General features: G+C 31.8%; 105 protein-coding genes, 8 tRNA genes, 1 pseudogene and 2 riboswitches. Of the genes and pseudogenes, 81 read left to right on the forward strand and 33 right to left on the reverse strand.

Features of this window, described 5'->3' with window-relative positions:
• Positions 1–128 precede the first annotated feature (128 nt).
• The 4 genes from LG295_RS05535 to fumC all read left to right on the forward strand — a co-directional run bounded on the left by LG295_RS05535 (position 129) and on the right by fumC (position 3,230).
• Positions 129–728 carry a 6-phosphogluconolactonase gene (locus tag LG295_RS05535; protein WP_107531005.1) on the forward strand — a complete coding sequence of 200 codons (600 nt, stop codon included), beginning with the start codon at positions 129–131 and terminating at the stop codon, positions 726–728.
• Between the two features lie 20 nt (positions 729–748).
• The gene (locus tag LG295_RS05540) at positions 749–934 is read left to right on the forward strand and encodes an SAS053 family DNA gyrase inhibitor (RefSeq protein WP_107531006.1); all 186 of its coding nucleotides are present in this window, start codon (positions 749–751) and stop codon (positions 932–934) included.
• Positions 935–1,206: 272 nt separating this feature from the next.
• Positions 1,207–1,617 (forward strand): hypothetical protein, encoded by a 411-nt coding sequence (locus tag LG295_RS05545; RefSeq protein ID WP_017723185.1) that lies wholly within the window; start codon positions 1,207–1,209, stop codon positions 1,615–1,617.
• A gap of 227 nt (positions 1,618–1,844) precedes the next feature.
• Positions 1,845–3,230, forward strand: a complete 1,386-nt coding sequence (gene fumC / locus LG295_RS05550; protein WP_107531007.1) for a class II fumarate hydratase — start codon at positions 1,845–1,847, stop codon at positions 3,228–3,230.
• A gap of 236 nt (positions 3,231–3,466) precedes the next feature.
• Here fumC and LG295_RS05555 read toward each other — a convergent pair whose 3' ends face one another.
• On the reverse strand, positions 3,467–4,294 hold the full coding sequence (locus LG295_RS05555) for an RluA family pseudouridine synthase (protein ID WP_107558481.1): 828 nt from the start codon (positions 4,292–4,294) through the stop codon (positions 3,467–3,469).
• 190 nt (positions 4,295–4,484) lie between these two features.
• Here LG295_RS05555 and LG295_RS05560 point away from each other — a divergent pair, with 190 nt between their 5' ends.
• The 6 genes from LG295_RS05560 (at position 4,485) to LG295_RS05585 (ending at position 10,886) form a co-directional block, all read left to right on the forward strand.
• Positions 4,485–5,594 (forward strand): GAF domain-containing sensor histidine kinase, encoded by a 1,110-nt coding sequence (locus LG295_RS05560; protein ID WP_107558480.1) that lies wholly within the window; start codon positions 4,485–4,487, stop codon positions 5,592–5,594.
• A 21-nt stretch (positions 5,595–5,615) separates the two neighbouring features.
• Positions 5,616–6,239: a response regulator transcription factor gene (locus tag LG295_RS05565; RefSeq protein WP_107531010.1), complete on the forward strand. Its 624-nt coding sequence runs from the start codon at positions 5,616–5,618 to the stop codon at positions 6,237–6,239.
• A 122-nt stretch (positions 6,240–6,361) separates the two neighbouring features.
• Positions 6,362–7,642 (forward strand): dicarboxylate/amino acid:cation symporter, encoded by a 1,281-nt coding sequence (locus LG295_RS05570; protein WP_107558479.1) that lies wholly within the window; start codon positions 6,362–6,364, stop codon positions 7,640–7,642.
• A gap of 275 nt (positions 7,643–7,917) precedes the next feature.
• On the forward strand, positions 7,918–9,102 hold the full coding sequence (locus LG295_RS05575; RefSeq protein ID WP_107531791.1) for an FtsW/RodA/SpoVE family cell cycle protein: 1,185 nt from the start codon (positions 7,918–7,920) through the stop codon (positions 9,100–9,102).
• 46 nt (positions 9,103–9,148) lie between these two features.
• Entirely contained in the window at positions 9,149–10,063 is a 915-nt protein-coding gene (locus LG295_RS05580; RefSeq protein WP_107531792.1) for an LCP family protein, read from the forward strand.
• A 34-nt stretch (positions 10,064–10,097) separates the two neighbouring features.
• Entirely contained in the window at positions 10,098–10,886 is a 789-nt protein-coding gene (locus tag LG295_RS05585) for a sulfite exporter TauE/SafE family protein (protein ID WP_107558477.1), read from the forward strand.
• 288 nt (positions 10,887–11,174) lie between these two features.
• On the opposite strand, the gene LG295_RS05590 is transcribed toward LG295_RS05585, so the two are convergent.
• The 5 genes from LG295_RS05590 to purU form a co-directional block, all read right to left on the reverse strand.
• On the reverse strand, positions 11,175–11,483 hold the full coding sequence (locus tag LG295_RS05590; RefSeq protein ID WP_326017028.1) for a hypothetical protein: 309 nt from the start codon (positions 11,481–11,483) through the stop codon (positions 11,175–11,177).
• Positions 11,484–11,674: 191 nt separating this feature from the next.
• The gene (locus tag LG295_RS05595; RefSeq protein WP_107531795.1) at positions 11,675–12,475 is read right to left on the reverse strand and encodes an ABC transporter permease; all 801 of its coding nucleotides are present in this window, start codon (positions 12,473–12,475) and stop codon (positions 11,675–11,677) included.
• A 228-nt stretch (positions 12,476–12,703) separates the two neighbouring features.
• On the reverse strand, positions 12,704–13,459 hold the full coding sequence (pflA, locus tag LG295_RS05600; protein ID WP_107531796.1) for a pyruvate formate-lyase-activating protein: 756 nt from the start codon (positions 13,457–13,459) through the stop codon (positions 12,704–12,706).
• A gap of 17 nt (positions 13,460–13,476) precedes the next feature.
• Entirely contained in the window at positions 13,477–15,726 is a 2,250-nt protein-coding gene (gene pflB, locus LG295_RS05605; RefSeq protein WP_318832773.1) for a formate C-acetyltransferase, read from the reverse strand.
• 404 nt (positions 15,727–16,130) lie between these two features.
• A complete protein-coding gene (purU, locus tag LG295_RS05610; protein ID WP_107531798.1) occupies positions 16,131–16,982 on the reverse strand; it encodes a formyltetrahydrofolate deformylase in 852 nt (283 codons plus the stop codon).
• A 431-nt stretch (positions 16,983–17,413) separates the two neighbouring features.
• On the opposite strand from purU, the gene LG295_RS05615 reads away from it, so the two are divergent.
• The 6 genes from LG295_RS05615 to yhaM all read left to right on the forward strand — a co-directional run bounded on the left by LG295_RS05615 (position 17,414) and on the right by yhaM (position 25,237).
• Positions 17,414–17,878 (forward strand): helix-turn-helix transcriptional regulator, encoded by a 465-nt coding sequence (locus LG295_RS05615; RefSeq protein WP_107531995.1) that lies wholly within the window; start codon positions 17,414–17,416, stop codon positions 17,876–17,878.
• Between the two features lie 258 nt (positions 17,879–18,136).
• On the forward strand, positions 18,137–19,267 hold the full coding sequence (locus LG295_RS05620) for a DUF445 domain-containing protein (RefSeq protein ID WP_404476650.1): 1,131 nt from the start codon (positions 18,137–18,139) through the stop codon (positions 19,265–19,267).
• Positions 19,268–19,335: 68 nt separating this feature from the next.
• A complete protein-coding gene (locus LG295_RS05625; protein WP_002482889.1) occupies positions 19,336–19,680 on the forward strand; it encodes a YlbF/YmcA family competence regulator in 345 nt (114 codons plus the stop codon).
• A gap of 496 nt (positions 19,681–20,176) precedes the next feature.
• Complete coding sequence (locus tag LG295_RS05630) at positions 20,177–21,361, forward strand: DNA repair exonuclease (RefSeq protein WP_107558491.1); 1,185 nt, start codon at positions 20,177–20,179, stop codon at positions 21,359–21,361.
• Between the two features lies 1 nt (position 21,362).
• Complete coding sequence (locus LG295_RS05635; protein WP_404476653.1) at positions 21,363–24,296, forward strand: AAA family ATPase; 2,934 nt, start codon at positions 21,363–21,365, stop codon at positions 24,294–24,296.
• A complete protein-coding gene (yhaM, locus tag LG295_RS05640; protein ID WP_070051129.1) occupies positions 24,296–25,237 on the forward strand; it encodes a 3'-5' exoribonuclease YhaM in 942 nt (313 codons plus the stop codon). Before LG295_RS05635 ends, yhaM begins: the two co-directional genes overlap by 1 nt.
• Positions 25,238–25,426: 189 nt before the next feature.
• Here yhaM and LG295_RS05645 read toward each other — a convergent pair whose 3' ends face one another.
• From LG295_RS05645 to LG295_RS05660, 4 genes are all read right to left on the reverse strand, one after another.
• Positions 25,427–26,419: a foldase protein PrsA gene (locus LG295_RS05645; protein WP_107558489.1), complete on the reverse strand. Its 993-nt coding sequence runs from the start codon at positions 26,417–26,419 to the stop codon at positions 25,427–25,429.
• 253 nt (positions 26,420–26,672) lie between these two features.
• Positions 26,673–27,236 (reverse strand): DUF3267 domain-containing protein, encoded by a 564-nt coding sequence (locus LG295_RS05650; RefSeq protein ID WP_070051127.1) that lies wholly within the window; start codon positions 27,234–27,236, stop codon positions 26,673–26,675.
• A 240-nt stretch (positions 27,237–27,476) separates the two neighbouring features.
• Positions 27,477–27,848, reverse strand: coding sequence for a YtxH domain-containing protein (locus LG295_RS05655; protein WP_318832777.1), 372 nt, complete (start codon positions 27,846–27,848; stop codon positions 27,477–27,479).
• Between the two features lie 79 nt (positions 27,849–27,927).
• Positions 27,928–28,353 (reverse strand): HIT family protein, encoded by a 426-nt coding sequence (locus tag LG295_RS05660; RefSeq protein WP_107530991.1) that lies wholly within the window; start codon positions 28,351–28,353, stop codon positions 27,928–27,930.
• Between the two features lie 128 nt (positions 28,354–28,481).
• Here LG295_RS05660 and ecsA point away from each other — a divergent pair, with 128 nt between their 5' ends.
• The gene (gene ecsA, locus LG295_RS05665) at positions 28,482–29,219 is read left to right on the forward strand and encodes an ABC transporter ATP-binding protein EcsA (protein ID WP_318832778.1); all 738 of its coding nucleotides are present in this window, start codon (positions 28,482–28,484) and stop codon (positions 29,217–29,219) included.
• Complete coding sequence (ecsB, locus tag LG295_RS05670) at positions 29,216–30,439, forward strand: ABC transporter permease EcsB (protein ID WP_107558485.1); 1,224 nt, start codon at positions 29,216–29,218, stop codon at positions 30,437–30,439. Before ecsA ends, ecsB begins: the two co-directional genes overlap by 4 nt.
• 79 nt (positions 30,440–30,518) lie before the next feature.
• Here the strand turns inward: ecsB and LG295_RS05675 are convergent, their stop codons facing one another.
• Positions 30,519–31,022, reverse strand: coding sequence for a signal transduction protein TRAP (locus LG295_RS05675; RefSeq protein ID WP_107530994.1), 504 nt, complete (start codon positions 31,020–31,022; stop codon positions 30,519–30,521).
• Positions 31,023–31,284: 262 nt separating this feature from the next.
• On the opposite strand from LG295_RS05675, the gene hemE reads away from it, so the two are divergent.
• From hemE to LG295_RS05735, 12 genes are all read left to right on the forward strand, one after another.
• The gene (gene hemE, locus LG295_RS05680; RefSeq protein WP_107530995.1) at positions 31,285–32,319 is read left to right on the forward strand and encodes a uroporphyrinogen decarboxylase; all 1,035 of its coding nucleotides are present in this window, start codon (positions 31,285–31,287) and stop codon (positions 32,317–32,319) included.
• 85 nt (positions 32,320–32,404) lie between these two features.
• Positions 32,405–33,328 carry a ferrochelatase gene (gene hemH / locus LG295_RS05685; protein ID WP_107530996.1) on the forward strand — a complete coding sequence of 308 codons (924 nt, stop codon included), beginning with the start codon at positions 32,405–32,407 and terminating at the stop codon, positions 33,326–33,328.
• Positions 33,329–33,345: 17 nt separating this feature from the next.
• A complete protein-coding gene (hemY, locus tag LG295_RS05690; protein WP_107558484.1) occupies positions 33,346–34,743 on the forward strand; it encodes a protoporphyrinogen oxidase in 1,398 nt (465 codons plus the stop codon).
• 178 nt (positions 34,744–34,921) lie between these two features.
• A complete protein-coding gene (locus LG295_RS05695) occupies positions 34,922–35,479 on the forward strand; it encodes an alpha/beta hydrolase (RefSeq protein WP_107530998.1) in 558 nt (185 codons plus the stop codon).
• Positions 35,480–35,856: 377 nt separating this feature from the next.
• Positions 35,857–35,930 (forward strand) — tRNA-Met (locus LG295_RS05700).
• Positions 35,931–35,938: 8 nt separating this feature from the next.
• Positions 35,939–36,014, forward strand: a tRNA-Asp gene (locus tag LG295_RS05705).
• Between the two features lie 11 nt (positions 36,015–36,025).
• Positions 36,026–36,098, forward strand: a tRNA-Phe gene (locus LG295_RS05710).
• Positions 36,099–36,118: 20 nt separating this feature from the next.
• Positions 36,119–36,194 (forward strand) — tRNA-His (locus tag LG295_RS05715).
• Positions 36,195–36,207: 13 nt separating this feature from the next.
• Positions 36,208–36,281: transfer RNA gene (locus tag LG295_RS05720), tRNA-Gly, on the forward strand.
• 10 nt (positions 36,282–36,291) lie between these two features.
• Positions 36,292–36,366: transfer RNA gene (locus tag LG295_RS05725), tRNA-Asn, on the forward strand.
• Position 36,367: 1 nt separating this feature from the next.
• Positions 36,368–36,439: transfer RNA gene (locus LG295_RS05730), tRNA-Glu, on the forward strand.
• Positions 36,440–36,478: 39 nt separating this feature from the next.
• Positions 36,479–36,567 (forward strand) — tRNA-Ser (locus LG295_RS05735).
• A 172-nt stretch (positions 36,568–36,739) separates the two neighbouring features.
• Here LG295_RS05735 and LG295_RS05740 read toward each other — a convergent pair.
• Positions 36,740–36,988 carry a tyrosine-type recombinase/integrase gene (locus LG295_RS05740; RefSeq protein WP_404476660.1) on the reverse strand — a complete coding sequence of 83 codons (249 nt, stop codon included), beginning with the start codon at positions 36,986–36,988 and terminating at the stop codon, positions 36,740–36,742.
• Between LG295_RS05740 and LG295_RS05745 the strand changes: the two genes are divergently transcribed.
• From LG295_RS05745 to LG295_RS05765, 5 genes and pseudogenes are all read left to right on the forward strand, one after another.
• A complete protein-coding gene (locus LG295_RS05745; RefSeq protein WP_404476663.1) occupies positions 36,974–37,486 on the forward strand; it encodes an SH3 domain-containing protein in 513 nt (170 codons plus the stop codon). The genes LG295_RS05740 and LG295_RS05745 overlap by 15 nt on opposite strands.
• A 1,326-nt stretch (positions 37,487–38,812) precedes the next feature.
• Positions 38,813–39,235, forward strand: a complete 423-nt coding sequence (locus tag LG295_RS05750; protein WP_107531812.1) for a hypothetical protein — start codon at positions 38,813–38,815, stop codon at positions 39,233–39,235.
• A gap of 241 nt (positions 39,236–39,476) precedes the next feature.
• Positions 39,477–39,908 (forward strand): GNAT family N-acetyltransferase, encoded by a 432-nt coding sequence (locus LG295_RS05755; RefSeq protein WP_318832780.1) that lies wholly within the window; start codon positions 39,477–39,479, stop codon positions 39,906–39,908.
• A 29-nt stretch (positions 39,909–39,937) separates the two neighbouring features.
• Positions 39,938–40,189: pseudogene (locus LG295_RS05760) on the forward strand (DUF1440 domain-containing protein); the annotation flags it as partial.
• Positions 40,190–40,734: 545 nt separating this feature from the next.
• Positions 40,735–41,148: a staphylokinase domain-containing protein gene (locus LG295_RS05765; protein WP_326028866.1), complete on the forward strand. Its 414-nt coding sequence runs from the start codon at positions 40,735–40,737 to the stop codon at positions 41,146–41,148.
• A gap of 490 nt (positions 41,149–41,638) precedes the next feature.
• On the opposite strand, the gene LG295_RS05770 is transcribed toward LG295_RS05765, so the two are convergent.
• The 4 genes from LG295_RS05770 to LG295_RS05785 form a co-directional block, all read right to left on the reverse strand.
• On the reverse strand, positions 41,639–42,943 hold the full coding sequence (locus LG295_RS05770; protein ID WP_107558876.1) for a serine protease: 1,305 nt from the start codon (positions 42,941–42,943) through the stop codon (positions 41,639–41,641).
• Between the two features lie 52 nt (positions 42,944–42,995).
• Complete coding sequence (locus tag LG295_RS05775; protein WP_107558877.1) at positions 42,996–43,262, reverse strand: hypothetical protein; 267 nt, start codon at positions 43,260–43,262, stop codon at positions 42,996–42,998.
• A gap of 5 nt (positions 43,263–43,267) precedes the next feature.
• A complete protein-coding gene (locus LG295_RS05780) occupies positions 43,268–44,269 on the reverse strand; it encodes a glycosyltransferase family 2 protein (protein ID WP_318833029.1) in 1,002 nt (333 codons plus the stop codon).
• A 740-nt stretch (positions 44,270–45,009) separates the two neighbouring features.
• Positions 45,010–45,573, reverse strand: a complete 564-nt coding sequence (locus tag LG295_RS05785) for a PepSY domain-containing protein (RefSeq protein ID WP_318832784.1) — start codon at positions 45,571–45,573, stop codon at positions 45,010–45,012.
• A gap of 265 nt (positions 45,574–45,838) precedes the next feature.
• On the opposite strand from LG295_RS05785, the gene menE reads away from it, so the two are divergent.
• Together menE and menC are read left to right on the forward strand one after the other, a co-directional pair.
• On the forward strand, positions 45,839–47,218 hold the full coding sequence (gene menE, locus LG295_RS05790; protein WP_318832785.1) for an o-succinylbenzoate--CoA ligase: 1,380 nt from the start codon (positions 45,839–45,841) through the stop codon (positions 47,216–47,218).
• An 18-nt stretch (positions 47,219–47,236) separates the two neighbouring features.
• Entirely contained in the window at positions 47,237–48,241 is a 1,005-nt protein-coding gene (gene menC, locus LG295_RS05795; protein ID WP_326028869.1) for an o-succinylbenzoate synthase, read from the forward strand.
• Here menC and yidD read toward each other — a convergent pair.
• Complete coding sequence (gene yidD / locus LG295_RS05800) at positions 48,235–48,474, reverse strand: membrane protein insertion efficiency factor YidD (protein ID WP_107531736.1); 240 nt, start codon at positions 48,472–48,474, stop codon at positions 48,235–48,237. The two genes, menC and yidD, sit on opposite strands and share 7 nt — an antisense overlap.
• 66 nt (positions 48,475–48,540) lie before the next feature.
• On the opposite strand from yidD, the gene ytkD reads away from it, so the two are divergent.
• Positions 48,541–49,017 carry an RNA deprotection pyrophosphohydrolase gene (ytkD, locus tag LG295_RS05805; protein WP_107531737.1) on the forward strand — a complete coding sequence of 159 codons (477 nt, stop codon included), beginning with the start codon at positions 48,541–48,543 and terminating at the stop codon, positions 49,015–49,017.
• Complete coding sequence (locus LG295_RS05810; protein ID WP_199186532.1) at positions 49,001–49,774, forward strand: S9 family peptidase; 774 nt, start codon at positions 49,001–49,003, stop codon at positions 49,772–49,774. The genes ytkD and LG295_RS05810 overlap by 17 nt, the downstream gene beginning before the upstream one ends.
• Before the next feature lie 73 nt (positions 49,775–49,847).
• Here the strand turns inward: LG295_RS05810 and pckA are convergent, their stop codons facing one another.
• Positions 49,848–51,437, reverse strand: coding sequence for a phosphoenolpyruvate carboxykinase (ATP) (pckA, locus tag LG295_RS05815; protein WP_404476671.1), 1,590 nt, complete (start codon positions 51,435–51,437; stop codon positions 49,848–49,850).
• A 166-nt stretch (positions 51,438–51,603) separates the two neighbouring features.
• Positions 51,604–51,716: riboswitch (SAM riboswitch) on the forward strand.
• Between the two features lie 109 nt (positions 51,717–51,825).
• On the opposite strand from pckA, the gene metK reads away from it, so the two are divergent.
• The 3 genes from metK to LG295_RS05830 all read left to right on the forward strand — a co-directional run bounded on the left by metK (position 51,826) and on the right by LG295_RS05830 (position 55,147).
• Positions 51,826–53,022 (forward strand): methionine adenosyltransferase, encoded by a 1,197-nt coding sequence (gene metK / locus LG295_RS05820; RefSeq protein WP_107531739.1) that lies wholly within the window; start codon positions 51,826–51,828, stop codon positions 53,020–53,022.
• Positions 53,023–53,114: 92 nt separating this feature from the next.
• Complete coding sequence (locus LG295_RS05825) at positions 53,115–54,023, forward strand: nuclease-related domain-containing protein (RefSeq protein WP_107531740.1); 909 nt, start codon at positions 53,115–53,117, stop codon at positions 54,021–54,023.
• Positions 54,024–54,310: 287 nt separating this feature from the next.
• Positions 54,311–55,147: an aldo/keto reductase gene (locus LG295_RS05830; RefSeq protein ID WP_318832788.1), complete on the forward strand. Its 837-nt coding sequence runs from the start codon at positions 54,311–54,313 to the stop codon at positions 55,145–55,147.
• A gap of 220 nt (positions 55,148–55,367) precedes the next feature.
• Here the strand turns inward: LG295_RS05830 and LG295_RS05835 are convergent, their stop codons facing one another.
• From LG295_RS05835 to LG295_RS05845, 3 genes are all read right to left on the reverse strand, one after another.
• Entirely contained in the window at positions 55,368–55,721 is a 354-nt protein-coding gene (locus LG295_RS05835; RefSeq protein ID WP_107531742.1) for a CrcB family protein, read from the reverse strand.
• A complete protein-coding gene (gene crcB, locus LG295_RS05840; RefSeq protein WP_107531743.1) occupies positions 55,718–56,083 on the reverse strand; it encodes a fluoride efflux transporter CrcB in 366 nt (121 codons plus the stop codon). Before crcB ends, LG295_RS05835 begins: the two co-directional genes overlap by 4 nt.
• A gap of 223 nt (positions 56,084–56,306) precedes the next feature.
• Positions 56,307–56,612 carry a hypothetical protein gene (locus LG295_RS05845; RefSeq protein ID WP_107558874.1) on the reverse strand — a complete coding sequence of 102 codons (306 nt, stop codon included), beginning with the start codon at positions 56,610–56,612 and terminating at the stop codon, positions 56,307–56,309.
• 278 nt (positions 56,613–56,890) lie between these two features.
• On the opposite strand from LG295_RS05845, the gene LG295_RS05850 reads away from it, so the two are divergent.
• The 3 genes from LG295_RS05850 (at position 56,891) to LG295_RS05860 (ending at position 59,042) form a co-directional block, all read left to right on the forward strand.
• A complete protein-coding gene (locus LG295_RS05850; protein ID WP_017722201.1) occupies positions 56,891–57,604 on the forward strand; it encodes a transaldolase in 714 nt (237 codons plus the stop codon).
• Positions 57,605–57,821: 217 nt separating this feature from the next.
• Complete coding sequence (locus tag LG295_RS05855; RefSeq protein WP_107558844.1) at positions 57,822–58,457, forward strand: pentapeptide repeat-containing protein; 636 nt, start codon at positions 57,822–57,824, stop codon at positions 58,455–58,457.
• Positions 58,458–58,592: 135 nt separating this feature from the next.
• Positions 58,593–59,042, forward strand: a complete 450-nt coding sequence (locus tag LG295_RS05860; RefSeq protein WP_107531986.1) for a hypothetical protein — start codon at positions 58,593–58,595, stop codon at positions 59,040–59,042.
• 8 nt (positions 59,043–59,050) lie between these two features.
• Here LG295_RS05860 and LG295_RS05865 read toward each other — a convergent pair whose 3' ends face one another.
• On the reverse strand, positions 59,051–59,473 hold the full coding sequence (locus tag LG295_RS05865; RefSeq protein WP_107558845.1) for a competence protein ComK: 423 nt from the start codon (positions 59,471–59,473) through the stop codon (positions 59,051–59,053).
• Positions 59,474–59,485: 12 nt separating this feature from the next.
• Positions 59,486–59,953, reverse strand: coding sequence for a sigma-70 family RNA polymerase sigma factor (locus tag LG295_RS05870; RefSeq protein ID WP_107558846.1), 468 nt, complete (start codon positions 59,951–59,953; stop codon positions 59,486–59,488).
• A 217-nt stretch (positions 59,954–60,170) separates the two neighbouring features.
• Between LG295_RS05870 and LG295_RS05875 the strand changes: the two genes are divergently transcribed.
• Both LG295_RS05875 and LG295_RS05880 read left to right on the forward strand, forming a co-directional pair.
• Positions 60,171–60,395: a hypothetical protein gene (locus LG295_RS05875; protein WP_017722196.1), complete on the forward strand. Its 225-nt coding sequence runs from the start codon at positions 60,171–60,173 to the stop codon at positions 60,393–60,395.
• Between the two features lie 166 nt (positions 60,396–60,561).
• Complete coding sequence (locus tag LG295_RS05880; protein ID WP_017722195.1) at positions 60,562–61,416, forward strand: N-acetylglucosaminidase; 855 nt, start codon at positions 60,562–60,564, stop codon at positions 61,414–61,416.
• Between the two features lie 428 nt (positions 61,417–61,844).
• Here the strand turns inward: LG295_RS05880 and LG295_RS05885 are convergent, their stop codons facing one another.
• On the reverse strand, positions 61,845–62,771 hold the full coding sequence (locus LG295_RS05885) for an osmoprotectant ABC transporter substrate-binding protein (protein ID WP_326020302.1): 927 nt from the start codon (positions 62,769–62,771) through the stop codon (positions 61,845–61,847).
• Positions 62,772–62,943: 172 nt separating this feature from the next.
• On the opposite strand from LG295_RS05885, the gene LG295_RS05890 reads away from it, so the two are divergent.
• The 5 genes from LG295_RS05890 to ribE (LG295_RS05910) all read left to right on the forward strand — a co-directional run bounded on the left by LG295_RS05890 (position 62,944) and on the right by ribE (LG295_RS05910) (position 68,332).
• Positions 62,944–64,407 carry an FAD/NAD(P)-binding protein gene (locus LG295_RS05890; protein WP_404476679.1) on the forward strand — a complete coding sequence of 488 codons (1,464 nt, stop codon included), beginning with the start codon at positions 62,944–62,946 and terminating at the stop codon, positions 64,405–64,407.
• A gap of 280 nt (positions 64,408–64,687) precedes the next feature.
• Positions 64,688–64,821, forward strand: a riboswitch (FMN riboswitch).
• Positions 64,822–64,985: 164 nt separating this feature from the next.
• Positions 64,986–66,029 carry a bifunctional diaminohydroxyphosphoribosylaminopyrimidine deaminase/5-amino-6-(5-phosphoribosylamino)uracil reductase RibD gene (gene ribD, locus LG295_RS05895; RefSeq protein WP_107531721.1) on the forward strand — a complete coding sequence of 348 codons (1,044 nt, stop codon included), beginning with the start codon at positions 64,986–64,988 and terminating at the stop codon, positions 66,027–66,029.
• A gap of 6 nt (positions 66,030–66,035) precedes the next feature.
• The gene (gene ribE / locus LG295_RS05900) at positions 66,036–66,668 is read left to right on the forward strand and encodes a riboflavin synthase (protein WP_107558710.1); all 633 of its coding nucleotides are present in this window, start codon (positions 66,036–66,038) and stop codon (positions 66,666–66,668) included.
• Positions 66,669–66,678: 10 nt separating this feature from the next.
• A complete protein-coding gene (gene ribA / locus LG295_RS05905; protein ID WP_318832790.1) occupies positions 66,679–67,860 on the forward strand; it encodes a GTP cyclohydrolase II in 1,182 nt (393 codons plus the stop codon).
• 13 nt (positions 67,861–67,873) lie between these two features.
• The gene (gene ribE / locus LG295_RS05910) at positions 67,874–68,332 is read left to right on the forward strand and encodes a 6,7-dimethyl-8-ribityllumazine synthase (RefSeq protein ID WP_107531718.1); all 459 of its coding nucleotides are present in this window, start codon (positions 67,874–67,876) and stop codon (positions 68,330–68,332) included.
• Positions 68,333–68,531: 199 nt separating this feature from the next.
• On the opposite strand, the gene LG295_RS05915 is transcribed toward ribE (LG295_RS05910), so the two are convergent.
• Positions 68,532–69,533 (reverse strand): proline dehydrogenase family protein, encoded by a 1,002-nt coding sequence (locus LG295_RS05915; protein WP_107558708.1) that lies wholly within the window; start codon positions 69,531–69,533, stop codon positions 68,532–68,534.
• Between the two features lie 266 nt (positions 69,534–69,799).
• On the opposite strand from LG295_RS05915, the gene LG295_RS05920 reads away from it, so the two are divergent.
• From LG295_RS05920 to LG295_RS05930, 3 genes are all read left to right on the forward strand, one after another.
• Positions 69,800–70,624 carry an alpha/beta fold hydrolase gene (locus LG295_RS05920; protein WP_107531716.1) on the forward strand — a complete coding sequence of 275 codons (825 nt, stop codon included), beginning with the start codon at positions 69,800–69,802 and terminating at the stop codon, positions 70,622–70,624.
• Between the two features lie 219 nt (positions 70,625–70,843).
• On the forward strand, positions 70,844–71,800 hold the full coding sequence (locus LG295_RS05925; RefSeq protein WP_107531715.1) for an L-lactate dehydrogenase: 957 nt from the start codon (positions 70,844–70,846) through the stop codon (positions 71,798–71,800).
• A gap of 150 nt (positions 71,801–71,950) precedes the next feature.
• Positions 71,951–72,352, forward strand: coding sequence for a transcriptional regulator, SarA/Rot family (locus tag LG295_RS05930; protein WP_107558520.1), 402 nt, complete (start codon positions 71,951–71,953; stop codon positions 72,350–72,352).
• Positions 72,353–72,451: 99 nt separating this feature from the next.
• Here the strand turns inward: LG295_RS05930 and LG295_RS05935 are convergent, their stop codons facing one another.
• Together LG295_RS05935 and LG295_RS05940 are read right to left on the reverse strand one after the other, a co-directional pair.
• Positions 72,452–73,012, reverse strand: coding sequence for a class I SAM-dependent methyltransferase (locus LG295_RS05935; RefSeq protein WP_107531146.1), 561 nt, complete (start codon positions 73,010–73,012; stop codon positions 72,452–72,454).
• Positions 73,009–73,962 (reverse strand): TIGR01212 family radical SAM protein, encoded by a 954-nt coding sequence (locus tag LG295_RS05940; RefSeq protein WP_017722183.1) that lies wholly within the window; start codon positions 73,960–73,962, stop codon positions 73,009–73,011. Before LG295_RS05940 ends, LG295_RS05935 begins: the two co-directional genes overlap by 4 nt.
• A gap of 109 nt (positions 73,963–74,071) precedes the next feature.
• Here LG295_RS05940 and LG295_RS05945 point away from each other — a divergent pair, with 109 nt between their 5' ends.
• The 3 genes from LG295_RS05945 to LG295_RS05955 all read left to right on the forward strand — a co-directional run bounded on the left by LG295_RS05945 (position 74,072) and on the right by LG295_RS05955 (position 78,565).
• A complete protein-coding gene (locus LG295_RS05945) occupies positions 74,072–75,241 on the forward strand; it encodes an MFS transporter (protein WP_107558519.1) in 1,170 nt (389 codons plus the stop codon).
• Positions 75,242–75,819: 578 nt separating this feature from the next.
• A complete protein-coding gene (leuS, locus tag LG295_RS05950; protein ID WP_107531148.1) occupies positions 75,820–78,234 on the forward strand; it encodes a leucine--tRNA ligase in 2,415 nt (804 codons plus the stop codon).
• A 19-nt stretch (positions 78,235–78,253) separates the two neighbouring features.
• Positions 78,254–78,565, forward strand: coding sequence for a rhodanese-like domain-containing protein (locus LG295_RS05955; RefSeq protein WP_318832791.1), 312 nt, complete (start codon positions 78,254–78,256; stop codon positions 78,563–78,565).
• 353 nt (positions 78,566–78,918) lie between these two features.
• Here LG295_RS05955 and LG295_RS05960 read toward each other — a convergent pair whose 3' ends face one another.
• Complete coding sequence (locus LG295_RS05960; RefSeq protein WP_318832792.1) at positions 78,919–80,193, reverse strand: NAD(P)/FAD-dependent oxidoreductase; 1,275 nt, start codon at positions 80,191–80,193, stop codon at positions 78,919–78,921.
• A 129-nt stretch (positions 80,194–80,322) separates the two neighbouring features.
• Between LG295_RS05960 and LG295_RS05965 the strand changes: the two genes are divergently transcribed.
• The 8 genes from LG295_RS05965 to LG295_RS06000 all read left to right on the forward strand — a co-directional run bounded on the left by LG295_RS05965 (position 80,323) and on the right by LG295_RS06000 (position 88,613).
• Positions 80,323–81,960: a polysaccharide biosynthesis protein gene (locus LG295_RS05965; protein WP_107558517.1), complete on the forward strand. Its 1,638-nt coding sequence runs from the start codon at positions 80,323–80,325 to the stop codon at positions 81,958–81,960.
• Positions 81,957–82,655, forward strand: coding sequence for a pseudouridine synthase (locus LG295_RS05970; RefSeq protein ID WP_107558516.1), 699 nt, complete (start codon positions 81,957–81,959; stop codon positions 82,653–82,655). Before LG295_RS05965 ends, LG295_RS05970 begins: the two co-directional genes overlap by 4 nt.
• 18 nt (positions 82,656–82,673) lie before the next feature.
• Positions 82,674–83,087 (forward strand): YtxH domain-containing protein, encoded by a 414-nt coding sequence (locus LG295_RS05975; RefSeq protein ID WP_107531153.1) that lies wholly within the window; start codon positions 82,674–82,676, stop codon positions 83,085–83,087.
• Between the two features lie 345 nt (positions 83,088–83,432).
• The gene (pepV, locus tag LG295_RS05980; protein ID WP_107558515.1) at positions 83,433–84,842 is read left to right on the forward strand and encodes a dipeptidase PepV; all 1,410 of its coding nucleotides are present in this window, start codon (positions 83,433–83,435) and stop codon (positions 84,840–84,842) included.
• A gap of 2 nt (positions 84,843–84,844) precedes the next feature.
• Complete coding sequence (dat, locus tag LG295_RS05985; RefSeq protein ID WP_107531155.1) at positions 84,845–85,690, forward strand: D-amino-acid transaminase; 846 nt, start codon at positions 84,845–84,847, stop codon at positions 85,688–85,690.
• Positions 85,691–86,148: 458 nt separating this feature from the next.
• Positions 86,149–86,940 carry a phosphotransferase family protein gene (locus tag LG295_RS05990; RefSeq protein ID WP_029377015.1) on the forward strand — a complete coding sequence of 264 codons (792 nt, stop codon included), beginning with the start codon at positions 86,149–86,151 and terminating at the stop codon, positions 86,938–86,940.
• A 12-nt stretch (positions 86,941–86,952) separates the two neighbouring features.
• Positions 86,953–87,588 carry a tRNA (guanosine(46)-N7)-methyltransferase TrmB gene (gene trmB / locus LG295_RS05995; RefSeq protein WP_107531156.1) on the forward strand — a complete coding sequence of 212 codons (636 nt, stop codon included), beginning with the start codon at positions 86,953–86,955 and terminating at the stop codon, positions 87,586–87,588.
• A 197-nt stretch (positions 87,589–87,785) separates the two neighbouring features.
• On the forward strand, positions 87,786–88,613 hold the full coding sequence (locus LG295_RS06000; RefSeq protein ID WP_318832793.1) for an MBL fold metallo-hydrolase: 828 nt from the start codon (positions 87,786–87,788) through the stop codon (positions 88,611–88,613).
• 207 nt (positions 88,614–88,820) lie between these two features.
• Here the strand turns inward: LG295_RS06000 and LG295_RS06005 are convergent, their stop codons facing one another.
• Complete coding sequence (locus LG295_RS06005) at positions 88,821–89,138, reverse strand: PepSY domain-containing protein (RefSeq protein WP_107531158.1); 318 nt, start codon at positions 89,136–89,138, stop codon at positions 88,821–88,823.
• 82 nt (positions 89,139–89,220) lie between these two features.
• Between LG295_RS06005 and LG295_RS06010 the strand changes: the two genes are divergently transcribed.
• The 10 genes from LG295_RS06010 to ccpA all read left to right on the forward strand — a co-directional run bounded on the left by LG295_RS06010 (position 89,221) and on the right by ccpA (position 102,472).
• Positions 89,221–90,297: a M42 family metallopeptidase gene (locus LG295_RS06010; protein ID WP_404476696.1), complete on the forward strand. Its 1,077-nt coding sequence runs from the start codon at positions 89,221–89,223 to the stop codon at positions 90,295–90,297.
• Between the two features lie 15 nt (positions 90,298–90,312).
• Positions 90,313–90,621, forward strand: a complete 309-nt coding sequence (locus tag LG295_RS06015; protein ID WP_345965210.1) for a thioredoxin family protein — start codon at positions 90,313–90,315, stop codon at positions 90,619–90,621.
• A 130-nt stretch (positions 90,622–90,751) separates the two neighbouring features.
• On the forward strand, positions 90,752–91,615 hold the full coding sequence (locus tag LG295_RS06020; RefSeq protein ID WP_107531161.1) for a DUF1444 domain-containing protein: 864 nt from the start codon (positions 90,752–90,754) through the stop codon (positions 91,613–91,615).
• Between the two features lie 13 nt (positions 91,616–91,628).
• On the forward strand, positions 91,629–92,228 hold the full coding sequence (ytpR, locus tag LG295_RS06025) for a YtpR family tRNA-binding protein (protein ID WP_345965209.1): 600 nt from the start codon (positions 91,629–91,631) through the stop codon (positions 92,226–92,228).
• An 18-nt stretch (positions 92,229–92,246) separates the two neighbouring features.
• A complete protein-coding gene (locus LG295_RS06030; protein WP_404476700.1) occupies positions 92,247–96,110 on the forward strand; it encodes a DNA translocase FtsK in 3,864 nt (1,287 codons plus the stop codon).
• Positions 96,111–96,133: 23 nt separating this feature from the next.
• The gene (murC, locus tag LG295_RS06035; RefSeq protein WP_107558259.1) at positions 96,134–97,447 is read left to right on the forward strand and encodes a UDP-N-acetylmuramate--L-alanine ligase; all 1,314 of its coding nucleotides are present in this window, start codon (positions 96,134–96,136) and stop codon (positions 97,445–97,447) included.
• Between the two features lie 70 nt (positions 97,448–97,517).
• The gene (locus tag LG295_RS06040; protein WP_107531165.1) at positions 97,518–98,012 is read left to right on the forward strand and encodes a DUF948 domain-containing protein; all 495 of its coding nucleotides are present in this window, start codon (positions 97,518–97,520) and stop codon (positions 98,010–98,012) included.
• Between the two features lie 80 nt (positions 98,013–98,092).
• Positions 98,093–99,490, forward strand: coding sequence for a hypothetical protein (locus LG295_RS06045; RefSeq protein ID WP_404476702.1), 1,398 nt, complete (start codon positions 98,093–98,095; stop codon positions 99,488–99,490).
• A gap of 421 nt (positions 99,491–99,911) precedes the next feature.
• A complete protein-coding gene (locus LG295_RS06050) occupies positions 99,912–101,003 on the forward strand; it encodes a bifunctional 3-deoxy-7-phosphoheptulonate synthase/chorismate mutase (RefSeq protein ID WP_029377026.1) in 1,092 nt (363 codons plus the stop codon).
• Positions 101,004–101,482: 479 nt separating this feature from the next.
• Complete coding sequence (gene ccpA / locus LG295_RS06055) at positions 101,483–102,472, forward strand: catabolite control protein A (protein ID WP_107531440.1); 990 nt, start codon at positions 101,483–101,485, stop codon at positions 102,470–102,472.
• A 258-nt stretch (positions 102,473–102,730) separates the two neighbouring features.
• Here the strand turns inward: ccpA and LG295_RS06060 are convergent, their stop codons facing one another.
• Entirely contained in the window at positions 102,731–103,888 is a 1,158-nt protein-coding gene (locus tag LG295_RS06060; protein WP_107531441.1) for an acetoin utilization protein AcuC, read from the reverse strand.
• Between the two features lie 13 nt (positions 103,889–103,901).
• Entirely contained in the window at positions 103,902–104,534 is a 633-nt protein-coding gene (locus LG295_RS06065; RefSeq protein WP_107531442.1) for a GNAT family N-acetyltransferase, read from the reverse strand.
• 180 nt (positions 104,535–104,714) lie between these two features.
• On the opposite strand from LG295_RS06065, the gene acsA reads away from it, so the two are divergent.
• Positions 104,715–106,424, forward strand: a complete 1,710-nt coding sequence (gene acsA, locus LG295_RS06070; RefSeq protein ID WP_325999153.1) for an acetate--CoA ligase — start codon at positions 104,715–104,717, stop codon at positions 106,422–106,424.
• Between the two features lie 315 nt (positions 106,425–106,739).
• Positions 106,740–108,407 carry a formate--tetrahydrofolate ligase gene (locus LG295_RS06075; protein ID WP_107531454.1) on the forward strand — a complete coding sequence of 556 codons (1,668 nt, stop codon included), beginning with the start codon at positions 106,740–106,742 and terminating at the stop codon, positions 108,405–108,407.
• Positions 108,408–108,623: 216 nt separating this feature from the next.
• Here the strand turns inward: LG295_RS06075 and LG295_RS06080 are convergent, their stop codons facing one another.
• A complete protein-coding gene (locus LG295_RS06080; RefSeq protein WP_107531444.1) occupies positions 108,624–109,523 on the reverse strand; it encodes a biosynthetic peptidoglycan transglycosylase in 900 nt (299 codons plus the stop codon).
• A gap of 382 nt (positions 109,524–109,905) precedes the next feature.
• Here LG295_RS06080 and tyrS point away from each other — a divergent pair, with 382 nt between their 5' ends.
• Complete coding sequence (gene tyrS / locus LG295_RS06085) at positions 109,906–111,168, forward strand: tyrosine--tRNA ligase (protein WP_107558256.1); 1,263 nt, start codon at positions 109,906–109,908, stop codon at positions 111,166–111,168.
• Positions 111,169–111,476: 308 nt separating this feature from the next.
• Here tyrS and LG295_RS06090 read toward each other — a convergent pair whose 3' ends face one another.
• Entirely contained in the window at positions 111,477–112,772 is a 1,296-nt protein-coding gene (locus LG295_RS06090; protein ID WP_107558255.1) for a S1C family serine protease, read from the reverse strand.
• Between the two features lie 168 nt (positions 112,773–112,940).
• On the opposite strand from LG295_RS06090, the gene LG295_RS06095 reads away from it, so the two are divergent.
• Complete coding sequence (locus tag LG295_RS06095; RefSeq protein WP_101104600.1) at positions 112,941–113,561, forward strand: 1-acyl-sn-glycerol-3-phosphate acyltransferase; 621 nt, start codon at positions 112,941–112,943, stop codon at positions 113,559–113,561.
• 179 nt (positions 113,562–113,740) lie between these two features.
• A complete protein-coding gene (gene nagE / locus LG295_RS06100; RefSeq protein WP_107558254.1) occupies positions 113,741–115,237 on the forward strand; it encodes an N-acetylglucosamine-specific PTS transporter subunit IIBC in 1,497 nt (498 codons plus the stop codon).
• Positions 115,238–115,343 lie beyond the last annotated feature (106 nt).

A 115,343-nucleotide genomic window follows, 5' to 3' on the forward strand; every position in this document is an offset into this window, starting at 1 on the left:
CTTATAATGGCTATTTGGACGAATCATCATTTAGTTTAATAAAGTACTGGTTTATAGAAACATTATGTAGGGTATTAATAAAAATAATGCTAGAACCGTCTTAATAGAAAAAGAGGAGTGTAATTACTATGGCAATGAACTTTAAAGTTTTAGAAAACGAAAAAGTTGTAGCTGAATATGCTGCAGATATTTTAAGAAAACAATTTAACAATAATCCAACAACTATCGCAGGTGTACATCTTGCTAGTGACAATGCTCCTGTATTGGATGAATTAAAGAAAAATGTAGATAAAAACGCAGTAGATTTCAGTCAGATAAATATATTAGATTATGATGATAAGAAATCTTATTTTGAAGCGCTAGGAGTACCAGAAGGTCAAATATATAATGTATCATTTAGTGAAGATACTGAGTCATTTATTAAAGATAAGATTAAAACTAAAGAAAACAAAGGGAAATTAGTGACACAAGTACTTTCTATTGATACAAAAGGTAATTTAGACGTAAGTATCAAACAAGGCCTTTTCTCTGCACGTGAAGTAATTTTAATCATTACTGGTAGTGAGAAAAAAGAAGTTGTTCATAAACTTTATGAAGAAAATGGTAAAACAAGTTTTGAACCTTCAGATTTAAAAGCTCACCGCATGGTTAATGTAATTTTAGATGAAGCGGCTGCCGAAGGTTTACCTGAAGATGTTAGACATTATTTCACAGCACGTTTTGCATAATCAAATGTGAGGTGATTCAAATGACAAAAAATAAGAATTCATATGAACAACCAAACGAATCGTTAGTGTCGGAGAATGAAATGGTCGATGATTTCGATGATGTTGTTGAATTAGGTAAAGAGATGGAACAAATTTCAGAAGAAAATGATGAAGATAAATTAGATAAATCACATGATGCTGAAGTACGTTCTGATCTTAATGATTAATATATAGCTACCCGAGACATAATTAGTGTTTCGGGTTTTTGTATGTCACATCTTATTTTACAATTAAAAAGTGTATTACATGTTTTAGCTAATAATAGTAATCGTACGATAATATGTGTATTTATAGATGAAGAAATAAAATGCAGATGGTAAGTTCTATATTGTTGTTGACTTATTGTAAATTAGATTATAGTGCGAGTTACAAAAAGCAATGCCATGTTAAAAGTTAATATGGTATGATTAAATCATTATAGATTTAAGGAGATTTATATATGTTAAGTAAGCAATGGAAATATATCATGATAGTTGCAGTAATTGTTAACTTAGTATCAATTAAAGGCTTCCCAATGGCAATTGGTGCTATCTATTTACCAGTATTATTTAAAATTATTAAATTACAGATCAATCTGTCACGTGGTCTTGTAGATCAGGTTAATGCTTCAACATTTGTGAAAGGTAATCAAACAGGTATTATTATTAGCGTTTTATGTTGTATGATCGTAACTGTTTTATTGTTTAAACCGTTAGGAGAGTTTTATAGTAATTTAGATGGCTTTTTAGGTTTTCTAATAACGATAAGTCCAGTAACGATGGTAATCGGTGCAATACTGTTAATTTTAACTGCTATTGGTATTATTCAAGCTGCTAAAGAACAGTTTAAAAACGTAAATATTACAAAATAACTACAATAACTCATCATTTTTAAGTAGAAAATCTCGGATATATTCGAGGTTTTCTTTTTATATAAGAAGAAACAGTTTATTGAAGAGATAGAAGAAAGTGTCGATAAAAATTATGTTTTTGAGAAAAATGAATTTATTATGAAAACGCTATATAATACGATTGCCCGTTTAAAATGATTAATGCTATACTTAACACGAACTAAGATTAATGAAGGGGAGATTTATAAATGTCAGTTAGAATTGAACATGATACATTCGGTGAAATAGAAGTACCATCAGACAAATACTGGGGTGCACAAACAGAAAGAAGTAAACGTAACTTCCCTGTTGGTAAAGAACGTATGCCAATTGAAGTCGTTTATGGATTTGCTCAATTAAAAAGAGGTGCCGCTTTAGCTAATCATGAATTAGGAAAATTATCGGATGCTAAGAAAGATGCAATTGTTTATGCATGTGACCGTGTATTAAATAAAGAATTAGATGATCATTTTCCTTTAGTAGTTTGGCAAACAGGTAGTGGTACGCAAAGTAATATGAATGTTAATGAAGTTGTCAGCTTTGTGGCAAACACTTATTTAAAAGAGCAAGGTAGCGATGAGTCTATTCATCCTAATGATGATGTCAATAAATCACAAAGTTCTAATGATACGTTCCCTACAGCAATGCACGTTGCATTATATAACGAAGTAGAAACGAAACTAGAGCCTGCTTTAAAAGCTTTAAGAGACACATTTAAACAAAAAGAAGAACAATATAACGATATTATTAAAATAGGGCGTACACATTTACAAGATGCTACCCCAATCCGTTTAGGACAAGAAATTAGTGGTTGGCGTTATATGTTAGATAAATGTGAAACATTATTAGCTGAATCAAAAGCACATATTTTAAATCTAGCAATAGGTGGAACTGCTGTTGGTACAGGTATTAATGCTCACCCTGAATTTGGTGATAAAGTTGCTAAATTCATCGCAGAAAATACAGGTTATCCATTTGTATCTTCTGAAAATAAATTCCATGCATTAACTGCACATGATGAGGTAGTACAATTACATGGTTCTTTAAAAGCACTTGCGACAGACTTAATGAAAATTGCTAACGATGTTAGATGGTTAGCATCAGGCCCACGTGCAGGATTAGCAGAAATCTCAATACCTGAAAATGAACCAGGTTCATCCATTATGCCAGGTAAAGTTAACCCTACACAATGTGAAATGTTAACAATGGTTGCTGTCCAAGTTATGGGGAATGATACAGCAGTAGGAATAGGTAGTTCACAAGGTAACTTTGAATTAAATGTATATAAACCTGTTATCTTACTAAATACACTACAATCTATTTATTTATTAGCAGATGGTATGAATACATTTAATAGTAATTGTGCTATTGGAATAGAACCCATTCCTGAAAACATCGATAATTACTTAAATCAATCGCTTATGTTAGTTACTGCTTTAAACCCACACATCGGTTATGAGAAAGCAGCAAGTATTGCTAAAAAAGCGCACAAAGAAGGCTTAACTTTAAAAGAATCTGCAATTCAATCAGGCTATGTAACAGAAGAACAGTTTGAGCAATGGATAAAACCAGAAGATATGGTTGAACCGAAGTAAATATACCGTAAAAAAGCAATTGTTGTTATCAATTAAATAATGTCTTGTAATACATCACAAGGTATATGCTTTAAAAATAAACACACTGTCATTTTAACTGGCAGTGTGTTTATTTTTATGATATTAAGAATTTTGAATTAATATATAACCTATAAGAAAAATTGGTGGTGAAATAATGGTTATAACTTGGAAGTATTGATATAACTTTTAGCAAATAGTATAACTACGTTAATTAATTAGATTTCATCATCTAGACTGACAGAAATTTGTGTTTGTGTCAGTGGATGGATGAATTCAATTTTGTAACTATTTAATTGAAGTTGTCTCAATGTAGAGTTTCCATATAATGGGTCACCTATAACTGGATGTCCAATTTCAGCTAAATGAACACGAATTTGGTGAGTACGGCCTGTATCTAACTTCAATTCTAATTCACAGACATCTTCTTTTACCATTTTTGAGTCAAGAATATGCGTGATTGCTGATTGACCTGTGGGTGATACCCTACGTTTGTTAGAATGGAATTTATCTTTACCAATCGGCATATCAATTGTTTGGGGTTTGATTGGTAATAAACTATGAACATTAGCTTTATAGATACGATCAATTTCATTTTCTTCTAACATACGATCTAATATTTTCTTCATCAATGGATTTTTCGCTACGATTAATAAACCAACCGTTTCTTGGTCTAGGCGGTGAATTGGTTCAACATAGTCACTTTTAACTGTATAAATAACATGATTCATTAATGTATTGCTTTCTTTTAAATCATTTGGATGTGTTTTAACACCTTTTGGCTTCATGACTATAGCGATATCATCATCTTCATAGTAAACTTGTGCAAAACGATAACTAGGTAAATAGTTACTTACTTCATCTGGAGTAGGAATAAAGACTTTATCACCTGTGTTAACTCTTGTCATTAATGAAGCGGTTGCGTCGTTAATTGTAATTGCTTTAGACATGTTTAAATTATGCAAATCTTTTTTAGGTAAATGCAATTGTTGGAAAATTTCTCTTAACGTTAAATTATTGTATTTAATAGGGATTTCAAATTTCATAGTATCCTCCTTGATAATCAACTATTATCATACCACAAACATAGATTTAAAAATATTAGATAAATACTTTCAGTAGATTAAAAATTACATTTGTAATTACAACATACATTTAAACAATAAATCAGGATTTTTAAATTATTACCTGAGAAGGTATAATAAATATAAAGTTGTAAAGAAATGGACTGGTTAAATGGAAAAACCAACGAGACTTGCATTGTTAAAAGAAATTGCTGAATTTTTAAATGAAGAGACAGAAACATATAATATGATTCAAGGTGCATTGGAATATTTAATCGAAGGTACTGCATTTACTACCGGTTGGATATTTTTTATAGATGATGCAGGACAACATGAATTAGTTGCGCATTATGACTTACCTGGTGCATTATCAAAGCAAAATTGTAAATATATGTGTGAAGGTACCTGCTGGTGTGTGCAAGCATATCAAAATAAAAAACTGACAAAAGCATCAAATATTATAAATTGTTCGCGTATTAACCTTGCAAATCGAGCATTTCAAGAGGAAACTGAAGGCATTACACATCATGCCACGGTGCCGCTGCGTTCAGGAGCTGAATTGTTTGGTCTTTTAAATGTAGCAACGCCATACAAGACAAGTTATAGTGAAGAAGATTTAGAATTATTAGAGTCTGTTGCTTTTCAGATAGGGTCTGCAATAAAACGCATCATATTGACGGATCAAGAGAAAGAAGCAGCACGTATAAATGAAAGGAATCGGCTTGCACGTGATTTACATGATTCAGTAAATCAATTGCTTTTTTCTGTAAAATTAACCGCGCATGCTGCACAAGGCATTTCTAATGAAGAAGTATCACGTAAAGCCTTTAATATAATTGAAGAAACGAGTCAACAAGCAGTAAATGAAATGCGTGCATTAATTTGGCAACTAAAACCGGTTGGGTTAGAACGAGGTTTAGTTAAGGCTATTCAAAATTATAGCGACGTATTACAATTAAATTTAACAGTTAGTGTAGAAGGTTTAATTAGTTTACCAAGTATTATTGAAGAAAATACCTATAGAATTATCCAGGAAGGTATGAATAATACTAAAAAGCATGCTCAAGATACAGAAATTACATTAAAATTAGCGCAAAATCAAAACTATTTTTATGTAGAAATTAAAGATTACGGTATAGGTTTTAATATGCGACAATCAAACTATAATAATTCTCATGGCATTAATAATATGAAACAACGAGCAAAAGCGATTGATGCCGATATAATGATAACATCTGAAGAAAATAAAGGAACTCAAATTTATATAAAAGTGCCGTTATAATATGATGGAAGGAAGATTAAAATGAATCGAATCGTGCTTGTTGATGATCATCACATTGTAAGGCAAGGATTAGAATTTTTATTGTCTACAGTAGATGATTTAGAAGTCATTGGAGGATTTTCAGATGGTAAATCATTTTTAGCATCCTTAACAACTAATGATTTACCAGATATTGTATTACTAGACTTAGTCATGCCAGAAATGAATGGTATTGAAATTACAAAGGTATTAAAAGATAATTACCCACAAATAAAAATATTGGTCTTAACGAGTTATGTTGATGATGAACACGTGATATCTGCCATTGATCAAGGGGCTGATGGGTATGAAATGAAAGATGTTGAACCAGAGCAATTAATTAAAACAATAAAAAAAGTGTTGAATGGAGAAAAAATAATTCATCCACAGGCCCAAAGTGTTATAGAAGCTGTTAGTAAAAAACCCCATTTTACGAATAAATTATCTAAACGCGAAGCAGAGGTTTTAGCCGAAATGGCTAAAGGTAAGACTAATAAAGAAATTGCAGAAACATTGTTTGTATCAGAGAAAACAATTAAAACCCACGTAAGTCACATATTTAATAAATTGCAAGTAACGGATCGTACACAAGCAGCTATTTATGCGATGCAGAACAACTTAATATAAAATTTGAATTTTATTTAAATATATACTACAAGGTAGTAATTTTCTCGGTATTTTGAAAAATTACTTTAAAATATATAAAAATACTATATAATAAAGTTAATACTCAAAAGGGGGATGTTGCTATGAAAACAAAAAATCTTTCATTAAAGATTGTCATAGCATTAATACTAGGTATTGCAATTGGTTCTATTTTTAATATTTTTGCGGGATCGGCTTTTGTTGAGAACGTTGATAAATACCTATTTAATGTTATTGGACAAATTTTCTTGAATTTAATCTTTATGCTTGTAGTACCTGTAGTATTTGTATCCATTGTTTTAGGTGTAGTCGGTGTAGGGGATCCGAAATTATTGGGAGGAATTGGTTTAAAAACAATTTCTTTCTTTTTAACTACGACAGCAATTGCGATTATTATCGGTCTTACTTTGGCGTTGGTATTACAGCCAGGTGCAGGTAAATCAGAGCTTTTAAATAGTGATGATGTATCGAGTTATCAGCAAACACTGAACAAAGAAAATAGTGCCCAAGATTCGGCAGCAAAACAAACATTTGATCAAACACTTATTAATTTATTTCCTAAAAACCCATTGCAAGCAATGACAGAAGAAAATATGTTACAAATCATTACATTTGCGATATTTATTGGCGTCGGTATTATTATGGTAGGTTCCAAAGCACAGATGGTACATAAATTTTTAGAACAAACCAATGAAGTGTTAATGTATATCGTTACTATGATAATGAGCGTATTTGCTCCAATTGGGACATTTGGATTAGTAGCACATGCATTTACAGGAGCAGGATTTGGGGCAATCCAACAACTAGGGATGTACTTCTTTATTGTATTGTTAGCCCTGGCAATCCATTTCTTTGTAGTTTATGGTATTGCTGTTAAGGTTATGGGTAGAACAAGTCCATTAAAATTCTACAAGGACTTTATTCCTGCGATTACATTAGGCTTTAGTGCTTCAAGCTCAACTGCCACTTTACCTGTTTCTTTAGAATGTACGAAAAAAATGGGAGTTAAACGTGAAATTGCTTCATTTGTACAACCTTTAGGAGCAACTATTAACATGGATGGCACAGCAATCATGCAAGGTGTTGCTACTATATTTATTGCACAAATTTCAGGTGTTACGCTATCTTTTGCCCAAATTATAACGGTAGTCGTAATCGCCGTAGTAGCTTCAATTGGTACAGCTGGTGTTCCTGGTGTAGGTTTAATTATGTTAGCCATGGTGTTAAACGCGGTAGGCTTAGATCCAGCTGCAATCGGGATAATCTTAGGTATAGATAGATTACTGGATATGACAAGAACTTCAGTGAATATAACTGGTGATGCAGCTTGTGCATTAATTATTTCTAGAGCTGAAGAAAGAAAATTAGCCGCAAAGAATGAATGAATTTAAATAGTTTAGGTAGATAATTTAAGAGGACGGAACATTATTATAATGTTCTGTCCTCTTTTTTTAATTAAAATCAATAGTTGTAAAAGAGAATATGTTATTGGTTAATTGTTTTTATAAATTATTCTATAAAAACAGACTATATGTTTTTAATTGTCGTTAAAAATATTTTTGTTATCTAAAGTAATACTTTAGGACTACCTAAAAAATATTGCCATAACATTACCTTTATGCAACAATTGTAAACATAGTATTAAGAAAGGGTGAAGATAATGTTAAATATATTGAGAGGCTTTAAAAAGCGATTAAAACATTTAGATATTGGTATAATTATTAGTTTTATAATTCTAAGCGTCATCGGTGTCATAATGGTATACAGTGCAAGTATGGTTCCAGCTTCTAAAGGGAGTTTAACAAATGGAACACCTATAGAAGCTAATTATTTCATGAAAAGACAACTTATCTTTTTCATTTTAAGCATTTGCATAATCTTATTTATTAGCATGTACTTTAATATTAAGATGCTAAGAAATACTAGTACTCAAAAATTTCTAATAGTTGGCACATTCGCATTATTAATTCTGACGTTACTGATTGGTAAAGATGTAAATGGTTCTAGAAACTGGATTAATCTTGGATTGTTTAGTTTACAATCATCAGAGTTTTTAAAATTAGTTGCTATTTTTTATCTTTCATTTATTTTAGATAAAAAATTAACAAACAATCAAGATTATAAGTTGAAGAATATTGTTCCACCATTAGGCATATTAGGTGTGGGATTAGTTTTAGTACTAATGCAGGGAGATCTCGGAGGTACATTATTAACAGTTGCAATTATTGTGGCTATATTAATGTATTCGGATATCAAAAATAAAATAAAAATCCAAATTTTAACAATTACTTCAATTCCTGTAGTACTATACATCATTTATACTTTAGTTTTTGATTCGAAAAATCTATACAGAATGAAGCGAATTAAAGTAGTATTGGATCCATTTAAATATGAGAATGGTGACGGATATCAACTGACAAATGCATTAGTTTCAATAAGTAACGGTGGTGTGTTCGGTCGTGGTCTAGGTAATGGTATCTTGAAATTAGGTTATTTACCAGAACCACATACAGACTTTATATTTACTGTTATTTCAGAAGAATTAGGACTTATAGGTGTATTACTTATACTACTCATGTATGGTTTTATCATTTTAAAAGGATTTATTTACGCAAACAAAACGCGTAACCACTTTTATAAATTAATTTGCGTAGGTGTAGTGAGCTATTTATTTATGCAAGTATTTGTAAATATAGGCGGTGTATCTGGCTTGATACCATTAACTGGTGTAACACTCCCATTGTTAAGCTATGGTGGGTCATCCATATTAAGTATCAGCATAGCATTGGGCATTTTATTGGCAGTTATCCGAGAAATTAAAAAAGAGACAAAAGTATATGAATAATACATGAAAAAATCAATTGAATAACAAGTGGAAAGGAAGAAGTAATTTGAAATTATCGAAAAGAGGCAAAATTGTAGCGATTATTTTACTGTTAATACTTATAATAATCGGATTTTTTGCATATAAGTTATTTCATTTGAATCAAGCAATACACGATTCAGACAGAACAGATGAAGCAACGAAAGCAACACAAGAAAAAATAAAAAACAATAAACCAATTTCTATCGCAATATTTGGGGTGGATTCAGATGTGAAACGCGCTGAGGAAAACATGGGACAACGTACAGATACACTATTAATTGCATCAATAAATCCCGAAAAGAATAAAACAAAACTCATTTCTATACCTCGTGATATGAATAGTAATATCCCTGAGGTCGCTGGTAATCAAAAGATTGCACATGCTTATGCATATGGTGGTCCAAAGACAGCAATGGCCACACTTAGACAAAATTTAGATGTACCGGTAGATGCTTATGTTACCTTAGACATGGATGGTTTCAAAAAGATGATTGATATTTTTGATGGTGTGACTGTAACAAGTAATGCTACATTTAGTTATAATGGTTCTAGTTTTAAAGAGGGACAAAAAGTAAAATTAGATGGTGATAAAGCGCTAAATTATGTGCGTAGTCGTAAAGAAGAAGGTGCAGGTGGTGACGAAGGTCGTACTGAAAGACAACGTCAAGTAATTGATGCACTATCTAAAAAAGCAAATGGATCTTCCAATTTATTTAAGTTAAACAAAATACTTAAAGTTAGTGAAGAAAATGTTAAAACTGACCTGAATGTTGGAGATTTAAAATCTTTATATTCAAATTATAAAGATGCTACAGAATCTATTGATAAAGAATCTATTGATGGTGAAAATTTAATAGAATCTGATGGAGTTTGGTATTTTGAACCAAATGAAGAAGATAAAAATGTTAAAATAAATGTATATAAGAATAATTTAAAATAGAATATAGGGTTTAAATGTTAAGAGGTGTAAAGCAATGACAATTATTATATTGCTTATAATAGGGCTCGTTTCCTCTATTATAGGTTCTTTGATCGGTGTTGGCGGGGGTATTATTATTGTACCAACCCTCGTTTTTATAGGTGCAAATTTTGATTTATTAAGTGGTATTACAACGCAAACTGCAATTGGTATTTCATCTGTAACACTGGTTTTTACAGGTTTATTTTCAATAATTGCTTACCGAGGTAAAGGTAAAGATACAATTGATTTTAGAAATGGTATTTTATTTTCTATTGGTATTATTCCGGGATCATTATTAGGTGCTTACCTAAGTCAATTTCTGAATGATATATACTTTAATATTATATTTGGTATATTTTTATTTTTAATTTCAATTTTACTTTTTGTAAAAGACTACTTGGCATCTAAAAAGGACAGTACTACAGAAAAAAATGTGAATTTAACAGTAGGAATTATTTTTGCATTTTTTGTAGGTATCAGTGCTGGGTTGTTTGGAATTGGTGGTGGTGTGCTAATGACACCGTTAATGATTATTGTCTTTAACTTTACGCCACATGTAGCTGTAGCAACAAGTATGATTATTATTTTCACTTCAAGTTTAGCCAGTTCAGTAGGTCATATGATTCAAGGACATGTTATTTGGGGTTATGGATTGATATTAATCATGGCCAGTTATGTAGGAACAAAATGTGGTGTAAAAATTAATAGATCGATTAATTCTGCAAAGTTATCAAATTTACTTAAATTCGTTTTGATTTGTTTAAGTATTTATTTGATTATCAAAGGATTTATTGAATTATAAATTTAAAAGTACGAGCAAAGCATGTGGTTAATTGATTAATCATTGTCGCTTGCTTATGACACAGTTGGCTAGAATTGAAAAGTATTTTAAGCGCTTTTTGAATTCTAGCCAGCTTTTAACAAATTTAATAAAAAAGATAGGTAAGTGTATTTTTAATATAATAGAAAACTTGCAATCATCTTTACAGAAAACAAGGCTAAGACATGTTAATATTTTAGCCTTGTTTTTTAATAGTAAACATTAGTAAAATAATTAATTCATATTGTCTTTTTGCGCTAAATTTTCAAACTATTTAATTTCATTATAAAGTTCTATAAATTGCTTGCCTTTTTTACGATTTATAGAATTAAAAATCCATGGTTCACCGTCTAAGTCCATAATAACTATCTTATAACCGGTTAATGTTAGACCCATTTTTATGTTTTTAATGTCTGAAAATAGTAATTCATCTTTAAAATTTGGTAGTTTTGCACCATTACTAGTTTTAAAATATATGCGATCGCTGAGCAAAATTAAATCTCCAAAAATTGATTGTGAAAGTGAATATTTCAATGTAGCTTGAATAGCACATACTGGATTATTAATATCTATATTCATAACTTATTCCTCCAAGGTTTAATTACTGCGTTAAAATAATGAGAGTTTGACATAAGATCTAACCATTTATTTAATATTACCACTAATGTTGCGTGCTATAAAATATTTACAGAACTAATAACCCACTTTATTTCATCATGAATGATATAAGGTGGGTTTAGTATATATATATAAATTTGATGAAAGAGATTTTACATAAAATCGGCAAAATGGTCTCTATAACGCATGTGCAATATAGCACTAACAATAAATAAAATAACTACTAGTACAAGGTTATACAGCGTTAAGTGCCAGTGTTCAATAAAATACCATTCATGGTGAAGAACAGAGGCTCTATAGCCCTCTGCTAGGAAATAGATTGGATTTAATTTCATCACTGTCATTACAATTTCATTTTTAGGCGTATACAAAATAGAAGAGACAAAAAATATGATTTTCATCAACGATTGAACTATCATCTGCGTATCACGGATAAGTACACCTAATGTTGAAGTTAGTAGTGAAATAACTATAGTAAGTATAAGGGCATAGGGCACATAAATTAATAACTGTAATGAGTATATGGAAGGGTAATAACCTCCAAAGAAACATAATATTAATACAATCATAAGTAAACCAAGATGACCATAAAATCTACTAAAAACAATGTAACTTGGTATGATAGATAATGGAAACTTCATTTTAGCTACTTGATTATACTTTGAAGAGATTGATTTCGTACCTTCCAATACACCTTGGTTAACGAAAAACCACATGCTAATTCCGACAATTAACCAATAAATAAATGGAATACCATCATGTGTTGTATTATTTCGTAGGCCTAAACCAAAGACAAACCAGTAAACTGCAATTTGCATGGCTGGGTTTATAATCTCCCAAGCGACCCCTAAATAATTATTGTGATTTGAAATACGTAGTTGAAAATCTGCTAGTCTTTTAATTAAATATAAATTTTTCAATTGCTCTTTTAAAACAAAACATATTGCATTCATTTGAATATATCACTCTTTCATGCTGACTTTTAAAAATTGATAAATAGTATTATACATTATTTGTAAAAATATAAACAAATATAAATAGAATACCAATAATATTTAACTTTAAAGTGTGTCTATAAAAAGCTTGGGTTCATTATCATTAAATACTTTACTTTATTTAAGTTAAAACGAACCTCACCAATTAACATAGCGGGAGGTTCGTTAAAAGACCATATAGAATGGTTATATTTTCAAGGGGATGTTACCTTTAAAATCTACTAATTGATAAGCTAATTTAACATCGTTATCTGTAGGTGGTTGAACATCGTTTAAAGGATAGCTCAAGTTCATTGCTTCCCATTTGTGAACACCAAGTTGATGATAGGGTAATAGTTCAAATCTCTCCACATTATCTAATGTATTTATAAATGCGCCTAATTGTATTAAATCTTCCTTGGTATCAGTATATCCGGGAACTAGCACGTGCCTTATCCACACAGGCTGTTTAAGATCTGATAACTTTTTAGCAATTTTTAATATTTGTGTGTTAGGTTTTTCAGTTAATGCTATATGTTTTTCGTTATCAATATGCTTAATATCTAATAGTATTAAGTCTGTATATTTTAATAATTCATCGAAGTGACGTTGAAACGCAACTGTGTCATTTGCACAACCTGCAGAAGTATCGATGCAGGTGTGAATTCCGTTTTCCTTTAATGCTTTAAACAAAGCTGTGATAAATGGCATTTGTAGTAATGGTTCACCACCACTTATAGTTACGCCACCTCCAGATGCTTCGAAATAAGGTGTGAAAGAAGTGATTTCATCAATCATTTCATCAACTGTTACTTCCCTAGAAAATGAATTAACTTTCCATGTATCTGGATTATGACAATATAAACATCTTAATAAACAGCCTTGCATAAAAAGTATATATCTAATACCTGGACCGTCGACAGTGCCCATACTTTCGACAGAGTGCAAGTGTCCTTTAAGCATTTTGCTCCCACCTTTATTTACATTCTTTCATGGAACGTACGAGAAATAACATCTAATTGTTGTTCTCGTGTTAATTTAATGAAATTAACAGCATAGCCAGAAACACGTATAGTTAGTTGTGGATATGCTTCAGGATGATCCATTGCATCTAACAATGTGTCTCGATTAAAGACGTTTATATTTAGATGATGTCCGTGTTGCATAGCGTATCCATCAAGCATACTTGTCAGATTTCTATTTTGTTCTTCTGGTAATTTTCCTAATGATTTAGGAACGATACTAAATGTATTTGAAATACCGTCTTTGCAACAATCATAAGGGATTTTTGCAACAGAACTTAGCGATGATAATGCACCTTTTTGATCTCGTCCATGCATTGGATTAGCGCCTGGAGCAAATGGTTCACCAGCTTTTCGTCCATCAGGTGTATTACCGGTCTTTTTACCATAAACGACATTTGAAGTGATTGTAAGTACACTCATCGTATGCTCAGAATTACGATATGTTTTATGACTTCTTAATTTAGTCATAAAGCGTTCTACTAAATCTACGGCAATATCATCTACACGAGGATCATTGTTGCCATATTTAGGAAAATCTCCATTTATTTCAAAATCAATTACTAAACCATTTTCATCACGGATTGGTGTAACTTGAGCATATTTAATTGCTGACAATGAATCCGCAGCAACTGATAATCCTGCGATACCTGTTGCCATTGTACGTATAATATTAGTATCATGTAACGCCATCTCGATACGCTCGTAACTGTATTTATCATGCATATAATGAATAACATTTAAAGAATTGATGTAAACGCCTGCTAACCAATCCATCATCTTATCAAATTTTTCAAACACTTCATCGTAATTTAATACTTGTGAATTGATAGCTTCATATGACGGTCCGACTTGCATACCAGATTTTTCATCTTTTCCACCATTAATTGCGTATAATAAAGTTTTAGCTAAGTTTGCACGAGCACCAAAGAATTGCATTTGTTTACCAATTTTCATTGCAGATACACAACATGCAATACCATAGTCATCACCGTATGATTCACGCATTAAATCATCATTTTCATACTGTATTGAACTTGTTTTTATACTCATTTTTGCACAGTAGTTTTTAAAGTGGGATGGCAATTGTACCGACCAAAGTACAGTTAAATTTGGTTCTGGTGCAGGTCCTAAGTTGTCTAATGAGTGCAAGAAACGGAATGAGTTTTTAGTTACAAGTGGTTTACCATTAATTCCTATACCACCAATTGATTCAGTAACCCAAGTAGGGTCTCCAGAGAATAATTCATTATAATCTGGTGTACGTGCGAATTTCACAATACGTAATTTCATAATAAAATGGTCAATTATTTCTTGAACTTCACATTCTGTTATCGTGCCATTTTTTAAATCTCGTTCAGCATAAATATCTAAGAATGTAGACGTGCGTCCTAAACTCATAGCAGCACCATTTTGTTCTTTAATAGCAGCTAAATATGCTAAATAAAGCCATTGTACAGCTTCTTTAAAAGTAGTAGCAGGGCGACCAAGGTCAAAACCGTATGTTTTACCTAATATTTTCAATTCTTTAAGTGAGCGATATTGTTCTGATAATTCTTCGCGCAAGCGTATAACATCTTCTGACATTTCAGTAGACATAGTGTTAAAGTCATGCATTTTTTCTGCCATCAAAAAGTCAACGCCATACAGTGCAACACGGCGATAGTCACCAATGATTCTCCCACGACCATAAGCGTCAGGAAGACCTGTTATAATACCAGCTTTTCTACAATTAAGCATTTCCTTAGAGTAGGCATCAAACACGCCTTGATTATGTGTTTTACGATAATCTGTAAATATTTTTTCAGTTTCTGAATCTAACTCATAACCATATGCTTCGCAGGCAGCTTTAGCCATACGAATACCTCCAAATGGTTGCATAGATCGTTTAAATGGTTTCTCAGTTTGGACACCGACAATAGTTTCTAAATCTTGGTTTAAATAACCAGCTTCATGTGAAGTGATTGTAGAAGGCACTTTAGTATCCATATCCCACATGCCACCACGTTCACGTTCTTCTTTGGATAAAGCCATTACTTGATCCCACAGCTTGGTTGTTGCCTCAGTCGGTCCTTCTAAAAATTGTTCATCACCTTCATATAGTGAGTAGTTTAGTTGGATAAACTCACGAACATCAACATGGCGATTCCAACGTCCACTTTTGAATCCTTGCCAAGCAATTTCGTGTAATTTTTCTTTTTCTAACATTTTTTCTCCTCCATTCATTTTGTTAATAATTTCACAAACATTGTAACATTATCCTTGTTAATGTTTTCACAATATTTGTGAAAGTTTTTAATACAAACTGTGAACGATTTGAGAAACTGTAAGAAGTTATATGACAGTTTTATAATATTGTGTATCTGTTATACAACAGATGAGGACTGCGGTATTATTAATGAGTAAAGGAAAGGCATGGATGAAGGTGAGTATAAAAGTGAATATAAAAAATAAGAAACACAAAAATAGCCACTTTTATATTTAGTGATTAGTGAATAAAAGTGGCTTAATAAATCGTAGATATATAATAGAAGGTTTTAGAAATTAAATTGTGCATAAATTTATATTAATCATTATGATAACAGTAATTAGTACACTTTATATACACAATATTAATTAAAAACGATTGTTTTATTGCCATCATTTACGATGACTTTATGTTGAACATGATATTCAACTGCTTGAGCTAAAACAGAAGATTCAACATGACGTCCAATTTTACGTAAATCTTGTACGTTATAACGATGATTAATACGTGTGACATCTTGGTCTATAATTGGTCCTTCATCTAAATCAGAAGTTACGTAATGACTTGTTGCACCGACTAATTTAACGCCGCGTTCCCAAGCTTGTTTGTATGGGTTCGCTCCAATGAATGAAGGTAAGAAAGAATGGTGTATATTAATAATTTGATTTGGATAATGACTTACAAAATTATCTGTAAGTATTTGCATATACTTAGCTAAAACGATTAATTCTACTTCGTGTTTTGCGCAAATATCTAATATGTTTTGTTCAACAACTGCTTTATCATTATTACTTGGTACATAGTAAAAAGGGATATTAAAAGATTCAGCAAAATGTCTATTGTTTTCATGATTACTGACAACACAAGTGATTTCAGCAGGAATTTCTTTACGTTGAACTCTTAATAATACTTCATTAAAAGCATGGTCTTCTTTTGATACAAATAATGCGATTTTTGTTTTATCACTTGTATCAAAAATATCAAAATTAATATCATTTTGACTTAAAGTGTTTTCTAGAGCTTCTTTCAATTGTGTTACTTTTTCAAACTCAAATCTTAAAAATAATTTCCCTTCGGTATCTTGTGCATGATCGTACTCAGTAAAGTGATCAAGATGTAAAATATTAGAGCCGTGTTCTGCAATAATATTTGCAATTAATGACGTTATACCGACTTTGTCATTGCATGTTGCGAGTAATATGTATTTATCTTCCATTTAAGCACCTCAATATTTAAAAAGTACTTAAAATTATAGGGAATATTCTGAACAATGTAAATAAATAAAATGTTTTTCAACAAAAATAGAACAATTTATACTTTTAACTATACTATTATAGTAGAAATAGTCTATAATAATAAATAGTGTTTTTATCTTTTAAGTGTAATACGTAATGCTGGATGATGACACTTTTCACGAAAATAATACGCTTACAAACAAAGTGATTTTTGTTTGTAACTTAATTATAAGATATAAGATTGATTATTTTGATAATTGCGCCAATGATAAAAAACGATGAAAATTTGATTTCACTCTTTTATTTTCTTAAAAATTGTATTAAGATGTAATTTGTGTTTCAAGAAGCGTGTATTATTGCAATTTCTTGTGTCCGGATAAAATATTCTTTAGATGAAAGGTAGATTAAAGTAATGGATAGACAGAGTTTCACAGATTTAATTCAAACAAAATTTAAAATGGTACGTATTGAAGCAAGTTATACGCAAGATACGATGGCCCAAACTATTGGTCTTTCAAAAAAGACTTTAGTACAAATAGAAAAAGAAAGAGTACTACCTAACTGGACAACATGTGTCTCAATTTGTGCATTATTTAGAGATTCAGATGTTTTAAATAGTACATTTGGTTGTGATCCTCTAGAAATGGTACAAACTATTTCTCGTAATCACTGTGCATACCCTAACCATTCAACAACAAGTGACATCTATTGGAACACTGTTGATAGCCGTAATGGTTTTATCTTACAAAGTAATAAAGTAAGTGATATTTATCGCGTACTTAACCAAGAAACACAACCAATATTTGGTACTTCTAAATTAAGAGAAGCAGAAACATATTTTGGTAGAATTTCTAAAGAAGAGTTAATGCACGTATAATATTAATTCAATTTGTGATAGAAGAATCATTATTTATATAATTTGGTGACATAGGACTTTAAATTGTATATGAATGATTTAGTCACTATACACTACTTGACCTAAACAAAAGATTTAGGTCTTTTTTTATTTTCAATTGTTTTTAAAAATGAATAAGTGTATTCTTCTACACAATTAAACTATATGTATTGTACAATGTTTAAGAGTGAATTTTTAATAGTAGTACATTACCAAGTAAAATAAAAAGGAGAAACTTTTATGCATGCATTTTTAATAATTATATTTATGATGATAATTGGTGCATTAATTGGTGGAGTAACGAACGTTATTGCGGTAAAAATGTTGTTTCATCCATTCAAAACATATTATATTTTTAACAAACGCGTGCCATTCACGCCAGGTTTAATACCAAAACGAAGAGCAGAAATTGCTGATAAAATTGGGCAAGTTATTGAAGAACATTTACTTACTGAAAGTATGATTCAGTCCAAATTAAATGCAACAGCGACGAGGACTGCAATCGAAGAAGTCGTCCAAAAACAAATTGAGAAATTGAAGGAAGATCGTACATCTTTTGATTATTTAGCGAAAAAAGTGGATATAGATATTGCACAATTGGCAAATGAGAAAATAGAAAGGGTCATGTCAGAAAAATTAGAACTGTTTTATTATGATCATAGTAATACTCCAATTGCACAATTAATTCCCGAAGATATTGAAAAAAGTTTAGATAGTAAGGTTGAAGCAGTACCAGAACTACTATTTGGTAGAGCGCGTGTCTATTTAAAATCTGAAAAAGGTGCATCAGACATCGCATCAATGTTAGACACATTCTTCAATGAAAAAGGGAAAATTGTCGGGTTATTACAAATGTTTATGACGAAAGAAAGTATTGCTGATCGTATCCAACATGAATTAATCAGATTGACTAATCATCCTAAAGCGAAAGTAATCGCGAATCAAATTATCGAAAATGAGTACACAACCTTTAAATCTAAACAGTTAAGTGAAGTACTAAATGAACAACAATTTCAATCTTTTAAAACATCAGTAACTGATTTAGCAATAGGTTATATGGATATTAATAATACGGCAACGAAACCACTAAATAACCTGATGCCAAACTTTATAGGATTTTTAGAAAATAAAGTGTCACAAAAGCTAACGAATGTGATTATTGAAAATACATCAAAACATATCTCACCAATTATGAAGAAAGTTAATTTACGTCAAATGGTTGAACAACAGATTAATACGTTTGATTTAGCGTATATTGAAAAGCTCATTATAGATATAGCGAATAAAGAGTTAAAATTAATTATGTTATTAGGTTTCTTATTAGGAGGTATTATTGGTTTATTACAAGGAGTAATTGCAATTTTTGTATAACATAATAAATTATGTTATTGTATTATCGATGTGGTTTTCACACATATACAAAAAAGGAGTGAAGCATAGTGGCAGTAAATTTATACGATCATGCAAATCAATTAGAACAAGCATTAAGAGAAAGTGATGAATATCAAGCTATTCAAAATGCTTATGCAAAAGTTAAAGAAAATCAAGAATCAAAAGATTTATTTGATGAATTCCGTGAAACACAATTAAGTTTCCAACAAAAACAAATGCAAGGTGAAGAAATCGGTGAAGAAGAGCTACAAAAAGCACAAGAACAAGCTCAAAAAATCGAAAATGATTCTAACATTTCTGAATTAATGGCTGCTGAACAAAACATGAGCCAAGTATTCCAAGAAATTAACCAAATCATTGTTAAACCTTTAGATGAAATTTACGCTGACTAATTTTTGTTAGTGTAACGTGTGAAGACTATAATACAACCAAATATTGTGTTGTAGTTTAAATGGAGTGCACAGAAAACTAAGTATTTTATAACTAAGATTTCGTCATCCATCATGGTAGTAGAGACTATAATTGAAACAGCTAAATTTAAGCGTAATTCCAATTAGTTAGTAACTACCAATACAATATTTGAGGCTGAGGCATATATTTATGTGTCAGCCTCATTTTTTTGTGAGTCTTTTTAAAGATTTTGTGTTAATTAGAAAACGGTCGAAATGGTCGGGCGCTAAGTCATTTAATAATAATTTGTAATGCTATCCTCTTGAATGGAGCATTTTTTGTTTTATCGACTGTCTAATAGGCAATGTGGTAAAATATACTAATACAAGGTATTTGTATGCATAAATTTTAGTATTGATTGAAACGTGTAATCTGTTACTGAAATATCCAATATGCATCAGCTTAAATAAACCTTTCAATAAAGGAGAAAGATACTGTATGGTGAAATTTATTCATTGTGCTGATTTACATTTAGATAGTCCTTTTAAGTCAAGAGATTATCTCAGTCAGCCTATTTTCGAAGATATTCAAAAAAGTGCTTATGAAAGTTTTAAAAAAATAGTGGACTTAGCATTAACTGAAGAAATCGATTTTATGATTATTTCAGGTGATTTATTTGATCAACAAAATCGCACATTACGTGCAGAAGTGTTTTTAAAGGAACAATTCGAACGTTTAGAAAGAGAACAGATTTTTATCTATTTATGTCACGGTAATCATGATCCTTTATCATCGAATATTGGTACTGTGTGGCCAGATAATGTATCAGTTTTCTCTGAAAATGTTGAAACATATCAAACAATAACTAAAAACGGTGAAGAAATTTATCTTCATGGTTTTAGCTACCAAAATGATGCGAGTTACGAGAATAAGCTTGATGCATATCCAACTAGTCAAGGCTATAAAGGTATTCATATAGGTATTTTGCATGGCACATATAGTAAAACTAATACAAATGACCGCTACACAGAGTTTAGATTAGAAGACTTGAATAATAAATTGTATCACTATTGGGCATTAGGACATATACACGAACGTCAACAATTGAGTGATATGCCACAGATACATTATCCAGGCAATATCCAAGGAAGACACTTTAAAGAACTCGGCGAAAAAGGTTGTTTACTCGTTGAAGGTGACAACTTAAACCTAGATGCTAAATTTGTGCCAACACAATTTATACGATTTGACAAAGCTGTTTTAGAAACAAAACAAACCTCTAAGCAAGGTCTTTTTGATGATATACAAGCATTTAAAACGCAAGTTAGAAAAAATGGTAAAGCGATCTATCAGCTCAAAGTAATAGTAGATTCGGATCAATGGATACCGGAACAAGATATTTTACAAATCCATGAAATGATCAGTGATTACGAGGCCAATGAACATAACTTTGTATTTATTGAAGATTTAACAATCAAGCATAAGTATGATGATCAAAATACATTAGTTAAAGAGTTTTCTCCTGAGTTAATCGAGGACAATACCGTATATGATCAAGCGATGAATGACTTATATTTAAATCCTAAAGCATCTAAGTATTTAGAAAACTATAGCGATTTTGATAGACGAGAACTTATTGAACATGCTGAAGAACTCTTGAAGTCAGATATGAGGGGAGAATAAAATGAAAATTAAATCATTAGAGATTTACGGATATGGTAAATTTATACAAAGAAAGATTGAATTTGATGAATCATTCACTGAAATTTATGGAGAAAATGAATCAGGTAAATCAACTATCCAAGCATTTATTCATTCCATACTTTTCGGCTTCCCAACAAAGAAAGAAAATGAACCACGTTTAGAGCCTCGACTAGGAAACCAATACGGCGGAAAATTAACATTAATTCAAGATGATGGGTCGTTAGTTGAGGTTGAACGTATTAAAGGCAGCGCAACAGGTGACGTGAAAGTATACTTACCTAACGGAACAATTAAAGATGAAACTTGGTTGAATAAAGAACTGAATTTTATTTCTAAGCGTACATATCAAGGTATTTTTTCTTTTGATGTACTTGGGCTTCAAGATATTCATAAAAAAATGGATGAAACTCAATTACAAAATTATCTGTTACAGGCAGGTGCATTAGGTTCAACAGAATTTACAAGTATGCGCGAAATATTAAGTAATAAAAAAGAAATGTTATATAAGAAAAATGGTCGTAATCCTATCATAAATCAACAATTAGAACAGCTGAAAGAACTTGAAGGACAAATTCGAGAAGAAGAAGCAAAGTTAACTTCATATAAAAGGTTAGTTGATGATAAAGATAAAGCTGAACGTAGGTTAAGTAATTTAAAGCAAAATTTAACCCAATTATCTAAAATGCATGAGCAAAAACAAAAAGAGATTGCATTACATGAACAGACTCAAGAATGGAAACAACTAGAAACCCAATTAAATATTGAACCAATAGTGTTTCCAGAACAAGGTATTGATCGTTATGAATCTGCAAAAATACAAACACAAAATTTAAAACGTGATATTGGTTTACGTGAAGAACGCTTAGCACATTTAAAAGCAGAAAATGAAAAAGTAAATGTGCCAAAACAAACTGATATAGACGCGTTTAATCATTTACATCAACAAGAAAATGAAATTAAACAAAAAGAATATGAACTAAAAGCTGTAGAAAAAGAAATTCAAGACAAAACGCGTGAAAAATCAGGGCTAAGTTCAAATATTGGTTGGCAAGATGTTCATCATCAAGTAGACGATTCTGAAGCAATGAAAAGTCACGTAAGTAATCAAATTAAAAACAAGCAAGAACAAACAGCTTATATACAACAACTTGAACGTAACATTGAAGAAAATAAAATTGATAAAGACACAAACAACGCAGAAATAGAATCATTAGAAGCGGACATTGTTCCAGAAGAAAATTTTGAAAAGAAAAAACAATACAATAAAAGAGTATTTGAATTACAAGAAAAAAATAATCTCTATCAAAAAATGAAAGAGGCATTTGATACTGAACAACGTGAAAATGAGAAAAAACAAAATTTATTACGTATAGGTCTAATGATATTAGCAGTAATAGGAATTGGTTTAACAATCTTCTCATTTATATCAGCAAATATTATATTCGGTGTCGTATTCGCTATTTTATCTCTTGTCTTTATCGTAGGTATATTCTTTGTAAAAACAAAAGAAATTGGACATAGCGAAACATTTTCAAAAGAGATTGATGATTTGCAACATCAAGTGAATCATTTAGAAGACAATTATGACCTTGATTTTGACTTGGATGATCAATATAGAGTGCGTGAACAGTATCAAACTGCAATTAAAACAAAAGACGCAATCGATAAAAAAGCAGCTTATTTAGAAGACACATTAGAGCAAGCCAAACAACAGTATCAAACTGCGCAGAACAATATTAATGACGTTAAATCAGATTTGTTCTTATCGAACAAAATGTCTGATGAATTAATTATTGATAGCATTAATACAATGAATAAAATTAAAGAACATGATGTTCATATTACTGAACTTCATAAAAAAGCACATGAATTACAACAACAATTAGATGAATTTTATGCCCATGCGCAAGAAATTACCAAAAATCAATTTTCATATTTTAACGAATTGTCATTGTTCCACGATATAAGACAGTGGTTAAAAGAAGAAACAAGTAATTTAGATAAGTGGAATAGAAACAATGAACAAATTAAGTTGATTGAAAGTGAAGTTTCACAACTTCATAATAGACTGAATGAAAATAGTAATGTAATTTCACAATTATTTAATTTTGTTAATGTTAATGATGAAGAGTCTTATTATCAACATCATGTTCAACATCAAAATTACCATCAACAGATGGCACGTTTTAATGATTTATCAAAATATCTAGAAAATCAAAATTACAATTATGATTCTAGTTCTAGATTGAGTGAGAAAACTGCTGCACAATTAACTGATGAAGATGAAGTACTCGCACGTCAAGTGGATGATTATAATGATCAATATTTAGAACTACAGTCACAGGTAAGTGATTTAAATGCTAAAATTACAGATATGGAGACTGATAAAACTTTAGCTGATTTAAGACATAGATTCCATATACTTAAGAACAAAGTAAATGACGAAGCTAAAGATTGGGCTAGTCTTAGTTATCTACAAGCTTTAGTTGAAGGGCATATTAAGCAAATTAAAGATAAACGTTTGCCACAAGTGATAAACGAAGCAACAAATATCTTTTCGCATTTAACAAATGGTCATTATGTGCAAGTCACATATGCTAATGACGATTTAATGGTAAAACAAGCAAATGGACAGATGTATGAGCCTGTAGAGTTAAGTCAGTCTACGAAAGAAATTTTATATATTGCATTACGTTTGAGTTTAATTCAAACTTTAAAACCGTATTATCCATTTCCAATTATTATTGATGACGCTTTTGTGCATTTTGATAAATATAGAAAAGATATCATGATGAATTATTTAAGACAAATGCCAAGCAGTTATCAAATTTTGTATTTTACATGTGTGAAAGATACGAGTGTGCCTTCAAAACAAATTATTACTTTAAATAAAATCGAGGAAGGCGGTAAATAATGAGAAATGTTGAAAATTTAAATCCTGGAGATTCAGTGGATCATTTTTTCTTGATTCACAAAGCTACACAAGGCGTAACTGCTCAAGGTAAAGATTATATGACGCTTCATTTACAAGATAAAAGTGGTGATATTGAAGCGAAACTTTGGACTGTAAGTAAAGAAGATATGAAAGTATTAGAGCCTGAAAAGATTGTACACGTTACAGGCGATATTATAAATTATCGTGGCCGTAAACAAATGAAAATTAATAAAATAAAATTGGCTACACCTGAAGATAATATGAAAACACAAGATTTTGTAGATGGTGCACCTATGACACCTGATGAAATTCAAGAAGAGATTTCACATTATATGTTAGAAATTGAAAATGCGACTTTACAACGTATTACGCGTCATTTAATACGTAAACATCAAGAAGCGTTTTTTACATTTCCGGCTGCAAGTACGCACCATCACAACTTCTCAAGTGGTTTAAGTTACCACGTGTTAACAATGTTGCAAGTAGCTAAATCAATATGTGATATTTATCCATTATTGAATCGTAGTTTATTATATAGTGCCATTATTTTACATGATTTAGGTAAAGTAAGAGAGTTAAGTGGACCCGTAGCTACATCTTATACGGTTGAAGGAAACTTATTGGGGCACATTTCGATTGCAAGTGATGAAGTAGCTGAAGCTGCTAGAGAATTAAACATTGATGGTGAAGAGGTATTGTTATTACGTCATATGATTTTAGCACATCATGGTAAAATGGAATTTGGGTCACCTAAATTACCACACATGAAAGAAGCTGAAATATTGTTTTTTATTGATAATATAGATGCGAAAATGAATATGTTTGAAAAAGCATTTAAGAAAACAAACAAAGGACAATTTACGGAACGTATCTTTGGATTAGATGGCAGACAATTTTACAATCCGACATCTCTAGATTAATAGTTAAAGCTAGCATATTTTCTTGAAATAGCTTGATGAAAGAAGTTTTTAAATTAAATATTGAGAGTGGGGCTACGATTACATTTAAAAATGGGTGCGTTGTCCTACTCTCATTTTTATGTATTGCTTTTCTTTATAATATACAAAAAAAGAGGTTAGGAATTTTCCTAACCTCTTTTTTAAAAATTACTATTGTCCTGTAGACATGCCAGCACCACTTTGTTGCATCATTTGTTGCTGTTGTTGTTGCTGCTGTTGTTGTTTAATTTTCTCAGGATCCAAGATGGAATCTTCGATTGCTTTTTTGATATCTCTATCTTTGTAATCTACTTTATATTCATCCAATAGTTCTTTATATGCATCTGTTAATAATTTAGGTTCTTTTTGAACTTTAGATTGAATTAATTGTGCTTTAAGTTTACCCTTTTCTTTATCAAAGTCATCTTGTTTATCTGCTTTAATGATGTGATAGCCATAATCGGTTTTGACTACGTCAGAAATGTCACCTTCTTTAAGCTTGAAGAGAGCTTTTTCAAATTTATCTTCCATTTGACCTTTGGTAACATAACCTAAGCTTCCATCTTTTTTAGCTGAGGATTTATCCATTGATTCTTTTTTAGCAATTTCGCCAAATTTATCTGGATCTTTCTCAACTTGTTTTTGGATTTTTTCTGCTTTAGCTTTAGCATCTTTATCCGATAAGCCTTCTTTATCATCTTTGTTTTCTTTAACTTTAATTAAGATGTGAGAGCCTTTTTTAGTATCTTCTTTTATTTCTTTATCTGAGATATCTACTTTGTCATTAAGCAATTCTTTTTGATAAGCTTGTAATTTTTTCTGTTCTTTGTAATCGCCTAGAGACATTTTTTGTTGTTTTAACATACTTTCAAATTGGTCTTTACCACCATATTGTTTTTGCTCTTTTTCAACTTCTTTATCAATATCTTTAGTGTTTACTTCATCTTTATATTTATCAGCTAGTAGTTTATTTAATAAAATAGAGAAAGAACTGTTAGCAATTTGTTCATCGCCCATTTTATTCATAACATCTTCTACTTTAACGTCACCAGCTTTGGAAGAAATGATGGTATCTTCTTTTGAATCTGTTGCACTGTTACCACACGCACCCAATAATAAAGCACTTGCTGTAACAGGAAGTATAACTTTTTTCAATGTTTTCATGGTTGGGAACTCCTTTTGTAAGAATAACAACGTAAATATAACATATTATGCTGTAATCACCAATTAGAAACACAATTTCTAGGACTATAGTACTAGTTTGTTTATAAAAAAGACAACAAAATCAAATTACAAAAATAAGGTTTTGTTGTCCCATTAGACAAAAATAATTTAAATTGTAAAAACGCGTTAAAAACAGCTTTTGAAATAACAAGTTATCATTGTGCTAGCAATCATTTTGAAACATTAGTTTTAGTTATATATGACGTTCATGTTTTGATTCAACTTTATTTAATATATTGATACCTGTTTGATGTTCTTCAATGTAAGTTCCTTCGTTTGAAAATATAATAATCTTTAAATATAGAAAATCCATTACTGAATAGCCCATGTTTAAGGCAATAAGAAACATTAGATAATGTCCATACTGCGGGAATAAAGTGCTTAAATAAGCGCAAACAGAAGTGATTATAATAACTGGTGTCATCAAATCAAAACAAAAATAATACTTGTTTACAGGCGTGTTCACGTACGTGTTATAAAAAGGGATGTTTTTTTGTTTTAATAACTTATACTTTTTAAATGATTTATAGTACGGAAACAAAAAGAATAAATGAATTGCTTTATGAATAGGGTATAAAACTAATACGAGTAACAAGAAAATTAAAAAATATTTATCTGTTAACTTTGTATTTGAAAAGAAGTATAAAATTTCATAAGCAATGAGAAATGTAATGATTGTTGTGACTAAACTAAGAAAAGCAATCCTAGGTAAACCAAAACGCGCATTAATATCTATTTGCCGTGTACAAAGATACATTATTCAGTCATACTCCTTTATATTATAATTCGCATGCTATATACTTTCGTATTATCTATCTTAATAGAAAAAACGTCAAGATAAATTTGTTTCTAGTATTTACAGTTAAATTTAAGTCTTATATTACGGTTTTTGGCCCGGATAGTAAAGATTAAAAAAAGAACTGCAACTCACCCTTTATTGGGGTGAGTTGCAGTTCAGAAATGTTAGGAACAGACTTTAAACCAAGTCGCGATTAACTTAATTATCTTTTTCGAATGCTTTAGTAATTTCATCTCCGCGGTTTTGAAGGTTTTCTATATGAGATTGTAGTTTTTCGATATTAGGGTCTATATCTGATTTGAAATCACCAATCATTGTTTTAACTTCATCACCTATTGAACTACCAAATTCAGTACCTTCAGACTTTATTTGAGCAATATAGTTAGTGATGTCGTTTATACTTTGCTTAATTGTATTGATTTCTCTATCAAAGTCAGACTCAGCGCCCACTGGTTTCTTTGCGTGTTCAATATATTCATTAGAATCTTTTTTGTCACGATTCATCAACGCTACGCCTAGGCCAGTAGCAACGCCAGCACCTAGACCTAATAATATTTGAGCTGTTTTCATAAAAATTCTCCTCATTTCTAAATAATATCTCAACGGTTAATAATATTTATATACCCCATATGTTATAAGGTAAGCATTTTTAATCGAAGTGAGCAGCTATCTCTTCTGCGATTTTTGCCTTTTGTTCATCATCGATACTTTCTGCATGTGTTTCCCATTTATAACCAAATCCATCCACATCGTTTTCGTATCTTGGTAATAAATGGAAATGAAGATGGAAAACAGATTGATCGGCAAATTCGCCATTATTTTGTATAATATTTAAACCATCAGGGTTAAAAGCTGATTTTATAGCATTTGCTACTTTTGGTAAAGCAACACCGATATGTGTCATAGTTTCACTATCAGTTTCAAAAATATTGGCAGATGCTTTCTTTGGTATTAATAATGTATGACCTTTTGTAACTTGTGAAATGTCTAAAAATGCATATACATATTCATCTTCATATACTTTATAACTCGGAATTTCACCATCAATAATTTTACTGAAGACTGTTTCTGACATAAAAGCTTCACTCCTTGTAAGATTGTTACTGCCTATTATAGCATTACTATATTATTCACGTCAGTTTTCGCAATAAATTTATACCTAAAGCTTAATTTTTGATACAATATCATTTGTGGAGGTGCCATATGACAGTAAAAGTAGAACATTTAACAGGCGGATATGGTAAACGACCTGTAATTAAAAATATAAATTTTGAACTCAATCAAGGAGAAATTGTTGGTCTTATTGGGTTGAACGGTGCAGGAAAGAGTACAACAATTAAACATATGTTAGGATTACTGACGCCAATGGAAGGTAGTCTAACGATTTCAAATATCAACATCAATCAAGATGTAGAAACTTATAGAAGGAAACTATCGTATATCCCTGAATCACCAGTTATATACGAAGAGTTAACATTACAAGAACATATTTATATGACGGCTATGGCTTACAACATTAGTAGTGAAGAAGCGATGGAACGAGCACGTCCATTACTCAAGACCTTTAGATTAGAAGATGAGTTAGATATCTTCCCAAGTCATTTCTCTAAAGGTATGAAACAAAAAGTAATGATCATCTGTGCGTTTATAGTAGATCCTGAACTATATATTATTGATGAACCATTTTTAGGTTTAGATCCTTTAGGAATTCAATCAATGTTAGATTTGATGGTTGAGAAAAAGAATGAAAATCGAACAGTTTTAATGAGCACACACATTTTAGCAACTGCGGAAAGGTATTGCGATCGATTTTTAATCATGGATAAGGGAGAAATTGTTGCTTTTGGAAATTTGGAAGAACTTCGTAAACAAACAGGCTTAGAAGGTAAAACATTAGATGAGATTTACATCCATGTAACACAAGGTGGCAATAATACATGACACAGAATGCTAAGCAATTATTTTCTAGTAGAAAAAAGGAAATCAGTAAAGAAAAGCAATATTATAATAAATTTATTTTCAATGGCCATTTTTCAGTATTTCTTGTAATTTTATTAGGCGCATTTATATTAGGATATGGTGATTGGTTAAAGTCTATACCGCAGCATATTAATTATGCTTTGATTGCGAGTATTATTGTGGCAATGACTTCAATGTTTCCATTAAGGACTTTACTGAAAGATGCAGACAGGTTATTTTTATTACCCTTCGAAAAAAATATGGAAATATACATGACACAATCACTAGTTTATAGTTATTTTTCCCGAATAGGACTTCAGTTTTTAATTTTAATCGTACTATTTCCATTATTTTTCGTAATAAACAACCGATCATTTGAATTTTATATACTGTTTGCTGTGTTAATGCTAGTTATGCCTTATTTAGGATTATTAGTGAAATGGCAATGGTATAAGTATAAATTAGAAAGTTGGTCTCTTCATCTTCTATTGTTTATCGTTTATGCTTCGGGGTACTATGTCGCGTTAGATGCAAAACATTTATCTAGTTTAACCTCTATATTCGTATTAATTGGATTAGTTATTTTGCTTAAATACCAAAATAAAAATCAATTATTCCCTTGGGAAAGAATGATTAAATCAGAACAACAACATCATATGAATTATTATAAATTTGTGAATATGTTTACCGATGTTAAGCATTTAAAGGAAACGGCAGTACGTAGGAGTTATCTTGATCCATTGTTAATCACGCCGAAAAATAAGAAATTTAATGAAAACTATATGTATCTTTATTTGTTTATTAGAAGTTTTGCAAGAGGTAAAGATGCGTTTAACATCATATTAAGATTAGTTGTATTAGCGATGATTTTAATGTTTTGGTTAGATCAACCATTCATTACACTAATCATAGGCAGTCTTTTTATGTATATCATTTTATTACAAATGGCTCAGTTTTATACGCAGCAAGCATATGGCTTGTGGCCACAAGTTTGGCCGAGCCCAGATACTAAAGTAATAAAAGGCTATGAACAATTTCTATATAGGCTCATGTTTATTGTTGGGATATTGTTTGTAATCGTTTATGCAATCACATTACCGATGTATAGCTATTATGGCTTGTTGTTCTTTTTGGTAGGGTGGTTAACCATCAGAAATGTAGTCAAAAAACTTAAATATCAAGAATCATTATTAAAAGATTAAAAAAGTGGTCGTTACTCAATACTTCATTAAATGAAATGAGCAACGACCACTTTATTTTGATTATGATCTTTACGAAAAATTAGTTATCATCGATTGGGAAGAGATATCTTTCGAAATAACTTGAATGTTGACCGCTAGAGCCAAAGAATTGACTAAGCGCAAGTTTATCAAAATTATCTTTGAAAACAGATGAAGCTTTAAAGTCTTCATAAGCTGTTCTACTTTCAAAACCAAAGTAAATCTTATAAGTTAACCCATGCTCTGGTTTTAAGAAACGGTAGCATCTATAACCTGCAAATTGTTTGAAATCAGTAGTTAAACTTTCTAATCTTTTTTCAAGTTGATAAGCATGATCTTCTGATGTCGGTACAAAGATTACAGAATAAAAATGGTTTTCGTTTAAGTCTCCCTCAGACTCAAGGATATTATAAATTAAAGGTTGCTTTAATACTGATTTTTCATCTGTTTCTTCCAAAATTACTGAAGAGTCAGATGCAGAAAATTGTAATAAGTTATGGTCGGGATTATTTAATCTAATCTGATTTAAATAACCAAACGTCCCATAAGATGCAAAAATTTTCATAAAGATTTTCCCCCTTGCTTTGTTTATGAAAGTATAGTTGATTACTATACCTTACTATAGATATATCTAGTTTTTCAAATAGATATAAAATAAGCTTTGATAACATTATAATTGATTTCTATTATAAAACAATAGTCAAATGATTAAATCGTGAAAAGCTAACAGTTTGTCTTTTTTATGACATTTAAGCACAATGAAATACGAGTTATAATGCAGTATGGTATTATAGATAAGAATGATTACAATGTAGGAGGATTACAAGGTGCATAATAAAAATAATACAATCCTAAATATGATTAATGGTGAAACTGTGTCGCACACGCCAGTATGGTTTATGCGACAAGCGGGGAGGTCACAACCTGAATATAGAAAATTAAAAGAAAAATATTCATTATTTGAAATTACGCACCAACCAGAATTGTGTGCATATGTCACACATTTACCTGTAGATAATTATAATACAGATGCAGCAGTGCTTTATAAAGATATTATGACGCCATTACAACCGATTGGTGTAGACGTTGAAATAAAATCAGGGATTGGTCCTGTTATTCATAATCCAATAAAAAATATTCAAGATGTTGAAAAACTAGGCACCATAGATCCCAAACGAGACGTACCATATGTTTTAGATACAATTAAATTATTAACTGAAGAAAAATTAAATGTACCTTTAATAGGTTTTACTGGCGCGCCATTCACTTTAGCAAGTTATATGATTGAAGGTGGACCTTCAAAAAATTATAATTTTACAAAGGCAATGATGTATAGTGACGAAGCAACATGGTTCGCATTAATGGATCATCTTGTAGACATGTCTATTACTTATACTGCCGCTCAAGTAGAAGCGGGCGCCCAAATCATTCAAGTATTTGATTCTTGGGTGGGTGCATTAAATGTTCAAGATTATCGTTATTATATAAAACCAGCTATGAATAAATTAATCAGTGGTATAAAAGCAAAATATAATGTACCAGTTATTTTGTTTGGAGTTGGCGCGAGTCACTTAGCTGATGAATGGAATGCTTTACCAATTGATGTTTTAGGTTTAGATTGGCGTTTATCTATTAAAGAGGCAAATGCGATGAATATTAATAAAACGTTACAGGGTAATTTAGACCCATCTCTGTTATTAGCACCTTGGGACGTTATAGAAGAAAGACTAAAAGTGATTTTAGATCAAGGTATGGCGCACGGGAAACATATTTTTAATTTAGGTCATGGTGTCTTTCCAGAGGTGAAACCTGAAACTTTAAAACGAGTTACTACGTTTGTACATGAATATACACAAAGATAATAAGACATAAACTTTGGCTACCAAGATTTACAAATACTTATGTCATATACATCTAAAATTTATTATACAAGAGGATGATTTTAAAATGACAAAAACGATAGGCTTATTAGTAATGGCTTACGGTACACCATATAAAGAGAGTGATATTGAACCATATTACACTGATATTAGACATGGTAAAAAGCCGTCTGATGCAGAGTTACAAGATTTAAAAGATAGATACCAATTTATAGGAGGACTGTCTCCTTTAGCAGGTACTACAAATAGACAAGCTGAAGCTTTAAGAGACGCGCTCAATGAAGCTTATGATGATGTGCAATTTAAACTTTATATAGGCTTGAAGCACATCTCTCCATTTATAGAAGATGCAGTACAATCAATGCATGAAGATGGTATAGATGAAGCAGTTACGGTTGTGTTAGCGCCACACTATTCAAGTTTTTCAGTGGGATCTTATAATACACGTGCCCAAAAAGAAGCAGATAAATTCGGTATACAATTTAAACATGTAGCTCATTATTATCAACAGCCTAAATTTATACAATACTGGACTGAAAAAATTAATGAAACATTGACAAGAATCCCTCGTGAAGAGCATGATGAAACTGTCTTAGTAGTATCGGCTCATAGCTTGCCGAAAGGATTGATTGAGAAAAATAATGATCCTTATCCGAATGAATTGCATCATACTGCACAATTATTAGAGGAACAATCAGATATCATTCATGTGGCAGAAGGATGGCAATCTGAAGGTAATACGGGTACGCCATGGTTAGGACCCGATGTTCAAGATTTGACGAAATCTTTGTATGAAACACATGGATACAAGCATTTCATATATACACCAGTAGGATTTGTTTGTGAACATTTAGAAGTATTATTTGATAACGATTATGAATGTAAAGTGGTATGTGATGAACTAGGAGTAAATTATTATAGACCTTCAATGCCGAATACAGATCCATTGTTTATCGGTGCCATCGTTGATGAAGTTAAAAATGTTTATTAAAGGAAGCGTGAATTAATTTGGGTAAAAGTATCGCAATAATTGGTGCTGGTATTACAGGATTATCTAGTGCTTATTTTATAAAAAAATTACGTCCCGATGTAGATGTAACTATATACGAATCTTCTAATAGAACTGGTGGAAAAATCCAAACATATAGAAAAGATGGTTATACTATTGAGTTAGGCCCAGAATCTTATTTAGGTCGTAAACAAATTATGACTGATATCGCTCAAGAGATTGGCTTAGAAAATGATTTGATGACCAATCAAACAGGACAGTCTTATATCTACGCAAAGAATAAATTATTTCCAATACCTGGTGGGTCTATACTAGGCGTACCAACAAATATAAAACCATTTTTAAAGACAAAGTTAATCTCCCCTAAAGGAAAAATACGTGCTGGGTTAGATTTATTTAAAAAGCCAACAGAAATGGATGAAGATATTTCTGTTGGTGCATTTTTCCGAGAACGTTTGGGTGATGAGGTACTAGAAAATCTAATTGAGCCTTTAATGGGTGGTATTTATGGTACAAACATTGATGATTTAAGTTTAATGAGTACTTTTCCGGAGTTTAAGCATAGAGAAGAACAATTTGGTAGCTTGATCAAAGGCATGAGACATGAAAAAATACAGCGCCAAAAGCAACGTCAATTGTACCCGGGCGCGCCTAAAGGACAATTTAAACAGTTTAAACATGGGCTTAGTTCATTTATAGAATATTTGACTGAATATGTTGTCAATCAAGGTGTTGAAATTAAATATCAAACGCCAATTAAAGATATCATAACTTCACAAAATAATTACGAAGTTATCAGCGGAGAAAATAAAGACACTTACGATAGTGTGTTAGTGACCACACCGCATCAAACATTTATGCAATGGTTTGGCAATGATCCTGCATTTGATTATTTTAAATCTATGGATTGTACAACAGTAGCAACTGTTGTATTGGCTTTTGATGAAAAGAATATTGAAAACACATATGATGGTACTGGGTTTGTCATTGCACGTACAAGTGAAACCGACATAACAGCTTGTACATGGACAAGTAAGAAATGGCCATTTACGACACCTGAAGGCAAAGTACTTATACGTGCTTATGTTGGTAAGCCTAATGATACAGTTGTAGATGATCACACAGATGAAGAATTAGTTAATATTGTTAAAAAAGATTTAAACCAGATGATGACATTTAAAGGTGCTCCAGACTTTAGTATTGTCAACAGACTACCTAAAAGCATGCCACAGTACCATGTTGGTCATATCAATAAAATTAGATCAATACAAACACATATTAAACAAAGTTATCCAAAACTACGTATTACAGGTGCATCATTCGAAGCGGTAGGTTTACCTGATTGTATTCAACAAGGTAAAAATGCGGTAGAAGAGTTATTAGCAGAATTATCATAATTAAATAAGAGCAATTAACCGTACCATCTATTTATCGAATAGTTATATAGATGATACGGTTTTTTAATTATGGATATATAATTATTTATAATTCAAATTAATCTATGAGATAATGAAACAGTTGTAACATTAGCGTATTATATAGCTAATGTGATTCAGATGAAGTGGGGGGATATTTATGACTGATATCGTAATAGTACATTCAAAATATGGAGATGCATCAAATCATTGGTATGATTGGCTAGCAAATAACCTTACGTTAGAAGGCTATAACGTAACATTATTTAATTTACCATATGAAAAAGATAGCGAAATCGAAAAATGGGTAAGTGAAATGAAACAACAAATTCAAATTAATAAATATGAAACTTATTTTGTTACGCATGGCTTTGGTACTTTAGCATCATTAAAATTTATTGAAGAAGTGGATGCAAATTATATAGAAGGTTTGTTTAGTATTTCAGGATTTATGGAAGATGCTCGAGTACCGGATGAATTAGCTCACACAGAAACATTTCAAATCGATTATGAACAAGTTAAAGACAAAGTGGAATCTTTTTATGGATTGTGCGCTAAGGACGATAAATGCGTATCATATGAAGAAACTAAAAGGTTAATGGATACATTAGGTGGAAAATGCAAAGTGACTGAATATGGTGGGCATTTTATGGAAGATGATGGATTTACAACATTTACAAGATTGCAAAGTAAAATGCAAGGTATTATGAGTCAATAAATAACAATCTTAAATCGAGTTATTTAGGTGGAAGGTCTCTATCTATCTGAATTAATATTAAGCTTTTTGATTGAGATAATGTCTAAAAACTATAAATAAATTGACGAAGGCACTAATTATTTATATAAAAAGGGAACTAAAATTAAAATAATATTATTATAAACCATTTTTACACAAATTAGTTTTTAAAATCCATTGACTAAACCATGAAATCTTTATATACTTAGTTAGTCTTATTTGATAGGTGACGTGCAAACAGCCACTATCATACTTAAATTAAAAACTTGTTAAGCCAATGTAAATTAATTTAAAAAAATGTTGACATTAAGTTAATATTTATGGTATATTTAATTGGTAGTCGTCATTAATAATATTAACGCGGGATGGAGCAGTTCGGTAGCTCGTCGGGCTCATAACCCGAAGGTCGGTGGTTCAAATCCGCCTCCCGCAATTTTTAAAGGTCCCGTAGTGTAGCGGTTAACACGCCTGCCTGTCACGCAGGAGATCGTGGGTTCGAATCCCATCGGGACCGCCATTTTTAATTATGGTTCAGTAGCTCAGTTGGTAGAGCAATGGATTGAAGCTCCATGTGTCGGCAGTTCGACTCTGTCCTGAACCATTCTTTTGATTTTTACTTTGGCGGTTGTGGCGAAGTGGTTAACGCATCGGATTGTGGTTCCGACACTCGTGGGTTCGATTCCCATCATCCGCCCCATAATCGTTAAAATGCGGGTGTAGTTTAATGGCAAAACCTCAGCCTTCCAAGCTGATGTTGTGGGTTCGATTCCCATCACCCGCTCCATTATAATTATTCCACAGTAGCTCAGTGGTAGAGCTATCGGCTGTTAACCGATCGGTCGTAGGTTCGAGTCCTACCTGTGGAGCCATGGCCCCGTGGTCAAGCGGTTAAGACACCGCCCTTTCACGGCGGTAACACGGGTTCGAGTCCCGTCGGGGTCATACAAACAGAAGTGAAATATCGCTTCTGTTTTTTTATATGGAGAGTTGTCCGAGTTGGCCGAAGGAGCACGCCTGGAAAGTGTGTAGGCGCCACAAGCGTCTCGAGGGTTCGAATCCCTCACTCTCCGTTAATTACATAATTTAAGCTTTTTTGAAACACCGTAATCCTTGATACAATAGGGTTACGGTGTTTTTGTTTTATATAGACTTTCATAAAAAATGTCATTCTCATGTCAAGTTGGCGTAAAAAATAATAAAACCATGTCAAAATTAAGGTTTCGTTGACATGAAATCTTTGTATCACATGTGGCGCAAGGCTTCTAGCGTTTTTGTTTCTTCTTGTTTTTGACTTTCTTCCAATAAATGACTATATGTCGATAGGGTAGTTGTTATATCTGCATGCCCTAATTTTTTTGAAATATAATATATTGATATGCCTTCGTGAATTAACATTGAACAGTGTGTATGACGTATGGAATGCAATTTATAATTTCCTATCCTATTATTTAAACAGAAACATTTAATAAAGATTTCATGGCTAATGAACAAGCAGTATTTAAAAAAGCTACAGCTGATTTACTTTATTATGGTTTACCAATAAATAGAGAAACTGTTATGTTACATTGTCCGTTTGTTTCTACAGCTTGTCCACATCGTAGCATGGCATTGCATACTGGTTTTGACCCAGTCAGACAAGGCGTTGCACCGACATCTATTGTGAATCAATTGAAAGATTACTTTATTAAAGAAATTAAAAAGTATTATAATAATCCGCTATTAAAAGCAAGTAGTCTATCTAGTACTGAAATTCCAGACAGAGACACAATTCCTATACCAAAACCAAATGAGGAAGAATACAAAGAAACAAGTTCAAAAGGGTGGAAACAAAATAAATTTGGTACTTGGTATAAATCTGAACAAGCAAAATTTATATGTGGAAATACAACGATAGAAAAACGTGTGGGTTCTCCATTTATTCGTGACGATATTTTTGGTTATTGGTTCCAGCCTAGTGGCTACGTTAATTATGGTGAAGTTTGTCTGTAAGATGGACATGTATGGATTGGATTTGATTGGAATAACACACGTTATTATATGCCTATGCGTACTTGGAATGGAGTAGAACCACCGAATCATGGTGTAGGTAATTTATGTGGGTATATTAATTAATTGTATTTTATGCTATTAAATTTAAACAAATACATTAGTTTTTAGTAAAAATCTTGCACTTTTATATTTTGTATTATAGAATTATTTACTCGTGAGGCTCCTCCAGAGACTCACCCTTTTGAGCCACTCTCTAACGAGGGTGGCTTTTGTGTTTACACACAATTAAATATTTTTTATAATAAAATTGACGATAATTAATCGTCAAAAAATACTTTGCTTTTTCACAGCCACTCTTAGAAGTGGCTTTTTTATGATTAAATATAAATACACGGGTAGAACATAGCAGGCTATTATTTCTCGCCTCGATGTAATCATTCTATTCCATATTATAAGAGGAGGCACTTATGTGCTTGACCTATTTTTATGGTAATATAATGAAAGGGTTAGATACTTAAATCATTATAATTAACAAAAATTAAAAGGCCATCTTTCGGGATGGTCTTTTTTATGTTTCATAGTAATTTTATGGAATAAAACACGATGTCTTGCTTGCAATATTGTTGTGTTAGGTGATTTAAGTGAAGTTGGGCATCCTGTATGATATTAATTAAAAATATACTTGTCATACAATTAGGTAGTCACATTATGTAGCTACTTTTTGTTTAATTATAATTTGGATGAGGTATAGTATATCTACATATAACTTTCATGTTTAGACTACCTTTCTATTAAAAATCACCCACACATGGGCGCTGAACCCTTAGAATGGGAATTTAATAAAAACACTATGTTCTAGGCTGCTAATTCCCTACATTTTATATTGATTATAATTTTGTAAAAGTTGAAATAGACTTTTTTAATTGGAGATTATTATTTCCTTTTGCAAAAACTCCTGATATCCGATTATTTCACATTTTAAAGGATATTGCTAAAGCTAGTAACACTATTCCATTCTTTTAATTAATATTATGAAGATAACAAACTCAGACGTACTAGATGAATAAAAATCAGAAATTGACCTCCAATAAGGTATCTGGAGAAAGACTAATATAATTTTTACCATAAGGTTTAAAGTTAATGGGCAAACATTAGCATAAATACGATTAAAGTGGTAGTTGTAAATATCGCTCTAGTACTGTACGACATTTCAAAATACTAATGTGTTATTTATTATATTTATTTGGTTATTTTATTCGTTCGAAAATATTTTAATATTTATTATATAGGGTATTTATAATAAAGAATATCAATGAGGTGTTATTATTGTCTTTAAATATAAATATAAATAGTTACTTAAAATTATTGGAAAATGAAAGTTCAGAAGAACAAAGATATTATCAAGAAAAAAATTATATATCCAAGTTTTTTCACAAATTGTTTAAGCACCCAAGAGATAAAAGAAGAGAATTACTATATTTAGACTCAATTGATGACGAGTCGTTTTATCAATTATTTAGTGCATACACTATAGGCAGTGAATTACTAACAATACCCGATTGTTTAAATGAAGATATAATGGATTACGGTAGTATAGAAGATTTATTCAAAGATAGAGTTAAAATTATGAAAGAAAGATTGCCATTCAAACATGAAGCTGCAATCCATTTTAAAGATAAAGATTGTAATTTTGTTAAGGAGAGTTTACTTGCTTTTCAAGAAAAGTTTTCTTATCTAAATATATTTTAGAAAGAAGTAATATAATTAAAAAAGATAATCAGTGAAATAACTATCCACTTTTTAAGATTAGGGGTGGATAAAGAATAGTGATAAATTTAATTTGGATAAATAATTTTACTTATAAATAACTTAAAAATGAAGAATCCTTAACTAAATAAATAGGCGAGGGATATTATATGCCGACAAAATAGAATATTCATTTGAAAATCTTAATTTATGGAATTATAAATTAAGTAAAAGGAGATAAAATATGAAATTAACAAAAATAGAGCTCCAAGAAAAAGATTATCCAAAAGCACTAGAAATATGGGAAAAATCTGTAATTGCAACTCACGATTTTTTAAAAGAAAAGGATAGATTAGAATTAAAAGCTGAAATTCCTACATATTTTAAATTTGTCGAAGCTGATTTGTGGTTTAATGCCTACGAAGCAATTGGTTTCTCAGGTACAAACGAACAAAATTTAGAAATGCTTTTTATAGATCCAAAATATTTTCAGAAAGGATATGGTACTGAAATACTACAATATCTAATTCAAGAAAATAAAGTACTATATGTTGATGTAAATAAAGATAACTATCATGCTGTAAATTTTTATATCAAAAATGGATTTAAAAAGTATAAAGAATCTCAAAAGGATCAACAAGGAAGACATTATCCAATTTTACATCTCAAACTGTAAAGATTACTTCATGATACGGTTTTGAGCAAATCATTTATATTATACTAGTCAAATATTTTTCAAAAGTAGCAATTGGCTATGGTTCTATTTTTGGTCTAGTTGTTTGGATAGTCTTTCATTTAATTATAATGCCAATAATGAGTGTCGTTCCAAATGCTTTAGAGCAACCATTCCACGAACATGTATCTGAATTGTTTGGTCATGTTGTGTGGATGATGGTTATAGAATTTGTTCGTAGATATTTTGTATATAAAAATGAGTTGAAGGTAAATAAATATTAATTCAAACATTTATTCAAATGAAAGGGATGTACTTTTATATAAGTGCATCCTTTTTTTAGGTTCTGATATATGAATAACTAGTTAGTGTATGCATTTATTGGGCAAAATGATAATGCTTAACTCGAAGTTAATCATCTCTATTATGTGCATATAATAGGGATGATTTATTGGTTGTTTGAATGTACATTAATATTTATACATATAAACTATGCCATACATAAATAAGTGTTAGTTCTGTAAGTGCTATATTAAATAAATTTGAATTAAAAAATCATGAAGAAAACAATTCGCTTCATTAAAGAAGTAAGTTATTTTAATTTTTGTAGTCAGACATTTTACGCTTTGGTACATAATTCAACCGTTATTTTGTTTGTCAAAAAATTGTAACAAACAAATAATAAATTTATTCAAATTTTGTGTTATTATATAAAAAAATAAAGAGGTGATTTCAAATAAAAAATTATAAAAAAGTTATAGTAGTTTCTTTGATAGCTAGCAGTGTGGCTTTTACGTCTGTAATTAATTCTCAAGTAAATGCATCAACTATGAATCATAATTTATTTAAAGTAGGGGCAGACAGAGGAGATTATCAAGAGATTGCGGGACCACATTTAATCGTGGGAATATCTGCATATGATAAACAAAAGAAACATAGTTTTGAACCTCGTTATGTAGAGTTTCCATTAAAACCTGGAAATGTACTTACAAAGAAAGATATTATAAATTATATTGAGTGGACGCTAGATGCACATGATTATAACAAATATCGTGTTGTAGAATTAGATCCAGAGTCTAAAGTCCAAGTTTCATATTTTAGTAAAACAGAAAAACAAGTAGTAACAGAATATTTTCCCGTAACAGAAAAAGGATTTATTATTCCTGATTTGTCTGAACATGTACACAATCCAGGATTTAGTATAGTAACAAACGTAGTTGTTGAAGAAAGGAACCCTAAGTAAATTCAAATAGACTGTTTTTAAATTTTTATGATATTTATACATGAAGAATTAAGGTCAATGGTTTGATTTGTGTTTTTAGTTATTATCTTAATAGATCAGTCATACATAGATGACAAAATTAAAAATGTTATTCAACTTCATAAAAATTTTGCTATAAAAAAGCCACTATTCAATTTAATGAGTTAGTGGCTTTTATGCAAAGCGTTTAATTATAGTTATGTATATCCTGTTTAGAACAGAACAAACTTTTTGATATATTTATGTTTATTGAAACATAATTTTAATAAACATGAATAGAAATTTTTAGATTATAAGAGAAGCATTACTAGCCTCGAGACATTTAACTAGTTTATTTATAGTAGGTAAAATAGCATATTCAATACAGAATATGCATTATTTAAAAGTTGCTTGTTAGAGTTAGTATTATGAATTTTATTTCTAGATTGTGCTTCATTTATAGTATTACAGCTAATATGTTTATTTAGATACATTACTGTGTGGCTTTTTTATTTATGTAGCCTACCCACTTATTTTTGGAATCATATAAAGAATAAAATTCTTCATTATTACCAAGTACGTAACTATATTTGGCATTTAAAGTTTTATCATAGAAGTTTTTGCTTAGACTTTTTTTGTTATCGAAATAAAAAGAATCCCAGATTACATAATTGCTTTTATTTATTTTGACTTTTTTATTCAGTAGCGTTCCTTTTAAATCAGAAACATCTCTTTTATTAAAATAACCTATCCATTTATTTTTATTATCATATAGAGATAAATAAGTTTGTCCATTATTATGTTTGTATATATATTTCGCTTTATAAACATTACCGAGTTTAATATGAGTCAGGGGTTTCTTAATATGAAATTGAAAATCGTTCCAAACCGAAATATTACTTTTGGATACAGTGACATCTTTGTTGTAGACATGACCAACTGGAATGTTTGTCCATTTTTTTATTAATTTCAAATTTGTATCATTTATTTTGGTGGCAAAGTTTAGAGGGCTAGAACCATAAGCATGTACTCCAATAATTTTCTTGTCTCTATTCCATACTGGACTGCCACTTTGTCCACCATAAGTATCTATATCGTAATAAACATTAAAATTAGTAATTTTTTTTAATAGACCGTTTCCTTTATATAATGTCCAACCGCCTTTATCAGCAGGGTATCCAGCTGTTTCTATAGGTTCGCTTAATTTCATTTCGTTAGTTATTCCTAAAGTACCTGTTTGGTCTCCAAGAGAGGTTTTTAACTTAATAACTGCTAAATCATGTTGAGAAGATTGAGAATTGATCCATTCTGGTAATACATATTTTTTATCTACTTTGGCTTTACCTATAGTAGCTTTGTTAGCTCTTGCTCCAGCATAAGCTGTTATTTCAGTAGCCCAACCACCAAGTCTTGAATCGTAAACGTTATGCGCTGCTGTAAGTATTGTATCAGGAGCAATCACAGTACCTGTACCAATATAAGTTATATTGTTAAATGTCATGTTTAAAAGTACTATAGTTTTATAGGGATAAGAGGTATAATTTTCTACTAATATACGGTCATCTTTGCCTAAAATTCTTTCTATATCACTTCCAGTGGCTTCTTCTATAGGTCTAAGGTTTTCTTGCGGTATCTCATACTCAACAGGTGTAGCATCTTTTATAGGTTTTGTGGGTTCAGTTATATATGTATTATCATTGTTTAGTGAAGATGCATCAACACTTTTCTCTTTTAAAACATAAGAGATGAGCAATAGAATCGATATTATTAAAAGAAGTCTCCTTATTAAATTTCTCATTATTTTAAATTCTCCTAAAAACAAAATTGTAAAAGTAATATTCCTAAATTAATTAATCGCTGTATGTCACATAGATTAGTTTGTCCTTGGTAAAATCAAATACTACTTTTAAGTCATTAAAGTATGCTGTCGTATCTAAGTTTTTAATTCTTGCAATTTTATAATCGTTCATAATTAACCAAGGCATATCATATTTTTGGATTTTTAAGGTTATATTTTCATAATTTGCATATATCCATTCAATTTTGTTTTTGTTATTTTTTATATCTATGGCATTTAATTCAAGCTTTTTTGTATCATTATAGTTGTAATCATGCACTTTAGTTATTCTCCTTTAATGAATTTATCTGCTGCCATAACAGCTAACAAATTATTTTGTCTTATGGCTTCTAATTTCATATTGAAAATTTGTGTAACGTACTGATCGGCGCTTCTAGGAACACTATTAAGTGTTTTTGAAAAATACTTCAACCATTCAATTTTATCTTCATATTTCATTTTACTAATTGCAAAATTTTTCTTTTGCCCGTGTCTAAATAACCGCGTAGTAAATTTTCCAGCAAATTGGTCCCGTGTTTTTTGATCTTTGTAAATAGGGCTTTTGTAAATGGTGTTATAAATTTCGTTGATGGTTGCAAAGTATTGTTTCCCTGAACTTTTCTGATGTGATAAATGTGTACCATTATCAAAATTATTGACTACGACGTAGTATTCGTAATCTGTTTTTATAGCATAATTCCTAGAGTTCATTAGAAATTCTATAGTGAATAGTTGGTCTTCACCAGTTTGTGAAAATGTTTTAAATCTTAACTTATTTTTATCTATAATTGCTTTTTTAAACATTTTGAGTACAGATAAAGCATAGAACATACTATTTTCAATAATATTAGCTTTCGGAACATTTCCATTTTCAAATATAGCTTTAGGTACGCTTCTACCTTTACCTTTAACGCCGTATTTTCCAATAATCAAATCACTTTTATGTTTAATTCCATAATTATATAAGTCTTCTAAAGCACGCGGGTGTAAAAAATCGTCAGAATCTAAAAAGAAAATATACTGACCACTACTCATTTCAATACCTTTATTTCTTGGTTTGCTAGCACTACCACTGTTGAATTTTAGTCGTTTGAATTTAATTAACTTACTGTATTTTTTTGTATAGGATTTAATAATATTTAATGTATTCGAGTTAGTTGAATGATCGTCTACAATTATTAGCTCATAATTGGTTTTCTCCATTGTTTGATTAATAACAGAATCGATTGTACGAGAAAGAGAACAATCGTTATTGTATGTTGGCATAACTATGCTGACTTTTTTAATTTTAAACGCCTCCTTTTTTACAAAGTTAGCAAAGAAGGCATTATTAGTATATGTAGTTAGTCGGTTTTTAAAATAAGTACAAGCAAAAATAATAAAAAAATAAGTTAGATTAACAAAAGTTATATATGAAAATAAAATATTAAATAGTAATACGATTTATTTTAATTTTAGGTTATTCAAGTAAATTTTTTATTTAGTAAATGATGTAAGCGGATTAATAATATAGGGGGATATTAAAGGATGTGTTATACAATTGCTATAGTAGAGTTATAAAGTAAAATATAGACTGACCATTGGTAAGATATTTAGAAGTTAATATTTGTTATAAAGTGGGTTACTGAAGTAAGTCTTATGTATAAGCACCAGCTCAAGCAATTATTTTAAAGAACCAATAATTAATTTATTAAGTTAGCAGTTCTTAAGCAAGAGCTTTGGCGCTTGTAAATATAATATTAAGTTAGTGATTCTTGTGTAAGAGATTCAACAGCAAATTAAGAAAGTGATATTAAAGTTTTCAATCCAGTCAACTTTTCCAATAAAGAACAACGAATTTTGTTTTAAATAGTTAAGGTTTCTCTCAGTACCCATATAGCACAAATGCTTATATTTAACAAAAGTGATAGTTTAATTTAAGTGTTTTTCTTTCATTTATAATTTCTTAATTATGATAAAAATTGTGAATTAATAGAAATGGATTTTTTGAATCACTGACTATAATTAAATACTTAACTTTGAAATATTTAATTATCTTGTTCGTTATTTAATACTTTGCCATTCTTAGCATCAATAGTCACTTCGTGTTTTTCTTTATCTTTTTTAAGATCTAAATCATAAACGAGTTTCCCATCGTCTTTTGATAGTGACCACTCTTTGATGTCTCCGTCAAATTCTTTTTGACCTTTTTTAATGGCGTCTTTATAATCGATGGCTTCATTATAATTAAATGCTTCGTTATTATTAATTGAATCTTCGTTCTCTTGTTCTTTATTCAAGATTTTTTTATTTTTATCAGAGATAATAACTTCTGATTCTTTATTATCACCTTGTTGTTCAATTTTATATGCCCATTCGCCGTTACTTTTTTCATATGAGATCCCTTTTAAATTTTGGTTATCGTATGTTTCTTGGGCTTTTTTAATGGCGTCATCAGGACTTGTTTTGATTTTGTTGATAGCGATAACTTGGTTATCGGATTTTGTATCTTTTTTATTTTCAGGTTTTGAATCATTGTCAGATGAACCATTTCCACAACTAGCTAATAATAGACTAGAAAATACTATTGCTGATAAACTTTTTAACTTCATCTGCTTCACTCCTTTATCATTTTTACAATAAATATTTACCCAATCTTTGATGTAGACAAAACATTAAATGTGAAAATTTAATGTTAAGCAGTTAAATGAGTTGATTTAACTAAATTTCAAAATAAAAGTAATATTTCCGCTATAAGGTGATAAAAATAGTTAAGAAATAGGAAAAATATTAAAAATAACATGTGTTGTGCAAGAATCCTGTTAAATAAACATAAACACGTTATAATAAGTATAACTGAGATGGAGGAATGACAGATTGGATTTTTGGTTAAAAGCACAAGCTGAACAAAATAGTAAAAGGATATTTATCGATGATGGCGTGAACCAAATTACTTTTGGGAAGATGTATGATAGCGCTAAAAGACTGGCATATAGTCTAAAACAATTAGAATTAAATAGAATAGGTTTATATATTAACAATACAATTGAATCCATAGTATTAATTAATGCTGCATGGGTAGCGGGCATAGAAGTAGCTATGATCAATACGAGATTAACTAAAAAAGAAATGATTGCTCAAATGAAATCTATAGATGTAAGTACAGTCATAGCGATGGAACAGCTTCATTTAAGAGATATTAAAGTGATAGATTTTCAAACATTGCAGACTCAGGAAGGGTACGAATTCGAAGCGCCGTTCTCAATTGATCGTATCGCATCGATTATGTTTACTTCTGGTACTACAGGTCCTCAGAAGGCAGTGCCACAAACCTTTTACAACCATTATGCAAGTGCATTAGGTTGTAAAGAGAGTCTCGGATTTAATCAATCTACGAAATGGTTATCGGTATTGCCGATTTATCATATTTCTGGTTTGAGTGTAGTGTTACGAGCGTTAATTGAAGGTTTTACATTACGACTTGAAGCGAAATTTGACACTGATAAAATGATGAAGATAATTAAAGAAGAAACACCTACACATATATCATTAGTACCACAAACTTTAAAATGGTTAATGGACGAAGGGTGGCATCAACCGTTCTCGATTGAAAAAATATTGCTCGGTGGAGCTAAATTAACCACATCGTTAATAAATAGAGCATTAGACTATAATTTACCAATTTATAATTCTTTTGGTATGACTGAAACGTGTTCGCAATTCTTAACAGCAACACCAGAAATGTTGAAACTAAGACCAGATACGGTTGGGAAACCTAGCGATAATGTTGAGGTGAAAATCTCACAGCCAAATGTTAATGGTCATGGAGAATTATTGATTAAAGGTGACAATGTTATGAATGGTTATCTTTTTCCTATGAATAAAAAAGATACCTTTGTAGATGGTTATTTTAAGACTGGTGATATAGCAGAAATAGATGAAGAAGGTTATGTCATGGTGTATGACCGTAGAAAAGATTTAATTATAAGTGGTGGAGAAAATATATACCCTTACCAAATAGAAACAGTCGCTAAAAAGCACGAATCTATTGAAGATGCGATGTGTGTTGGTGTTGAAGATGCTACATGGGGAGAAGTTCCTTATTTATATTATGTTGCTTCAGAAACTATAACAAATAAACATTTAGTAGCATACTTCCAAAATCATCTAGCAAAGTATAAAGTACCAAAACAATTTAAGCGTGTTACTTCATTACCTTATACATCAACTGGTAAATTGCAGAGAAATCATTTATAAAAGTAATAAGGAGTCTTTATGAAAATAGTTGATATGCATATATACCTCTATAACGAACGTTTTAATACACCAATTATTACACCTAAAATAAAACTAGAAAGACGTAAAGCATTGTTTGTAGCTTTAGTTACGGAAAATAATTCATATTACTATGGAGAATGTAATGCGTTTGAAACTGATTGGTATACAAGTGAAACGATTGGTGATGCTCAAATCCAAGTGGAAGATTGGTTCGATAGTATTAAAGATATAGAGTTTTATACATTCGATGAAATATTACGTAGTTTAAAGCATTTATCTAAATATCCAGCAACTAGAAGTATGATTGTAATGGCTTGTTATCAAATGTTTTTCAAATTAACAGATTTTAGTGTAGCCTATGGTGCAACAATTAATGGTTTATCAGAAGAAAATATTTTGCAATTATCCCAAACACAACCTGAACGTGTTAAAGTAAAATGGTCTAATTCAATTTTAAATGATATTAAATCAATTAAACAATTACCATTTAAACCAAATATTGTTGTAGATGCAAATGAATCTATAACCGAGTCGGAGATAGTTAAGCTAACAACAATTGGACATGATCAATTATTGTATTTAGAAGAACCATTTAAATCTTTAAATATGCTAAATCAGTTTGATGCATACGAATTACCACCAGTTGCTATAGATGAAAAGGCAGACACGATAGATAACATTTTAGAAGTTATAGATGATTTTGCTATAGACGTTGTTGTATTGAAACCATTTAGACTGGGTGGCATCGATAAAGTGATGAATACCATTAAAATGCTTAAGGACAAAAATGTGAAAATAGTTATAGGTGGTATGTATGAGTACGGGTTAAGTAGATATTTTACTGCGATGTTAGCTCAATTTTCTAGTTATCCCAGTGATATCACACCAGAAGGTTATTATTTTGAAAAAGATGTGGTTGATTGTGCAGGTATATTAAAAGGAGGCTCAATTTATTTTGAGCCTCCAAAGGTTATAAGTACAAGATTAACACGAATTTATTGATCTTTTTTGTTATCTTTTTTCTTAAGCGGCACTGGATCAAAGCCGCCTTTATGAAGCGGATGGCATTTTGAAATCCTTTTAATACCTAACCATGTACCTTTCAATGCACCATATACTTGAATTGCCTCTCTGGTATATTCAGAACAAGTAGGATAAAAACGGCAAGTTGCGGGCGTCAATGGTGATATAAATCGTTGATAAATATGAATGAGTCCAAGAAATATAGTTTTCATAAATTTTGCCTCCAACAAATAACTTAGCTTTAGCATAGTTAGTTTAACATAATAAGGGGAAGAGTGATGTATATGAAGTTTAAAGATAAAGATAATGACAACGTATATTTATCATATAAAGATAAAGAAGATATTGCTGACGGAAATCATGTACTTATTATTCCGAAATATAAAAATCAGTTGCTATTTACAAACCATAAATTACGTGGCGTTGAATTCCCAGGCGGTAAAAAAGAAGACGGAGAAACAAGTGAAGTAGCTGTTGCGCGGGAATTATTTGAAGAAACCGGAGCAATGATAGCGCAATGTGAGTATATTGCGCAATATGAAGTACAACGTACGAATGGTTTATGTTTCACAAAAGATGTATTTATGGTGAATGTATCTGAGATAAGCGATCAAGATGATTATTTAGAAACAAATGGCCCTTTATTTTATAAAAATATAGCTGAGATTCCAGAGAGTAAAAAAAGTTATTTGTTGAAGGACGATGCGATTTTACACTGTTTAGAGAGAGTGATATCACTTGGATTTTATAAATAGAAAGCGTATGCCTATTGAAACCTTACATCATGTATTTGAAGAAGTCACATATTGTGTTGATAACTTAAAAGTTCGAGGCTTAATAATGACACCGAAAGAAGATGTAAAACGAATTGTGATTTATCTACGAGGTGGTAAAGGCCAAGTAGGTAAAGTACGAGCAGCTAGAATGATGCAATTTGCAAATACAAACACTTTAGTTTTTGGTCCATATTATAGAGGGAATAATGGTAGTGAGGGGAAAGATGAATTTTATGGAGCGGATTTAAATGATGTCACGGTTGCTATACGTTTACTGCATCAAAAATACCCTTATGCTGCCATTCATATGGTTGGATTTTCCAGAGGTGGACTTCAGGGTTTACTCACATTTCAAGATTTACCAATCTCAAGTTATATTATCTGGGGTGGAGTATCTGATATATACTTAATGTATGAAGAACGCGTCGACTTAAGAGGCATGCTGAAACGCATGATTGGTCATCCTAAAAAGCAAGCTGTTGCCTATCAGCAACGAGATGCATTAGCTCAAATTACTAAGTCAAGCCCGCCCATATTTATTGTTCATGGTGGAAAAGATAAACAAGTAGGTATTCATCATGCCTATTATTTAGCACAACAATTAGAGGAAAAGGGAACAACTTATCGTACATTTTATCAAATGTTAGAAGGTCATGTACCGAGACCATTTGCTCTAAAACAAACACTATGTGAAATTAAACAGTGGATGATAGATGTCGAAGAGAATAAAATATAATAGAGTAAATTAAAAGAGAGAATTAGTTTCTATTACCTAATTCTCTCTTTTATATGATATTAATTAACAGATATTATTTGAACCCGCCACGTGCTGCTAAATCATCAACTTCTACACCGAATTTTTCGAAGTTATGATTGAAACGGTTAATTAAATCTTGAGCTTGCTCTCTATACGCTTCTGGCTTACTCCAAGCATTAATAGGATTCAATAGTGTTTGAGGGACATCCTCAACTTCAACTGGAATATCTAAACCGAACATATCATCTTTAATATATTCTGCATCTCTTAATTGCCCTGTAATTGCTTGATTCACCATTTGTCTTGTGTAACTTAGGCTTATACGACGTCCTATGCCATATTTACCACCAGTCCAACCAGTGTTTACAAGATAAACATCTACATCGTGTTGATCGATTAAGTTACCTAATAAATCAGCATAAACTTTAGCGTTTAGAGGTAAGAAAGGTGAACCGAAACATGTAGAGAATGAAGGTTCTGGCTCAGTTATACCACGTTCTGTACCAGCTAATTTAGCAGTGAATCCACTCAAGAAATGATACATTGCTTGATCTTTGGATAGTTTTGAAATAGGTGGTAGAACACCGAAAGCATCTGCAGTTAAGAAAATAATTGTATTAGGGTGAGCTGCTTTAGATGGCGTTACAATATTTTCAATGTGGTTGATTGGGTAAGCTGCACGCGTATTTTCTGTGTATTGATTATTATCGAAGTCAACGTCACCATCTTCGTCAACGATAACATTTTCTAAAATAGTACCATATTTAATAGCGTCATAAATTTGAGGTTCTTTTTTATAAGAAAGGTTAATTGCTTTAGCGTAACAACCACCTTCAATGTTGAAAATACCATTTTCATTCCAACCATGTTCGTCATCGCCAATAAGTTTACGTGTTGGGTCAGCGGATAGTGTCGTTTTACCAGTACCAGAAAGGCCGAAGAATAAAGCAACGTCACCTTTGTCTCCAACGTTAGCTGAACAATGCATGCTCATAATGTTATCTTTAGGTAGTAAATAGTTCATTACGGAGAAAATACCTTTTTTCATTTCACCAGCATACTCAGTCCCACCAATGAGGATCACTTTATGTTTGAATGATGTGATGATAAATGTTTCTGAGTTTGTGCCGTCAATTTCTGGATCGGCTTTAAAATGCGGTGCTGAAATAATTGTGAAGTTTGGTTTGATTTCTTGTGCTTCTTCTTTTGAATTAGGGCGTATAAACATATTTTGAGCAAATAGATTATGCCACGCTAATTCATTTACAACAGTTAATTTCAATTGTGAGTCGTGATCACTACCAGCATAACCATTGAATACATATAGTTCATCTTTTTTGTCTAAATAGTTTAGAACCTTATCATATAAATTTAAAAATGTTTCTTCCTCAATCGGTTGGTTAACATTTCCCCAGTCAATATCATCTCTATAAGATGGCTCATTTACAATAAACTTATCTTTTGGTGAACGACCTGTATATTTACCTGTTCTAGCGTTAATTGCACCTAATTCGGTAAGTTCGCCTTCATCATTATCTAAAATCTTGTTATACAACTGTGTTGTAGATAATTGAAATAATGAAGATTTTTTGTCTAAAATACTTTCAATTTTGTTTGTATAAGTGTATGTATCTACAGCCATACTAATCCCTCCAACGCTATTTAGTTATTGTAAGCCTTTACAATTACAGAGTATAACACATATATATCAATAGTCCATACCAATTTAAAAGGAATTTTAAATAAATATTAATAAATGTAAAATTGACATTATATCGTTGATTCTGTACTATAGGACTTAACGGATTCTCTTATCCTGAGTGGCGGAGGGACATGGACCCAATGAAGCCCAGCAACCTCTTCTTAATACGAAGAAAGGTGCCAAACCGTTTGCAGACAAATATCGTCTGAACGATAAGAGCGAATGGACGTATAAGGGCCTTCTCTCTATTTATTGATAGTGTAGAAGGCTTTTTTAATGAGCTCAACAGAGAGAGAATTTTCGTAATTTAAAACTAAAGGAGCAAATTATGACTTACAATAGAAGATTATTCACTTCAGAATCAGTAACAGAAGGGCATCCAGATAAAATAGCGGATCAAGTATCTGATGCTATATTGGATGAAATATTGAAAGATGACCCAAACGCACGTGTTGCTTGTGAAACGACAGTGACTACTGGCATGGCGTTAATTTCAGGAGAAATATCAACAACAACATATGTTGATATTCCGAAAGTGGTTAGAGAAACAATCAAAGAGATAGGCTACACGCGTGCTAAATACGGTTATGATAGCCAGACAATGGCAGTATTAACGGCAATTGATGAACAGTCACCAGATATCGCTCAAGGTGTCGATACAGCATTAGAGTATCGTGAAGACGCATCAGAAGAAGAAATCGAAGCTACAGGAGCGGGAGATCAAGGTTTGATGTTCGGTTATGCTACGAATGAAACGGATACATACATGCCTTTACCAATCTTCTTATCGCATCAACTTGCGAAACGCTTATCAGATGTACGTAAAGATGAAATATTAAATTACTTACGTCCTGATGGTAAAGTACAAGTAACTGTGGAATATGATGAGCAAGATCAACCACATCGCATTGATACGATTGTCGTGTCAACACAACATGCTGAAGATATCGAATTAGCACAAATTCAAGATGATATTAAAGAACATGTTATTTATCCAACAGTGCCAGAAGCACTTTTAGATGAGAACACTAAATTTTATATCAATCCTACTGGTCGTTTCGTTATAGGTGGACCACAAGGTGATGCAGGGCTTACTGGACGTAAAATAATTGTTGATACGTATGGTGGTTATGCACGTCATGGTGGGGGATGCTTTAGTGGTAAAGACCCAACTAAAGTTGACCGTTCTGCTGCTTATGCTGCACGCTATGTAGCAAAAAATATCGTTGCTGCTGAATTAGCAGACAAATGTGAAGTACAACTTGCATATGCGATTGGTGTAGCTGAGCCTGTTTCTATTTCTATAGATACATTTGGTACAGGAAAAGTTAAAGAAAATGAATTGGTTGAGGCAGTTAGACAACATTTTGATTTAAGACCAGCTGGAATTATTAAAATGTTAGACTTGAAACACCCTATTTATAAACAAACTGCTGCATATGGCCATTTTGGTCGTACAGACGTATTATTACCATGGGAAAAGTTAGATAAAATTAATTTATTAAAAGATACAGTTAAAGCTTAACTAGAACAAAAGTTTTTTAACTTTACTCTCGAATGCTATACGTTTATCTATTATAATTAAGTTACTGAACACATAAAGGAGCGTTTTTTGTTATGAATTCATTTGGACCATTAGAGATTGGTTTAATTGTGGCAATTGTTGTAGCAGTAATTTGTTTCATTTTATTTATCATTGCTTTGAAAAGTAAGAAGAAAGCACAACAAAAGGTAGAAGAACAATACAAAACCAGAGAACAAAAACTAAGCGATGAGCATGAAGAAGAACTAGAAAAAGAAAGAATAGAAAATAAAAAAACAGTAACAAAGCAAAAAGAAGAATATAATGCTACAGTTAATTCGAAAAATAGAGAAATTGATGCATTGAAATTATTCTCTAAAAATCAAAGTGAATATGTAACTGATATGAGACTTATTGGTATTCGAGAAAGATTAGTAAATGAGAAAAGAATTCGTCCAGAAGATATGCACATTATGGCTAATATATTTTTACCTAAGAATGAATTTAATGATGTACAGCGTATTAGTCATTTAGTACTTACGCGTACTGGTTTATATATAATTGACTCACAATTATTAAAAGGTCACGTATACAATGGCGTGAGTGCTGCACAATTTAAAGAACAACCAACAATGGAGCAAGTTTTTAATGCGTTGGATCTTGATAGACAAGAACCACAAACACTTGTATTAGATCAAAACGAAGATGAAAACTCATTATCTTTTGTTAATTATACGACTCATTTGAATGATATTGAGAAACTAGCGGGTGATATTCAAACTGAATTGAATTTAAAATTCACACCAACTACCATTTTATATTTCAATCCTAAAAATGAGGGTGATGTAACAATTTCAAACTATGCGCAAAGTTCAAATACCAAAGTGTTAGTTGGTCCAGAACAATTGGATGAATTCTTCAATAAATTCGTCTTCCATGGTCGCATTCAATATAACGTTGAAGATTTACAACGTGTTATGGATGAAATTGAATCATTTAACTAAAGAAATAAATTTCATATTTTGAGAATAAATCATGCTATGTAGTATAAACTGTCAACAAAAGTATTTAGACTTTTGTTGACAGTTTTTTTGGACTATAAAATTTTAAAAATATAATCTGATACAGCCTGACTATTTAATTTAACTATAAATTAAATAGGTGATTGATGACATATGCTATAAAGAATTTCAAAAATAAGAATGAATTGTAAACATATAGGCATTTTTATTTATATATTTGGGAATATTGATTAGTATAATAAATAACAAAATAAAAAGGGGATTTTAACTTGGAAAATATTACATTTTACAATGGGAATGAAATGCCGATTGTTGGATTGGGCACATTTCGCGTGGAGAATAATGATGAATGTGCAGCATCAGTAAAACATGCGATTGAAAACGGCTATACACATATTGACACAGCAATGATTTATGAAAATGAAGATAAAGTAGGTCAAGGTATTGCTGAAGGATTAGCTTCAACAGGATTAAAAAGAAGTGACCTATTCATTACTTCTAAATTATGGCTTGATGACTACGGTCGACAAAATGTCGCTAATGCATATGAAACAAGTTTAAACAAATTAGGTTTAGACTATTTAGATTTATATCTAATGCACTGGCCTGGAACTGATGAAGCACTGATGATTGATACTTGGCAGGGTATGGAAGACCTTTATAAAAATGATAAAGTGAAAAATATTGGTGTAAGTAACTTTAATATTGAACATTTAGAAGCATTATTAGCACAAGTTTCAATTAAACCAGTAATAAATCAAGTAGAATTCCATCCATATCTATTACAATCTTCTTTAAATAGATATCTGGAAGTTCAAAATATTCATATGGAGTCATGGTCACCATTAATGAATGCACAAATTTTAGAAGATAAAACAGTAAACGCAGTTGCAAAGGAAGTAGGGAAATCACCTGCTCAAGTAATCATTAGATGGAATATTGAACATGGTGTTGTAGTAATTCCAAAATCGGTTACTCCGTCTAGAATAGAAGAGAATATTAATGTATTTGATTTCGCATTAACAGCTGAACAAATAGAAAAATTAGATAACCTTAATGAAGATCGTAGAATTGGACCAGATCCTGCAAAATACAGTGGTCATTAAAGAATTATATAAAATAGTATGATTACTTAAGTGTTAATAATTAAATTAATGAGTTAATGATATATACTCGTTAACTTTGATTTAGTTGAGTTTATGATATAGTATGACAAGACTAATGAAATTGTCATTAATAAGTATGGACAATGTACATGACATAAAAAGCCACAAAAACATTAAATTGTTTTTGTGGCTTTTTATAATGCACTTTTTAGGTTTTTCGTTAAAGTATGTAACCTAACAAACAGGCTAAAAAGGAAACGCCGTATTGTAGTACAGAATAACTAATGAAATAAATGATTTTCTTTTTAGTCATTAATAGTTCGACGAGTTCAGATGATAAAGTAGAAAAGGTAGTAAGACCGCCTAAAATACCAACGATTACAAAGGGGTCAATCCAATCTAACTTAAGTGACGAGCCTAATAGAAAACCAATGATAAAGCTACCAACTATATTAACGAAAGGTGTTGCAACTGGTAATATACTACTGAATTTGCGATTACAAAAATTAGTAATAAAACCACGGATGACTGCACCTATGCCACCACCTAACATGATTAATAAACAGTTAATCATGAGATACGCGCCCCCAATCTAACGCCAATATAGCATAAACAAATTCCTAAAACATAACTACTGATTGCGTAAATTGTAACAGCTAAATAAGCTTGCTGCTCGAATAAATGTATAAGTTCAAATTGGAATGTAGAAAAGGTAGTCATTGCACCCAATAAACCTGTAGTAATGCCTTTTTTTAAAAGTGGATTATTCTTGTAATATTGTAAAGTTAGCGTCCCTAGAAACCCCATTAAAAAAGCGCCTAAAATATTAGCGATAAATGTACCAGTAGGAATTGTAGAATTAACGCTCATAAATGAAAAAAAATATCTCAGTAGTGCACCGACAGCGCCTCCGACAAAAATATATAAATATTGCATTGTTGGCATGCTTCCTTTCTTAAAATCAGTGTAAGTTTTAGCAACATGGTTATCGCTATTAAAGCTTAATTATTGTTTTATAATATCAAATATAACTAGAGATTTAGAATGTATTTATAATTGTCCGAATTGTATAGACATATGCATAACATTATTAAATCAAAGGTTCACTTTAACCATAATAACAGAGGCTAAGACATCAATTGTTGTCCTAGCCCCTTAATTAGAATATTATGCCAAATGTTGATAGAGAAGCAAGAATATGAATAACAATTACGATTAAAATAACGTATGGTAATATCTTACTTGCTTTTCGTATCCAATCTGATTCTTCATGTAGATGTTTGATTGATTTATCAGCAAAGATAATGGAAATTATTAAAATGATAGCATTTATAATACTACAAACAAATATTAATTTTATCATCGAATTAAAATGCATATTTAATAGAGGGTTTCTTGTATTAAAATAAAAACTAATAATAACCAATAAAGTAGATAAATAAAAGTAAAGTTTTGAACGTGCCATTTGTACCTCCTAATGCAATTCATTTAACAATAATACCATAAATTTACAAAAAACTAATGCAATTTATATTTATATAGTATAATAACATATTGAATATATGCTTATGTAGGATTAGTTCTCTTATATAAAAAACTTTAATATTACTGTAAAAATATTCTGATTTTAAGCAAAAAATTAGAATTAATTCTTTATAGGTGGTATAACTAAGTTGTATGGTTAATAACCGTTATCAAATAATTCTTTGTTGAATTATTTAATCAAGTCAGGAGGAATAAGTAATGGCAAAATTAAATGTTGAAGTATTTGCAGATGGTGCAGATATTGAAGAAATGAAAGCAGCTTATAAAAATAAACAGGTTGATGGTTTTACTACTAACCCAAGTTTAATGGCAAAAGCAGGTGTAACCGACTATAAAGCTTTCGCTGAAGAAGCTGTTCGCGAGATTCCTGATGCTTCTATCTCATTTGAAGTATTTGCAGATGATTTAGAAACTATGGCAAAAGAAGCTGAAATTTTAAAACAATATGGTAGTAACGTATTTGTTAAAATTCCAGTTGTAAACACAAAAGGTGAATCAACTATTTCTCTAATTAAAAAATTATCAGCAGAAAATGTTCGTTTAAACGTAACTGCTGTTTATACTTTAGATCAAGTTAAAGAAATTACAGATGCTGTAACTGAAGGTGTTCCAACTTATGTATCAGTATTTGCTGGCCGTATTGCAGATACAGGAGTTGACCCAATTCCTATGATGAAAGAAGCTGCTGAAATTACACATAGTAAAGACGGCGTGAAATTATTATGGGCTAGTTGTCGTGAAGTAATTAATGTTATACAAGCTGATGAAGTTGGCGCTGATATTATCACATGCCCAGCAGATGTAGTTAAAAAAGTAAACAACAATCTTGGTCGTGACATTAATGAACTCTCAGTTGATACAGTTAAAGGATTTGCAAAAGATATCCAAAGCTCAGGCTTATCAATTCTTTAATTGTAAAAGTAAATTGAGTTTTAATTGTAATTTAAATATAACTAAAAAAGACCTGGACATTTATTAATCTAATGTAATGTCCAGGTCTTTTTTATACATTAAAAATATAAAGTTTTTAAATATATCTGATATACTGTATATTATAAAATTTCTGGCTAATTCACTCCTTGTACAATGTAATGATGCATGCAATGATTAGCTAGGGAGGAGTGAAGTAATGAAGATACAGCCACCTAATATTAATGGTTATTTAGAAAAGAAAGAATTAACAGATGTATTTGATGAAGTTGATGATCTAATAGAATTAGCAGAAATCTCAAATTCATCACTGGAAGAAAAAATATTAGATAGGTTGTTAATATATGGATCAACAATCAAAGATTGTAGTTTTGCTAATTCAGATTTAGGGCGTGCCGATTTTACAGATGTTGTATTTGAAAATTGCGATTTTTCTAATTCTCAGATGGATTATGGGACGATTCATAGGGTTACTTTTAAAAATTGTAGAATGACAGGAACATTATTCAAAAATATGAGATTAAGCCATATTACATTTGAAGAAGTAAAAGCAAATTTTATAAATTTAGTAGAATCGAAAATTGATGCATTTAGAATCAATACAAGTGATCTAGAAAATGCTGAATTTCATAATACACTGCTTAAAAACGTGGAATTTTTAGATTCTAATCTAAATCATATGTCAATCTATCAAACGTCATTAAAAAGTTGTGATATAAGTAAATCGTTTTTTGGACATATCACTGTTGGAAAAGATGATTTAATAGGGTGTAAAGTATCGAGTGAACAAGCTATTCAAATTGCTAAGTTAATTGGCATCGTTGTCGTTGACTAAATATAAAGAAATAAATTAGTGATAAGACATATTTTTTTAAAAACCATCAAATTTAATTGAATCACTGTGATAATTGATTTATCATTTAAGAAAGTAACTGAAGTGATGTGAACGTGATAAAGGAGAACATTTCAAATGAAAGCAAATATCTTTGAGCAAAAAGTGAAAAAGCAATTATGGTTTTTAAACAAAAAAGAGAAAAATAAATTAGATGAAGTGTTATCTAAAACAGTTGATTTAAATGAAAGCGATCAATTAAATCGTCCAGTTGCATTCTCAAATCAATTTTTGAAGGAATATATTTTTAAAGAAAAAGTAGTTTCAAGTACGCAATTATTCGTATTATTATTAGGCATTTTAGGTACGTACATCTTACTTATTGGTTTGTTCTTGTTCGGTTTTTTGACAAGTTTGACTTCAGTACAATATTTCATTAAGCCAGAAGTCGAGCTATCAACAGTTACTGTTGTATTAACTTTGGTGGGAGCTTTGCTATTAGTTATAGTCAGTCTATACATGATAAAAGTAGTAACTGGATATTTCACTAAAAAATTATTGGAATATAAGCACAATAAAACTTTATAACGATGAAACTAGCTTAAAAGGTGAGAAAGTGTTAAACTTTCTTGCCATTTTTTATATATAAAAATATATGGGGCATCTACAGTGATAAATGTACCATTATCAAAATATACGATTGTGGATGAACCTTTGGATTTTAATCCGTTAATAGTACAAGCATTGATATAATACTGTATCGGGGAACGTTGAGGTTTTACAGGGAATATTGTTGTTTGATAATCAATAAAAATAGGTACTAATTTCTTAATCTTTAATATTCGTTTAGATTGTTCAAGCTGTACTTTATGTGAACGTTGATATTTTTCTAAAACGTAGTTAATAGTTTGATTAATTGGAGATGGGTATATAAATTGATGCGTAGTGAATTGGCATATTGTAAGTATTTCAGGTCCTATTGCCGTTTTGAAATACAATATTTTAGTTAAGTTAGACATGAATATTTCACCTCATTCATTAAGATAATAATTTTTATACTTGATTTTGACTCTATTTTGATAATTTTTTAGTGTGGAAATTGAACAATGTAATGCTTTAGCTAACTCTTTTTGCTTATAGCCAGCTAATTTTAATTGTAGCCATAGTTGTTCTTTTTCTGATAAATGGGAAAGAAAATTATCATACAAGAGTCGAGCATCATCAAAAGGGGCATTAATGTTAGCAAGGTTATCTAATTCAAATATGTTATACGTCTCAATAGTATGTTGTGAACGAAAAAGATCGATAATAAAGAAATTGAGACGACAATATAAAAATGAATTTAAAGAAGATTTTTGAGGGGTGTAAACATTTGATAATTCCCACATTTTTATCGTAAGTAATTGTACATATTCATCATTATTGTACTTAATATTATATTTTTTTAGAAGAAAATAGATAATGTGCTTGGAATTTTTATATAATTCATTAAAGTTCATTGTTAAACTCCATCGTTGTATATACAACATAAATTTCCGGATAGATTTATTTTATTGTGAAAAATAATAAATTTCATTTGCTAAATAGTAACATAAGGTGTTAAATAGAAGTCATAAGGTAGATAAATTTAAGTTTTATAACATTAACGCGTATTCAACTTAAAGATATAACATTTAGAGATAAATATTATCTTCGGACAATTATCAGGAGGTTTGTATGGATTACGCACATTTAAATTTAGAACATTTTTTTGCGAAACATAATGATTTAGATATAATTAAAGATAAATCAGACTTTGTTATGATTAATAATATGACAAACGAAATGATGTATCGAGATGGTGAAATAGAAGGTGCAATAGATTTGAACCGTTATTATTATAAAAATAGATCCCAAGCAGCAAGTTTTATCATAATGGAATATCGTAAAAGTCAAGAGTAATGAAATTAAGATTTCATTACTTTTTTTTATGAATATGTGACAACAATCAGATTAAATTGTACGATTAAGTATTTAGTGTTAAACTTTATTATCAGATAGTCTCAATAGTAGTATTACATAAGATTAAAGAGGCTCCATTCCTAATTATTACCTAAGAGGTGTGAACATGACGAAGCATAAAAAGGGCTCTATATTATCAATTATTGGTTTATTGATAATCTTAGGTGTAGCTGTTGTTGTTGTCTTTTCAATGATATCAGATCAAATCTTTTTTAAAGATGTAAACGAACAAGAAAAAGTTGAAAACCTAAAAGTTACTTTAGATAAAGCATCTAAAAAGCAAATTGATAACTACACAAGCCAACAAGTTTCAAGTAAAGATAATAAAAGTTGGAGAGATGCATCATCTACTGAGATAAAAGCCGCAATGAATAGTAGTGAGTTTATAGAGAGTGATACGCAAAAATACCAATTTTTAGAGTTGGATAAATACCAAGGCATTGATGAAAACAGAATTAAACGTATGTTAATTGATAATCCAATATTATTAAAACATTCAGATGACTTTATACAAGCAGCGAAAAATAAACATGTAAATGAAGTTTATTTGATTTCTCATGCGTTACTAGAAACAGGGTCAGCTAAGAGTGAACTTGCAAGTGGTGTAGAAATTGATGGAAAAAAATATTATAACTTTTTTGGGGTCGGTGCACTAGATGAAGATCCAATCAAAACCGGATCAGAATATGCCAAGAAACATGGTTGGGACACACCAGAAAAAGCCATAAGTGGCGGTGCAAACTTTATTCATGATCACTTTTTATCAAATAAAGACCAGAACACACTTTATAGCATGAGATGGAATCCTAAAAATCCTGGTGAACATCAATACGCTACTGACATTAAATGGGCTGAAAGTAATGCAAGCTTAATGGCCAATTTCTATAATGATATGAAAACAGAAGGTAAGTATTATAAATACTTTGTTTATAAAGATGATGAAAAGCATAAAACGCAATAAATAGCCATGTATCAAGCATATGGCTTATCCTGTCAATGAAGTGTTAACTTTGTTGGCAGTTTTTTTATTTTTTATAGTTGTTATCATAGTTTATTGATTTGTAAATAGATAACTATGTAGTTTTGGACAGAATACTGTTCGGAATTGTAGGGGGATAGGTGTTGGTTGGTCATTTAGAAAAGCTAGTTTTCAATTTCAGTTTCAATATTTATAATAAAAAGCCAAGCGTCAACTGACGTTTGGCTTTTTAATATTTTATAATTACTATAAATGAGGGATGCTCTAATTTATTTAGCTTTATTTTTTTGACTAATAAGAATAAATAACATAAGCGTTGAGATAAATACTTTAAAAATAAATTTCATAGTGTCACTTCCTACTTAAGATTGTTTAAATTAATTGAGATTGATTAACATTTTAATATTTATCTACTTTTCATCAAAATAATTATGTTTTTTTAAGAATGTTTCAGCTACAACTGCTGGTTCTTTTCCTTTACCATCAGCTTCATAATTTAATTTTTGCATTTGTTCTGTACTAATTTTATCATCAAGTTTCGAGATTGCTTTTTTAATTTGTGAATGTTCTTTGAGTAACTTATTTGGAGCAACTGCACTGGCATCATATGGTGGAAAGAAATTTTTGTCATCTTTTAAAACAACTAAATCATATGCAGCTATTCTTCCATCTGTTGTATAGCCTAATGCCACATCCAATTTATTATTTTTTAACGCATCATACACAAGACCGATTTGCATAGGTTTAAGTGAATTGAAACCGAAGCCATAGTGCTTTTGGAAAGGCGCGTATCCATCCCCGCCACGTTTAATCCAAGTTGTATCTGTTCCAACATTGACTTTATCTTTAATTTTTTTTAAATCTGAAACAGTTTGTAGATTATATTTTTCTGCGGTTTCTTTTGTGACCATAAATGCGAATGTGTTTTCGAAACCATAAGAATTAAAAAATGTTTGATTAAACTTTTGGTTAAATAATTTTTTAGTAATCGCCATAGCTTTACTTGTATCTGTAATAGGTTCTTGTTCAAGTACACCAACTAAATCTGTGCCAGTGTAACGAGTACTTGATATATCAGCGTCGCCATTCATTAATGCATTGTGTTGTATTGTGGCAGATCCTAAATTGTTGATGATAGTGCCAGATGTTTCACCCTTTGTATCATGTTCAATTAGTTCTTTTAACATATAAGCCATAATTTGTGATTCACTAGTAGCTAAAGCTGATATTTTAACAGTGTTTTTTGCTTGGCCACCGCCTAATCCTGGCAAATCGCAACTAGATAGTAAAAAGGTACTTGCTAAAATGAAAAATAAAAATCTTCTTAAATGTTTCATTATTGAACTCCTTATATATATTAAAAAAACTATTATTGCAATATATTAAGATTAACACACTTAGCAAAACATTATAACACTGCTTGATAAAATAGTAGTAGACCATTAATGTGTAATATACACTAAAGGATTGGTATAATAAGGACAAATAATCTTAGTAAGGAAGTGTACTATGAGAATTGCCATCATTGGAATGGGCACTGCAGGTGTCACGCTTTTAAAAGAATTAGTGAAAAGTGATTCTTTTTCTAAAATGCATATTGATGTATATGACAATCCTATAAATATGGGTCAGGGTATTCCTTTTCAAAATGACAGTGTAGAATTATTGATCAACCTACCGGCAGCACAAATGTCTTTGAATTTAGATAACCATAGAGAGTTTTATGAATGGTATGAAATGCAATCTAAATTTAAATTTTCGAATCCAGAATACTTGCCAAGATTTATATTTGGTCATTATATGAAAGATTATTTGCAGAAGTTTAACCATGATTACGACAATATACATACAATCAAAGAAGAAGTTAATGAAGTATTTATTGAGTCAGAAATAGGGCAAACAGATGTGACATATTGTGTTTGTACTTCTAAAGAAACAGAAAATTGTAAACAGTATGAGGTCGTCTTTTTGACTATTGGTACTTTGTCATACCATGATCCATATGGCTTAAAGGGGATACGTGGTTATATTAAAACACCATATCCGACCTATAATACATTAGACGATGTACAAGATTTCGAGGATATCGCTATTATTGGTACAGGATTAGCAAGCTTAGATGTCATTCGTTATGTAACGGCACATCATCCTAAACTACCCATTACTGTTGCTAGTCGAAAAGGGCGATTGCCAAGTGTGAGAGGGGAGATGCCTGATATCGACTTTCAATATGTAACTCCAGAAAATTTTAATGAGATAAAGCGCAAGCATTTTGGCAATGTACCTCTAGATGAGGCGATAAAGTTATTCTTGAAAGATTGTGCATTGCATCATATTGATGTCGAAACGTTAGTTCATCGTAGCCAAGATGATCCAATTAAAGATTTAACTTATGATTTAGAACATGCTGATAAATTAGGGAAGTTGCAAAGTATACTTGAATTAGCGAAAGAAAATTTAAATTGGATTTGGAATAGTTTAAGTAGAGAGGATCAAAAAAGATTTTTAACTAATTATCAGCCTATATTAAAAGAGAATTCAAACCCGATGCCGCCTCAAACAGCACGATTATTGATTGATCACATTAACCATGGCACGATTAAAATTAAGCGTGATTTAGAGGATGTTCAATATGATAATAATAAGTTCAACTTTAAATATAAAGATGCGTCAGTAGAACGGTTTGATATTGTAATTAATGCTACAGGATCAAAGACACAACTTGCAGATTTAGATGGTGATGACCAACTCGTCTTAAATCTCGAGAACAGACAGGTTGTACAAGCGCATCCACTTGGTGGAATTCAAATTGTTGCTGAAACCAATCAAATTATCAGCCCTCGCTATGGCACGCTAAAACATATGTATGCGCTCGGCCAATTGACAAATGGAATTAATCAATCACGTAACGGCGTTATGATGATTGTAAAACAAGCTGTTAATGTGGTTGACCATTTGTTAAGTACAAAATAAAGATGTTTACTATTTAGGGATAAATGACACAATGATAGATTAATTAAATAAGTTGTGAGTTAACTGAGTTATAGTTTTTTATTATTTTTTCTGGTATTCGCGCCTTAATCTCTTGGTTTTAATTAATTTGTTTATGCTTTAAATTGTAATAATGTAAAGCATAGCAAAAAAATAAAGCCGACTTAGGTAATAAGAATTGTCATTTTCTCAAAAGTGTAGTACCATTATTTTGTAACTTATTCAAAGTTACCTGACTCAATCATCGAATACAATTTCATAAATATTCTTTCGGGGCAGGGTGAAATTCCCAACCGGCAGTAAATTAAGCCTGCGACCTGCATTTGTTGAAGCAAATGTGGCTGATCTAGTGAAACTCTAGAGCCGACAGTAAAGTCTGGATGGGAGAAAGAATGAAGTATAACTTGAAAATAGCACTTTTTAAGTGTTTATTTAGCATACGCTTTTATTTGAATATGTATAAGTGTGTATTTTACTATTGCTAAAAATGTTATATCAATATATATCCCACACCTGAAATGTTAAGTTCAGGTGTTTTTTTATTTTTTAGAGGTGATAAAATGAGTCATTATTTGAATTACGCTATTCAATTAGCAAAAATGGTAGAAGGTCAGACGGGTTTAAACCCACCAGTTGGATCTGTAGTAGTAAATGATGGACGTATTGTTGGCATGGGAGCCCATTTGCAAAAAGGTGGCAAGCATGCTGAAGTACAAGCTTTAGATATGGCCCAAGATAATGCACGAGGAGGAACTATATATATTTCGCTAGAGCCGTGTACGCATTATGGTTCGACGCCACCATGTGTAAATAAAATCATTGAAGCGGGTATTAAAAAGGTTGTCTATGCAGTTAAAGACACAACATTGCCCTCTGAAGGTGATGACATATTAGAACAGGCTGGTGTCGAAGTGATATTCCGTCCTCAATCAGAGGCAGAATCACTATATAGGGATTTCTTTATAGCTAAGAATGAATCCATTCCAGAAGTTACAGTTAAAGTCTCATGTAGTCTTGATGGTAAACAAGCTACTGATAAAGGCGAAAGTAAATGGATTACTAATAAAGCAGTAAAAAATGATGTATTTCAGCTTCGTCATAAACACGATGCAGTCTTGACAGGTAAAGGCACGATACATGCAGATAATCCACAATATACTACACGTATTGAAGAAGGTAAGCATCCTATAAAAGTCATCTTATCTAAAACTGGTGAAATTGATTTTAATTTAGATATTTTTCAGTTAAGAAATGAACCAATATGGATTTATACTCAAAATAAAAATTTAAAAACAAATATCGAACATGTAGAAATCATAGAATTAACTAATTGTTCAATTGAAAATATATTAAAAGATTTATATCAAAGAGGGATTGGAAGTGTGCTAGTAGAGGCAGGGCCCGCAGTGACTTCTGAATTTCTTCAATCTAAATTTACGAACGAACTAATATTATATTATGCCCCGAAAATGATAGGTGGTTCTGGTAGTTATCAATTTTTCCAAAGTGAAAGTATTTTTAATCTATCAGAAACACCACAGTTTGAAATTGTAAATTCACAAATGCTTGAGCAAAATATCAAATTAGAGTTACGAAAGAAGTGATTGTCGGTGTTTACAGGAATTGTTGAAGAAATTGGAACTATAAAAAAAGTATCAACGCAACAGTCTGTAGTTAACTTAAAGATTGAGTGCCAAACAATTTTATCAGATATGCATATCGGAGATTCAATCAGTGTTAACGGAGCATGTTTAACGGTGGTGGAATTTGATCATCAAAGTTTTTCAGTTCAAGTTATTAAAGGTACCGAGAATAAAACATATTTAAACCAATTAACTCAATCTGCTGAAGTGAATTTAGAAAGAGCTATGAGTGGACAAGGTCGTTTTGGTGGTCACTTTGTTTTAGGACATGTAGATGAAGTTGCTAAAATCATACGTATACAAGCATCAGACAACTCTAAAATCGTTACTATTAAACCATCAACATCACTGATTAAACAAATGGTTAGTCAAGGTTCAATTACTGTAGATGGTGTGAGTTTAACTATTTTCCAATTAAAAGAAGCTGAGTTTGATATTCATCTTATACCAGAAACAAGAAAATCAACAATTTTAAATCAGAAACGTGTTGGTGATCCAGTGCATATAGAAACTGATATGTTATTCAAATATGTTGAACGAATTATCAATAGTAACGAATCGGAATTAAGCCCAGAAAAACTTAGAGCATTTGGATTTTAGGAGGGGTAATATGCAATTAGATAGTATAGACAAAGCTTTAAAAGCATTGAAAAACGGTGACAGCATTATCGTTGTAGATGATGAAAACAGAGAAAATGAAGGCGACTTAGTAGCTGTAACTGAATGGATGCATAATGACACAGTTAACTTCATGGCTACACATGGTAGAGGATTAATTTGTGCACCTATCAGTAGCGATATAGCTAAAAAATTAGATTTAAACCCAATGGTTAGTAATAATTCTGATATTTATGGAACACAATTCACAGTTAGCATTGACCACGTCGATACAACTACAGGCATAAGCGCTGACGAAAGAATGTTGACAGCAAGAGCTTTAATAGATGATAGTGTAAGTGCGCATGATTTTAATAAACCAGGTCATTTATTTCCATTAATAGCACAAGATAATGGTGTGTTGACAAGACGTGGACATACCGAAGCATCAGTTGATTTAGCTAAATTAACAGGTGCTAAACCTGCCGCATTAATTTGTGAAATTATGAATGATGATGGCACTATGGCAAAAGGTGAGTCATTAGAAACATTTAAAGCAACACATAATTTAGTAATGATTTCTATAGAAGATTTAGAAAAATACCGTAAGTCTGTTATTTCAAAATTAGAAGCAAAAGCAAAAGTGAAATTGCCAACAGATTATGGTGTATTCGATATGTACGGTTTTACAACTTCTGATAACGACGAAGAAATAGTGGCTATCGTAAAAGGTGATATTAAACAAACTGAAAATGTACGCATACACTCATCATGTTTAACAGGAGATATATTCCATAGCCAAAGATGTGATTGTGGTGAACAATTAGAAGCGTCTATGAAATATATAAATGAACACGGTGGCATTATTTTATATTTACCTCAAGAAGGTAGAGGTATTGGCTTAATCAATAAATTAAAAGCATATGAACTGATTGAACAAGGATATGATACTGTAACAGCAAATATTGCTTTGGGCTTTGAAGAAGACTTAAGAAATTATCAAAATGCCGCCCAAATATTGAAATATTTTGGTGTTGAAAGTGTTAATTTATTAAGTAATAACCCTAAGAAATTTGAAAGCTTAGAGAACTACGGTATTAATATTACTAAACGTGTTGAACTTGTCGTACCAACTAATAAATATAATCAAGATTATATGGATACAAAAAAAGAAAAAATGGGTCACTTAATATAAGGAGGAAATTATAATGAATTTTGAAGGTAAATTAATAGGTTCTGATTTAAAAGTTGCGATAGTAGTAAGTAGGTTTAATGATTTTATAACAAATCGCTTATTAGATGGAGCGAAAGACACTTTAATTAGACATGAGGTACCAGAAGAAAACATCGATGTTGCTTATGTACCTGGTGCATTTGAAATTCCTTTAATAGCTAAAAAATTAGCAGAAAAAAGTGATTATGATGCCGTTATCACTCTAGGTTGTGTGATTAGAGGTTCGACTTCACATTACGACTATGTATGTAATGAAGTAGCGAAAGGTATTTCTAAAGCAAATGATGTGACTAATACACCAGTAATTTTTGGGATTTTAACAACTGAAAATATCGAACAAGCTGTTGAACGAGCTGGTACTAAAGCGGGTAATAAAGGGTCAGAAGCGGCTGTTAGTGCCATTGAAATGGCAAATTTATTACGAGAAATATAAAAATCCTCAAGTATTTAAACGAGGATTGTGGTTAAAAGTTGTAAATTTATACACTTGAAAAATAAAATATATGAACAGTACATGATGACTAGAAAACTAAATTACTTGTATTAAGTTATTTAGAAATCTAGCCAACAGTGGCAAAACGGGTATGTAATATCAATTTATTAAATTTGGTGTTGCATACCCGTTATTTATTTTATTTCTTAAAAATACGATATATACATGTTGTTGCTAATCCAAATGATGCTACAGCACCACTAACTATACCGACTTTTTTAAGGATCTCTGGTTTCATAACTTCTTTAAACATTAAGTTTAAATTTTGAGGTCTCTCTGCTAGCCTACGCATAAAGTAACTAAACCAATCATCGCCATAAGGTACGTAGATACAGAAACCATTACCTTCACCAGCAATTTTTTCTGCTAAATCTGTACGGAACCCATACAACATTTGAAATTCGTATTGGCTTCTTTCAATATTATTATCTTTAATAAATTGTTTCATATGTCTGATGATTTCATCATCATGTGTAGCAATTGAAGTTACATTTTTTGAATTTAAAAGCCTTTTCTCCATCAAACGAATATAGTTTTTATCTATCTCTTCTTTTGTTTGGTAGGCAATCGTATCGCTTTCTTTATAAGCACCTTTTACCATACGAAGTCTTAATTCTGGATATTTATCAATAAGTGCATCAGCTTTATATAAATATGCTTGAATTACAGTGCCCACATTTTTAAATTCACCTTTTAAGCGATCTAAAACTTGGGTGATATCGAATAGACTATCATACTTTTCAGTATCTATATTAATATGCATATTATCAAATTGATTTGCCTTCAATAATATTTCACGTAAATTACGATAAGCAAGATCTATATCAAATTCTGAACCTAGTTGACTCAGTTTAATAGACATGTGACCATCTAAGTTATGATTGTAAATTGCATACATCACTTCTATGATTTGGTCTTTTGCTTGGATTGCTTCACCTTCAGTTAGAACAAACTCTCCAAGGCAATCAACTGTAACAGTAATTCCCTTGTTATTTAAACGTTCAATTGTGTCCACCAAGGCAGTAATAGTATTACCCGCAACTACTTTATTTGCCCCGAGCATTGGCCCGATTTCTTTGGCGGTCTTATTCAAAAGCGGATTATTTGATAATCCGATAAAAAAATTCTTCACAATTGGCATATTAATTCCTCCTATTCCGCTTATAGCTATGTTTCATTAATAGTGTAGCATGAATCAAATAGTAATGAAATCGTTTACAATAAAATATATTACACTTTAAATTATCAAATGCACTCATGAGTGCCATATTCAAGAGCATTATAAATTTAGTTGTAGGAAATAAACTTATTTTTAGAGTTGTATTGTTATGTTTAAAATGGAAAAACTACATGATATTTTGATACAATATACTTAATGAATTTAAAGAAGAAGGGGAAGTATGGATAATGTGGAAATGGGAAACCGAAAATGAAGCCAAAGGTGTTGTGGTGATTGCACACAACATGCTTGAACATACAGGTAGATACGCATATGTAATTACAATGCTTCGCCGTAATGGGTACCATGTGATTATGGGAGATTTGCCAGGACAAGGGCAAACTTCACGCTCAAACAAAGGTCAAATTGATAATTTTGATGTTTATCATGAGCATATACTTGAATGGATTCGAATCGCTAATGAATATAAATTGCCAACTTATGTCTTAGGCGTAGGATTGGGTGGCTTAATTGTTTTAAACTTACTTGAAAAAGTGGAGGTACCAATCGAAGGTTTAATGTTACTTTCTCCTTTACTTGAGTTTAAAAAAAGCAATAAAACTAGAAAAGATAAGATTATTTCGAATATAGGTAAACTTGCCAAAGACACTAGATTTAAAGTTGGTATTACAGTCGAAGATTTAACTAGAAACTCGGAAGTAATAGATGAAACAAATAATGATCAACTTATGCTACTAAAAGTAACATATCATTGGTATAAACAAATTATTGAGATAATGAAGGAAACAGTAAACCACTTAAAAGATGTGAAATCTTTACCATTGCTTTTAATGTATGGTACAGAAGATAAAGTAGCTGATGTCACAGCAATGGATTTGATAAAAGAAAAAATAACTACTGAAGAATTATATTTCAAAGCTTGGGATGGGTTATATCATGAAATACATAATGAGCCTGAAAGAGATGAAGTAATGAGATATATTTTAGCTTTCTTGAATAATAGTTCAAGTAACAATGGTTTCATAGTTCATGATGAAAATGAAGTCTCATAATAAGCAAGAAGTCTAAATAGAGGGCTGTCGCAAATGCTCACTTAATAAGAAATCGTACCATAGTGTGCGGTTTCTTTTTTTAAAATAACGGAGCGGAAAAGAAATATTTTGTATGTGAAATAAATCACAAAATCATTGCAATTTTCTTCGTGCTTTGTTATATTTAATTTGTGAAATAAATCACAAATTAAAGTTCATATACGTAAGGAGAGTCTTATTATGGAATATATTAAAAGTAATAAAGTAGTTTTAATTGGAGATGGCGCTGTAGGCTCTAGCTATGCATTTGCATTAGTTGCTCAGGGTGTAGCGGATGAATTAGTGATTATTGATTTAGCAGAAGAGAAAGTTAAAGGTGATGTGATGGACTTGAACCACGCTGCACCTTATGGTGGGTCACCTATAAAGATTAAAGCGGGTAGCTATAAAGATTGTGATAATGCAGACATCGTTGTAATTACTGCTGGTGCTGCCCAAAAACCAGGAGAAACAAGATTAGATTTAATTGAAAAAAATACAAAAATATTTAAAAATATAGTGTCTGAAGTTATGGATTCAGGATTTGATGGTATTTTCCTTGTAGCTACAAATCCTGTGGATGTTCTGACTTATGTAACAAGAGAGGTTTCAGGTTTACCAAAGGAAAAAGTCATTGGTTCTGGAACAATACTGGATACTGCAAGATTTAAATACGAATTGGCAGAAGAATTTGGTGTATCAGATAGAAGTGTCCACGGACAAATTATAGGTGAGCATGGAGATTCAGAATTAGCAGTTTGGTCACAAGCAAATATTGCAGGTCAACCGCTATATCAATTACTTAAAGATGATCCCGAAAAACAACACAGAATTGAAGAAATTTTTGTAAACACTCGTGATGCGGCTTATGATATTATTCAAGCTAAAGGAGCAACATACTATGGTATCGCTATGGGCTTGGTTCATATTACAAAAGCTATATTAAATAATCAAAATCTCATCTTAACAGTTTCTAGTTATTTAGAAGGAGAATATGACCAAAAAGATGTCTATGTAGGTGTGCCTACAAAAATTAACCGACAAGGGGCGGTGAAAGTATTTGAAATACCTTTAAGCCAAGAAGAAGAAAGATTATTCAACAATTCTGTCAATATTTTGAAAGAAATGCAAAATAAAATATCTCATTTAATTGCATAATTCATAGTTTGAATTTAAACTGTATATAAGATTAATTTTATTAAAAATTCTAATATTTATTCAGTGAAGAATTTATATCACAATGAATGATGGTTTTTATGAATTAATTTTACATGTTTAAACTTTATTCTATGATTGGGGGATTATTATATGGGGAAGGCATTTGCTGATAAAGTTGATGGCGTATTGCAATTGGAATCGGTATTAAAAGAAATTGACGATATTTTTGCCAAAGTACAAAAGCAATACAAAATGTCAAAAGAAGAAATATTGATTCTTCTTACACTTTGGAAAGAAGGTTCAATGACTTTAAAGGAAATGGATGATTTTGTTCATATTAAGTCTTATAAACGTACAAGAACGTATAATGATTTAGTTGAAAAAACTTGGATCATTAAAGAAAGACCACAGAATGATGAACGTACAGTTATCATACATTTCAATGAAGATTTAAAAGATCAACGGGAAAGTCTTTTAAATTTCTTTAAAGAAGAAATTGATGGCAAATCAACAAGTATTCAAAACAGTCTTAAATCTATCATTAATCTATAGGGAATAGTAAAGCCACAGTGCATAGGCACTGTGGCTTTATTTTTTATAAAATAAGTACTGTGATACATATATTATTTTGTATTTGCATGTGTCTTGTTATTATCTTTTTTCGATTGCACAAATAAATGGTGGATCGTTTTGCTGATTTATAAATTGATATTGTAAAATGTGAGCTTTGTTTTGATCAAAGTTTTTTAAATAATTTATTACAGCATCGCGTTCGATTTTTCCTTCTTCATGCCCTGGATATATTACTAAGATAATGATACCTTCTGATGATAAAATATCAAATATAGCTTCGATAGCTGCAATAGTACTTTTCGGTAGTGTAACAACCGATTTATCTCCTTTAGGAAGATAACCTAAATTAAATATTGCAGCATCTACCGCTCCATGTGATTCAACAGGTATATATTGCTTTACCTCGGAATGACTTGCATGATGAAGTGTTACATTATTAAAATCTTTCGTTTTTTGTTGTGTATTTAGAATTGCAGTTTCCTGTATATCAAAAGCGTGCACACGACCGCTTGTAACATGTTGTGCTAGAAATAATGTATCATTTCCATTACCACACGTAGCATCGATTACGATGCTCTCATCATGTGTGTGTTGTTTGATAAGTGTCTTGGCAAAAGGGAGAATACGTTCTAATTTCATGATTTTACAGTGCTTTCGAAAAATTTACCTTGATAAGATGCTCTACGAGCTAGTTCGTTATCAATTTCATTTAATACTTCCCATTTATTGACACTCCACATTGGGCCAACCATTAAGTCAATCGGACCATCACCAGTAATACGATGAACAATCATTTCTTTTGGAATGATTTCTAATTGATCACAAACTAAGTTTGTATATTCTTCTTGCGACATAAATTCAAGCATACCTTTGTCGTATTGTTTGACCATTGGTGTGCCTTTAAGTAAATGTAGTAAGTGGATCTTAATACCTTGAACATCCATTTGTGCTACTTCCTTAGCTGTTTCCATCATCATATTATAATCTTCGCCAGGTAAACCATTAATAATATGTGTGCAAATATTAATGTTATGCTTACGTAATTTGGCTATACCTTCATAATAAGTTTCCATATCATGGGCGCGATTAATTAGGTCTGAAGTTTCTTGATGGATTGTTTGTAAGCCTAATTCCACCCATAAATATGTGCGTTCATTAAGTTCTGCTAAATATTCAACTACGTCATCTGGTAAGCAATCAGGACGTGTACCTATAGATAGTCCGACAACGCCTGGCTCTTTTAGTGCAGTTTCATATTTTTCACGTAATACTTCAACAGGTGCGTGTGTATTAGTGAATGCTTGGAAATATGCGATATATTGTCCGTCATGCCACTTTTCGTGCATTCTATCTTTGATTTGTCTAAATTGTACTTCGATAGGATCCACACGATTTCCTGCAAAATCACCACTGCCTGCTGCTGAACAGAACGTGCAACCGCCATGTGCAACAGTGCCATCTCTATTTGGACAATCGAAGCCACCATCAATTGCAACTTTAAATATCTTTTGTCCAAATTTATTCTTCAAGTGATAATTCCACGTGTGATATCTCTTATTCTCGAATGCGTAAGGGAAAAATTGTCCCATATAACATTTTCCTTTCTAAATTCATTCTAGTTAAAGATTTTAACATATTTTAGTGATATAGTGTTTAGAGTAAAATGAGAAATTTAATTTTAGAAGGGAGCTTAATGTTATGAATATGCCTAAATCAGTATGGTGGTTAGTTATTGGTATGGCATTAAATATCACAGGCTCAAGTTTTTTATGGCCGTTAAATACAATTTATATGAATGAACAATTAGATAAAAGTTTGACTATGGCTGGCTTAGTGTTAATGATCAACTCTTTTGGTATGGTCATTGGTAATTTATTAGGTGGTAATTTATTTGATAAACTGGGTGGTTATCGGACAATTATGATTGGTACTGTCATCTGTCTGATGAGTACAACGTTACTAAATTTTTTTCACGATTGGCCATGGTATGCAGTGTGGTTAGTGGCGTTGGGATTTGGTGGCGGCATGATCATACCAGCAATTTATGCATTAGCAGGTGCGGTGTGGCCTAACGGTGGTCGACAAACGTTTAATGCGATTTATTTAGCACAAAACCTTGGTGTTGCCATTGGTGCAGCTTCAGGTGGGTTTGTAGCAGAGTTAAGTTTTAATTATATATTTATTGCTAATTTATTAATGTATGTGGCTTTTGCAATTGTTGCAGTTACTCAATTTAATATTAAGTTAGACGTGAAAGTAAAATCGAATGATGCAATGAGCTTGTTATCGAAAGCATATCGACCACAATTTCTAGCGTTATCGTTGCTGTGTGTGATGTTTAGTATTTGTTGGATAGCATATATTCAGTGGGAAAGTACTATTGCTTCATTTACACAAGAAATAAATGTTTCTATGAGTCAATACAGTCTATTGTGGACAGTGAATGGTATTATGATTTTGGTAGCTCAACCGTTGATTTCACCTGTTATTAGGTTGTTAAAAGGTAATCTGAAATATCAAATGCTTGTAGGTATAATTATATTTATATTGTCGTTCTTTGTTACAAGCTTTGCTGAACAATTTTCAGTATTCATGATAGGTATGATTATACTTACATTGGGTGAAATGTTTGTATGGCCAGCGGTGCCAACTATTGCTAATCAACTTGCGCCTAGTGGTAAAGAGGGATCATTCCAAGGTTATGTTAATTCTGCTGCTACAGTAGGTAAAGCTTTTGGACCATTAATTGGCGGTGTAGTGGTGGATACATTTAATATGCAGGCTATGTTTTTAAGTATGATTTTCTTACTTGTTATAGCGTTAATATTTTTAATGATCTATGATAAAAGATTATCAAAGGAAACGTAATTTCTGACTATAACGAAATAAACGCTATGGTTTTGTAATATTGTAAATAAAAATTAAGTGTAATCAACGTCCGAGGCATAAATAAATGTCTCGGACTTAGTTTGTTTAATTAATATTAAAATAAGGAACACCTGAGCTAAGGCTCATGTATAAGAATCACTAACTCAATAAACTTCCAAAGAGTTTAAGTAATCGTATAAGACCATTTTTTCAAAAGTGGAACACCTGAGCTAAAGCTCATGTGTAAGAATCACTAACTCAATAAATTGAGAAGTGATTCTATAGAGAAGTGGTTCTTTAGTTTTACTCTTGAAATAAAAGTCTTTTTCAAATATGATTAGTAATGTATATGGAGTAGTAGCTTTAAGATTTATCTACAGAGAGCTAGGGTTGGTGGAACCTAGCGTTAAACTACAAGTGAACTTACCAGGACTTATAGATAAATGATGACATCTCTTACTATTTTATTAAAATGAGTGCACAGATCATGTGAAGTTGGGTGGTACCACGGTGAAAATCGTCCCTATGTAATTCAATAATAGTTTGAGGTGTCTTTTTATTAAATAGGAGGAGAAGTAGTGAATTACAATCATAATGAAATCGAGAAAAAATGGCAGGATTACTGGGAAGAATATAAAACATTTAAAACAAGCGATAATTTAGGACAAAAGAAATTCTACGCTTTAGATATGTTTCCTTATCCTTCTGGTGCAGGACTACATGTAGGACACCCTGAAGGTTATACAGCGACGGATATCATCTCTCGTTATAAACGTATGCAAGGTTATAACGTCTTACACCCAATGGGTTGGGATGCATTTGGTTTGCCTGCAGAACAATATGCGCTAGATACTGGTAATGATCCTCGCGAATTTACTAAAGAAAATATTCAAACGTTCAAGCGTCAAATCAAAGAACTAGGTTTTAGTTATGATTGGGATAGAGAAGTAAATACAACAGATCCTGAATATTACAAATGGACACAATGGATTTTTATTCAACTTTATAATAAAGGATTAGCATATGTAGATGAAGTGGCAGTAAATTGGTGTCCGGCTTTAGGCACAGTTCTTTCAAATGAAGAAGTGGTAGATGGTGTGTCTGAACGAGGTGGCCATCCTGTTTATAGAAGACCTATGAAGCAATGGGTATTAAAAATCACTGAATATGCAGATAGATTATTAGAAGATTTAGATGACTTAGACTGGCCAGAATCATTAAAAGATATGCAACGTAATTGGATTGGTCGTTCAGAAGGTGCCTCGGTTACCTTTGAAGTTGCTAACCTGAATGAAGAAATAGAAGTTTTTACAACACGTGCAGACACAATTTATGGTGCTTCCTTCTTAGTTTTAAGCCCTGAACATGAGCTAGTAAATAAAATTACCACTGAAGATAAACGTGAAGCTATAGAAGCTTATCAAAAAGAAGCGGCTAAAAAATCTGACTTAGAGCGTACTGGTTTAGCCAAAGAAAAATCAGGTGTATTTACAGGTGCTTATGCAATCAACCCATTGTCTGGAGAAGAAGTTCCTATTTGGATAGCTGACTATGTGTTATCTACTTATGGTACAGGTGCTGTAATGGCAGTTCCAAGTGGTGATCAACGAGATTATGAGTTTGCGAAAGCCTTTGATCTACCTATAATTGAAGTCATCGAAGGTGGGGACATGACTCAAGAAGCATTTACAGGTGATGGTCCTCACATTAACTCTGGGGAGTTAAATGGCTTATATAATGAAGCTGCAATCGAAAAAGCAGTTGAATTATTAGAAAATAAAAGTGCTGGTAGTAGAAAGGTAAATTACAAACTTAGAGACTGGTTGTTTAGTCGTCAAAGATACTGGGGTGAACCAATACCAGTTATACATTGGGAAGATGGTTCAATGACAACTGTACCAGAAGATGAACTACCATTGTTACTACCTGAAACAGATGAAATTAAACCTTCAGGAACTGGAGAATCACCTCTTGCTAACATTGATGAATTTGTAAATGTTGTCGATGAAGCTACAGGCATGAAAGGTCGTCGTGAAACAAATACAATGCCACAATGGGCTGGTAGTTGTTGGTATTATCTAAGATATATAGATCCAAATAATGATAAAATGCTTGCTGATCCAGAAAAATTGAAACATTGGTTGCCAGTAGATTTATATATTGGTGGCGTAGAGCACGCAGTTCTCCATTTATTATATGCTAGATTTTGGCATAAAGTATTATTTGATTTAGGTGTTGTACCTACAAAAGAGCCATTCCAAAAATTATATAACCAAGGTATGATTTTAGGTGAAGGAAATGAAAAAATGAGCAAATCTAAAGGTAACGTAATTAACCCAGATGATATTGTTCAATCACATGGAGCAGACACATTACGTTTATACGAGATGTTCATGGGTCCACTTGATGCGGCGATTGCATGGAGTGAAAACGGCTTAGATGGTTCAAGACGTTTCTTAGATAGAATTTGGCGTTTACTAGTTACAGAAGATGATTTAATTTCTAATAAAGTGGTAAATACTAATAGCAAAGCATTAGATAAGAGTTATCATCAAACTGTGAAAAAAGTTACAGAAGATTATAATTCATTAAACTTTAACACTGCGATTAGTCAATTGATGGTGTTTATCAACGATTGTTATAAAGCTGATGAGATTTATAAACCATATATTGAAGGCTTTATTAAAATGTTGGCACCTATTGCGCCACATATTTCAGAAGAATTGTGGGCTCGTTTAGGACATGAAGAAACAATCACTTATCAACCATGGCCGTCTTATGATGAATCATTATTAGTTGATGATGAAATCGAGATTGTAATTCAGGTGAATGGAAAAGTGCGTGCTAAGGTTAATATGCCTAAAGACATCTCCAAAGAAGCAATGGAAGAAGCTGCCCTAGGCAATGAAAATGTTAAATCTGAAATTGCTGGTAAGGACATTAAGAAGGTTATCGCAGTTCCTAAAAAACTTGTTAATATCGTAGCTAAATAATAAATCGGAGGAATTAATAATGGAATCTATTACAATTGATGAATTAAAAAGTGAAATTTTAGATGCTAATCCTGTTAATATCGTTGATGTTAGAACTAATGAAGAAACAGCGATGGGTATTATTCCTGGTGCAAAAACAATTCCAATGAATGAAATACCAGAAAACCTTAACCAATTTAATGAAAATGATACTTATTATATCATCTGTAAAGTTGGTGGCAGAAGTGCACAAGTTGTTCAATATCTTGAACAAAACGGCATTAATGCAGTGAATGTTGAAGGTGGTATGGATGCTTGGGGAGACCAAGGTTTAGAATTGAAAAGTGTTTAATTTTTACAAAAAAATAAAATGAATAATCGCATGTTTCTCATTGTAGAATTATGATATACATGTACTGAATTTAATTTATCAGTGTTTCAAAGCAGTCGCATAAAAAAGTGCCTACTTTGAAGCACTTTTTTTATGTGAACTTTTGGAAGATATTCTAACTTTGAACGATTGAGATATAATAGCTTAGAATTTGTAGGTAGTACGAATTGCTTATAAAAAAATAGCCCAAACATAAATGTATGTAAAATGGACTGTTTAAGTGTTTATAAAAAGGTTATAGATTCTATAATTTGAGGACGTTTAATACATTCGTTGTATTATCGCGAATTTAATCTTTCCTTCAATATTTAAAGTTAAAGTGTTTGAGTGGTGGAAATGAACTCACTTGCATTAGTACCAGCAACATGTCCGGTAACCAATGCACTAGTAATGTTATATCCACCAGTATAACCATGGATGTCTAACACTTCGCCACATAAAAATAAGCCCGGGACAATTTTGGACATCATTGTTTTAGGTTGTATTTCCTTTAGTGAGACACCACCACCGGTTACGAAAGCTTTTTCGATAGATAAAGTGCCATTGACGTAAAAAGTAAACCCTTTTAATAATGCTACAATATTATTGATTTGCGCATTGGAAATGTGATGTGCAGTCAAATCATCAGGAATCTCCGCCTGTTCGATAATAAATAATAAATAACGCTCTTCAATTAAACCGTGTAAACTGTTCTTGATGTACTTGTCTGGTGTGTTTTCAAGCAAATCAAGAATTTTTAGTTCTAATTCATTTTTTGTTAATTCTGGAAAAGCATCAATTTGCATTTGTATCTCTTGTCGTTTTTGATTTTTTTGTTCTTTATAAACGAATTGGCTGCACCTTAATGCAGCAGGGCCACTAATGCCAAAATGTGTAAATAACATATCCATTTGGTGTGTGATTCTTGTTTTTCCATTCTTTTTTAATACTGAAAGTGCTACATCTTTTAAACTCAATCCTTTTAGTCGTTTGTTCTTAATGAAAGACTCAACAGAAGTAATCGGTACTTCAGTAGGAAATAATTCAGTAATGGAATGTCCTAATTGTTCAGCAAATCTATAACCATCTCCAGTAGAACCGGTTTGAGGCACACTTGTACCACCAGTTGCAATGACTAAACTTTGGCTTTCAAAAGATTGTTGATCGTTAAGCGACACTTGGAAAGTTTGATTATCGTTGTATGAAATTGAAGCAACAGTGGCTTCTTCTTTAACTTCTACTTTATTTTGTTGCAAAGTGTGAATAAGTGCATCCACGACATCTTGAGCTTTATTAGAAACTGGAAACATACGTCCATGGTCTTCTTCTTTTAAAGATACGCCTCTAGATTCAAAGAAATGAATAATTGATTCATTGTCAAAAACTGAGAAAGGACTATATAAAAACTTTCCATTACCAGGAATGTTTTTTATAATTTCATCATAAGGAAGACGATTGGTTACATTGCAACGACCACCACCAGAAATTTTTAATTTGCGGCCTAGTCCTTTTTTCTTTTCAATTAATAAAACACTATTGCTTAATTTGCTCGCTGCAGCAGCTGCCATAAGCCCACTTGGACCACCGCCGATGATAATTGTTTGATACATTTCATTGCCTCCCTTTACTAAATAGTGTTATTTTATAGTTTATAGTAATATAGTTTTGAAAAAAAGTGGTTATAACGTTATTATTGAAGTTACGAGTGTAAAAATTTAATTTGAGATAGGAAGATCTGAATGAGTGAAAGTAAAGAATTAGTTAGGGGTACCTTTTTAATCACCCTTAGTATATTGATTACTAAAGTACTGGGTGTAATATATATCATTCCATTCTACGCCATTATTGGTGGAGAAGAAAAATTGGCACCTTTTAACTATGCATATACGCCTTATAATATAGCAATTGCTATTGCAACTGCTGGTGTACCGTTAGCGGCGTCGAAATATGTGTCTAAGTATAATGCTTTAGGTGCATATAAAGTAAGTGAAAAATTATATAAATCCAGTTTTATTGTTATGACCATTACAGGATTTATAGGATTTTTCATTTTATATTTATTAGCACCAAGTATAGCAAGCATCACATTAGCTCAGGAATCAGGAGCTAAAGGTGGATGGTCAGTCGATGACATTACATGGATTATTAGAATTATCAGTATGGTCGTCATATTTATTCCCTTACTCGCTACATGGCGTGGTGTGTTCCAAGGTTATAAATCAATGGGCCCAACAGCAGTATCAGAAGTTATAGAACAAATTGCACGTATCTTATTTATTCTAATTGGAAGTTATTTAGTGCTTAATGTCTTTAACGGTAGTGTATTACAGGCAAATGGTGTTGCAACGTTTGCTGCAGCAATAGGTGCCGTAGCGGGTATCTTTACATTGTGGTACTACTGGAGAAAAAGGAAACCTAATATTGAAAAAATGGTTGCAACAGATGTTTCGGGCATAAGCGTTTCATATGGAAAAATGTATAAAGAAATTATTTCGTATAGTATTCCATTTGTTATTGTTAGCTTGAATTTCCCATTATTTAATTTAGTTGACCAATTTACACATAATGGTGCTTTGGATTTAGCAGGTGTACCGAGCCGATTACATGACTATTTCTTTACTATTTTAAATATGACAACTAATAAAATAGTGATGATTCCAACGTCACTATCAGCCGGTTTTGCAGTAAGTTTAATTCCATTTATTACAAAAACATACGAATCTGGTGAGTTAAGTGAAATGCATAGACAAATTAGAACTTCTTTAGGTGTATTGATGTATATCACAGTACCAGCAAGTTTAGGAATTATGGCTTTAGCATTACCGTTATATACTGTGTTCTATAGTTATAATGTTGATGGAAGTCAGCTACTATTCTATTATGCACCAGTTGCTATTTTAATTGGATTGTTAAGTGTGACAGCATCCATGCTACAAGGTATAGACAAGCAAAAACTGACTGTATTTGTAATTTTATCAGCAGTTGTTTTAAAAGTTATACTCAACACACCTCTCATTATGGCTTTCCATACAGCTGGAGCGATTTTAAGTACAGCGATTGCGCTACTGTTTGCTGTTTTATGTAATTTTTATATACTTAAAAAATATGCAAAATTTGATTTTTCAGAGACATGGTTACACTTTGGTAAAATATTCCTATATGGTTTAATCATGATGATTATCGTTGAATTATCTTCATTTATATTACAAATGCTGATTTCACCAGAATCTAAAATAGGTTCATTAACTATTTTAATTATAAGTGTAGTCATTGGCATGATTGTTTACGGAGGTATCACGATGAAGACAAAATTAGCCGATCAATTTTTAGGTGAAATACCAAATAAACTTAGACGTAAATTAGGGATTATTAAATGAGATTAGATAAGTTTTTAGCAAATATGGGTGTAGGTACACGTACTGAAGTTAAGCAATTATTAAAAAAGAAACAAGTAACTGTGAATGATAATGTAGAAACATCACCAAAAAGGCAATTAAATACAGATATTGATATTGTAAAAGTGAATGATACACGCATCCAATATATCGATAAAGTATATCTAATGTTAAACAAACCTAAGGGTTATATTTCAGCAACTGAAGATGACAACCAACAAACTGTTATTGATTTGGTCGATGAATATAAATATTTAAATATTTTTCCGGTGGGACGTTTAGATAAAGATACAGAAGGTTTATTACTAATTACTAACGATGGCCAATTCAACCACGATTTAATGAGTCCAGCAAAGCATGTTCCTAAAACATATGAAGTGGTTTCTGAAAAAAATATTACAAAAAATGATATAAATGCATTTAAAGTGGGTATTGAATTAAATGAGGGATTAGCAAAACCAGCGGAATTAGTGAAAAGTGATGAAATGTATAAATCATTTGTTACGATTCATGAAGGACGTTATCATCAAGTTAAGCGTATGTTTCATGCGATAAATAATGAAGTTTTAGAATTGAAACGTATTAGCATTGGCGACCTTCATCTTGATTTAACATTGGCACCAGGAGAATATCGTCAATTAAATCAGCAAGATTTTAAAAGTTTAGGATTAAAATAAAGAAGAGGTGTAGTTATTATGTCAAAATTATTTAAAGCAATTGTAGGCATCGGTGGAGCAGCCGCAGCCGTTGTTCTCTCTAAAAAAGAAAATAGAGATAAATTGAAAGATGAGTATAGTAAATATAAATCTAACCCAGAATCTTATAAACAAAATGCAAAAGACATCGCAAGTCAAATAAGTTCTAAAGCTGGAGAAACATATAATGAAGTAAAACAAGATCCAAAGGGTTATGCTTCAAAAGTTAAGCAAGATCCTAAAGGATTTATCAACGAACAAAAAGATCGCTTTAAAAATGTTAGCGAAAATGAAGAAGAACATATTGAAGAAGCGAGATTTACTGATGAAGGTGCTGCTGATCCGTCAAACAACCTACGTGTTGTAACAGAAGAAGAATTAAAAAATAACAGTAACAAACATGATGAAAAATAGAATTTAAAATATATATGTATGGTTAGGTATGAACAGTGTTATCTATGTGTGTAATTAAAGTGAATTATTCACATTAGCTATTGTTTAACTTAATGCATTTATCATATGTTAATTAAATGTTTAGTAAGTCATAGGAGCGAGATAGAAATCAAAATTTAATTTCTATCTTGCTCTTTTACTATATTAATACAGGTATTTTATATAGTAATGTATAGCGATTAAACTGTTTTAATACAAATCATAACAGTTAATTTTTTGAATTATTAGACACATCTCACTGTAGTTTCTTCTCTAGTTCATGTAAAATATTAAATATATTAGTTATAAGAAGGAAGTTGATTGCAAATGTGGAGAGATAAAGTAAAAGCGTATGAAGGTCAAATTATTGAGGACTTGAAAGGACTTTTATCTATCGAAAGTGTAAGAGAAGATGATAAGGCATCTTCAGAGAACCCTGTTGGACCAGGACCACGTAAAGCCCTAGATTACATGTACCAACTTGCAGAACGTGATGGATTGGGAATACATGATGTTGATCATATTGCCGGACGAATTGAAGCGGGTGAAGGTGAAGATCTTTTTGGTATCTTATGCCACGTAGATGTTGTTCCTGCTGGTGATGGATGGGACTCGGATCCATTCAATCCATTAGTTACAGATGATAAAATTGTAGCTCGCGGTACTTTGGATGACAAAGGCCCAACAATTGCGGCTTATTATGCAGTCAAAATTTTAAATGAAATGAATGTAAATTGGAAGAAACGTATACATATCATCATTGGTACGGATGAAGAGTCAGATTGGAAATGTACAGATCGTTATTTCGAAACAGAAGAAATGCCAGTGTTAGGTTTCGCTCCGGATGCGGAATTCCCAGCTATTCACGGAGAAAAAGGCATCAGCACGTTTGATGTAATTCAAAATGACAAAGCTGAAGATCAAGATGAACCTGAATATGAATTACGTTCATTTAAATCTGGCGAAAGATATAATATGGTGCCAGACGAAGCAGTAGCACATGTTGCGGTTAAAGAAAATATGACGGACGTTATTCAAAATTTTGAACAATATTTAAATGACAATCAAATTGATGGTGAAAGTGTTGTTGATAGTGGTGTATTAGTGCTTAAAGTGTATGGTAAAGCAGTCCATGGTATGGATCCATCTATTGGCGTAAATGCAGGTTTATATTTACTAAATTTCTTATCAAGTTTAGATTTAGATAAGACAGCAGCTAATTTTGTTGAATTCAGTAATAAATATTTATTTGAGTCTCATTTTGGAGAAAAAATGGGGATGAAATTCCATACAGATGTAATGGGAGACGTTACTACTAATATAGGTGTAATAACATACGATAATCAAAAAGGTGGATCATTTGGTATCAATTTAAGATATCCAGAAGGCTTTGAATTTGAAGAAGCATTGACTAGATTTAAGAGTGAAATAAATCCATTAGGTTTTTCAATTGAATTAGGTAAGAACCAAACACCACATTATGTGGAAAAAGATGACCCATTTGTACAAAGTTTAGTAGAAGCGTATAGAAACCAAACTGGGGATCAAACTGAACCATATACTATTGGTGGCGGTACTTATGCGCGTAATTTAGATAAAGGCGTTGCATTTGGTGCTATGTTCAGCGATTCTGAAGACTTAATGCATCAAAAAAATGAGTATATTACTAAAAAACAATTATTTAATGCGACAAGCATTTACTTGGAGTCATTATATAAATTGTGTGTGGAGGAATAAATATGACAAAAGTACTAATAAATGAAAAACTTGTGGACGAGCAAGATGCAAATGTACCTTATAACGATAGAGGTTATGTCTTTGGCGATGGCATATATGAATATATAAGAGTTTATGATAATAATGTTTTTACAGCTAAAGAACATTTTGAAAGATTACTACGCAGTGCTAAAGAAATCGGTCTGGAACTAAAATATAATGTAGACGAATTGACGGAATTGATTCAGGAATTGTTATCTGCAAACAACATCGTTAATGGCGGTGTCTATATCCAGGTAACTCGTGGTGCTGCCCCACGTGATCATGCATTCCCTACACCATCAGTAGAGGCAAATGTCATGGCATTTACGAAGTCATATGATCGCCCATACAAATTGCTTGAAGAAGGCATTAATGCTATTACTACTGAAGATATTCGTTGGTTAAGATGTGATATTAAAAGTTTGAATTTATTAGGAAATGTATTAGCTAAAGAATACGCAACTAAATATAACGCTCAAGAAGCAATTCAACACCGTGGTGATATCGTCACAGAAGGGTCTTCTAGTAACGTGTATGCGATTAAAAATGGTGAGATATATACACATCCAGTAAATAATTATATATTAAATGGTATAACACGTATGGTTATCAAATCAGTTGCTGAAGATAAAGGTATACCTTTTAATGAAGAAGTATTTACATTGGATTTCTTAAAAAATGCAGACGAAATCATTGTGTCTAGTACATCTATAGAAGTCATGCCTGTCGTTAAATTGGATGGAGAAAATGTAGGCGATGGTGAAGTAGGTAGTATTACGAAATCATTGCAAGAAGGATTTAATAGATACATTGACACACATAGTTAATATTTTCCATAAATGGATATAAAATGTCACATAAATTACGTTGAAATTATGTTATAATGCTTACTGAGCCGTTTAAGAGATTTCAATATAAAATTGAAAGTAAAATGTATCTTTTTGTTTCTCATTTTTGGTTGAAATTCAACCTCAAACATTATAAAATCTTTTATGAGTCTTGAAATTGACCGTAATAAATTCATGAAATAAAGATATAAAAATATTAAAATAGTACTCTGTTGGAGATTGATTTATGGTATGATGTAAAAGTTGCTATAATTTGAAACTCAGTACTGTTATTAAATAATTTAACTTGAACCACATGGGACATTGTGTCAGTCATAAAACTTGAGGCGACATAAATTTGGGGTGAAGTTTAAAATATTGTAATAGAAAATGATTATATATGGCTCTCGAAATCTGTTTTCTTGAGCCATTTTCTAATTGAAAGTGAGGTGAACGTGTTGGAGCAGTTTTATCAATTGGGATGGACGCTTGATTCAGCAGGCGGTGCATCTGGTGAGGCATATATGGCTGAACAAGATGGGCAAAAGTTATTCTTAAAAAGAAATTCAAACCCATTTATTGCGGCATTATCAGCCGAAGGTATTGTACCAAAATTAGTGTGGACAAAACGCATAGAAACTGGTGAAGTGGTAACGGCGCAACATTGGAAAAATGGTAGAGAACTTACTTTCAACGAAATGCATGAACAAAGGGTAGCCAATTTATTGAAAAAGATTCATAGTTCTAAAACATTACTTAATATGTTAAAACGTATGGAAATGGAGCCGATTACTCCTGATATTCTACTAAACAAGATTAATGCTTCTTTATCACGAGAAGTTTTAACGCATCATGTTGTTAGAAAAGCTTTAACTTATCTTGAAGATCATATGCCTAACTTGGATCCTCGTTTCTTTACAGTAGTTCATGGTGATGTTAATCACAACAACTGGCTATTGTCTGATCATGATGAATTATATCTAGTTGATTGGGAAGGCGCGATGATTGCTGATCCAGCGATTGATTTAGGTATGCTGCTATACAATTACGTTCCAGAAAAGAAATGGCCTCAGTGGTTAAATGTATATGGTACGAAAGATTCAATGGATTTACAAAAGCGTATGAAATGGTACACCGTCGTACAATCTATTGGTATGGTACAGTGGTATGAGGAACAGAAACGTTATAAAGACATGAATATGTGGCTTAAATTTTTAAATGAAGTTATGAATAACAATGCATTTATATAAGGAGTTATCAAAATGAGAATGCGTTACAAGCCGTGGGCTGAAGACTACTTAAAAAAAGAACCGAATATAGTGGATCTCGACGGTAGTCATGCAGGGCAAATCAGTGATTGGTTTGATAATGATCAACCGATTTACATTGAAATAGGTTCAGGAATGGGACAGTTTATAACTACGCTTGCTGCACAATATCCTGAAATCAATTTTATCTCGATGGAACGGGAAAAAAGTGTAATGGTTAAAGTTTTAGATAAAGTATTAGATCAAGGTTTAACTAATATTAAACTCATATGTAACGATGCGATAGAACTTAATGAATATTTTAAGGATGAAGAAATTTCACGCATCTATTTAAATTTTTCAGATCCATGGCCGAAGAAAAGACATACTAAACGTCGGTTGACTTATCATACTTATTTAGCTTTGTATAAACAAGTGTTAAAAAAAGATGGAGAGCTTCATTTTAAAACTGATAATCGAGGACTATTTGCATATAGTTTAGAAAGTATGTCGCAATTTGGTATGTATTTCACCAAAATTAATTTGAATTTGCATCAAGAAGATGTTGAAACTAACATAGAGACAGAATATGAAAGAAAGTTTTCTGATAAAGGTTCTAGAATTTATCGGATGGAAGCAAAATTCCATTAATTTAATAAAATCATTCCAATTGATAGGGCAAAGCCTTATCAATTTTTTTGCCATTATAACGTATTTTTGTATGAAATAATGAGCGTAAAGTGCTTATCTTGCTCGACAGTTCATTATTTTACGTAATAGTTTGTTTGTATTAATATAAAAGATAATGAGTAACAAAGGTTTATAGGATACTGAGGAGGAATTAATTTATGAAATTAGGAGATTTTAGCGTACATTATTTAAACGGAGGTATAACAAATATTGATGGAGGGGCAATGTTTGGTGTTGTACCTCGAGCTTTATGGACAAGAAAATACGAAGTGAATGATAAGAATCAAATTCCTTTACCTACACATCCAATATTAATACAAACTGGTGATAAAAATGTCATTATAGATACTGGTATAGGTTTTGGTAAATTAACAGATAAAGAACGTAGAAATTTTGGTGCAGAATACGAAAGCCATATTAATGATGATTTAGAAGCATTGGATATGACAACAAAGGATATTGATTATGTGTTAATGACACATATGCATTTTGACCATGCTGCAGGTTTAACTGATGATGAAGGACATGCGGTTTTTGAAAATGCTATCCATATCATTCAGCAAGACGAGTGGCATGAATTTCAAAGTCCAAACTTGAGAAGTAAATCAACTTATTGGACGAAGAATAACGGTGATTTCCAACAAAAATTATTACTATTTGATGAAGAAATGGAAGTTTTACCAGGTATTCACATCATGCATACTGGGGGACATAGCTTTGGTCATTCTATTATTACGATAGAGAGTAAAGGCGAAAAAGCTATTCACATGGGAGATATATTCCCGACAATTGCTCATAGAAACCCGTTGTGGGTAACTGCTTATGATGACTATCCTATGCAGTCAATAAGAGAGAAAGAACGCTTAATTCCCAATTATATTTTAAATGATTACTGGTTCTTGTATTATCATGATGTGAATTATTTTGCAGTGAAATTTGATAAACAGAGTATGACAGAAATTGAAACATTTATTTCTAGAAATTAAAAAGGTTAAAGTTATGAATTTAAGCTTCGGAGTTAAAACATGAATTAAGATATATACGTGTATATTTCTTGAGCATAATCTGTTTTAATTCTTCGACTTCAAATATGTATATAGTTTTTACGATATGAAGCAATCTTAGCTCACATCTCATAGATGAAGCTTATGCTCATACTATATACATTTTACGTTCATAACTTTAACCTTCTATCATTCACATTCAATAATATTAATGATTTCTCCACTATTTGCATCGACAAAAAAATCATATGAAGTAAGTGCCCCATTGTTTTGGGTAGTAATACCACCTTGGTAAGCAAGCGTAGTATTACTTGTGTCTTTATAAGTAATTGGTTCATGCAATATGTATGAACCTATAACATTCATAAAATAGGTTCTAACTTCAGAAATGATTTTTTCTGGATCTTGATATTGTTGATGCTTGCGGCGAGTATAAAAATAAATAGATCCGACAATAGTTGTCAGCATGATAAATAAGATGATGAATCTATTTTTTTTATTCAACATAACACAATCTACCCCCAATAAAGTCATATTTCTAGTTTACCATAATGAAGATGATATAATAAATCTTAAGGAGTGAGACACGTTGGATATAAACAATAATAAAACAGTAACAAGAATGAAAATATTAACAGAATTACATGGTGCGCCTGGTTTTGAAGGTGATGTAAAATCATATATGGAATCTGAAATGGCGCCTTTTGTAGATGAATTTATTTATAATCGTATGGGCGGCTTTTACGGTGTGAAACGCTCGAAAAAACCTGATGCTAAACGTATTATGGTCGCTGCTCACATGGACGAAATTGGTTTTATGGTGACGAATGTAACAAGCAACGGTATGCTACAGTTTACAAACTTAGGTGGCGTCGCCAATGATATATGGCAAGGCCAAAGGCTTAAAGTAAAGTCACGTCAAGGTGAAGAAATCAGTGGTGTTGTTGCAAATATACCTAAGCACTTTAGATCAGGTAATGAAGGTGCTCCTAAAATTGAAGATTTGTTGTTAGATATTGGATCACAAAATAGGGAGGAAGTAGCGCAACGAGGTATTGAGATTGGTGATAGTATTGTACCTGATACTACTTTCACGCAATTATCTGAATTCCGATATGTAAGTAAAGCTTGGGATAATCGTTATGGTTGTTTAATTGGTATCGAATTATTAGAATTACTAAAAGATGTAGAATTGGATTTTGATTTGTATGTCGGTGCTAACGTACAAGAGGAAGTAGGACTACGAGGCGCAAGCGCTTCTGCCGAACTCATTGATCCTGATGTAGCCTTTGTTGTCGATTGTTCTCCAGCAAACGATATGAAAGGCAAGCAAAACTTGTCAGGTGAATTAGGGGAAGGCACTTTAATTAGAATTAAAGATGGCACAATGTTACTAAAACCAGCATTTAGAGATTATTTACTTTCGCTTGCTAAAGAATTTGGTATAGCTCACCAATATTATGTTTCGCCAGGCGGAACAGACGGTGGAGAAATTCACAAAGCTAAAATCGGTATTCCTACAGCAGTCATTGGTGTTTGTGCACGATACATCCATAGTACAAATGCAGTGTTTGATATTAGAGATTATGAAGCTGCAAGAAAATTATTATTGGAGAGTATAACGCACCTAAACCAAGAAGAGATTAAAATATTACAATATAAATAACATAGGAGTGGTATGATGAAGCGTTTAGAAAGTGAACAACAATTCGAACAGTTAAAAAATGAAAAAACTGTATTTTTATTTACTGCAGACTGGTGCCCAGACTGTAAAATTATTGAACCAGAACTCCCTCAAATCGAAGAAAAATTCACTGAATATAAATTTGTATCAGTAGATAGAGACAAATTTATTGATTTATGCGTTGAGCATGGCATCATGGGTATACCAAGTTTTCTTGTATTTAGTGCTGGTCAACAAATTGGTAGCTATATTGGTAAAGAGCGCAAATCAATTGAACAAATTGATGCATTTTTATCTTCGCTATGAGCCGAGTCATTTCGTAGAGAAAACCAGATCAATTTATAAAAATATATACCCTTAGAACTTACATTTTTTCTGTTCCTAAGGGTACTTTTATTGTAAACTAGAACAAGGCACGTTAATAGGAGTGTTAAACATGAATGTCTTTCAAATGAGAGATAAATTAAAAGATCGATTGAACCATCTAGACGTTAAATTTAGTTTTAATCGTGACGATGAAACATTACGTATATCTAGATTAGATAATGATAAAGGTGTTACTGTTAAACTCTCTCCGATTGTAGCTAAATATAAATCTCAAAAAGAAAAAATAGTTGATGAAATTGTCTATTATGTGGAGGAAGCTGTAGCACAAATGAATGACGCTACATTATCTAATATTGATGACATTAAAGTAATGCCAGTATTAAGATCGCCAAGCTTTGATAAGAAGGACAAAAGCGGCAATGCATTTGTTATAGATGAACATACTGCGGAAACTAATATATATTATGCGATGGATTTAGGAAAGTCTTATCGTCTAATTGATGAAACAACACTAGAACAAATGAATCTCACTAAACAACAATTAAAAGAGATGGCGTTATTTAACGTAAGAAAATTAGAAAATAAATATACGACTGATGAAGTAAAAGGTAATATATTCTATTTTGTTAATACCAATGATGGTTATGATGCTAGTAGAGTATTAAATACTTCATTTTTAAATAATATACAAGAACAATGCGAAGGTGAAATGTTAGTAGCGGTGCCACATCAGGATGTATTAATCATAGCTGATATAAGAAATAAAACAGGTTATGATGTGATGGCACATTTAACTATGGAATTTTTCACAAATGGTTTAGTGCCAATTACTTCACTATCTTTAGGATATGATAAAGGCCATTTTGAACCTATTTTCATTTTAGGTAAAAATAATAAACAAAAAAGAGATCCAAATGTAATCCAAAGATTAGAAGCGACAAGAAAACAATACGAAAATAAAGATAAGAAGTAAGGAGTAAATTTTAATGAATCTTTTTTATAATAAACAAGCAGTAGGGGATGTAGCATTTTTACAAATAGAACCTGCTAACGGTGAATTTAACTATGAATATAAAGGTGATGTCGTCGAAATACAACATGAAAATAAAGTTGTAGGTTTCAATATATTTAATGCTTCACAAAAATCATCTATAGATGGCAACGGCCACGTTAAATTAAATGAAACTTTAGCAAATGAATTACAAACTGCTATTGAAGAAGCTGGATTCACTTATAAGTTAGATTCAGATTTTTCACCTAAATTTGTAGTAGGTTATGTTGAGACAAAAGAAAAGCATCCAGATGCTGATAAATTAAGTGTATTGAGCGTTGATGTTGCTACTGAAAAATTACAAATTGTTTGTGGTGCAGCTAATATTGAAGCAGGACAAAAGGTTGTTGTAGCGAAAGTTGGAGCTGTTATGCCTAGCGGTATGGTCATTAAAGAGGCTGAATTAAGAGGCGTTGCATCAAGCGGCATGATATGTTCAATGAAAGAGTTAGACTTACCAAACGCACCACAAGAAAAAGGTATTATGGTCTTATCTGATGATTACACAGTAGGGCAAGCATTTTTTGAAGAATAAAAAGGAGGTAATGTGCGTATGAGCTGGTTCGACAAGTTATTTGGAGAAGATAATGACTCAAGTGAAGATTATCTTAATAAAAGAAGCCAACGACGTCAAAAAGCTACAGAACAAGATGACCAAGATTCATTACTTCCTCAGAACAATGATGTTTATGAAAGACCTAAAGGAAAGTTTAGATTTCCAATGCGTATTTTGGAAGAAGCAAATGAAACAAATAACGTAAATAGCGATGCAAATGTAGATAACTCGAACGCTGAAGTTAATGATAATCATACTTATCGCAAATATGACGACAATATAAGTGTTAACCACAAACAAAGAAGACGTAGACATATGTATGAAAATGAAATTTCTAATAATGTTGATTCGCAACGTACAGAACAAAATAACACACATGACGAAGTAGCTTCTGAACCAAAAAGTGAACAGAGAAGTCACAAAGGTAAAAGAATGAGAATTCAGACGGATGTTTTACGTGCAAATGCGACTTCAAAACGTAAATCTAACACACCTAGTTACCATCAAAGTGATTTTAAAGCGAGCGAAGTTCCTTCTGCGATTTTTGGTACAAAAAAACCTAGTCCGTTAGTTAATGGCGTTATTAAACAGGATCAGCAGTCTGAAACTGATTCAAATGACGATAAAGTTAGTTTGGAGTTTGATAATACGGAGCAGCACGATTCTCAAAATACGAGTTCAGATGATACGACATATTATAACGATCAATATGTCGATGATTTTGTTAAAGATAATAATGGTGAGGTATCTTCATCAACTATTGAACAAACAGAAGATAGTGAAGGTAAAAACGAAAAGACACAAAATAACTCGTTTGATGCAACAGATATCGCCAAGCAAGAACCTCTTGCTAAGCGTGCAAAAATTGATAACACAATTAATATTGAAAATATCTATGCATCACAAATTGTTGAAGAAATACGTCGTGAACGTGAAAGAAAAGTGCTTCAAAAGCGCCAATTTAAAAAAGCGTTACAACAAAAACGTCATGAACATCAAGAGAATCAAGAAGATAGTATACAAAAAGCAATCGATGAAATGTATGCAAAACAAGCTCAAAACTACATAGGTGAAAGCTCGTTAGATGCTGAAGAGCAAACGACAAATGCTACTGAAGATGATTCGGAAGCATCAGTTCAAGACGCTCCAAATCCTAACGTTACACAAAATACATCTGACAATCAGCAAGAAGAGGGGATTGACTCAACGTATAATTACGAAGAAATTAATTTAGATAATATTCGTGATATACATACAATCAATGACGAATATGTAAATGTTGATACTGAAACACAAACAGAAAAAACTGTTACACAATCTCAAGCAATCAATGACGATATGTCAGAAGATAAAGATGAAAATGTATCTTACGACGGAGCAAATACGCTTGGCGATACACCTACAGATGAGGTAATTAACTCACAATCTAACGGAGGCCTTAATAAAGATACAACCGAAATACAATCATCAACAGAAGAAAGTCAGAACGCAGAAACTGTAGAAACTGACATAGACGATGCCAATTACAGAGAGTTAGCAGATAATGACACGAGTGAATTAACGTCATCCAATAATGAGCCTTTACATTCAAATGATGACGATACAAATGAAAATGTAGAAACATCACAAGTATCTGAATCCGAAGCAATGATAAATGAATCTCTTGAATCTGCTAGTCCATCGTTATCAGCTGAAGGTAGTAGCGAAGACTCAAATCTATCTCATTCTGAAGAAAGTACAATAGATGATATAGATGTTAGTCTTTCAAAAGTAGCTCATGATGATAAAAATATGTCACAAGATAAAGATTCAGATGAACAAGAAACAAATCATACAGTAGATTCAAAAGTTGATACAGGTAAAGCAACACATCGCGATCAGCCAACTCAACCCAAATCAGCTATTAAGAAAGGGAGTAAACCTTTCAATGTTGTCATGACTCCTTCAGATAAAAAACGTATGCTAGATGCAAGAAAAGCACAGAATCAAAATCGAGCTAGTTCAAATATACAGTATGCGACAGAACATACAACTGAACGTGCAACAAACGATAATGCTACTGAACTTAAGACGACAGAGCAACAGACACAGGCAGCTCATACGAATTCTTCAGAACATCAAAACAGAGGTGTGACAAATGATTCAGCTCATGTTCAATACAGTTCTGCAAAAAGTGATCTAAATCATTCGTCAGATATTGAAGAGGAAACATTATCTGATGAAACGTCAACAAATGAAACAGAGCATCATTATGTTGAAGCTAAAACAGCAAATAGTAACACACAACAATCTGATAAATCAGATGCGTCTATAGATAGCAATGTTGTTAACAATCATCAGTCAGTTAATCCAAATGAGCACACTGGACAATCTGTTCAAGAACCATTACTAAAACCAGAACCTACTTCACAGCTAGGTGGTACAAAAACAGCTAATGAGAATGAAAGTAAACCAACTATACGTCGAGGGCCAAACATTAAATTACCGAGTGTAGAATTATTAGAAGCACCTAAACAACATGAAGTAGATGAGTCTTGGATAGAGGATAAAAAACAAGAGTTAAATGAAGCTTTCTATTATTTCAATGTACCAGCAGAGGTACAGAATGTAACAGAAGGACCAAGTGTAACACGTTTTGAATTATCTGTTGAAAAAGGCGTGAAAGTTTCAAGAATCACTGCTTTACAAGATGATATTAAGATGGCGTTAGCTGCTAAGGATATTCGTATTGAAGCACCAATAGCAGGTACGAGTTTAGTTGGTATAGAAGTACCGAACCAAAATTCAACAACAGTAAATTTACGTTCAATAATTGAAGAGCCCGCATTTAAAAATTCAGAATCTAAGTTAACTGTAGCCATGGGTCTTAGAATTAACAATGAACCGTTACTGATGGATATATCCAAAACACCACACGCTTTAATAGCTGGTGCTACAGGTTCTGGTAAATCAGTATGCATCAATAGTATCTTAATGTCTTTATTATATAAAAATCATCCAGAAGAATTAAAATTACTTTTAATCGATCCAAAAATGGTGGAATTGGCGCCATATAATGATTTACCACATCTCGTTTCACCAGTTATTACAGATGTAAAAGCAGCTACACAAAGTTTGAAATGGGCTGTTGAAGAAATGGAAAGACGTTACAAAGTCTTTGCTAAATATCATGTAAGAAATATAACTGCCTTTAATAAGAAAGCAACATATGAAGATAGAATGCCAAAAATTGTTATAGTTATAGATGAGTTAGCAGATTTAATGATGATGGCACCACAAGAAGTCGAGCAATCGATTGCTCGTATAGCACAAAAAGCACGTGCATGTGGCATCCATATGTTAGTTGCAACACAAAGACCGTCTGTCAATGTAATAACAGGTTTAATCAAAGCAAATATTCCAACCAGAGTTGCATTTATGGTATCGTCAAGCGTTGATTCCCGTACCATTTTAGATAGTGGTGGTGCAGAACGCTTACTTGGATACGGTGATATGCTCTATCTTGGAAGTGGAATGAATAAACCAATACGTGTTCAGGGAACCTTTGTATCTGATGAAGAAATTGATGATGTAGTTGATTTTATTAAAGAACAAAGAGAACCAGAATATTTGTTTGAAGAAAAAGAATTATTAAAGAAAACTGAAAGTCAACCGCAAGACGATTTATTCGATGATGTGTGTCAATTTATGTTGAATGAGGGACATATTTCAACTTCATTAATACAACGACATTTCCAGATTGGTTACAATCGTGCAGCCAGAATAGTTGATCAATTAGAACAACTAGGTTATGTTTCGGGAGCTAATGGTTCAAAACCAAGAGATGTATACATTACAGAATCAGATTTAAATGAGAATTAATATAGAGATAAAGGAGTGTTTTTATGACACATTATCATTTTGTTGGCATAAAAGGTGCCGGTATGAGTTCATTAGCACAAATCATGCGTGATCTTGGAAATGAAGTTCAAGGTTCAGATATTCAAAACTATGTTTTTACAGAAGTAGCTTTAAAAAATAATGGTATCAAAATTTTACCTTTCAATGCAGATAATATAAAAGAAGATATGGTCATCGTACAAGGCAATGCCTTTCCAGACACACATGAAGAAATTGTACGCGCACATGAATTAAAAATTGAAGTTATTCGCTACCATGACTTCTTAGGTCATATTATCAATCAATATACGTCTGTAGCAGTTACAGGTGCACATGGTAAGACATCTACCACAGGTCTATTATCACACGTTATGAATGGTGATAAAAAGACATCATTCCTAATCGGTGATGGCACTGGTTTAGGTATACCAGCAAGTGATTATTTCGCATTCGAAGCTTGTGAATACCGCAGACATTTCTTAAGTTATCACCCAGATTATGCGATTATGACAAATATAGATTTTGATCATCCGGACTATTTTAAAGATGTTGATGATGTATTTAATGCGTTCCAAGAAATGGCACAGAACGTGAAAAAAGCCATTATTGCATGGGGGGATGACGAGCATTTACGAAAAATTGAAGCTGACGTACCAGTTTACTATTATGGTTTTTCTAAAGATGACGATGTTTATGCAGATAACTTAAAAATTAGTGAAAAAGGTACTCAATTTGATGTTTACATTAAAAACGAATACTATGACACATTTCTTTCACCACAATTTGGCGACCATAACATTCTAAATGGTCTTGCTGTAATTACAATTAGCTATTTAGAGAGCCTAAACGTAGATAATATCAAAGCTGCTTTAGAGACGTTTGGTGGCGTGAAAAGAAGATTTAACGAGACAAAAATTGGAAATCAAGTGTTAGTTGATGATTATGCGCACCATCCTAGAGAAATTAGTGCTACAATTGAAACAGCGAGAAAGAAATACCCTAATAAAGATGTTATTGCAGTTTTTCAACCTCATACGTTTAGTAGAACTCAAGCGTTTTTAGATGAATTTGCAGATTGCTTAAGTTTAGCTGATACAACGTTCTTATGTGAAATTTTTGGTTCTATAAGAGAAAATACTGGAAATTTAACAATTCAAGATTTGATTCAAAGAATCGACGGCGCAAAACTAATCGATGAGGCAAGTGTAAGCATATTAGAACAATATAGTAATTCAGTGATTCTATTTATGGGTGCTGGCGATATACAAAAAATTCAACGTGCTTATATGGAAAAAGTTGGTGTCACTTCGTCATTTTAGTATGTTTATGTTAAAATGATGGGGGTATTTATATTAAATAACAACATATGATTAATAGGAGGCGTTTTTAATGGAATGGATTTTACCTATAGCTGGAATTATTGCGGCGGTTGCATTTCTAGTATTAGTTATTGGTATCGTTGTAGTATTACTTTCAGTTAAGAAGAATTTAGATCACGTTGCTAAAACACTTGATGGAGTTGAAGGGCAAATTCAAGGTATTACACGTGAATCTACAGATTTACTTCACAAAGCGAATCGCTTAACTGAAGATATTCAAGATAAATCAGATCGTTTAAATTCAGTAGTTGATGCTGTTAAAGGTATCGGTGATTCTGTACAAACTTTAAATGGTTCAGTTGATCGAGTTACAAACTCAATTACGCACAATATTTCTCAAAATGAAGATAAAATTTCTCAAGTTGTACAATGGTCAAATGTAGCAATGGAAGTTGCTGATAAATGGCAAAACAGAAGAAATCGTAGAGATAGTGCAAATTATAAAGCGAGCAGTGTAGCAAACGATGCAAATCATAGCTATACTACACGTGTAGATAACAAATAATTCATATATTTAAAAAACAAATGCACTTAAATGAGGTTTGAAACTTATTTAAGTGCATTTGTTATAGGGGGCATTCAATTATGAAATACTATAATCGAGATAATTATGAAAGAAACTTAGAAAGTTATCAAGTACCAGAATATTTTACTAAAGGTGCCAGAAATGAATTTGTGTATGGATTTATCGTAGGTGCTGTAATTGGTTCAGCTTTAGGTTTAGTTTCCATTAGTAAATCTAGATCTTCTAATAAAAATGTTCCGGATAATAAAGAACAATTTAAATCGAATATTGTTGCACAAAGTGAACAAGAACAACAAGATGCTGAAAATAAATTAGCAGGTTTGAAATCAACGATTGCAGAATCTCAAAATAATAACACTGAAGTCACAGATGAAGCACTAGCAGCCCAAAAAGTTGCCATTCAAAAAGAAGCATCTGATAATGATTTAGCTAATATGTCACCTGAAGCACAAGAACAACAAGAAGCAAAAAGTGAAAATAATCATGATGATGTAGCATCCAATAATTTATCTACTGAACATATTGATCCAGATGCTAAACCAACTGAAGATGAAATCAATGCTCAACAAGAAGCTATAAAAGAAGAAACATCGGATGATTCAGAGGTTAACACAAACTCTACAGATGACTCAGCTCAAGATGAAGGCATCAATGGCAAAACAGCTGCAGCAACCGCAGGAGGTGCCATTGCTGCAGGCGGTTTAGCAAGCGCAGCACAAAATAAAAAAGAAGCATTGAATAATGATTCAGAGGTTTCAGAAAACACTTCAAAACTGACTAATGAAGATAATAAACCAAAACAATCAGATAAAGCCGCACCAAATTTAGTAACACAAGAAGCAACTAATGAATCATCTCCTCATGATGAAAATAAGTCTACAGCAGCGATTACTGGTACAGTTACGGCATCAGGCTTAGCATTAGCAGCTAATAACAAACATAAAGCAATTAATAATAATCAAAATATTGCAGAGAATACTGCTAATTTATTAGTACCAGAATCGCCAAAGCAAGCTAAACATCACTCTGTGCCAACTTTAATTACTCCAAATGTTGGAAATGCAGTAGAATCTACTGATAAAGTGGATAATAGTGCAGACAAAAGTAATAAAAAAGCAACAACAACAGAAATTCCAAAGCCAACAGCAGCTGAACAACGTGTTAAACAAACACATAAGACGGTAACATTTAAAGATGGTATTATTGTTCATGAAAATGCTACTAGAAATTTAAGTGAACAATCAGTTGGACAAAGTAGTACAAAGCAAACTGCTAATAATTCATCTACTGAATCAAATGATGGAATTATTAACCATGATGATGCGCAGACTACTGAAAAAAAGACAAAACCAACTAAAAGTAAATCAACTAAAAAAACGTATACAAAAAATAGACCAAAAATGAATAAGGCAGAAAAAGCTGAAAGTAAAATTGATAAAAGAACATTCAATGATTAATTTAATCAATAAAAAGGGTCCAAGACATAATAATTGTTTTGGATCCTTTTTATTGATGTTATTTGAAGCAATGATTAGATTGTATATCGAATAATACTTTGTAATTGATATGTCCATTAATAAATGCTATACATGCTTGCTTTTCGCTTTTTACTTTCTTGTTGAATGTTAAATTTTATACATAGATTATTTAAATTGCTATTATGAGGAAATATTGAAAAACATATAATAGTGTAAAAATGGTCTAGATATTGACTGAAAATTCAGTTATCATTAATGTTATTCACTTTTAAAGTGATTTTTTTCAATCGCTACTTGAACTTCTAGGTAGTTATTGTTAGAATAACGTTTAACATATATTTTATCGCTTTAAAGCAGAATAAAATATCGCATTTTAAATTTTTCATAGAGGTGAATAAAAATGACAGACAAATTAAAAGAATACAGAGATGAGATAGTTGAGATTAATGAAGAGATTTTAGGACTATTATCTAAAAGAGGTAAAATAGCACAAAAAATAGGCGAGGAAAAACGTAAACAGGGCACGCTTGTATATGATCCTCAACGTGAAAAAGAAATGATTAATCAATTATTAGATAAGAACGAAGGACCATTCAATGACAATGTAATCAAACAATTATTTAAAGAAATTTTTAAAGCCTCTACTGATTTGCAAAAATCTGAAAATGAAAAACACTTATATGTATCTAGAAAATTAAAACCAGAAGATACTATTGTTCAATTTGATAATGGAGGTATTATTGGAGATGGCAACAAATCATTTGTATTTGGACCATGTTCAGTAGAATCTCAAGAGCAAGTTGATGCCGTTGCAGCTAATTTACAAGCTAGAGGAGAAAAATTTATTAGAGGTGGAGCATTTAAACCACGTACTTCTCCATACGACTTCCAAGGATTAGGTGTTGAAGGTCTAAAAATACTTAAAAATACTAAAGATAAATACGGCTTAAACGTCGTAAGTGAAATAGTTAATCCAGCAGACTTTGAAGTAGCTGATGAATACTTAGATGTATTCCAAATTGGTGCACGTAACATGCAAAACTTTGAATTACTTAAAGAAGCAGGACGTTCAAATAAACCTGTATTATTAAAACGTGGCTTGTCAGCAACAATTGAAGAATTTATATATGCGGCTGAATACATTGCTTCACAAGGTAATGAAAATATTATTTTATGTGAACGTGGCATCCGCACATATGAAAAAGCAACAAGAAATACTTTAGATATTTCTGCTGTACCAATCTTAAAACAAGGTACGCACTTACCGGTAATGGTTGATGTTACGCACAGTACTGGACGTAAAGATATCATGATTCCAACGGCAAAAGCTGGTTTAGCAGTTGGCGCTGACGGCATTATGGCTGAAGTACATCCTGATCCATCTGTTGCATTAAGTGATAGCGGACAACAAATGGACTTCAATGAATTTGATAAATTCTACAATGAAATTAAACCACTTGCAGATATGTATAACAGTAAAAAACTTAAATAATAGTTGCAAAGTTTGAGGCAACATTGCTATAAGGCTGGGACAAATTTAATTGTCTCAGCCTTAATCATGATATTGGGGATTTTATTCAATTTTCAGCTCTGATCGACCTTTTTTGTTTCTTCCGAAGGTGCGAAGACGTATTCTTTTTAAATGAATTAGATTTCAGTCTCGCTCTTTTTGCATTTTAGCAATAATATGAGATTATCTTTGTACATTACATCATTTATTTTCAAACATAACATTCAATATTATTTTATATATAAATTTGTGTAGTATTTTTACATCTTAAATTCTATCCAATTAGATTACAGTGGGGATTAAAAAGATATAATATAAGCAGGATTGTTAATACTAAGGAATGAAAAACATTATAACAATCAAAACAAAATGATTTTACATTTTCTAAAAATGTGGTAAACTTTGAAAATGTTATGAAAACAGATTATAATAATAAAGAAATCGCTTTCAAGGAGGAAAATATGACTGTTACAATATATGATGTAGCTAGAGAAGCTAGAGTTTCTATGGCAACCGTTTCCCGTGTAGTTAATGGCAATCAAAATGTTAAGCCTGAAACACGTGACAAAGTAAACGAAGTTATTAAGAAGTTAAACTATCGTCCAAATGCAGTAGCAAGAGGATTAGCAAGTAAACGTACAACAACAGTTGGCGTTATTATTCCAGATATCTCAAATGTGTATTATTCACAATTAGCACGTGGTTTAGAAGATATCGCAACAATGTATAAATATCATTCTATTATTTCAAATTCTGATAATGACCCAAGTAAGGAAAAAGAAATTTTTAATAATCTGTTAAGTAAACAGGTGGATGGTATTATTTTCTTAGGAGGTACAATCTCTGAAGAAATAAAAGATTTAATTAATAAATCTTCAGTACCAGTAGTTGTTTCAGGTACTAATGGTAAAGACGAGGGCATCTCATCAGTTAATATCGATTTTGAAGCTGCTGCTAGAGAAATAACAGAGCACTTAATCGAAAAAGGTGCGAAATCATTTGCCTTTGTAGGAGGAGATTATTCTAAGAAAGCACAAGAAGATGTTTTAGTAGGCTTAAAAGATGTATTAGTTCAACATAAATTAGAATTAGACGAGCAATTAATCTTTAATGGAAATGAAACCTATAAAGATGGGTTACGTGCGTTTGAATCATTAGCCACTGCAAAGCCGGATGCAATCTTATCAATCAGTGACGAACAAGCTATTGGATTGGTGCATGCTGCTCAAGACGCTGGCGTAAATGTTCCGGATGATTTACAAATTGTTAGCTTTAATAATACAAGACTTGTTGAAATGGTTAGACCACAGCTTTCTAGTGTTATTCAGCCGTTGTATGACATAGGTGCAGTTGGCATGAGATTACTTACAAAATATATGAATGAAGAAGATATTGATGAGCCTAATGTCATTTTACCTCACAGAATTGAATACAGAGGCACTACAAAATAACTTATAAGTTTATTTTAAATCAAGATAGAAGTGAGGACATTAATTTCCCTCTTCAAAAAAGAGAGCTAAGCCATAATTGGTTAGCTCTTTTTTTATTTAAAATCTTGTGATTCGGTTGTACAAAATTGCTAGGATATAGCATGTTTCGAATTTCTATAGCTTTACATATACAATTAATCCGAGCAATAGACGTGTTATAAAACGGCAACAATATTTTATGCTCTGAAATCTTTACGTTTCAACTTGAATATTGTAACCTTATTCGAACCAGCTCAATACTTTTTGAGCCTGTTTCATATTAATCTCACTTATTTCTTTTCTTCGAGGTATTTCTATATAATTCTCTTTATCATCATTCCAATTGGTAGGTAGCGCACAAGTAGCATAAGGTTGCCATTTGCTAAGCCATCGTTCTGGAAGGCTACCTGTTGGAGGTTGTTCTCCTATCAATGCTAAAAATACATGAGACCATGCACGTGGCACAACTTTCCATATATTATAGCCACCGCCACCAAACATAATAACCTTACCTTGTGTATATGTATCAGCTAGTGATTTGATAATGTATGGTATTTCATAAAGTGTATTCAATGTGCAACTCATATGTGTGAGTGGGTCAAGGTAATGTACATCTACACCATGTACACTTACAATAATATCTGGTTTGAATGATGCTACGACGGGTTCAATGGTTTGTTTAAAAACATCTAAAAAGGACTGATCTTCAGTATAAGGCTCTAACGGTATATTCACCGTATAGCCAAATCCTTTTTCGGCGCCACGCTCTGTATAATGACCTGAACCTGGAAATAAAAACTTTCCTGTTTCATGTATGGAATAGATTAATGATTGGTCATTAGTGTAGAAACTCCATTGAGTACCATCCCCATGATGAGCATCCGTATCGATACACAGAACCCGTTGATTATATTTTTTCATTAAATATGAAATTGTAATGGCAACATCGTTATAAATACAAAAGCCATTTGCACGGCCAGGAAGGCTATGATGTAAACCACCACCTAAATGACAACCGTTTGTTAAGGTACCACTCATGATTTGATCTGCTAAGTTTAACGCACCACCAACGATGCGCGCACTATGTTTATGCATCAATTTAAATTGAAGTGTATCCTCTCCATCTAAGCCATACTTTTTAGCTTCATTTTCATTTAAAATACCATGAGAAGCATGCCTTATAGCTTGTATATAATCATAGGCGTGTATTAGCGATAATTCATCATCTGTTGCAATTCTGGGTGATATAATGTGATGTTGCTTTAATTGTCCTAGTTCCATAAGTAATTCTGTCGTTAATTTTAATCTCATTTGGTTAAATGGATGTTTATTACTAAAACGATATTGTAAAAGTTCATTAGCGTAAACATAACCTGTTGCTTGTTGCATATTACTCATATTTTTCTCCCCTTTAAAAGAAAAATCGATTCATGAATCTAATATCATCAAATGCTTGTAATTGGTCAATAGAAATTCTTGAACCGATTCTAGCCATCAAACAATTTGCTGGATGACTCGTAATTTCTGGATCGTCTGTTGCAAAAATCTCAAGGCCCCCATATCCCATAAGTTTTTGCATTAATTTTTTATATTCATATACATCGAGGCCAGAATTTTTTAAATCCCAGTGCCAATAATATTCTGTCGTTAATACAATGTAGTCTTCATATTCATCTGCAGCGAGACTAACTTTAATCAATTCACTTCCTAAATGTAAATGCCTATAAGGTAAACTGATTTCAATTGCCCCTAATTCTATTAAGTATTCTAAATCACCGCTTGACCATCTTTCTAAAGGATCAGGATAATGAAAAGTCACATACCCAACAATGTGTTGTTCTTTACGTAATATAAATATTCTACCTTCTTCTAATTCACTGATTTCTTTAACTGCTTCAAATTGATCTTTCGGTGGGCGAAAGGCAGATAAACCTTCATCAAATGTCATTGTTTCAAGTTTACTACATGGCATAGGTCCTTCAATGACAAACTGTCCTTCGTCTAACTGATATGTTTGGGATTGATACGTTTTAATATGTTTCATTTTTTCACTCCAAACTACCACATGGGTATTCTGTAATCAATCTTATTATTTATATTATAAGTGATAATTGAATAAAATAACATGTATATGAATTCGCTTACATTAATTATTTTGAAAATTTTGAAAATGTTAGTTATAATAATTTTTGAAGAGACGATTTCATTCAGAGGGGGATTTAAAATGAAAGTAGAAGTATATAAAGGGGAAAGTGGAGATTTTAACCTTCAAAACTATGAAACAGAATATAATCAATTTGATTGGAAAGAGGTAGAAAAGTCATTTTCATGGTATGACACAGGAAATGTGAATATGGCACATGAATGTATTGATCGTCATGTGGATGAAGGTAAAGGGGAAAAAATTGCCTTACATTATAAAGATGATCAACGTAAAGAAAGTTATACTTTTAACGAAATGAAAGCAAATGCTAACAAAGCTGCAAATGTGCTTAAAAATAAAGCTAATGTTGAAAAAGGGGATCGAGTTTTTGTATTTATGCCGAGAACACCGGAACTCTATTTTGCTCTTTTTGGAACGTTAAAAATTGGTGCTATTGTCGGTCCATTATTTGAAGCGTTTATGGAAAAAGCGGTTGGAGATAGATTGGAGAATAGTGAAGCTAAAGTTATAATTACTACGAATGCATTACTACCCAGAATACCAAAAGATAAATTACCACATTTAGAAACCATTGTAGTGGTAGATGATGAAGTAGATGACGCTTACGTTGATTTTAATAATGAATTTGAGCAAGCAAGTGATCAATTTGAAACTGAATGGTTATCTTTAGATGATGGATTAATCTTACATTACACTTCAGGCTCTACAGGGCAACCAAAAGGTGTATTACATGCACAAAGAGCTATGTTATTACATTATATCTCTGGAAAATACGTATTAGATTTTAAAGAAGAAGATGTATATTGGTGTACAGCCGATCCAGGTTGGGTAACTGGTACATCTTATGGGATATTTAGCCCTTGGTTAAATGGTGTTACAAATTGTATTGCTGGTGGTAGATTTTCACCTGAAGCTTGGTATGAAATGATCGAAGAATTTAAAGTTACTATATGGTATACAGCGCCAACAGCATTAAGAATGTTGATGAGTGCAGGTGATGATATAATTGAAAAATTTGATTTATCATCAGTTAAAAGCATCTTATCCGTTGGTGAACCATTAAATCCTGAAGTTATAAAATGGGCTAAAGATGTCTTTGGTAAACGTGTACTAGATACATGGTGGATGACTGAAACTGGTGGCCATATGATAGTGAATTATCCTTCTATGGACATTAAGTTAGGATCTATGGGTAAACCACTACCTGGTGTAGAAGCAACAATTATTGATGACCAAGGAAATGAATTACCACCAAATAGAATGGGAAATCTTGCGATTAAAAAAGGTTGGCCATCCATGATGGTTTCCATTTGGAAGAACCCAGAAAAATATGATTCTTATTTCATCGGTGACTGGTATGTATCTGGTGATTCAGCTTATAAAGACGAAGATGGATATTTTTGGTTCCAAGGACGTGTAGATGATGTAATTATGACAGCTGGAGAACGCGTCGGTCCATTTGAAGTAGAGTCCAAATTAGTAGAACATGAAGCAGTAGCTGAAGCGGGCGTCATTGGTAAACCCGACCCTGTCAGAGGAGAAATTATTAAAGCGTTCGTCGCATTACGTCCTGAATATGACGAATCAGATGATTTAAAAGAAGAAATTCGTAAATTTGTTAAAGAAGGATTAGCTGCACATGCTGCACCAAGAGAAATTGAATTTAAAGATAAGTTACCAAAAACACGTTCAGGTAAAATTATGCGTCGTGTACTTAAAGCATGGGAGCTTGACTTACCCGAAGGTGATTTAAGTACCATGGAAGATTAAATAAAAACAAATCCCAAAATAGAACTTATTATTTTTAAACAGTAAGTTATATAACACTCAACCTAAAAACCTTTATATCTCTTTAACTTACAAGAGATATAAAGGTTTTTTCAATTGGAAAGAAAAATAGTGTTTATATAATCTAAAGTTTTAATATTATACCTATAATAGTGGAAGCGCTATCTATAAAAGTCGACAACGCAACTTAAGTTGGTTAATATAAAGTATGTAAGGATTTATTTTTGTCAGTAGTATATATGATAAATATATAGTGATTATTGATTTAAAAATTAATTTTAGAAGGGACGAATGAATTTGGCACATTTATCTGATTTAGATATTGCAAATCAATCTACATTAAAACCCATTGGGGAAATTGCAAAGAAAGCTGGTATTCCAGCGGATGCATTAGAGCCTTATGGTCATTACAAAGCAAAGATTGATATTAATCAAGTTCAACAAAAAAATGGTAAGGGGAAAGTAGTCTTAGTAACTGCTATGAGTCCAACGCCAGCAGGTGAAGGGAAATCAACAGTTACAGTTGGTTTATCGGATGCATTTAATCAACTTGAACAAAATGTTATGGTTGCACTGCGTGAACCAGCTTTAGGGCCAACTTTTGGTATTAAAGGTGGTGCTACTGGTGGCGGTTATGCTCAAGTGCTACCTATGGAAGATATCAATCTGCATTTTAATGGGGATTTTCATGCTATTACAACTGCAAATAATGCGTTATCAGCGTTTGTTGATAACCATATCCATCAGGGGAACGAGCTAGAAATAGATCAAAGACGTATCGAGTGGAAACGTGTATTAGATATGAATGATCGTGCATTACGTAACGTGATTGTTGGTTTAGGCGGCCCGACTCAAGGCGTACCTCGTGAAGATGGTTTCAATATTACTGTAGCTTCTGAAATCATGGCAATTCTCTGCTTAGCAAATAATATAAATGATTTGAAAACAAAAATTAGTAATATCACAATTGGTTATACTCATTCACGTAAACCAGTGACAGTGGCAGATTTAAAAGTTGAAGGCGCATTAGCTATGATATTAAAAGATGCGATTAAACCTAATCTTGTACAAACTATTGAAGGCACACCAGCACTTGTACATGGTGGACCATTTGCTAACATTGCTCATGGTTGTAATTCTATATTAGCTACAGAGACTGCAAGAGATTTAGCGGATATCGTTGTTACAGAAGCAGGGTTTGGATCTGATTTAGGTGCAGAAAAATTCATTAATATTAAAGCACGTGAAGCAGGTTTTGAACCTTCAGCAGTTGTTGTAGTTGCAACAATCCGTGCTATTAAAATGCATGGTGGTGTAGCAAAAGATAACTTAAAAGAAGAAAATGTAGAAGCATTGAAATCCGGTATCGTTAACTTAGAACGGCATGTTAAAAATGTAAGGAAATATGGATTAGAACCAGTTGTAGCATTAAATGCATTTGTCCATGATACAGATGCAGAAACAGAATTTGTGCAACAATGGGCAAAAGATCATGGTGTTCGTCTAGCTTTAACTGAAGTATGGGAAAAAGGTGGAAAAGGCGGCATCGACTTAGCTAATAAGGTATTAGAAGTTATAGAACAACCGCAAAAATTTAAACATTTATATGATTTAGAACAACCTTTAGAAGATAAAATCGAAACGATTGTTAAAGAAATTTATGGTGGTTCAAAAGTGACATTCAGTAGTAAAGCACAAAAACAATTACAACAATTTAAAGATAACGGTTGGGATCATTACCCAATTTGTATGGCTAAAACCCAGTATTCATTTAGTGATGATGCTACGCAATTAGGTGCACCTGAGGGCTTTGAAATTACAATCCGTGAATTAGAAGCTAAAACAGGGGCAGGATTTATTGTTGCACTAACAGGTGCAATTATGACTATGCCTGGATTACCTAAGAAACCAGCTGCTTTAAATATGGATGTGACTGATGATGGTCACGCAGTTGGATTATTCTAAAATTACTAACAATTGATACTATATAAATAAAGACTATAGAAAAATGATTTGCGATAACTAAATTATAATAGTGACATAAAGTATAAAATATTTTCATTTGGTTTATGATTGAAAAATGATAATACATAAGGGAGTAGGGGGTGAAATCATAGTTACTTGAATGGCGTCACAATCCTACTCTCTTAAATTTAGCTATAGTAATTTAAGTCAAAGAGCTTATTTTGATAATAAGTGTTGACGAATATTGAACTTTTCAGCTCTTTTATAATCATATTCTGTGATTTTCCCTTCTACTAACATTCGTTTTAATACGTAATGTTGTCTATCTAGACCAATTTGTATATCTGTATCTGATTTTAGAGTGCCATTGTCTTCATAAGGTGTATAATAATAAGGGCTTTGCAATAAACCTACTAAATAGGCCGATTCAGCAATATTTAAATCTGATGATGACTTTCCAAATAAACTATATGAAGCTGAAGCTATCCCGGATATGTTTGAACCATTATAATCACGTCCAAATGGTACGATATTTAAGTACGTATATATAATTTCATCTTTGGTCAATAATTTTTCAGCTCGCATTGATAGAACTAACTCATTCGCTTTTCGGTTATATGTTTTTTCGTTTGTTAGTAATTGATTTTTAACAAGTTGCTGCGTTATTGTGCTGCCACCAGTGGCACTTTCAGTATTAAAAATATCCTGGCCAACTGCTCGAACCAAAGCTTTAGGTAAAATGCCGTTATGTCTGAAAAACAAACTATCTTCTGAAGCGGTTAATGCTTTGATGACATTTTTGTTAACATTTTTAGGACCAACAATTAAGGTGTTCATGGATTCGTTATACTCATTTAAAATATGTTTATTATCATAATCTATATCTTGGCTACCGACAATGTAAAGTAGTTTAAGTTTTAAATCGTCGTCAGACATATGTATTGCTTCTTTTGTAATACTTTGAAAATAAAAAACAGTCATTGCTAATATTATCACCGAGGTACATGTTAGTATCGCAAACAAGCCGATGAAAATATGTTTCAATTTTTTATAGATGCTTTCAAATTTATCAAACCATGATGGTTGATGCTGATTTTCAACTGTTTGATGCGTCATATACAGCCTCCTTATATATGCAATATTATAACATAAATTAGCATATTGACTTTTAAATTATAGTTACTTATAATTAGTATCAATTCGATATCGTTTTTTGGATAAAGGAGAAGTAACTTCTTGTGTTATCTTCAGAGAGTTAGTGGTTGTTGTGAACTAACGTTGCACATTTTGTGAATACACCTTATTAATTAAAGTAATCCAAACGTTTTAGTTAATGAACGTATCATTAATAAAGTTGTTTGACTTAAGTATGGTGGTACCGTGCGCATGCGCCCTTACATTAATTTGTAAGGGCGTTTTTTTTTTAACAAAGGTAACGTTATTGTTGCAAAACTTTTATCCGAAACGAAATCATAAATTAAAACAGGAGGCTGATACGATGGCAAATGCACTATTAGAAGATTTAAAATGGAGGGGCTTGGTTTATCAACAAACTGATGAGTCTGGTATAGAAGAAATATTAAATAAAGAGCAAGTCACATTATATTGTGGTGCGGACCCAACAGCAGATAGTTTGCATATTGGACATTTACTACCATTCTTAACATTGCGTCGCTTCCAAGAACATGGACATAGACCACTTGTATTAATTGGGGGTGGCACAGGTATGATAGGTGATCCTTCAGGTAAATCAGAAGAACGTAAATTACAGACCGAAGATCAAGTAGAAATCAATGTACAAGGAATCAGTAATCAAATGCACAAAATTTTTGAATTTGGTAGTGAAAAAGGTGCGAAATTAGTTAATAATAAAGACTGGCTTGGCCAAATTTCTTTAATTGATTTCTTACGTGATTATGGTAAACATGTAGGTGTAAATTACATGTTAGCCAAAGATTCTATTCAAACACGTTTAGAACACGGTATTTCATTTACAGAATTTACCTATACGATATTACAAGCGATTGACTTCGGACATTTAAATAAAACATATAATTGTAAAATTCAAGTTGGTGGTTCGGATCAATGGGGAAATATTACGAGTGGTATTGAATTGATGCGTCGTATGTATGGCCAAACTGAGGCTTATGGATTAACAATTCCATTAGTTGTGAAGTCAGATGGTAAAAAGTTCGGTAAAACTGAAGGTGGTGCAGTTTGGTTAGATGCTGCCAAAACGAGCCCTTATGAATTTTATCAATTTTGGATTAACACGACAGATGAAGATGTAATCAAGTTTTTAAAATACTTTACTTTCATAGAAAAAGAAGAGATTGAAGCATTGGAAAAATCATTAAATGAAGCACCTCATTTACGTGAAGCACAAAAAGCATTGGCCGAAAATGTAACACGCTTTATTCATGGTCAAGCTGCTTTAGACGATGCGCTACGTATATCTAAAGCTTTATTTGCAGGGGACTTACAATCACTTTCTGCGACGGAATTAAAAGAAGGATTTAAAGATGTGCCACAAGTAGAATTAAATCAAGAGACGACAAATATCGTAGAAGCAATCGTTGAAGCTGGAATTTCTTCTTCTAAACGACAAGCACGTGAAGATGTAAATAATGGTGCTATTTACATCAATGGTATAAGACAACAAGATGTTAATTATGCACTTACTAACGATGATAAGATTGAAGATGAGTTTACAATTATACGTCGAGGTAAGAAAAAATACTTTATGGTTAATTATAAATAATCGTTTTTATGGCAGCAGTCTATTTGAATCTAATAGATTGCTGCTTTTTAATATAGTTAAATTTGAGATTGATTAAACGCTGATCAATATTGATTAGTCCTTGAACTATAATACATTTGCGTTCAAGATAATTTTTCTCGCGCTTTTAATAAGCAAGAGGGCATTCTGTAATTATTGTATGGAAAGTGATTTATGCGTAAATTAAATTAAAAAGGCTATAAAAAATGTGCAAAGGAGGTAAAACCGTGAGAGGTTTATACAGTCCTAAGCACATTATGTTTAATAATTTACAAATATCTTAAATGGTATTAATTGAACGGTGAACTTTTTTCTTCACTTGATCCTTCAGAAGATTGTGATGTTGTTTTTTGTTCTTTTAATGTTACATCTACTGTTTGTTGTTTACCTTTACGTTCAACAGTCAATTTCACTGAATCACCAGGTTTTTTATTTTCATAAAGATAAGAACGAATATCTGTATCTTCTTTAACGTTTTTATCATCAATTGCTGTAATAATATCGCCTTCTTTAAGACCATTATCACCATCAACTTTTGCTACGTATGCGCCATCTTTACGTGATGTTTTAAGTTGATCTTTATACTCGTCTGGAATTTCACTGACATTAAGTAAACCAATACCAATAGAAGGACGATCAATCTTACCTTTTTCTACTAGCTCTTTAATCGTAACTTTAACTTCGTTACTTGGTATAGCAAAACCAATGCCTTCCACTTGTTCATTAGCAATCTTCATTGAGTTTATACCTACTAGATTTCCATTGATATCTACAAGGGCACCACCAGAGTTACCTGGGTTTATAGCTGCATCTGTTTGAAGTACGTTGACTTTGTTGGAACCAGCTGATGTTTGTGTATCAATTGTACGTTCACTTGCTGAAATAATTCCAGAAGTTACGGAATTAGCAAATTCTAAGCCTAATGGGTTACCCATGGCAAATACACTATCTCCAGTCTTAACTTTTGAAGAATTGGCAAAGTTGATTGCTTTTGTACCTTTAGTTTCATTAATTTTTAGCACTGCCATATCAGTTAATGCATCTTTACCAATTAATTTAGCATCTACTTGTTTAGAGTTATGAAGTTGAACTTTGATTTCACTCGCGCCATCTATCACATGATTATTAGTAACGATGTACGCAGAACCATTATTTTTCTGATATATTACACCAGAACCTACACCGGCTTCTTGCGCTTTCGAAGATTTACCCTTTAATAAATCATCTAGGTTTTGAGCTTTTTGCATGTTGATGACACCAACAATTGCTGGAGAAACATCATTAATCATTTGATTGACGGAATCATACTTTTCGCTTTTTCCATCAAGCGTATTTCCACCGTTTCCAGTGTTTGACGCTTCATTTACAGATGAGCCATTATCGTTTAATACTGTAGTTTCCATTAGTTTACCTACACCTAAGACAATAAGGGCTCCAATGATACCAGCGACTAAGGCAACTATAACTGTTCTAAACCATGGGAATTTAGGTTTTTGCCTTATCCGTTTATTTGAGGTGTATTGCGTTGTGTTTTGTTGGTAATTTTGGTTGTTGTTTGTATTTTGCTCATTGTTAAATTCTGACATATTCTACCTCCAATAAATACTATATATATCCTATTATGAAAGTTTTGTGCAACTTTTTCTAGTATACCACTATACGACTTTAGACTGAAATATAAATATTCTTGTCCATAATCGTCCTAAATGATAAAATCAATGAGGAAAGATAAGCAAAATGAAGTAGGTGCAAAAATGTATAAATTTATAAGTGGTTTGTTAAAATTGATTATTATAAAATTAAGTAATTCGTTAGAAGTTCAAGGAAAAGAAAATATACCTCAACTTCATAGGTATGTAGTGACTTGTACGCACGAGAGTTATAATGAAGTAATCATGTTAGGCACAGCAATTTATCCTAACCAAATACATTATATGGCTAAAAAAGAACTATTTAATAACAAAGTTTTTGGCAAATTTTTATCGTCGTTAAATGCATTTCCAGTAGATAGAGATAATCCTGGACCAAGCACATTAAAAAAACCGATAAAATTGTTAAAAGAAAATAAAACTGTTGGTATTTTTCCAACAGGACATCGCATGAAGTATGATGAAGGTTCACCAATGAAAAGAGGGGCTGTAACTATAGCGATGATGGCACAAGCGCCGATTTTACCTGCAGCTTATGTTGGACCAAAAGAAATAAAAGGGTTGGTTACTGGAAAAGCGATCATCAGATTTGGTGAACCAATAGAAACTAAACATCTACCGAAAGATATGAAGCGTAATGAAAAATTAGAGTATTTAACTAAAGAATTAGAGCAAAGAACCATTCAATTACAGTCAGAATTAAATGACTATGTAAAAAATAACTAAATAAAAATATTAATATATTGGAATAATTAGACTTTTTTATTTTTGATACGTAATCTTTAAATCATATGTTATTATATAACTGTACAATAACAGTTAGTAATGGGTTTACAAACACCACGTGGACAATATTGTGCATGTGGTGATTTTTTTGGGAATTTATTTTGAAATGGGGAATATTTATGTATAGTTTCTTTCAACGTTTAGGAAGATCACTTATGCTACCTGTAGCTGTATTGCCAGCAGCAGCCATTATCGTTGGTATAGGTAATGCATTAACCGCACTTGGCATATTGCCTACAGTAGCTGCCTTTTTCTCTACGGCAGGATCAACGATTCTTGAACAATTGGGTATTTTATTTGCAATCGGTGTTGCATTAGGTATGGCGAAGAAAAATGATGGCGCAGTTGCACTTGCGGCAGCCGTTGGTTTTTTCTTAACGACAGTTGTACTGAGTCCAGAAAAACTAGCGCCATTATTAGGCGTGAAAGAATCTGGTGTAAATGCAGCATTTGAACAAATGAATAATCAAAATGTCTTAATTGGTTTGGTTATTGGTTTAGTGGCAGCATATACGTATAACAGATTTAGCACAACAGAATTGCCAACAGCGTTATCATTCTTTAGTGGGAAACGTTTGGTACCTATTTTAACTGCGTTTTTCAGCATATTTATAGCAGTTATTATGTTATTTGTTTGGCCAATTGTGTACTCAGCCATTGTTACTTTTGGGACGTGGATATTAGATTTAGGACCTGGAGGGGCATTTTTGTATGGATTTTTCAACCGTCTCTTAATTCCAACAGGACTACATCATGCATTAAACGCGGTATTTTGGTTTGATTTAGCTGGTATTAATGACATTGCAAAATTCCAAACTGGTGATGGCGCAGTTCAAGGTATTACAGGACGTTATATGGCCGGTTTCTTCCCGGTAATGATGTTTGGTATCCCAGCAGCCGCATTAGCGATGTATCATACAGCAGAAACAAAACAAAAGAAAAGAGTTTACGGGCTAATGTTTGGTGGAGCTATTTCAGCATTTTTCGTTGGCGTTACGGAACCTATTGAATTTTCATTTATGTTTGTAGCACCGCTATTATTCTTAATACATGCTGTGTTAACGGGTTTATCTTTGTTTATAGCCGCGTTATTCCATTGGACAGCAGGATTTTCATTTAGTGCGGGATTAATTGACTTTTTATTATCGTTGATTAATCCAGTAGCAAACCATCCGATGATGTTAATGGTTCAAGGTCTTGTATTCTTTGTTATTTATTACGTCGTATTTAGATTTGCAATCAAATGGTTGAAACTAAATACTCCTGGTCGTGGTGATAACCTATTACCTGATCCAACATCAGATGAAGCTACTACAGGAGATACCGAAGATTCACCTGAGACTTCAAGTACAGGAAAATCGCAAACAGGTAAATATTCAAAGACAGCTAGCCAAATCTTAGAAGGCTTAGGTGGTAAAGAAAATATTGTAACATTAACAAACTGTGCTACACGATTACGTATGGAATTACATGATAATAATGTGATTGATGAAGCTAAGATTAAAGGCGCCGGTGCTGTTGGTGTAACGAAGAGTGGTAAACACAATACACAAGTTATCATTGGAACTCAAGTCCAACAAGTTGCTGATGAAATAGAACTTCAAATGGAAAATTAAAATAAAGGTATTTTAGACATCTAACTCGCTGAAATTTATAATATTATTTCAGCCTGGTTAGGTGTTTTTTTAATAGCTAAATCTTATAAAAAGATCTATTGATTTG

Source organism: Staphylococcus pseudoxylosus, assembly GCF_044794325.1.
Lineage (GTDB): Bacteria > Bacillota > Bacilli > Staphylococcales > Staphylococcaceae > Staphylococcus > Staphylococcus pseudoxylosus.

Excerpts from the sequence above, each read along its gene's own strand:
- LG295_RS05575 (WP_107531791.1), top strand. The coding sequence starts at position 7,918 with ATGTTAAATATATTGAGAGGCTTTAAAAAGCGATTAAAACATTTAGAT.
- LG295_RS06045 (WP_404476702.1), top strand. The coding sequence starts at position 98,093 with ATGAAATACTATAATCGAGATAATTATGAAAGAAACTTAGAAAGTTAT.
- LG295_RS06020 (WP_107531161.1), top strand. The coding sequence starts at position 90,752 with ATGAATGTCTTTCAAATGAGAGATAAATTAAAAGATCGATTGAACCAT.
- LG295_RS05870 (WP_107558846.1), bottom strand. The coding sequence starts at position 59,953 with ATGAACTTTAATGAATTATATAAAAATTCCAAGCACATTATCTATTTT.
- LG295_RS06005 (WP_107531158.1), bottom strand. The coding sequence starts at position 89,138 with ATGTTGAATAAAAAAAATAGATTCATCATCTTATTTATCATGCTGACA.
- fumC (WP_107531007.1), top strand. The coding sequence starts at position 1,845 with ATGTCAGTTAGAATTGAACATGATACATTCGGTGAAATAGAAGTACCA.
- LG295_RS05655 (WP_318832777.1), bottom strand. The coding sequence starts at position 27,848 with ATGAAAACAGCTCAAATATTATTAGGTCTAGGTGCTGGCGTTGCTACT.
- LG295_RS05570 (WP_107558479.1), top strand. The coding sequence starts at position 6,362 with ATGAAAACAAAAAATCTTTCATTAAAGATTGTCATAGCATTAATACTA.
- ytpR (WP_345965209.1), top strand. The coding sequence starts at position 91,629 with ATGAATCTTTTTTATAATAAACAAGCAGTAGGGGATGTAGCATTTTTA.
- LG295_RS05970 (WP_107558516.1), top strand. The coding sequence starts at position 81,957 with ATGAGATTAGATAAGTTTTTAGCAAATATGGGTGTAGGTACACGTACT.
- metK (WP_107531739.1), top strand. The coding sequence starts at position 51,826 with ATGACTTACAATAGAAGATTATTCACTTCAGAATCAGTAACAGAAGGG.
- LG295_RS05620 (WP_404476650.1), top strand. The coding sequence starts at position 18,137 with ATGCATGCATTTTTAATAATTATATTTATGATGATAATTGGTGCATTA.
- pckA (WP_404476671.1), bottom strand. The coding sequence starts at position 51,437 with ATGGCTGTAGATACATACACTTATACAAACAAAATTGAAAGTATTTTA.
- hemH (WP_107530996.1), top strand. The coding sequence starts at position 32,405 with ATGACAAAAACGATAGGCTTATTAGTAATGGCTTACGGTACACCATAT.
- LG295_RS05615 (WP_107531995.1), top strand. The coding sequence starts at position 17,414 with ATGGATAGACAGAGTTTCACAGATTTAATTCAAACAAAATTTAAAATG.
- trmB (WP_107531156.1), top strand. The coding sequence starts at position 86,953 with ATGAGAATGCGTTACAAGCCGTGGGCTGAAGACTACTTAAAAAAAGAA.
- LG295_RS06040 (WP_107531165.1), top strand. The coding sequence starts at position 97,518 with ATGGAATGGATTTTACCTATAGCTGGAATTATTGCGGCGGTTGCATTT.
- LG295_RS05880 (WP_017722195.1), top strand. The coding sequence starts at position 60,562 with ATGACGAAGCATAAAAAGGGCTCTATATTATCAATTATTGGTTTATTG.
- crcB (WP_107531743.1), bottom strand. The coding sequence starts at position 56,083 with ATGCAATATTTATATATTTTTGTCGGAGGCGCTGTCGGTGCACTACTG.
- ccpA (WP_107531440.1), top strand. The coding sequence starts at position 101,483 with ATGACTGTTACAATATATGATGTAGCTAGAGAAGCTAGAGTTTCTATG.
- LG295_RS06000 (WP_318832793.1), top strand. The coding sequence starts at position 87,786 with ATGAAATTAGGAGATTTTAGCGTACATTATTTAAACGGAGGTATAACA.
- ytkD (WP_107531737.1), top strand. The coding sequence starts at position 48,541 with ATGTATATGAAGTTTAAAGATAAAGATAATGACAACGTATATTTATCA.
- LG295_RS05755 (WP_318832780.1), top strand. The coding sequence starts at position 39,477 with ATGAAATTAACAAAAATAGAGCTCCAAGAAAAAGATTATCCAAAAGCA.
- LG295_RS06060 (WP_107531441.1), bottom strand. The coding sequence starts at position 103,888 with ATGAGTAATATGCAACAAGCAACAGGTTATGTTTACGCTAATGAACTT.
- LG295_RS05635 (WP_404476653.1), top strand. The coding sequence starts at position 21,363 with ATGAAAATTAAATCATTAGAGATTTACGGATATGGTAAATTTATACAA.
- LG295_RS05925 (WP_107531715.1), top strand. The coding sequence starts at position 70,844 with ATGGAATATATTAAAAGTAATAAAGTAGTTTTAATTGGAGATGGCGCT.
- LG295_RS05945 (WP_107558519.1), top strand. The coding sequence starts at position 74,072 with ATGAATATGCCTAAATCAGTATGGTGGTTAGTTATTGGTATGGCATTA.
- LG295_RS05785 (WP_318832784.1), bottom strand. The coding sequence starts at position 45,573 with ATGAAGTTAAAAAGTTTATCAGCAATAGTATTTTCTAGTCTATTATTA.
- LG295_RS05850 (WP_017722201.1), top strand. The coding sequence starts at position 56,891 with ATGGCAAAATTAAATGTTGAAGTATTTGCAGATGGTGCAGATATTGAA.
- LG295_RS06090 (WP_107558255.1), bottom strand. The coding sequence starts at position 112,772 with ATGTCAGAATTTAACAATGAGCAAAATACAAACAACAACCAAAATTAC.
- pepV (WP_107558515.1), top strand. The coding sequence starts at position 83,433 with ATGTGGAGAGATAAAGTAAAAGCGTATGAAGGTCAAATTATTGAGGAC.
- acsA (WP_325999153.1), top strand. The coding sequence starts at position 104,715 with ATGAAAGTAGAAGTATATAAAGGGGAAAGTGGAGATTTTAACCTTCAA.
- LG295_RS05560 (WP_107558480.1), top strand. The coding sequence starts at position 4,485 with ATGGAAAAACCAACGAGACTTGCATTGTTAAAAGAAATTGCTGAATTT.
- ecsA (WP_318832778.1), top strand. The coding sequence starts at position 28,482 with ATGACAGTAAAAGTAGAACATTTAACAGGCGGATATGGTAAACGACCT.
- LG295_RS05555 (WP_107558481.1), bottom strand. The coding sequence starts at position 4,294 with ATGAAATTTGAAATCCCTATTAAATACAATAATTTAACGTTAAGAGAA.
- LG295_RS05675 (WP_107530994.1), bottom strand. The coding sequence starts at position 31,022 with ATGAAAATTTTTGCATCTTATGGGACGTTTGGTTATTTAAATCAGATT.
- LG295_RS05835 (WP_107531742.1), bottom strand. The coding sequence starts at position 55,721 with ATGATTAACTGTTTATTAATCATGTTAGGTGGTGGCATAGGTGCAGTC.
- LG295_RS05765 (WP_326028866.1), top strand. The coding sequence starts at position 40,735 with ATGAATCATAATTTATTTAAAGTAGGGGCAGACAGAGGAGATTATCAA.
- murC (WP_107558259.1), top strand. The coding sequence starts at position 96,134 with ATGACACATTATCATTTTGTTGGCATAAAAGGTGCCGGTATGAGTTCA.
- LG295_RS05590 (WP_326017028.1), bottom strand. The coding sequence starts at position 11,483 with ATGAATATAGATATTAATAATCCAGTATGTGCTATTCAAGCTACATTG.
- yidD (WP_107531736.1), bottom strand. The coding sequence starts at position 48,474 with ATGAAAACTATATTTCTTGGACTCATTCATATTTATCAACGATTTATA.
- LG295_RS05650 (WP_070051127.1), bottom strand. The coding sequence starts at position 27,236 with ATGTATCTTTGTACACGGCAAATAGATATTAATGCGCGTTTTGGTTTA.
- LG295_RS06030 (WP_404476700.1), top strand. The coding sequence starts at position 92,247 with ATGAGCTGGTTCGACAAGTTATTTGGAGAAGATAATGACTCAAGTGAA.
- LG295_RS06065 (WP_107531442.1), bottom strand. The coding sequence starts at position 104,534 with ATGAAACATATTAAAACGTATCAATCCCAAACATATCAGTTAGACGAA.
- ribD (WP_107531721.1), top strand. The coding sequence starts at position 64,986 with ATGAGTCATTATTTGAATTACGCTATTCAATTAGCAAAAATGGTAGAA.
- purU (WP_107531798.1), bottom strand. The coding sequence starts at position 16,982 with ATGGAAGATAAATACATATTACTCGCAACATGCAATGACAAAGTCGGT.
- LG295_RS05855 (WP_107558844.1), top strand. The coding sequence starts at position 57,822 with ATGAAGATACAGCCACCTAATATTAATGGTTATTTAGAAAAGAAAGAA.
- LG295_RS05825 (WP_107531740.1), top strand. The coding sequence starts at position 53,115 with ATGAATTCATTTGGACCATTAGAGATTGGTTTAATTGTGGCAATTGTT.
- LG295_RS05660 (WP_107530991.1), bottom strand. The coding sequence starts at position 28,353 with ATGTCAGAAACAGTCTTCAGTAAAATTATTGATGGTGAAATTCCGAGT.
- LG295_RS05915 (WP_107558708.1), bottom strand. The coding sequence starts at position 69,533 with ATGCCAATTGTGAAGAATTTTTTTATCGGATTATCAAATAATCCGCTT.
- LG295_RS05585 (WP_107558477.1), top strand. The coding sequence starts at position 10,098 with ATGACAATTATTATATTGCTTATAATAGGGCTCGTTTCCTCTATTATA.
- pflB (WP_318832773.1), bottom strand. The coding sequence starts at position 15,726 with ATGTTAGAAAAAGAAAAATTACACGAAATTGCTTGGCAAGGATTCAAA.
- LG295_RS05645 (WP_107558489.1), bottom strand. The coding sequence starts at position 26,419 with ATGAAAACATTGAAAAAAGTTATACTTCCTGTTACAGCAAGTGCTTTA.
- nagE (WP_107558254.1), top strand. The coding sequence starts at position 113,741 with ATGTATAGTTTCTTTCAACGTTTAGGAAGATCACTTATGCTACCTGTA.
- LG295_RS05535 (WP_107531005.1), top strand. The coding sequence starts at position 129 with ATGGCAATGAACTTTAAAGTTTTAGAAAACGAAAAAGTTGTAGCTGAA.
- LG295_RS05955 (WP_318832791.1), top strand. The coding sequence starts at position 78,254 with ATGGAATCTATTACAATTGATGAATTAAAAAGTGAAATTTTAGATGCT.
- LG295_RS05630 (WP_107558491.1), top strand. The coding sequence starts at position 20,177 with ATGGTGAAATTTATTCATTGTGCTGATTTACATTTAGATAGTCCTTTT.
- ribE (WP_107531718.1), top strand. The coding sequence starts at position 67,874 with ATGAATTTTGAAGGTAAATTAATAGGTTCTGATTTAAAAGTTGCGATA.
- LG295_RS05540 (WP_107531006.1), top strand. The coding sequence starts at position 749 with ATGACAAAAAATAAGAATTCATATGAACAACCAAACGAATCGTTAGTG.
- LG295_RS05845 (WP_107558874.1), bottom strand. The coding sequence starts at position 56,612 with ATGGCACGTTCAAAACTTTACTTTTATTTATCTACTTTATTGGTTATT.
- LG295_RS06015 (WP_345965210.1), top strand. The coding sequence starts at position 90,313 with ATGAAGCGTTTAGAAAGTGAACAACAATTCGAACAGTTAAAAAATGAA.
- LG295_RS05920 (WP_107531716.1), top strand. The coding sequence starts at position 69,800 with ATGTGGAAATGGGAAACCGAAAATGAAGCCAAAGGTGTTGTGGTGATT.
- LG295_RS05935 (WP_107531146.1), bottom strand. The coding sequence starts at position 73,012 with ATGAAATTAGAACGTATTCTCCCTTTTGCCAAGACACTTATCAAACAA.
- LG295_RS05930 (WP_107558520.1), top strand. The coding sequence starts at position 71,951 with ATGGGGAAGGCATTTGCTGATAAAGTTGATGGCGTATTGCAATTGGAA.
- LG295_RS05545 (WP_017723185.1), top strand. The coding sequence starts at position 1,207 with ATGTTAAGTAAGCAATGGAAATATATCATGATAGTTGCAGTAATTGTT.
- LG295_RS05595 (WP_107531795.1), bottom strand. The coding sequence starts at position 12,475 with ATGAATGCAATATGTTTTGTTTTAAAAGAGCAATTGAAAAATTTATAT.
- pflA (WP_107531796.1), bottom strand. The coding sequence starts at position 13,459 with ATGCTTAAAGGACACTTGCACTCTGTCGAAAGTATGGGCACTGTCGAC.
- tyrS (WP_107558256.1), top strand. The coding sequence starts at position 109,906 with ATGGCAAATGCACTATTAGAAGATTTAAAATGGAGGGGCTTGGTTTAT.
- LG295_RS05770 (WP_107558876.1), bottom strand. The coding sequence starts at position 42,943 with ATGAGAAATTTAATAAGGAGACTTCTTTTAATAATATCGATTCTATTG.
- LG295_RS06050 (WP_029377026.1), top strand. The coding sequence starts at position 99,912 with ATGACAGACAAATTAAAAGAATACAGAGATGAGATAGTTGAGATTAAT.
- LG295_RS05965 (WP_107558517.1), top strand. The coding sequence starts at position 80,323 with ATGAGTGAAAGTAAAGAATTAGTTAGGGGTACCTTTTTAATCACCCTT.
- LG295_RS06080 (WP_107531444.1), bottom strand. The coding sequence starts at position 109,523 with ATGACGCATCAAACAGTTGAAAATCAGCATCAACCATCATGGTTTGAT.
- LG295_RS05960 (WP_318832792.1), bottom strand. The coding sequence starts at position 80,193 with ATGTATCAAACAATTATCATCGGCGGTGGTCCAAGTGGGCTTATGGCA.
- LG295_RS05565 (WP_107531010.1), top strand. The coding sequence starts at position 5,616 with ATGAATCGAATCGTGCTTGTTGATGATCATCACATTGTAAGGCAAGGA.
- ribA (WP_318832790.1), top strand. The coding sequence starts at position 66,679 with ATGCAATTAGATAGTATAGACAAAGCTTTAAAAGCATTGAAAAACGGT.
- ecsB (WP_107558485.1), top strand. The coding sequence starts at position 29,216 with ATGACACAGAATGCTAAGCAATTATTTTCTAGTAGAAAAAAGGAAATC.
- LG295_RS05875 (WP_017722196.1), top strand. The coding sequence starts at position 60,171 with ATGGATTACGCACATTTAAATTTAGAACATTTTTTTGCGAAACATAAT.
- LG295_RS05860 (WP_107531986.1), top strand. The coding sequence starts at position 58,593 with ATGAAAGCAAATATCTTTGAGCAAAAAGTGAAAAAGCAATTATGGTTT.
- LG295_RS05890 (WP_404476679.1), top strand. The coding sequence starts at position 62,944 with ATGAGAATTGCCATCATTGGAATGGGCACTGCAGGTGTCACGCTTTTA.
- LG295_RS05975 (WP_107531153.1), top strand. The coding sequence starts at position 82,674 with ATGTCAAAATTATTTAAAGCAATTGTAGGCATCGGTGGAGCAGCCGCA.
- LG295_RS05940 (WP_017722183.1), bottom strand. The coding sequence starts at position 73,962 with ATGGGACAATTTTTCCCTTACGCATTCGAGAATAAGAGATATCACACG.
- LG295_RS05865 (WP_107558845.1), bottom strand. The coding sequence starts at position 59,473 with ATGTCTAACTTAACTAAAATATTGTATTTCAAAACGGCAATAGGACCT.
- LG295_RS05885 (WP_326020302.1), bottom strand. The coding sequence starts at position 62,771 with ATGAAACATTTAAGAAGATTTTTATTTTTCATTTTAGCAAGTACCTTT.
- LG295_RS05745 (WP_404476663.1), top strand. The coding sequence starts at position 36,974 with ATGGCTAATGAACAAGCAGTATTTAAAAAAGCTACAGCTGATTTACTT.
- menC (WP_326028869.1), top strand. The coding sequence starts at position 47,237 with ATGAAAATAGTTGATATGCATATATACCTCTATAACGAACGTTTTAAT.
- yhaM (WP_070051129.1), top strand. The coding sequence starts at position 24,296 with ATGAGAAATGTTGAAAATTTAAATCCTGGAGATTCAGTGGATCATTTT.
- dat (WP_107531155.1), top strand. The coding sequence starts at position 84,845 with ATGACAAAAGTACTAATAAATGAAAAACTTGTGGACGAGCAAGATGCA.
- LG295_RS05695 (WP_107530998.1), top strand. The coding sequence starts at position 34,922 with ATGACTGATATCGTAATAGTACATTCAAAATATGGAGATGCATCAAAT.
- LG295_RS06095 (WP_101104600.1), top strand. The coding sequence starts at position 112,941 with ATGTATAAATTTATAAGTGGTTTGTTAAAATTGATTATTATAAAATTA.